Genomic DNA, 114469 nt, shown 5'->3' with positions numbered 1-114469 from the left:
TCACGCTTGACGGCGAAACCGGGGAGCCTGCGGGCGCGAACTTCGCGGCCCCGGCGGCGAAGAAGGCGACCACGGCAGAGAAAGCCCAGACGAACCTTGACGCGGCCATTGTGAAGATGCTGCCCGGAGCGCTCAAGTCCAGCGCTGAATTTGTCACCAGACTTGAGAACGAGATACGGGCCGCGCGAAGCTATGAAGAACTTGAGGAAGCGCTGGGCGTCCTGCTGACGCCCACCATGGCCCCGGATGCCCTGGAGAGCTTTCTGGCCCGCGCCATGACGGCGGCGGCTGGCCTGGGCATGACGGCGGTTCGGGCGGAGGAAGAAGAGGATGGCTAAGAAGAAGCCGGACTTTGACCTGCCCAAGCCGGAAATCCTGGCTGAGCCTGTGCACCCAGACGCGGCCATAGAGTTCTGGAAATGGCGGGCAAAGCTGACGGATGAGGAAGCCAAGGCCCTGGGGGAAGAAGCCAAGCACCGGGCGTTTTATGTGACGGGACTGGCCAAGCACGACCTGGTGCAGCTGGTGAGCGACGGGCTGGAAGAAGCCCTGAAAAACGGGGAGACGCTGCCGGAGTTCAAGCAGCGGATCATGGAGGCCATACAGACGCAGGGCTGGCACGACCACCGGGTGGAAAACATCTTTCGTACCAACCTGCAAACGGCCTACGCCGCCGGGCGCTACAAGAAAATGCAGGCGGTGAAGGCTTCGCGTCCTTACTGGCAATACCTGGCGGTCATGGACAAGCGGGTGCGGCCTTCGCACGCCATCTTGCACGAAAAGGTCTATCCGGCGGACCATGAGTTCTGGGCCTCCAACTATCCGCCCAACGGCTTCCGCTGCCGCTGCTGCGTGCGCACGCTTTCCGCGCGCCAGGTGGAAAAAGAGGGCCTTACCGTGGAAAAGGAGATGCCGCAGGCCGGAGTATGGACGGACCCGAAAACCAACATGGAGTATTTCGTCCATTTCCCCGGAGCGGACAAGGGCTTTCGCAACAATCCGGGCAAGGACTGGGTGGAATCCGGGCTGGACATGAAGAAGTGCCCGGAGGTGAGCAAGGAAAGCTATGAAGAACTGCGCGGCCCGGCATCCAAACGACCGGAACCGGTCAAAACGTATGCGGAGCTGGAAGCTGCCATTAAGTCAAGGCTGGGAGACTTTGCCACGAACAACGGCATCACTTCCGTGACCATCACACGCGGATCCTATTTTATGGCGACGTATTGTGATGGACGGTTCATGTTGAGCGAGAGAGACTTCCCTCTTGGCAACGGAAGGACGTTCAATCCGGCAAAGTGTTTGAAATCAGCATGGAACAAACTTGCGGAAGGGAAGCCGCTGACCTGGGAAGAAGAATATTCCTGTGAAAGCCTGTGGCATGAAATTACGCATAACAAGGAAAAGTACACCAGACTGGGGGATGTCGGACGGCGGTATATGGAAACCGTTACACAATGGACAGCCCGCCGCACATACCACCAGATGCTGGAGTCCCTTGGCGGCAAGGCTGAACACCAGACGGACATCAAAAAAAATGGCTTGGGATACGGACGCTGGATAAGGAACTTTGACCGCCTGCTGGAGGTCCTGAAGGTTGACGAAAATGTCCTTCTCCCGTTCATGCAGGACATGATAGCAAGTCGGAGATGGAATGAATATGACAAGGCTCTTGTGGACTTTTTGTCCAAAGAATCCGGCATGAAAAAAAGAGCCGTCAGGACGGCTCTTTCTCGAACAGATGAATGGGACTTTGAGGAAGTATTACGCAGGGCGACACTCATAGAGTAACATGGACGTTTCCAGTCGCCTTTCAAGGTTTTGGATGCTATTCAAATACCGTTGCGCGAGCGTTTCATCCCCTCGAAAGTAATAGAGGACGGCCAGCTTCGCGAAGTTACCGTCGGCATCCCGCTCACAAACGAGACGGTCTTCCGCAAGTTCCTCGGAATCCGGCAGATAGCCGAAATGAGCTTCAATTTCGGCAGGCGTAGCAACGTCGAAGAAGTTTTCCATGTTTTTCAGATAGCCCGCAGCCTGGCCCCTGTCAACAGCCCGCCGTCATTCTCCGTTATCGTGCGGAAAAGAGCCCCCGAAAACTCACCCTAAAATTGTTCGCATAGTTCGCGCCCTTTCCGGGCAAGGCCCCTGCTTTCCTGTCATAGTGACGGAAACAGGGGCTTTTTTCGTAAGGAGGCTTGGATGCGAAGGAATACCGAAAGCAAAAAAGGAACCAGACGGAATATCCGGGAAGGCATTCCCCCGGAGCTGCCGGACATTCTGGAAGAAACGGCGCGGGTGCTGAAAGACAACGGATGCAGCCAGACCCTAGTTCGCGCCGCCCTGCTTTCTCTTTGTGGGATTGAGATTCAGCAGCTGAACATGTCGGCTCTGTCTATCTGGTGAGGCCCATGGCTGGAAAATGGATCGAGATAGCGCGCACGGGCACGTTCACGGACAGCGCCGGGCGTCCCCAGACGTTTACGGAACGGGACCTTGCCGCCATCGCCAGCGCCTACGACCCGGCCCGGCGGGACGCGCCGCTGACGTTCGGGCATCCGGCAAGCGACAGCGCCCCGGCGTTCGGCTGGGCGGAGCAACTGAAAAGCGAAGGAGGCAAACTGTTTGCCCGGTTCCGGGACGTGCCGGAGAAGGTGCGGGAGCTGGTGGCGGGCGGACATTATCGCCACGTTTCCATGTCGCTCATGCCGGACCGGGTGAGCCTGCGGCATGTGGCGCTTCTGGGGGCGGCGCAGCCCGCCATCGACGGCCTCAAGGCGGTGGAGTTCAAGGACGGCGGCGACGCCATAACGGTGGATTTTGCCGCTGCGAGCGGCGAAGGAGACAGCATGAATATTGAAGAATTGCAGCGGCAGGTGGGCCAGCTCACGGCGCAGATCGAGACGCTGCGCGCGGAAAACGCGGAGCTGAAGAAGAAGGCGGAAAGCCACAAACAGGACAAGGAAAAAGCCGAAGCCGCCCGTGAGGACGCGGAAAAGAAGGCGGGCCAGGCCCATGCGGACTTTGCCGCCTACCGTGAAAAGGTGGAAGGCGAACGCAGGGAAGCGCGCGTGTCCGCGCTGGTGAAGGCCGGGAAGGTAAAGCCTGCCGAAAAGGCGGGCATCCTGGACTTTGCGGCCCGCTTGGCGGCGCAGGACGATACGGTGGACTTTGCCGCGCCCGACGGCACGACGGAAAAGGTCAGCCTGGAAGAACGCTATCTGCGCGAGCTTGAAGCCCGGCCCGTGGACGAACGGGGGACGAACTTTACCGCGCCTCCGGCCCATGCGGGTGGGGACGATCCGGCTTTTGACTACGACAAGATGGCGTCCAAACTTTAACCGCAGGAGCAGCCAGCATGAATGAAGGGCACCTGGGAAAATACAGTTTTGGTGGCGAGCGCGCCGCCACGGATAATCATCCCGCCGTTATCCATTACCTGCCGCTTGCCGAGGGCGTGGCGGCTCCCCTTGCCGTGGGCACACTGCTGAAAGCCGTGGACGTGTATGGCGCTACGGCCACGACCGGGGAAGAAAACACTGGCGTGACCGCCGCCAGCGTGGAACCTGCGACGTTCGCGGCCAAAGCCCGGAAGAAGGTGGGCGTGTATGCGTTCGCCTATGATTCGGCCTGGAAGCTGGACGGTCAGGAGGCCACACTTTTGGACTACGGCATTTCCCTGACGGGAGAGGCCGCAAGCGGCGATACCGTGACCGTGACGCTGACCGTGGAGGACGTGACGTATGAGCCGGCCCTTTCCACGGACGCGGAGGCGTGCGCCGTGGTGGATCTGCCCTGCGACCCCACGGGGGATAAGGCGGAAACGAGCGCGGCAGCCGTGGTGCACGGCACGGTCAAGACCCGCGTTCTCAAGACCGGTGACGGCCAGACCCCCACGGGCGGGCAGCTGGCCATGCTGGCACGGCACGGCGTGTTCGCCGTGTAGTCTAAAAAACGTCTAACACGAAGGAATCTCTATGCTTGCGCAATTGAAAGGACTGTTCACGCCGGAGGCCATCGCCGCTTCGCTGGAGTCGCTGCCGCCGCTGGAAACAACGGTCATGGACAATCTGTTCAAGGACCGTCCCACGCATCCCCTGCCGCTGATCGGCATTTCTGACCTGAAGGCCGCCGTGCAATCGGTGCCGGTGGTGCGTCGTGACGGCACGCCCATTTCCCTGCGCGGGGAAGGGGTGGATATGGAATTTGTGGCCCCGCTGCCCATCAAGGTGCAGATTCCGGTGACGGCCAGCGAGCTGAACGATTTGCGGGTGATCTTCGGCAACAAGGCGGCGCTGACGGCCTGGCGCACGCGCAAGGTGGACCAGATCCGCCAGACCGTGCGTAACACAGTGGAAGGGATGTGCTCCGTGGTGGCGTCCACGGGCAGGTTGGCCTGGCCTGTGGAGCTGGAGGGCGGCCGCCGCCATGTGTATGAGATCGACTACGGCCCTCTGCTGTCCTTTGAGCCTGAAGCCAAGTTGACGACGGCTTCCAGGCTGCCTGACGTGTACCGGCTTTTGCGTGGCATGGAGCTGGAAGTCAGGAAGGCGGGGCTCGGCGGCAGCGTGGAGTTCTGGGCCGGGCCGGACGTGGCTGCCGTGCTGCTGGGCATCGTTGAGCAGTATTCGTCCACTGCGGAGAACAGGCCGTACCACCTTTCCCTGGAAGAAGGGCGCGTGGCGGTGGGCGGCTACACCATCCGTTTCATGGACGAAACGTATCCGAACCCGGAAGACGACGGGGAATGGCTGCCCAAGCTGGACGCCAAGACGCTGCTTGCGGTGGCAAAGACTCAGCCCGGCAAGGTGTGGTACTGCGCCATTGACTCCATTTCGGCCAACAATGCGGCCACGCCGCTGCACATCGTGCCGGTGCCCCGTCAGGACGACAGCGGCATCATGCTGATCGGCCAGGCCAAACCGCTTCCGGCGCGTCCTTCGCGCGCCTCCTGCAAATCCGTGGTGGTCGATTAGAAGGCATAGCAAGCTCGCTTTGCGGGCAACGGCTGCCGCAACGCCCTGAGCGCCCCGTGGAGGCGTTTTTGCCTCCACGACGGGCGTGGGGAAAGGGAAACTTTTTAGACTATTCTAAAACTAGTCTAAAACGCGAGGAAAAGGCATGTCCATGATTCTGTGCGGGCGCAAGGCAGTGCTGGACCTGATGCACCCGGATTATGTGACGGCGTGTGAGGAGCAAAATCCCGGCCTGGTGGACCGGACCATCGAGGCTGTGTCTGGGGAGATTGCGGACGCGCTTTCGTACCGGTATCCGCAGCCGTGGCCGCAGGTGCCGGAGCTGGTGCGCTACATCGCCACGGCCATCAGCGCCTACCGCGTGGTGGGGGCTATCACATCCCTGATGGATACGGAAGCCAGCAGTGATAACGAATGGATCCCCCTGCAAAAGCAATGGAAATACTGCACGGACCTGCTGGAGGACATCGTGTCCGGCAAACAAAAGTTGCCGCTGACCGAAGTCAACGCGGATAGGGAAGACCCGACGTTTGCCGTGGTGAGCCGCCCGCCGTTCTTTGACCTGCGGGGGCTGTAGGATGGGCAAAAGCGGTGTTTCCCTGCACTGGGGCGGTCTGGACAAGGCACTCGGCAGGGCGACCGGGAAGCTGGGCAACACGCAGGCGCTCATGGAGTCCGTGGGCGATGCACTGGTATCCGGCACCATGAAACGCTTTGACGAGAAAAAGGACCCGAAGGGCAAGCCCTGGAAGCCTTCCCGGCGCGCATTGGAAGACGGCGGCGAGACGCTGACGGATTCGGGGCGCTTGCGCCGATCCATCGACTACGCGGCCACGTCCAACAAGGTCATGGTGGGCAGCAATCTGGCCTATGCCCGGATTCATCAGAAAGGCGGCGAGATCAAGCCCAAGAAAGCCAAAAAGCTGGTGTTCAAGGACAGCGACGGCAAGACCGTGGCCGTGGACGCAGTGACCATCCCAGCCCGCCCGTACCTGGGCGTTTCCAAGGAAGATATGGAGGAAGTCAAGTCGACCATGGCCGACTTTCTGGCCGGGGCGTTCAAGGCCTAGGGGAGAGCCATGCAGGCATTCGCAACCGAGGTCATCACGCGGGCGGCGCTGGCCGCCGGTCTGCCGGAAGGCCGCGTGATCGACATGGTGAAAAAGGACAATCTGACCATCAAGCGCCCGCGCATCGAATTGCAGTTCATGCCGGAAACGCTGACCCGCACGGGCCGCACGCTGAACGTATGCCGCCAGAGTACGGACCAGATCCGCAAGCGGGAACTGTACGAGGTGGAGCTGACGGTCAACGCCAACATTCTGGCGGATGACCGGGCCTGGCTGGAGCGATTTTCGTATGACTTTGTGGCCGCGCTTTCCTCCGGGGGCAACGACAGCCGGGGCAACTGGATACGGGTACGGGCCAGCCAGGCCACCTTTGGACGCGCTCCGGACAAGCGCGTGGGCGAAAAAGTCATTGCCGTGTTCACCAGGGTGAACCGGCTGTACGTTGTGACATTTACCGGGCGCATCACGAGGGAGGAAGCGGAAGAGCTGATTCCCTCTCACACCATCAACGAACCCACATTCTATTAGGAGGCCGGTATGGCTACGAAAAAGAAAACAGCGGAGCAGGCTCCCGATTCCCAGACCGTCACGGCGGCCCCGGAACAGGCTGTTACGGAAGCGGAACCCAGGGAAGAAGAAGGAGGCGCGCATGTCGAGGAGACGACGTCGGAAGTACGGGAAACGTCCGTTGATCCGCAAGAAGATGTGGCGGCTGTCGTGCGTGCGGAAGCCGGGCCGCAACTGGAAAGCCTTTCTGTGCTGGCGGACCGTCACCGTGTGCCGACCTGGATGGATGCCGCCCTGCGCCGCATGATGGGCTGGGAAGCGGGCAAGATGGTGACGGATGCCGCGTACCGGGAAGCCCTGAACGGCATCAGGACCCGCCGGATGGGCGGCGGTCGTGTGAGGTAGCAATATGGGCGATGTAATCCAATACCTGATAGACGGCACGTCGGGCATCGTGACCGGCGGCGTGGACGGCAAGGCCCTGGTGGCAGGCGTCTGCTCCAAGGGTATTGTGGGCAAGGCGTACCTGATCGGCAAGCGCACGAACCTGGAAGAGCTGCTGGGCACGGGGCCGCTGGTGGACCGTATCCGCGACATGCTGGTAACGGGCGGACAGGAACCGTATGTGGTGGCTGTGCCTGTCCAGGGGCAGCCTGGCGGTTACATTTCCGCCCTGACGGTGACGGAAGGAAAGACCGGGGCCACGGTATCGGGCTATCCGGCGCTGAATGCGGATGTGGTCGTCCGTGTGGCCACGCCCGGAGCCGTGGGCACGGCCACGCTGGAGATCAGCACGGACGGCGGCAAGACCTTTGCCGAGGCCGCGCCGTCCGCTGTTCAGAATCCCGTGAGCTCCGGGGAGGATCCCACGGGGGCCACGCTGGTGTTTGCTGAGGGCGCGACGCTGGAGGCAGGAGCAACGTATTCCTTTGCGGTGCGCTGTCCGGTGGGGCCGGTGTACCGTGTCGGGGATGCGGAAAGTCCCCTGGTGGAAGTGGAAGAACTGGCTTCCGGCGTGCTGGATGGCGCGGAACTGGTGATCCAGATTGTGAAGGGCGGCGACAGGAACGAAGGGACATTCCAGCTTTCCGTGGACGGAGGGGATTCGTTTACGACCATCCGCACCATCCCCGTGGACGGCCTCCACGAGCTGGCCGATTACGGTGTCAAACTGAGCTTCCCGTCCGGGGACTATGTGGCGGGCACCACCTATACCTGCCGCCTGCTGCCGCCCGCGCCGTCCATCGTGGATGTGTTGGAGGCCCTGGAGGAACCGCTGTCCGTGTATGACGTGGAGTTCGTGTATATCGTCGGTCCGTCGGATTCCGTGGACTGGACGGCGGCCCAGGCCAAGGCGGACGACCTCTGGAACAGGCAGAAACCCACCTACTTCAAAATGGAGGCGCGTCTGCCCCAGGACGGGGAGGACCTCTCCGCCTATACCGCCGCTCTGCTGGCGGAAAGGCAGAACGTGGCCTGTCGTTTTGTGACGGTATGCTGCCAGTACGGGGAGATCACGGACACGACAGGTGCGGCCAGGCTGCGCAACGCGGCGGGCTTGCAGGCCGGGCGCGTGATGTCCATCCCGGTGCAGCGTGCCACGGGCCGCTACAAGGACGGCCCCGTGTCGCAGCTCCAGCTCCCGGCAGGCTGGGAAGCTGTGCGCCCGACGCTGGAGGAAGCCGGGTTCCTGACGGCGAAAAAATACACGGGATCGTCCGGAGCCTATTGGGGGGATTCGCGTACGCTGTCGGAGAACACGTCGGATTTCCGCTTTGAAGAGGTGCTGCGGACCACGTTCAAGGCCGTGCGCCTGACCAGGGACGCGGCGCGCAAGAGCCTGTACGACGAAGCGGGCGACCCGCTGCGCCGGGGTAACGACGGCGGGCTGGCCTATCTGAAGGCCTCTCTGGAAAACGCGCTGGACGCCATGGTCGCCGCCGGGGAACTGGCAGGTTATGTGGTGGACATTCCGTCCGGGCAAAATGTGGCGCGGGACGGCGTATCGGTGGAAATCACACTTATCGGCATCCCGATCATCCGGGAGATCCGGCTGTATAACCGCTACACCTACGCGGGTTCGACGTTTGACCCGCGCATCGAGGACTACGCGCTGGCAGGGTAAGGAGGCAGCATGTCCGCCAACGGCAATAAATACGACTGGGAAAGCATCACCGTGAACCTGACGAATGGCGAAGTCGTGGGCATCACGGAGATCAAGTACGAGGACGGGCAGGAGATCACGGCCCGTTACGGCAGGGGCAGCATCCCGCGCGGCTACGGACGCGGCAACTACGAGGCCAGCGGCAGCATGGTGCTGGACCGTGAGGAATGGGAGAAGCTCAAGAACGAGCTGACCGCCACGGGTGGTGGCATTTACGACCATGCGCCGTTCACCATCGTGGTGTCGTATGCGAACAACGACATGCCCACGGTGACGGATACCCTGAAAGACTGCAAGATCACCAAATTCAGTGGTGCTGGCGGCAGCCAGGGGGACGACAACGTGAGCCCCATGACCTGCGAGTTCACGATCCTGAAACCCATCCTCTGGAATGGGGTCCCGGCCAAAAAAGACCGGTCGGTCACCGGCCTGTAGCCGGGACTGAAAAACCTCGCATGGAGCGCGTCCTTTCCGGGCGCGCTCTTCTTTTTCATGGCATGTTTTCATAAGCGCCGGACAATAGTGTCCGCCTCAAACAAGGAGTGATTCTTATGCCTGAGACCAAAGAGACCAACCGCAAGTATGTTCTGTTCTCGCACACCTTTGCCGACATGTGGGCCGGAAACAGCGCGGATGACGCGCCGGAAGTGACGCTTTCGTACCGCTTTGCCAAACCGACCAAGACGCAGATCCAGCGCCTGCAGGACAAGGCTGCCAGAAATGCCGGGCAGGCTTCGCGTAATCTTGTCCTGGACTGCGTACACCCGGATGACAAGCAGGCGCTCACCGAAGCTATGGAAGAGTATCCCGGTCTGTCGTCCACCTTTGCCACGGCCATTTTGAAAGGTGTAGGCATTTCCGCCGACCTGGGAAACTAGCGGAGCCGGACGGCTACGGCCAGGGCGATGCCCTGATCCTGCACTGGCTCCACCTTCAGCCGTCGGAAGACCTGGAGGAATGGGCACGGCAGGTTGGCCTGGCAGTCTGGATGGAACGACGCTTTTTTGAAGCCCTGTCCCGCAATTTTTGGGGTACTCGCAAGGTTTGACCATGGAAGTCTTTTCTGTATTTGCCACGCTGTCTTTGGTGGACCTGCTTTCCAGCCCTCTGGACCGTATCAAGCGGGCCATGAAGGGCGTGGATCTGACGACTGCGGGACTGGGGGAACGCATGGGCAATCTGGCCCTGGCCATGGGTCCGGCGGCACTGGCCGCCGGGCTTCTGGTCGGGGCTTTGGGCATGGCAGCCGGCAAGGCCATGCAGTTTGAAAGTGCCATGGCCGACGTGGCCAAGGTCGTGAACTTCGAGACCGCCGCCGAGTTGCGGGAGATGAACACAACGGTCATGGACATGGCCGGGCGCATCCCGATGGCGGCGGACGGCATTGCGGCCATCATTGCCGCTGCCGGACAATCCGGAGTGGCCAAGGAAGATCTGGCGGAGTTCGCGGAACAGGCTGCAACAATGGGCGTGGCCTTCGACCTGACCGGAGACCAGGCGGGCAAGATGATGTCCGACTGGCGGGCCGGTATGGCGCTGTCGTTGCCGCAAGTTTACTCCTTGGCCGACGCTGTAAATCATTTGAGCAACAATATGAACGCCACGGCTCCGGCGCTGGGTGAGGTCATCCAGCGCGTGGGCGCGGTGGCTATGGTCTGCGGCCTGTCGGAAACGAAGGTGGCGGCCCTCGGCGCGGCCTTTCTTTCCGCCGGGGCCAGCCCGGAAGTGGCGGCGACAGCGCTCAAGAGCTTCACCACCACGCTGGTCAAGGGCACGGCCATGAGCAAGGATCAGGCCAAAGCCTTTGCATCTGTCGGTCTGTCCGCCACGCAACTGGCAAAAGATATGCAGACCGATGCCCAAGGAACGATTTTCAAAGTCCTTGAGGCAATAGCGAAAAAGCCCAAGGAACTGCAAATGTCCCTCCTGACCGAGATGTTCGGTCAGGAATCCCTGGGGGCCATAGCTCCGTTGTTGAAAAACATGAGCAATCTTTCGCAGGCGTTCGAGCTGGTGGCGGACAAAAGCAAGTACGCAGGTTCCATGCAGGCGGAGTTCGACACGCGCAGCAAGACAACGCAAAACGCCCTGCAACTGTTGTCCAACAAGCTGACCAACCTGGCTATTGCCGTCGGCAACGTCTTTTTGCCGGTCGTCACCGCCGGAGCCAACGCGCTTGGCGCGGTGGCGGACGCCCTGCGCTGGGTGGCGGAAACGCGCTTCGGGCAATGGCTGATAGCAGCCGCCGGAGGTCTGGCCGCCGCCGTACTGGCCGTGACGGCGTTTTCCGCCGGGCTATGGGCGGTGTCCAAGGCCGTGCCATTTGTGGCCAAGACACTGCTTGCCATCAAAACTGCCCTGTTGGGGCTGGGCTGGCCGGTGTGGGCGCTGATCGCCGCCGTGGGTCTTTTGTATGCGGCCTGGAAAAAGGACTTCGGAGGCATCGCCACCACGCTTACCCGTTGGGGACGGAACATTTCGCTGGTGATCCAGGGCGTGACGGCGGTGTTCGGTTCGCTCAAGAACGGCGTGGGTGAAATCCGTGGCGAGCTGGCGGAAGACATCAAGGCGGAAGGCCTGGTGGGCATTGTGACCACGGTGTCCCGCGTGGCCTACCGCATCAAGGAATTTTTCACGGGCATCCGGGAGGGGGTGAACTTTGACGGTGCGGTGGTGGCGCTGATTCCGGCCATCCTCAAGGTCCGTGACCTGTTCGACTCTCTGGGCGAATTGATAGGCTGGGTATTCGGGACCGAGGTCAAAAGTGCATCGTCCGAGGCGCGGGGCCTGGGTGAGATCCTGGGCGGCGTGCTGAGCATAGGGCTGGAGCTGGTGGCAACGGTGATCGCCAACGTGGTGCGCGGCATCGATTCCCTGGTATCCCTGGTGCGCCTGGTGTGCGCCCTCTTTACCGGAGACTGGGTCACGGCCACGGCCATGGCCGAGAATATCTGGATCAACTTCTGCGATTCGCTCATGGCCTTTGCGGACTATTTCCGTATCGGAGACTGGATACGAGACGCCTGGGCGCAGGCCACGGAATGGCTTTCGGGCCTGGACCTTTTCGAGTCCGGAGCGCGGCTTTTGGATACCTTCAAGGAAGGCATCTTGTCCAAGGTGGAAAGTCTCAAGCAAACGTTTTCCGACGCGCTGGGGAGGTTGCGCGACCTCTTGCCGTTCAGCGACGCGAAGGAAGGCCCGCTGTCCACGCTGACGCTGTCCGGGGCGCGTCTCATGTCCACGCTGGGCGAAGGCATGAACGCTGGCTTTCCCGGCCTGTACGCGACGCTTTCCAACAAGCTGAGCAGTCTGAAAGAAAGCATCGGCACCTGGTGGGACGGGCTGTGGGGCAACGGCATTCCCGCCCCCGCCACGGGCGAGGCGCCCATGGTGCCCGACGCTCCGGGGATGTCCGCCGACGTGGCCGAAGCGCGGAGCCGGCAGGGACTTGCCGCTGGGGACCAGGCCGCAGTGTCGCAATCCTGGACGCTGCATATCGCCAACATCACGCTGCCCAACGTCAAGAACGGGCAGAGCTTTTACGAGGACTTGCAGGCAGCGGCCACGGAAATGGGAGGAAGCCTGGCATGAGTGTGAAACTTCTGAGCTTTGAAGATGGCATTGTGAGGATAGGCGGCGAAGAGCTGCCCGGCCTTCTGTCAGATTTGCGGGTCAGCGGGAAGGTGCGCTTTGACGAACAGAGCGTGGACAAGGCCAGCGGCAAGAAAAAGACGCCGCAGGGCTGGGAAGACGCGGACATCAGTCTGACGCTGACCCTGCTCACGGATGAGAGCGGTACCTGCTATGACAAACTGGCGGTGCTGGAGGGCTTTTTCAAGAAAACGGACGGCAAGGCCAACCCGTCCATCTTTACCGTGGCGAACAGCCATTTGCTGGCGCGCGGCGTGCGGCGGGTGGTGTTTTCGCGCCTGGATTCCTCGGAATCGTGCCGGACGGATGAAATCCGGGCCTCGCTGGCCTTTGTGGAGCATAACCCGCCCATCATCAGGCAGGAACGGGCGCAGGCCAAGACGCCTACCCCGGCGGAACTGGCGAAGAAGGCGAAGGAAAAGGCCGAGAAAGCCGCCGAACAGCCGGAAACGGTCATCGGGGTGGACGTGCAATGATCGAGGGGCTGAACATACGCTGCAACGTGGGACCGGTGGAGATTCTGCGCAGCCCGTTTCTGGAGCTGGTGTTCCGTCGCTGCGCGGTGTTGAGCCGGGCGACGGTGCATGTTCCGGACCCGGAGGGCGAAGTGCGGTCACGGCTTGCCGTGGGGCAGGCGGTGGCCGTGCGCTGGGGCTACCGTGGCGAAGCCGGGATGTGGCAGGAATGGGAAGGCACGGTGGAAGGCATCGACCAGCCGCGCCGGGATGCGGACGGCGCGGACGCGGTGGTTGTGCGGGCCGTAGGCCTGGAAAAAGCGCTGACGACCACCACGGTGACGGAGAGCTTTTATCGGGAACCGGCGGATGTGGTGGCCCGGCGTCTGCTGGCCCGAACCGGGCTTGCCGTGGGCGCTGTGGAGGTTCCGGGGGAAGTGCTCCCCTGGCAGGTGTTTTCCGGCGTGTCCGTGGCGCGAGCCGTCAAGCAGCTTTCCCATAGCCTGGAGCGATCTTTCGGGCACGACATGAGCCGCCACGCGCTGTGGCTGGGTGCGTCCGGCCTGACCTGGAGCGCCGGGGACGAACCGGGCGACGTGTACAGCGTGGCCACGGCGGAAAACCTGATCGCACACACGCCTCCACAAACGCCGGACGGCGTGGGCGTGGTGGTGTCCGTGCCGTTGCCGGGGCTGACGCACAGCCGTCTGGTGCATATCCGGGATACCCGGCGCGGCGTTGACGAAACGGTGCGGGCGCTGACGGTGGCGCATACCTTTCAGGGCAGCGGCAATTCCACGGTCATCAGCTACGGCAAGGACACGGGGTGGTTGTAGTATGGACGACAGTCAGGGCAAACGGGACCTTGTGGGCCTGATCCGCAAGCTCGTTGAGCTGGCCATGCCTGACTTGCGGCATTATTACCGCCTGCCACGGAAGGCCAGGGTGGTGGCCGTGTACGCAAGCGATGGGGAATATTTTTGCGACGTGCAGCCGCTCCGGAACGATGAAAGCCCGGACCCAAAGGAGCCGGTCGTGCCGCGCGTGGCTCTGCCCGTGCTGTGGGGCGGCCCAGATCGGGGCGTTGTCTGCCCGCCCGTTTCCGGGGTGCTGTGCGACCTGGCCTATTATGACGGCGATCCGAACTACCCGTATATCTCCAACATCCGTTGGGGCGGCGGCATGAATGCGCCCAAGGCGGCGCTGAATGAGTTTGTCATCCAGCTTGAGAACGGCGTGGAACTGCGCATCGACAAGGACAAGCGGGTGGTGACGCTGACGCCGCAGGATGTGCGGACGGAAGCGGGGAAAAGCTGGACGGTCAAGGCCGGGGACAATGCGACCATCCAGACGGGGAAGGACGCCACCTTGCAGGCCGGGAACGTGGCCAACATCGTTGCGCCGCTCATCAACCTGCAGGGCCGTGTGGTCTGCAAGTCCCTTGACGGCACGGGCAAGGGCAAGGCGGAATTTGAGGGCGACGTGATCATCCGGGGCAACCAGGAAGTCACGGGCGACACCACGACCGGCGGCAGCTCCCGCGTCAACGGGGATTCCTATGCCGGTAGCCGCAGCGGGGGCAGCTGCCCGCACTAGTGTCGTTCTTATTTATCGTGCGGAAATGAGTATGAAAACCGGCCAAAACTTCTTTGCATGGAGCGCGTCCTTTCCGGGCGCGCTTCTTTTTTTTGTGCCAGAGTTGTTCCCATGAGCGACACGACGACAGACCTCTGGGGGCAAGACATTGCCCTGGACGACAGTGGGCAGGCCCGCGTGGCGGCCAACGGTGAACTTTTGCTGACGGACGGAGTGGCCACTGGCGTCCAGGACATCCGCCTGCGCATGTTTACCCGCCTTGGCAATCTGTTCTACGACCGGGAGTTCGGCAGCCTTATCCACGACTGGATCCTGGAGGATTCCACAGCGGGGAATCGGGCGGCGTTTGAATCGGAAATCGTCATGCGTGTGGAGGAAGACCCGCGTGTCGTCGTCGGTTCGGTGCGCTGTACGGTGACGGCGTGGGATGAAACATCCATCACGGCGCTGGCAACCTGGCGTTTTCTGGATACTGACACTCCGCTGAGCCTGGTTTTGCAGGTGAACAAGCTGACCATGGAACTGGTGATTGAAGATGCCGACCCGCGAACAGACAGTTTTACCCCGTGTTTCCCGGACGATTGAGGACGTCCGGGCCTCCGTATTCGGTTATGTGGAGACGGCACAGGACAGCCTCGCCACCTACGGTTATCTGCCCGTGCGCCTGAACCTGAACAAGGGCGTGGTTCGCGGCCTGCTGGAAATTTTTTGCTGGGGCTACTGGCAGATCTACAGCCTGTTGCAACGTCTGCTGCAGCAGGTCAGCCCGGACGGGGCAACGGGGGAATGGCTGGACATGCACGCCGCCGGGGTGGACGTGACCCGCCGTCCGGCGACCAAGGCGCGGGGGAAAGTGCGCTTTGCCCGCGCCGTGGAGACCGGTCAGGACACAAACATCACCATCCCTGCCGGGCGCATCGTGCGCACCCTGCCGGACGGCACGGGCCGTATTTTTCGATACAGCACGGTCGCAACCGCTGTCCTGCCTGCCGGGGCGGACCATGTGGATGTGGAAGTCGAGGCGGAGGACTACGGCGCAGCGGCCAATGCATCCGTCGGACAGATATGCGAGCTGGTGACCCCCGTAACGGGCGTTGCCGGGGTGAGCAACCCGGCGGACTGGCTGGTCAGCGAGGGGGCCGACGAAGAAACGGACGCCAGCCTGCAACGGCGCTATGCCTTGCAATGGCAAGCAAACAACGGCTGCACCAAGTTCGCCTACATGGCCTGGGCACTGTCCGTGCCGGGTGTGACCTCGGTGTCGATCCTGGACCGGCATCCGCGCGGCCAGGGCACCGTGGACATTGTCGTGCGCGGTGCGGACGTGCTGCCCACCGAAGCGTTGTTGCAGAAAGTCCGGGAGGCCGTGGCCCCCAACGTGCCCATAAACGACGACTGGCTGGTCAAGGGACCTGTGCCCGTGGCCGCCACCATAGACGGCGTGCTGGAATACACCGACGGCGATCCAGACGCCATAACGACCCAGGCGGAGAACCGTCTGCGTGCCCTGTTCGCGGAGACCAGCCCCCTGGCTGACGTGACGGCCCTGCAGATCGGGCAGGACCTGACGCTCGACCTGCTGACGCATACGGTCATGGCGGTCGCAGGCGTCAAGCGTGTGACCTGGACCAGCCCGACACAGGACGTGCTGGTCGTGCCCGCCGATGGCGTGGCCCGCCTTGAAAGCCTTGCCCTGCGCGCCGTCAGGGCCGAGGAAGCGTAACCGTGTCCGAGTTCTGGAAATATTTTCATGCCATCCTGGCATGGCCTTTGATCCATGCCCCCGGTCCCCTGCAGGGTCTCGTCCGGGGCATGGCCCATGCGCTGGACGAGACGCGGGATGATGTCGTGTATTTCCGGCGGCAGTGGTTCCCGGCTCTCTGCGAGCCGGGGCTTGTGTCCGCCTTCGGGGCAAGCCGGGGCCTGGTGCGCAGCCCCGTGGAAAGCGACGCGCAGTTCCGCACCCGTGTCGTCAATGCCTGGCGCTGGCACATGCTGGGGGGCAAGCAGCAGGGCCTGCCGGAGATTCTGGCAGCCTACGGTTACCACGTCGAAGCCATCGAGAATATGCGCCAGTTTGCGCCCACGCGCTGGGCGGAGTTCATGGTGCGGCTGGAAACGCCGCCTCATTACGGGGATCAGCAAGCCCAGCTCGACAGCCTTGCGCACCTCGTTTGGCTGATCCAGGAATACAAACCGGCACGCAGTTTCTTTTTCCGTATCTACAACGACACCAACGACCGGCGGCCCATCATCCCCGGTATAGGCCCCAAGCTGGGCAGCGGCATCCTGTCGTTCTGGAGCGGGACCACGGACCCCGGCGTCGGAGACGGCGACGTGGTCATCGCCTTTGGCGTCAAGATCAGCCTGTTCGGCCCGCCTCTGCTGGATGGTTCTCCGCTCTGGGGCCTGACGGAGCTGCTGACCCTGTATGGGCCGCGCCGCGTCAACAATTTTGTGCTGAGCGTGTCCCGGCTCTCTGACACGTTCATCCGCCGCAATCCCTTTGTCATGTCCGAGGTGGTCAGCATTGGCAGCGGCGAGGACGTGTACTTTTCCGCCTCCTGGAATGACGGGAGCTGGGACGACCGCCCCTGGGAACGCTGGGAGGGCTTTACCCGCTACATCCCGCCGTTTGAACTCGGCATCCGCCATACGGCACGCAGCCAGCTGGAAACGGGCCTGTCCCGCCTGTCCGGTATCAATGAACGGCTGGGGGGCGTGCGTCGTATCGTGCTGGCGCGCGGCGTCAACAGGCTGGGGGACCTGCGTCTTGGCAATCATGGTCCCGTGCGCACGCCCGTGTGTTTGTGGGCCTATGAGGCGGAACGCCGGAGCATGGGGGAACTGGCCTTCCCCAGAGCCGTGCCCGGTCAGTGCTGGGGATCGGAGACAATGGTCCAGGTCGGGCACTCTCCCTGGCTTAATGCCGGGACATGGGAAGAGGAAGGCGGCTGGAATGATGCCGCCTGGGACACCATCCATGCCTGCATGGGAATATCCATCACGGAGGAATAAATGCAATCTACCGTTACCGAACAGGGGCGTATCGCGATGGCTGTCGCCATTGCCGCACGCCCGCTGCATATCGCGTGGGGTCTGGGCGACGAGGCCTGGGACAGTATGGACCCTCTGGAATGGCCGTCACTGGTCAAGGCCACTGCCCTGGTCAACGAGGTGGGTCGCCGCAAGCCCTCTGTGGTGGGATTTGTGACGCCCGACGATAACGGCTCCATCGTGGTCCCTGTCGAGAAGCGCGTTACCGAGGAGGGGACCGTTGAGGTGGTCACCAAACGCTACGCCTACAGTGCCGAGCCGACGGCCTACTTGTACCTGCGCGCGGACTTTGACTACAGCGACGCCCCCACCGCCACGTTGCGCGAGGTCGGTGTTTTCATGGATACGGAGGTCTCCCCGGACTGTCCCGCCGGCCAGCTCTATTTCCGTCCTGAAGAAATCGTGAACGCGGGACGCCTGTTTGCCGCGCAGATCCTCGACGAACCCATCACCCGCAGCCCCAACCGCAAGATCGGCATCGAGCTGGTCCAGGCCATCTAAGGAGCATCACATGGGCAAGAAAATCATGGGCGGCCTGTTTGAGCTGCCTTCCACCCCGGACAACTACTACAACCTGCACGACCCGGAAAAAAACTTTGAAAGCATCCTCTTCCGCGACGGATATGTGCTCCAGGGCCGTGAACTCAACGACCTGCAGGAACTTTTTTTTGAACATGCCAGGGGCCTTGGCGACGCCCTGTTTGCCGACGGCGACATTATTCGCGACGCGCAGATTTCCGTGGACGCCTCCACCGGGCAGGTCACTGCGCAGGCCGGGGCCATCTATCTGGCAGGCAAGGTGCGCGGGGTTCCTCCGGCCAGTTTCGTGATACCCACGTCCGGCACGGTGACGGTGGGCATCCGTCTGGTGCTTACCGTCATCAGCGAGAATGAAGATCCCGCGCTGCGCAACCCGGCGCAGGGCTGTGACGGCGAAGGCGAAGCGGGCGCATGGCGGCTCAAGGTCGAGGCGCTGTGGGGCTTTGATACGGATGGCGGGTCCGGGCGCTTTGTGCCCGTGCATACCGTGGACAACGGCGTCGTGCGGGCCAAGGAACAGCCGCCGAACCAGGACAGTTTTACCCAGGGCATCGCCCGCTATGACCGCGACAGTACAGGCGGCAGCGGCTATGTGGCTGAGGGGATGCTGCTGCGCTTTGCCGAGCAGACCGACGACGCTCAGATATACAACCTGTCTGAAGGCCGGTGCCGTGTGTACGGTTACGGGGTGGAGGTGCCCACATCCCGCCGCCTGTCCTACCCGGCGCGTCCGGACCTGCGCACCATCGACACGGAAGTCCATGTGGGCGACGGCACGGAAAGCCAGCGCATCACTGTGGCTCATCCGCCCATCCATGCCGTGAAAAAGGTCAACGTCATCGTCGAGAAAAGCGTGGAGCTGACGCACGGCAGCTACGCGGGCTGCGAGGACGCTCTGCCTGATACGTCGGTAGTGGCCCTGCTGGAGGTCAAGCAGGGGGACACCGTCTATGTGTCCGGAGACGACTACACCAAGAACGGGGACAGGATCGACTGGTCCCCGGCGGGCGACGAACCCGCCACGGGGTCGTCCTACCAGGTCAAATATACGGTCATGACACAGCAGGTGCCGGATGACGTGGACGCCGACGGTTTCAGCGTCAAAAACGCCGTGCGCGACAGCAACGTCCTTGTGACCTACGAGCAGGCCCTGCCGCGTATCGACCGCCTGTGTGTTACCCAGGACGGTGCGTTCGAGTGGGTACAGGGCGTCGGCAACGAGCTGGCCCCCAAGTCCCCGGCTGTCCCGGCCACCATGCTGGCGCTGGCCAGCGTCACCCAGGCATGGCGCGGCGCTCCTGCTGTCGTCAATGACGGGGTGCGTGTGGTGCCGTTTGCCGACATTCAGGCCATCAATGCCCGCCTGGATTACGTCATGGCCGAAGTGGCCAGGCAGCGCCTTGAAGCCGATGCCACCACGCGGGAAGACGGCGCGCGTGTCGGCATGTTTGTCGACCCGCTGCTGGATGACAGCATGCGTGACCAGGGCGTCAGCCAGACGGCCGCCATTGTTGGCGGGGAGCTGTGTCTGCCCATTGCCGCGTCGGCCTACATGCTGTCCAGGGACATCAGCGTACCGAAATCCCGCTCGTATGTGCCCGTGGTGGCTCTTGCCCAGACCCTGCGGACCAATTCCATGCGCGTGAATCCCTATTCCGCCTTTGACCCCATGCCCGCGCGCGTCACCCTGACGCCCAGCATCGACCGCTGGACGGAATACGACACCACATGGGCCAGCCCCGTGACAGAAAAATTCGATGTCAGCCGGGACGGCTACTACCACGTCGTTGTGGGGACGGAGACCAAGACCAGCACCGAGACCTTGTCCAGCCAGTCCAGCGCACTGGAGTTCCTGCGCGAGATCGACGTGAGATTTGAAGCGCGGGACCTGGAGCCGGGGGAAACTGTCCATGAGGTGACCTTTGACGGCATGGTCGTTGAATGCCGCACCTCCGGGGGCGAACCGGGTACGATCACGGCGGACGAAAACGGTGTGGCACGCGGCGTGTTCACCATCCCGCCCAATGTGCCCGCCGGGGCAAAAACAGTCGTCGTGTCCGCGCACAGCCGACAGGGACAGGCCGTGTTCGTGGGACAAGGTACGCTGACCGTGCAGACCCTGCGGCAGGTCAAACAGGTGACGACCGTATGGGTCGACCCTCTGGCGCAGACATTTGTTGCCGAAGAGGCCATGCAGCTTGCCGGTGTGGACCTCTATTTCACGGCGGCGGGCGGTGATGCCCAGGTCCAGATCCGCGAGGTGGTAAACGGCGTTCCCACGCGCGTGGTGTTCGCGGAAGCACACATCGCCAGGGCCGACATGGTGGTCACCGGCGGGGGGCATACGCGCGTGCTGTTCGATGCGCCGGTGGCCCTGTCGGCCAATGTGGAATATGCGCTCGTCGTGCTGTGCGACGACGCCGAGACCTCCCTGGCCATTGCCGTGCTGGGAGAATACGACGAACTGCGCAAGAGCTATGTCACCAGCCAGCCCTATACCATCGGCGTCATGCTCTCGTCGTCCAATGCCAGTACCTGGACAGCCCACCAGGACAAGGACATGGCCTTCCGCCTGCTGAAAGCTGATTTCACCAGCGCCCAGGCGCAGGAGATTGACCTGGGCAGTGTGGATACGGAAGAGGAGGCCACGGACATGCTCCTGTTCGGCCTGTCCGACCTGCCTACGGCCAAGACCTCTGTCCAGTATGCCGTGGACTTGCCGGATGGTACGACCGCCAGCATGGCTGAAGGTCAGGCCGTGAACTTTGCCAAGGGCCAGACCGGGCGCTTCAGTGTGAAGGCTTCCCTCTCCGGAGACGCCACCGCATCCCCCGTGCTGTATCCCGGCACCATGCTGGTGTGCGGCAAGGTAGGGGCGACCGCCGATTACTGCACCCGCAGCATCACGTCTTCCGGTGCGGCCAAGGGCGTTCTGATCTTTGACGCCATCATTCCCGCCGGGGCCGCCGTGACGCCCAAAATGCGCGAGGATGAGGGGGAATGGCAGGAGATGACCAAAGCCGGGACCGTGAACCAAGGCGACGGGCTGGTGGAGTTCCGCTACGAGCTGGCCCTTTCCGGCGGCGATATGGTCAAGGCCAAGATCGAGCTGTCGGGCACGGCCACGGCCCGTCCCCGTGTCCGCAATATCCGCATGCTGGCCGTGAAGTAGAGAGGACCGTATGGCTTACGACGAAAAGACTCCCCATCTGTCCCTGCCCCTGCCGCACCCGCGCAATACGCTGCGTGAGGACTGCCCGCGTATTCGGGAAAGCCTGCAGGCCCTGGACCGGTTCGCGGAAAAATCGGACGCTGCCGTTGCGGCACTGGCCGAGGCCGACACGACATTGGCAAACGCCATGCAATTCCAGGGCAAGAACCTGGCGGAAGCCATCTCCCAGGAGGAACAAGCCCGTTCCCAGGCGGATTCCGGTCATGACAACGCCATCGCCGCCCTGAAGAAGCAAATCGAGGCTCTGCAGGAAACGGTAGCCAAGATCAACCCGTGGGACATTTTCCCCATGCGCGTCCCCATTGCTGTTGACGGCGTAAAGTTTGGCGGTTCCGACGGCCGCCGCGCCATTATGCCCGGAGAGACGGAACCGCGTGAAAACTGGGTACTCTGTGACGGCGGGGAAGATGGCCACGGCGGTACCGTGCCCGACATGAGAGGGCGTGTCGTTTTGGGCGCATCCGAAGCCCATCCGGCTGGCTCTGCTGGCGGGTCCGAGACCCACGAACACGGTCTTGCTGGCACTGTCGGGGAGACCACCCTGTCCACAGAGCAGATGCCAAGCCATACGCATGCCTCTTACGGCTCGCGATACGGGCAAAATGCCTCCAGTCCCGGTAACCAATTCGCCAGTGATTCAGGGGATCGCTCCAATGGAGGGACTCAGTACACCCAAAGCGCCGGTGGCTCTCAGCCCCACGCCCATCCGTTTGAGGGGGCTACAGATCAAGCCGACAACTTGTCGCCATTTTTCTCCTTTCACATGATCATGCGCACCGCATGACCACGGGGAAACTATGAAAAGGTGGCAGATTTTCAGTAGCCCCTACGCTTCCGGTCAACGGGTGGGTATGGGCCTGCCCCCCGCCAGCATTACCGGTGTTTGCGGTGGTGGTATTTTGCCAGAACATGGGTGAACCGCTTGCATATCCACAGTCGCGGCTTGCGCTACGGAAAGTATAGTTATGTCCATGCACTGGCATCTGCTCTGTGGACAAGGTCGTTTCCCCGACAGTGCCAGCAAGACCGACATTTTTCCTAAAAAACAAATAACAGAAGGCGATTATGTATGATGTGGTTTGAACACACCCCGCATGGTCTGCGGGAAATCACAGAAGAAGAAATTCTGGCCAGAGCGGAACAGATCAAGGCCCGGCGTGATGAGGTGAACGGACCTGTCCTGTGCCCTTGGCAGATGCCCAGAACGAGTCATGCTATCCCCTCAATCCATAACAATTTCGGAGGTTGTCCCCATGCACACTGTTACGGTTGTCCCCGCCGATAAGCTCATTATTTGCGACGGTGTAGCCCTGTTTTTTGATTTCCAGGCCCCTGATGGATTGCACGCCCTGCAATGGCGCGATGACGCGGGCCATACGGAGTGGACGGGCGGTCCCAACCGGCCCCTGACCGTTGAGGACTACGACGAACAGGTCGCACCGTATGTGGTGCTCTGGCAGGCGGAAAAAGACCGCCGGGAAAAGAAAGCTGCCGAGGAGGCCGCCGCTCGTGCTTTGCCCGATGCCAAGTCCGCCAAGCGCACCGAGATCCAGAACGGCTACGACGCCGCCCTGGCCGCCTCCCTGACCATGCCTGCCGCAGCACCCACCACACAGGACGTGGCCGTGGGTGCGGCCCTCTTTGCCGTGGAGGATGCGGAGGGCCTGACCTATGTGCAGTCCCGGCACGCCGCCCGGCGAGACGAGCTGCTGGCCGCTGTGGACGCGGCGGACAGTGTGGAGGCCGTGCGGGCCATTGAGGTCAGTTATGCTGTCTAGCTTGCTGGGGCAGACGTGTCCTATCTGTGGCCATGCGTTGCGCCTGGTGCTTACGTCCGACGGCCTGCACTGGGTCTGCACCTTATGCGGCGAGGTCAAGACATGCGGCTGAGCGGGCAGCATATCACCATTCCGGACATGGGCGGGCACGGCTTGGGAATCAGCGACGGGCAGTCCTGGCTGGTGGAGGACAGCATCATCGATCTGTCCGCCTGCCCATTGGAGCGGCTGGACGAGGCGGTAGGCATCACCTGGGGCAGCCGCGCCATCTTCCGGCGATGCGTCATCCGGGGGGCGGCCAAGCTCATCCTCTGCGGTTCAGGAGATGCGGACAAGCTGGCGGTGGAACGCGGCAAGATAGTCATTTTTGAGGACTGCCTTTTTGAGAACTTCGGAAGGCGCGGCCCGGAAGTACAATCCTGTATGTGGATCATCCTGCGGCGCTGCCTGATCCGCAACTGGGGGGAGCCGAGGCGGTGCGACGTGCGGGCTTTTGCCGGCTGGGCACATCATGGCGGTCGCATCGAGGCCGAGAGCTGCGTGTTCGATCAGCCCCGTTTCTGGCGCGGTTGGCGGGTCATGGTGGGGGACTGGTTGGCCCATCTGGGCCAGGCCTGGAATGACGAAGGCTTGCGCGGCGTTCTGCGCCCGGCCGCCTGGCTGCCCGGCGTCTGCCGGGGCCTGGTCGCCACGGCGGGCGGACACGTCCGGGCCAAGGATTGCCGCGCTACCCGCTGGTGGATACGCCTTGAGGAACGACACGGCGATATGTCCCAAGAGGACGCGGCCGAGATGGTACGGCGCTTGGAAGCCATGCGGCAGGACATGGAAAGGCGGCTGTAGTTTTTGACAGAAGGATGTGCAGGGTAAAAAGTCGTGCGGACCATATAACAGGAGGTTCGCATGGCAAAAGGAATCACCGTCAGGGAGCTGGCGGATGCCTATTTCACAGTGCATTGTACCCACCCCGTGACACAAAAAAGCGGGCGCTACCACATCCGGCCGGTACTGCGTCTGGTCGGAGGGTGGCAGGCCCGGAGGCTCAAGCCCCAGCACATCAGCGAGTTTATGGAGGGACAGCGGCAGCTGGGGGTATCCCTGGCAACGGCCGTTCTCCGGGCGAAGCTGCTGCTCACGATACTGCGCTGGGGGGTCGGTACAGGCAGACTGGCCAGCAATCCGCTGGAAGGGGTACGCTTTCCCCGGCCCAGGGCACGGCGGGTCATGCCACCCACATTGGCCGAGGCCAGGCGCATGCGCGACGTGGCTGCGTATCATGTGGCGCGCGTCATCACGCTGGGCATGATGGCCGGGCCGCGCATCGGCCCCTCGGAGCTGTTCAAATTGCGCTGGGAAGACGTCGATCTGGACGCGGGGATCATCCGCATGCCTAACGCCCGGAAAGGCGCACGCGCGGAATCCCGCCTGATTCCTGTACGGGATGACGTTTTACCGGAACTGCGTAGGTGGTGGGAAGAGGACGCAAAAATAGACTGCCCGTGGGTTATCCATTGGCAGGGGAAAAAGGTCATGTGTATCGGCCATGCGTGGCACGCGGCACGGAAGGCAGCGGGAATTTCCCGTGTCATAACGCCCTACAGCTTGCGACACGCCTTCCCGACAAGCGCCCTGGAATATGACGCCGACATCAAAGCTGTTGCCGAGATAATGGGGCACTCCGATCCGTCTATGTTACTGAAAACATACCAACATATCAAGTGGAAACAGCTCAAGAAAGCCATTTCGGCGGGACCGGGGCTGGGAAAATAATGTGCATGGAACGCGCTGTTTCCGGGCAGGGAGCGGCGCGTTCCCGTATAGTTGAGGCCTGACAGGTGGCGGGGGCGAGGGACGCCCCCACCGGCGCGACGGCCTAACGTCGCACCACGGCCCCACAAGCGGAAGGCAGCCGCTTGCAGAGTATCCGCCTGTCGTGTCTGTCCGCTAGGGACAAGGCATGGTCTAGCATGGCGGACCTCATGGGGCAACTGCTGGAAACGCTGAAAATGAAGGACAAGAAGGAAATCCGCTGTGGTCATTGCAACAAGCTGCTGGGCAAAGGAACAGCCCACGACCTAGAAATCAAGTGCCCCCGTTGCGGCACGCTGAATCATCTGAGGGATAGGATCCCCGGCTCCGAGCCGTCCGACGGCCAAGACGGAGCATTTTATGCTGGTTCCGAAGAAAAAATCAGCCACTGAGACCATCATCACGGTAGGCCCCTACCGCATCCCGGTGAAGCTCGACAAGTTCAAGGCATGGGAAGCCGCGTTGATGCGCGACGCGGGCTTCACCGACAGGGAAATCAAGGCGGAAATCCTGCGGAGGCTCGGTTATGCCCAGAATTGAGCTTGTGTCCGTTTCCGCCCTGCGGCCCGCTCTGTACAATCCCCGCGAGGCCGACGCGGAGCGTCTGGACCTGGTGAAGCTGTCCCTGCGCAAGCTGGGCTTTTTGCTGCCGCTGGTGGCCTCTCCGGACGGAGAAATCCTGTCCGGCCATCAGCGGCACACCGTAGCCGTGGACATGGGCGTTTCTCGTGTGCCAGTGCTGCGCGTGGAGGTGCCGGAAGCCCGAAGGCGCGGTCTCAACATCCTGTTCAACCGGGCCACCAACGACATCCCCTTGCAGGATACCGAGCAGGACATGGAGACGGCCCTGCGCGGTGCTGACGTGCGAACCCTGGCGGACACGTTACCGGACGTCGCCCCGGACAGTCCGGCCTTCTTCCCCTGTATGGCCGCTGAAATGCGGGAAGTCCTCCCCCTGGCCCGCCAGAACGTGTCGCACTTCGTGCGCCATGCCGCCAACGTGGGGCGGATGCTGGCCAGGCTCGGTGTCCATTTGCCCATTGTCGTCACGCCGGACGGCTCCGTCATCAACGGCGTGGGCAGGCTGGAAGCCGCCGCTCGCAAGGGCCGGAAAGAGATCTCCGTGGTCACGCTGGACACTGGCCGGGCGGAGCTTGCCCGCGCCATGCTGAACCTATTGTCTATGGACTTCAGGTTCTCCGGCGACAGCGCGGACTTTTTGCGCTACGGCGCGTTCCGGCGGGACTGGCTGCGGCGCACCTTTCTGGGGCGGGCGTTTGTGCTGCCGGTGTACCGGCACAAGCGTCTGTCGGATGTACGCTTGGATGAGAAGTTCATGGCAAAATGGAAGGCCGCTTGTGGGGACACGGTGCTGGATTTCGGATCTGGACAGGGAGATGAGGCTCGTATGCTCCGGGACGTGGGTATCCGCGTGACTGAGTTCGAGCCGTATCCCGCCTGCAACAACGTGGTCAACCGGGAACAGGGACGGGCTTCGGCCATGGGCTTTTTGTCCGCCGTGCGGGCTGGTACACCATTCAGCGCTATCTTTGTTTCCAGCGTGCTGAACAGCGTCCCCTTCCCGGAGGACAGGGAACATATCCTGCGCATCGTGGCGGCCTTGTGCGGCCCGGAAACGCTGGTATGCGCGGCGGCACGCGGCACCAAAAGCAGCGCATGGGGCTGGGTCCAGGAAGGTGAATCCCTGAGCCAGCGTGCCTCCCGGTCCTGCACCTTCCCGCTGCGTATGGAAAAGGGGGTGGTGCTGGGGGATGTTGCCACGGCTCCCAAGGCCCAAAAGTTCTTTGAGGAAGCGGAATGGCTGGAGCTGTGGAGCCGGTATTTCGGCTCCGTGGAAGCGGGTCTGTCCGACGGAATGGTGACGGTTCGTTGCCGTAAGCCACTGGCCTGGCATCCGCGAGACCTGGCCAAAAGCCTGCGCTTTGAGTTTGATCTGCCGTACCCGGACGGGCAGCGTATGGGGCTTGTACGCCTAGCCCTGCAAGCCTTTTCCATGCGCCTGGGGCTGGATCTGGAGGGCGTATGAGTCAGGGCCAAGACTGGACTTTCCACGGTTTCGCCGGAGAGTTTGACGGGCATGTCCGGGAGCAACTGCCCTGGTATGAGCTGGCCAGCGCTGCGATGGGGCTGATTGCCCGCCAGTACATTCCCAAAAATGGCAAGGTCTATGATCTGGGGGCATCTACGGGCAATGTGGGGCGCGTGCTGGCGCACACGCTTGAGGCGCGCGGTGCGCGGCTGACTGCCCTGGATGAATGCCCGGACATGGTGGAGGCCTACAACGCGCCAGGGCGGGCGCTGCGGGCTGATATAACCCGCTTCGACTACAAGCCTTTCGACGTGGCCGTGGCCTTCCTGGTATTCATGTTCCTGGCTGTGCCCGCCCGCAGAAAGCTTCTGGCCCGTCTGCGGCAGCAGCTACGCCCCGGCGGGGCCATCATTGTCTTTGACAAGCTGGTGCCGCCGGGCGGCTATCCTGCCACGGTTCTGGCAAGGCTGACCTGGGCTTCCAAACTGGATCAGGGGGTGGAGCCCGGAGCCGTGGTCAGGAAGGAACTCTCCCTGTCAGGGATTCAGCGCCCGCTTTACCCTGGGGAACTGGGAGAGGACGCCGTGGAGGTTTTCAGGTTTGGGGACTTCGTGGGCTGGATCATAGAAGGCTAAAAAAAGCGGGGGTATTTTTGTGTCTGTTTTGACACATAGAATGCCCTGCAAAAATCGCCATGAAAAAAACGTGCCAAAGCATAAAAAGTGCTCTGGCACGTTCTCATTTATCGTGCGGGAGATTCTCATTTATCTTGCGCCCTCACACCGAGCGCTGTTCTCAAGTTTCGTAACAGCTCACAACCGTAAACTTATTCGCAGCAGCGCGCAGGATGGTCGCAAAATGGTCGCAAAGCCAAAAAAAATGGGACACCGTTTTTACCGGTATCCCATTGATTTTATTGTGGTGCGCCCGGCAGGAATCGAACCTGCGGCCTACTGCTTAGGAGGCAATCGCTCTATCCGACTGAGCTACGAGCGCGCTTCGTATCTTGTAAAGCAGTCTGACGCGCGCTGTCAAGTTGAAGCTGGCGGGCGGAAGGTCCTGTATTTCCGGGGCTGAAGGCAGGCCGTTTTGTGCCGCAACGCAGGAAAATCCTCTACAGCGATCCCGCCAGCATGACGCGCTCAGCTCAGGAACGCTTGTGCGGCAGGTGCAGCATGGGACCAAGCGCGATGCCCATGGCCCCCAGCACGACGACGACAGCTCCCAACAGGCTAAGCAGGCCCAGGTGCTCCAGAGGAAAGACCTGGGGCAGGGCCAGCGCCCCCAGGGCTTCCAGGCCAAGTGTGAACAGCGGGGTGGTGGTGACCACAGCGCTGACCTTGGCGGCATGCCAGTTCTTCATGGCCGTGGAAAAAGCACCGTAGGCGACGATGGTATTGATGCAGGCAAAGATCAGGCAGCCCGTCTGCAACGAGTCCAGCTCAAGGAAGGCCGAAGGAGTGGAGAGCGGCGTTAGGGCTAGGGCACCGGCAAGATAGATGAAACGCATGATGCGCCCGGGCGAGATCGTGCGCAGCAGGACTTTCTGGGCGATGCCGTAGCTGGCCCAGACGACGGCGGCCATGATCCCCAGCGCCATGCCGATGAGCATGTCACCGTTGGCCAGCTCCAGCAGCCGGGTATTGAAAAACAGCAGAAGGCCCCCAAGCAGGACGATGACGCTCCCCCCCTGGATGGGGAGGAAGGGCTCGCGCAGGACGAACACACTGCCCAGCAGCAGGAGGACGGGGCCCGCCTGTGCCAGGATCTGGCAGGCGGAGGCGCTGAGATAGGCCACCGACGAGTTGAAGAACACGAAGTTGCAGCTCAGGCCCGCAGCGGCCAGGACCAGCAGAATCTTTTCCTGGCGGCCCAGCGGCGTGCTGTTGCCGGGATGTCGGCAGGAAAGGCCCCATGTCCAGGCGGCAGCTACCCAGAAGCGCAGGCAGACGATGGAAAGCGCGTCCACCGTGGAAAGCAGGTGTTTGAGGGCCAGCGGCAGGGCCCCCCAGAATAAGGCCGTGAGCAGGGCCAGCATCAACCCGGTAGCGTTGGAACCCGGCATGTTCATCCTCCGTTGAGCGTTACGGGGGGCACCCTACAGCTTTGTCATGGGCTTGTCATGCGGAAATGAAGGCAGGGGGCGGGCCGAGCCATGAGCGGACGGGGCAGGGCTCCGGCATGGTAGACGCTGCAGCAGCCGTTACATCGGGAACAGGGCGGAAGCTTGTAGCAGATCCCTGAAAAGGCGCATGGCGGGCGTGCTTTCTCTGTTCTTGTGCCAGACGCAGATGGCCTGGACGATGCATCCAGACATGCGTACCGGCAGCTCTATCAGACTCCCGGTAGCCAGTTCCTGCTCTACGGCAAACGTCGGCAGGAAGGAGACCCCCAGGTTGGCAGCCACGGTCTTTTTGATGGATTCGATGCTCCAAAGCTCTATGGTGTTGCGGAACAGGATGTCCCTGGCGCGAAGGTGGGCTTCCATTCGTTCCCGGTAGATGCTGCGGGGCTCATTGATGATGAAGCTGGTCTCCTTCCTCTGGTGGGGCGTATCGAAGTTCCGGAGCCCGGGAGCGAGCAGGGGCGAGGCGACGATGATCCCCTTTGCCTGGCCAAGCGGCAGCACCTCCAGCGTGTGCGGATGACCGCCCACATCATAATAAACCCCCAGATCATACTGGCCGGAGAGGATGCCTTCCCTGATGTCGTGACAATTGAGGCTGTGCAGCTGGAGCTTCACAGCCGGAGCCCGCTCCACGAAATCGCCGAGCAGGGCATGGAGCTTGTAGGAGAGCAGGGATTCCGCCACAGCCACACGCAGCTCCCCGTGCAGGGACGCAGGGTCGTTGTATGCCGTGATGGCCTGCATGGAATGCAGGATAGCTTCCATATGAGGCAGGATGCTCTTGCCGGCAGGGGTGAAGACCATGCGCCTCCCAAGACGCTCGAAAAGGCGTACAGAAAGCTCGTTCTCGAGCTGGCGCACCTGAAAGGTCACAGTGGACTGAGAGCAGTTGAGGCGCTGCGCGGCCTTCTGGAAACTGCCTTCTTCCAGGATGGTCTTGATGACGACGATGCTGCGCGTATCCACAGGCCCCTCCAGAATATATCGATATTATAGAATCATGGCTGCGAATATATTTGCTTTTTCGCATAAAGTCATCAGCGTACCCTGCAGAGATGTCGCTTGGCCCGGTACGGGATCGGGTCACAGATACGACAGTCGTCCCAAAACGCTACGGAGGGGCACATGCCTGCATCGGTACTTTCGGCTTTTTTCGTATTCACCTTCATCACGGCCATCACGCCCGGCCCCAACAACATCCTGGCTCTTACGACGGGCGGCCGGGCAGGATTCAGGGGCAGTATCCCTGTTCTTGCCGGGATCTGCGGCGGTTTTTTCTGTGTCATGGCCATTTGCGGTGTACTTTCTTTCTCGTTTTCCGTGCTGTCCGCCTCCTTCCTGCAGATCATGCGCTATGTCGGGAGCGCCTATCTGCTCTGGCTGGCATGGAAGACCGCCATGCCGAAGGCAGGGGGCAACAGTGACGGGCGTGCCGATGCGGGCTTCATGACCGGATTCGTGCTCCAGTTCGTCAACGTCAAGATCATGGTCTACGGCATGACGGCCTATTCCGCCTTCATCCTGCCGCACCATGATTCTGTTGCGGCACTTCTTGCCGGGATGTGCTTCCTGACCATGATGGGCAGTCTGGGCACCATCGTGTGGGCCGTGGCGGGAGCCAGTCTGCAGAGCGTGTTCCAGCGGCATGTCCGCGTGACGAATGGATTGCTGGGGGCTCTGCTGGTCGGCTGTGCCTGGTCACTGCTGGATCAGTGATGCCGATGGGCCGCAAACGCCGGGAAAGGGCCCGTAGCCTACAGTCTTTATCATGCTTAAAACGCATGGATAGCTATTTGATATAGGTATTTTACCTGATAACTGCCTTTCTGCTATCTCCTCAGGGAACGCAGGCGGTCGCCATCAGGCCTTGTGGCAGCGGTCAGCCTGATCTTCATCATGAAGGAGAATAAGCCATGATGTCTCTGGACACATTGCTGGAACACCTGGATGCGGGACAGCCGCTGGTCACGGGCACGGAAGCCTTTGACTGCATGCACGGCTATTCGTACGAGGCCATGCGCCTGACCGCGGAGCTGAACAATGCCTTCCATACGCCTGAAGAGATCCGGGAGATCATGGGGCGGATCACGGGACGCCCGATAGATGAGACGTTCCGTCTGTTCCCGCCGTTCTATACCGACTTCGGCAAAAATATCCGCATCGGGCGCCGTGTTTTCATCAATGCCTGCTGCTGTTTCCAGGATCAGGGCGGGATCAGCATCGGTGACGGGACGCTCATCGGGCACCGGGTGACCCTGGCCACCATCAACCACGGCTTGCCGCCGGACCGGCGTCATGTCCACAACATCGCGCCCATCGTCATCGGCAAGGATGTCTGGATCGGTTCCGGTGCCATCCTCCTGCCGGGGGTGCATGTGGGCGATGGCGCCGTGGTGGCGGCAGGATCTGTGGTCCGTGAGGACGTCCCGCCACGTACCATCGTGGCTGGTGTCCCGGCCAGGATCATCAAAACTGTGGAGCAGGGCGCCTAGGCCTGCCGTACCGTTGCGCGCAGGACGCCGCCCTGCGGGTCGTCCCGCCGGATCATGAACCGGCTCAACGCCGGACAGGGGAAAAGAATATGCAGTACGCGACGCATTACGAAGAAGGGAAAAAAGTTTCGTTCAAAAAGTTCGATCTCAATTTGGCGGGCCTGCTGTTCCTGCCCGATGGTTTTGATGCGGACGCCAAATATCCGGCGGTGGTGGTCACCCATCCCGGCGGCGGCGTGAAGGAACAGTGTTCCTCGCTTTACGCCTGGCATCTGGCCCGGGCCGGCTATGTGGCCCTGGCATTCGATGCCTCCCATCAGGGCGAGAGCGAAGGTCTGCCCCGGTGTCTGGAAGATCCTTTCTCGCGCGTGGAGGACATCCGCTCGGCTGTGGATTACCTCGTCACCCTGCCGTACGTCGATGCAGAGCGCATCGGGGCCATGGGCGTCTGCGCGGGGGGCGGCTATACCATGAGCGCCATCCAGACCGATGTGCGCATCAAGGCTGCGGCCGGGATCAGCACCTGGGACGTGGGCGACAGTGCCAGAAACGGCTTTCCCGGTGTCGAGATCGAGAACTTCATGCAGAAGCTGCTGCAGGAAGTGGCCCGCGCCAGAACGGCGGCAGCCCGGGGAGAGGAAGCTCCCTGCTGGAAGTATGTCCCGGACGGCCCGGACGAGATCGACGAGCATACGTCCGTGATCCAGCGGGAAGCCTACGAATACTACAGGACGCCGCGCTGCAGTTATCCGACGTCCGTCAACCGTTACCTTGTTTCCAGCAATGACAAGCTGGCGGCCTTCGATGCCTTTGCCTATCTGGATACGGTGTCGCCCCGTCCTCTGCTGTTCATCGTGGGCAGCCGGGCGGATACGCTCTATTTCACGGAAGATGCCTACCGGCGGGCCAGGGAGCCCAAGAAGATCCATGTGGTGGAAGGAGCCAGCCACGTGGACCTGTACGACAAGCCGGAATACGTCACCCAGGTGGTGGAAGCCCTGAAAGAGTTCTTCGGTAAGGCGCTGTAGGCATAGCCCTTTCTCGTGTTGTCGGAGGGCTGCTCTTGCGGGGCTGTCTCCTCCGGCAGCAAGGGGCAGGCGGAGGACTGACCGTGTCCTGCCTTCCTGTGTGCTGTCTGCGGGATGGCCTGAGTTCAGGGCAGCGGAGAGGACGCACCCAGGTTTCTGCGCTGCGAGGGAAAGCCTGCAGAGAGAAAAAAGAAGATCAGCCCGGCCTCTTTACACGAGGGGCCGGGCTTTTCGTCATACGGGAGAGCCGGTAAGCGGCTTTTATCGGAAATCGTCTAGGTAGTGCAGACAGGCGGCAGTCTGCCGGCGAGACAGGGGCTTTGCCGGCGGAAAAGCGTTTGACAGGCCCGGGCGGGCGTGGAATGGAATCATGTCCATGAACGCCGTCGTCATATCGCTGTTTCTTGGTGGGCTGGCCCTGTGCATCGTCACGGGCGCATCCTTGCTGTGGGCTCTGGCCTTCGGCCTGCTGTGTTTTACCGGGTACGCTTTCCGTCTGGGCTTTCGGCCCCGCGAGATCGTGGGCCTGTGCGGCAGGGGCGTGCGGACCATCGGCAACATCCTGAAGATCTTCGTCCTCATCGGCATGCTGACAGCGGTCTGGCGTTCGGCCGGGACCATCCCCTACATCATCCACCACTGCCTGCCGTGGGTGGATCCTGCCCATTTTCATCTATGGGTCTTCCTGCTGTGCAGCCTGCTGAGTCTGCTGCTTGGGACCTCGTTCGGCACGGCCAGTACATTGGGCGTCGTTTTCATGCTGCTGGCGCGCACGGCCGGGCCCGATCCGCTCCTGACGGCCGGGGCGGTCATGAGCGGCATTTATGTGGGGGACCGAAGTTCGCCCATGTCGTCCAGCGCGGCGCTGGTCTGCGCCCTGACAGGGACGTCCATCTATGACAACGTACGGCTCATGTGGCGTACGTCCCTGCTGCCCTTCTTTCTGGTCTGCCTGGCCTACGTCCTGCTGCCGTCGGCACGGGCCGAGAGCCTGCCGCATGTGGACGGTCTGTTTGCCGACGGGCTGGTGCTGGATGCCCGGGTCCTGCTGCCGGCCGTCTTCATGCTGGTCCCCCTACTGTTGCGCTGGGATGTCAAAAAGATCATGGCATGCAGCATCCTTGCCGGATGCGTGGTCTCTCTGGCTGTCCAGCAGATGTCACCGGCTGCCTTGCTGCGCTGTCTGGTGTTCGGCTATGAGCCTCCGGCGGGCATGGAGATGCTGGCGGGGGGCGGCCTGCTCTCCATGGCACAGGTGGCGGGCATCGTCCTGTTGACTTCGGCCTATGCGGGCCTTCTGGAGGCGACCGGTCTGCTGGATGGCCTTTCTTCGCTTTGCAAGCGGCTGTCCTTACGGCTGGGGGCCTTTCGGACCACGGTGCTGGCAGGCCTGCCCGTGGCTGCCGTGAGCTGCAACCAGACGCTCGGCATCATGCTGACGAAGCAGCTGTGCGCCCCTCTCTGGCAGAACGGGAAGGAGATGGTCCTGCCGCTGGAAAACGGCATCGTTCTGCTGGCGGCCATCATCCCCTGGAGCATCGCCGGGAGCGTTCCTTGCGCCATCATGGGCGTGGGACCGGAGTGCCTGCCTTATGCTTTTTATCTGTATATGGTGCCGTTGACGGACATGCTGCTGCGGCGCCGCTAAGACGGTATCCCGGCGACTGTCGGGCAGGGAAGAGCAGGAGGCCGCGTCCTTTTCCACGTGTTTTTTCTGCCCTGTCGTATGCAGTCCCGGCATCTGGTGGAGAATTTTTCCCGGCAGTGTCCTGTATGTAAAAAGCCCCGGCCTTCCTTCATCTGCGGAAGCGTCGGGGCTTTTTCGTTACCATTTTGGGGGGAACTGAACAGGGGCGCTCACTGGCGTCAGGCCATATTTCCCGGCAGTGTGTCCTTTGCCGGGGCACTGGAGAAAATGCTCTGCCGGGAAGCTGTTTTTTTGCCGGCCGGCGGGCAAAAGCGGTTTCCAGGCAGTTCGGCAGGCCGTGGCTTGGGGCGGTCGCAGAGAAGATCTGGCGTTTTGCCGCCCATATCCGGGATGCGGCTAGACCAGATACAGTTCCGTCCCGGCTTCCTGGAGCATGTGCTGCCAGTGCTCCTCGAGCGGGGCATTGGAGAACACGGCTTCGATATCGCAGACATTGGCCACCCGGACCATGGCGGAACGGCCGAATTTGGAATTGTCCGTGGCTAGGAAGACCCGGCGCGAGCATTCGATGATGGTCCGGGCCACCGAGACCTCCCTGTAATCGAAGTCCAGCATGTTGCCTTCCTGGTCGATGCCGGAGATGCCGATGATGCCGTAATCCACCCGGAATTCCCGGATGAAATTCTCCGCGCTGGGGCCGATGATGCCGTGGTCGTGATGCCGCACCGTGCCGCCGGCCACCACCACGTCGAAGTTGGGATTGCGGGCCATGATGGCGGCCACGTTGAGGTTGTTGGTCAGCACCCTCAGGTTGTTGTGCCCCAGCAGGGCATAGGCGACCTCCTCGGTGGTCGTGCCCAGGTTGATGCAGATGGAGGCCCCGTCGGGGATATGTTTGGCCAGCATCTGGGCGATGGCCTTTTTTTCAGGCAGGAAGAGCTTTTTGCGCTGCTCGTAAAGGATGTTCTCCGTGCTCAGCGGCATGCCGACACCGCCGTGGAACCGCTGCACCTTGCCCTGTCCGGCCAGGGTATTGATATCCTTGCGGATGGTCTGCGGGGTCACGGAAAAACATTTGGTGAGCTCGTCGATGGTCGCATAGCCGCGCGCGTTGAGCATGTGCAGCAGGGCCTGATGGCGTTCCGTTGTCTTGGTCATGGGGTGTCCTGATGGGGGTGAGGATGCCGCAATATACTGGAATGACAGGGGCCGCGCAAGCCGCTCCCGGATATCGGATGAAAAGGTTTCGTTTTCGAACTTCTATTATCAAAAAACGAAAATTGATTGACGCGGAGCCTGTCTAAGGCTTATGACAAAAACAAGTATATACGCCTGTTTTCCCGGCATCCTGTCGGGATCGGTCCCCGGATAGGGCATCCGGCCCGGCCGGATGGTTTGCTTTGTGAAACAGGTGGCCTGACGGGCAAAAGGCCGTCAGGGTGCGGAAAAGGTGCTCCTTATCTCAATCCCAAATCAGCAGAGGTGGATGATGAAACGTATCGTTGCACTGCTTTTGGCCTGCGCCTTTGTCATGGGTGCGCTGGCTGCGCCTGCCATGGCTGCCAAGACCGTCGTCATCAAGATCGCCGGTATGAAGCCCGAAGGCGAACCTGAAACCATCGGCATGCACAAGTTCGGCCAGTATCTGAAGGAACTGTCTGGCGGCAAATACGAGGTGCAGGTCTTCCCCAACAGTACCCTGGGCAAGGAAGATGCCTACATCGCCAGCACCCGTAAGGGCATCATCCAGATGTGTGCCACGGGTACCCAGACTTCGGCCCTGCATCCTGCCATGGCCATGCTGGAAACCCCCATGCTGTACGACAGCTATGACCACGCCCGCCGCGCCATGGAAGGCGAGACCTTCAAGCTGATCAATGAAGGCTTCACCGAAAAGTCCGGTCTGCGTACCCTGAACGCCTTCCCTCTGGGCTTCCGTCACTTCTACACCAAGAAGCCCCTGAACAGCGTCAATGACGTGAAGGGCCTGCGCATGCGCGTGCCCAACATCCCTCTGTACACCAACTTTGCCAAGGAATGCGGCATCAGCGGCCAGCCCATGCCCTTCGCCGAAGTGCCCAGCGCTCTTGACCAGGGCGTCATCGACGGCGGCGACAGCCCCCTGTCCGATATCGTGGCTCTGAAGATGTACGAGATCACCCCCCAGATCACCCTGACCGGTCACATCCTGGTGATCCACTCCCTGTACATCAACGAAAAGTTCTACCAGAGCCTGCCGGAACAGGACAAGGCCTGGTTCAACGAAGCCGCCAAGCGTGCTGCTGACGACATCTGGCAGATGGTGGAAGAAGGCGACGCCAAGGCCATCGAGACCATCAAGGCCGCCAAGGGTTCTGTGAACACGCCTTCCAAGGAATTCCACGACTACATGGTGGAAGCGGGCAAGCGCAGCTGGAAGCTGTTCTATGACACCGTTCCCAATGCCAAGGAAATTCTGGAAAGCGCCGCCAGCTACCGCGACGCGAAGTAACATCTGAACACCGGGGGATGCCGCATGGGGCGGCGTCCCCCTTTTTCGACCCTGAACCACGCATGCAGACACCGCAACAGCGGTTTTTCTTCCGATACGCAGGGGGATACGATGAGCAGCGAAACCAAAACGACGCCCGCGACGGCTCCCGGGCAGCCGGCTGCCGAAAACAGGCACGGTTTGTCTGGCGAACTGCTTTTTGAAATTTTCTGTGCGGTCATCTTTCTGGGGATGATCGGTCTGGTCTTCTATAATGCCTTTTTGCGCTATGTATTTGGCGGAAGTTATCCCCCCAGCGAGGAATGGGCGCGCTTTCTTTTCATCTACATCACCTTTTTCGGTGCCATTGAGGCGTTCTACTGGAAAAAGCATATCGCGGTGGACATGTTTGTGGACATGTTCTCGGGCATGTCCCGCAAATGCATAGAGATCCTGGCCATTCTGCTGACCATGGGCGCCCTGGGGCTGCTGCTTGACGGCGGCATCACCTATGTGCTGCAGACCATCGACACCAACTCGGTCGCCACCAATGTCAACATGGCCTTCATCAACAGCACGCTGCCCATCATGGCCTTCACGGCCATCCTTATCTGCCTGCGGGATCTGATCGCCCTCGTGCGCCGTCCCGCCAGCAGCTTCGTCAAGGCGACGGAAGAGGAAAAGATCGAGCAGGAAATCAGCAAGGAGTTGTAGGGTATGGAGCTTTTTCTTTTCCTTGGCAGCCTCTTTGCGTTCCTGTTCGTAGGCATCCCCATCTCCATGGTGCTGGTGCTGTGCTCCATCGTGCTCATGTGGCATTCCGGCATGTGGGACAGCATGATCATTCCCTCCACCATGCTGGACGGGGCCAACAACTATCCCCTCATGGCCATCCCCTTCTTCGTCTTTGCCGGCGAGATCATGGCCGAGGGCGGTCTGTCCAAACGAGTGGTGCAGCTGGCCCAGCTCATGATCGGTCGCGTGCGCGGCGGTCTTGGTTATGCCGCCATCATCTCCAGCGTGATCTTTGCCGGTCTGATGGGCAGCTCCGTGGGTGAAGCCGCGGCCCTGGGCGGCCTGTTGCTGCCCATGATGGCCGAAGTGGGCTACAAGCCCGGCCGTGCGGGCGGCGTCATCGCCTCGGGCGCCATCCTTGGCCCCATCATCCCGCCCAGCACCAACTTCATCCTGCTGGGTGCGACCATCAGCGGCCTGTCCATCACCAAGCTGTTCATGATCGGCCTGTTCCCGGGCATCTTCATCGGCCTGGCCCTGATGGTGGTCTGGTTCTTCATCGTGCGCATCGATGGTTACAACGAGACCATCACCTTCACGCGTGAAGAAAAGTGGAAGATCATCCGCGACGCCACCCCGGCCTTCATGATGCCCGTGCTGCTGCTGGGCGGCATCCGCTTTGGCGTGTTCACGCCCACGGAAGGCGGCGCCTTTGCGGCCATCTACGCCATCATCGTCTGTATGGGGTACTACCGGGAACTGAGCTTCCGCGGTCTGCTGCGCGTCAGCGCCCGTGCGGCACGGACCACCGCTGTGGTCATGCTCATCGTGGCCACGGCCACGGCCGTGGGCTGGTTCATCACCATCGCCCAGATCCCCAACCAGGTGACCGATCTGTTCCGGCCGCTCATCGACAGCCCCGTGCTCCTGCTGCTGGCCATCAACATCTTCCTGTTCCTGGTGGGCATGGTCATGGACCTGACCCCCAACATCCTGATCTTTGCCCCGGTGTTCTATCCCCTGATCACCCAGGCCGGTATCGACCCGTACTTCTTCGGCCTGCTGTTCATCCTGAACCTGGGCATCGGCGTCATCACCCCGCCCGTGGGTACGGTGCTTTACGTGGTCTGCGGTGTGGGCAACATCAAGATCACCAAGCTGGTGCAGGGCATGCTGCCGTTCCTGGTGACGGAGATCATCATGCTCTTCCTGCTCCTCTTCTTCCCCTCGCTCTCCCTTACGCCGCTCAACTGGCTTATGGGCGGCTAGGTTCGATCCGCATCTTTGTCATGCAGGGCCCCTTCGGGGGCCCTTTTTTTATGCCCCGTGATCAGAAATGGGCGGCTGCGGCCATGCCGGAGGTGGGGAATCTGTATCCGGGATAGACCCGCTGGGGACTTCCTGCTGGGAGGGACGAGCCCCGGGCAGAGGAAGGGCAGGCGCAGGCATAGCGGCGTCGCGCCTTCGTCGCCGGTCAGGCGCTGCCCGCGGTCTTTCAGGCATGATGGAGCTGGAAGAGGGGACGCTGCCTCTTGCTGATCTGCCGTCAGGGGGCCTTCCCTCAGTATCCTGTTGCGGATGGTGGTGGCAAAGATGAGCGTACACCATAAAAAAAGCATCCCCACAGGAGATGCTTTTGTGTTTTCAGGTTCGTTGTCAGAGGATGATTCAGGCAGAGCGCGATGTCCCCAGCCTGTTCCCCAGCAGGAAAGCCAGCAGGGCCGCGAGAGTAGAGGGCACGATGGCATGGATGCCGTACATGGAGGGCTTGAGGACGCTCAGAGCAAAAAAGCAGGCCACCCCCACCAGAATGGAGCTCAGGGCGCCGGCCGCATTGGCCTTGCGCCAGTACAGGCCCAGCAGCAGGGGCCAGAGGAAGGTGGCTTCCAGACCACCAAAGGCAAACAGGTTGATCCAGACCAGCAGGTCCGGCGGCTCCAGGGCTGCCATAAAGACAACGGCGCCGATGGCGGCCGTACAGCCCAGGCTGAAGCGCTTGATGCGCTGCAACGGCATGCGGCTGCTGTCGCCCTTCAGGACGTACTGTACATACAGATCCTTGATGATGGCCGCTGAGGCCAGGAGCAGCATGGAGTCCACCGTGGACATGATGGCCGCCAGAGGCCCGGCGATGAAGACCCCGGCCCAGAACGGCGGCAGCAGCTCCAGTATCAGGCTGGGCATGGCCATGTCGCCTACGGCAAGGCCGGGGATGACGGCCCGGCCCAGTGCCCCGGCCAGATGGACGCTCAACAGGAGGAAGCCGATGATGACCGTGCCCATGATCATGGCGCTGTGCATGGCCCGTGAGTCCTTGTAGCCCATGCAGCGCTGGCTCGTCTGGGGCAGTCCCAGTACGCCCAGGCCCACCAGTACCCAGAAAGAGAGGATCATGGGCTGGGGCACGGCATCCTTGGGCCCTGTGGGCGTGATGAGGCCGGGATCGATGGCCTTGAGGCGCAGCATACAGGCCTCCATGCCGCCGCCGGCCTGGACCACCGCCAGCAGTACCACGACGGAAGCCACAGTCATGACGATGCCCTGCATGGCATCGGTAAGGACAACGGCACGGAACCCGCCCAGCGCGGTATAGGCGATGACCGTGATGCCGAAGAGCGCCAGCCCGACTTCATAAGGGTAGCCGGTGATGGCCTGGAACAGGCGGGCACCGCCGATGAACTGGGCCGTCATGGCAGCCACGAAAAAGACCAGCAGGGCCAGAGAGCAAAGGATGGCCACGGCGTCACTGCCATAGCGGACGCGCAGGTAGTCGGTGATGGTCACGGCATTCATGGCCCGGGCTTCCATGGCGAAGCGTTTGCCCAGGACCCCGATGGTCAGGAAGACGGTGGGCATCTGGATCATGGCCAGCAGGACCCAGCTCAGACCCACGGTATAGGCCACCCCAGGCCCGCCGATGAAACTGCTGGCACTGGTGTAGCTGGCCACCACGGTCATGGCCAGCACAAAGCCGCCCATGGAACGGCTGCCCAGAAAGTATTCCTCAAGGAAGCCCGACGCGTTCTCATGTTTGCGGGAAAGTTTTCCGGCCCACAGGGCCACCACAAAGGAAAGCGCCAGATAAAGGACGATGGGGAGCAGCGTGGAGGAAGCAGCCGTCATGGACGTTCCTCCCGGCCGGGATGGTTTTCGGAGGAGGGCGCTCCCGATGCCTGTGACGCATCGTCATCGTCAAGGGGCATGTCCTTGAAGAAAAAGCGCACCAGTCCCCAGACGAGCAGACAGGCTACAGGGTAACCCAGCACACAGCTGTAGAAGAACCAGTCCGGCATGCCCAGCGTATAGCTGTAGTTGTCCGGGGAATCGCTCCCCAGTCCGTAGGCTGTCAGATACCACCAGAGGAAATACAGGGCGTAGGCGGCCAGGGCGAACAGGGCTTCCCGGTTCGCCTGAAGGAAACGCGAGTCGTTTTTGCGGGCCATGGATACTCCGGGGCTGAAAGGGACGGGACGGCCACTGCTCCCGCCAGTATGACAGAGTGTGCGTCCGTAGTCGAGCAGGCAGCCATGAAGGAAAAGTATCCCGCCGGGATAGAGGAAGAGACAAACAGCATTTGCTGTGCCGTCCTGGGACAATACAGGGCCAGCTCCTGCCGTCCGTGTCTGCCCTTTTGACCTGCAGGGCCGTCCTGCGTAGGCTGGCGGGAACACGTCGTACGGAGAAAAAGACCATGCACATGCTTGCCGCCATCGATCTGGGAGGGACCCACTGCCGTTTTGCCCGTTTTGCCGCCACGCCCCGGGGGCTGGATCTGGAGGCTGTGGAAACGTGTCCGACAGCTGGCCTGCAGGACAGTGATGCGGTCCTGCAGCAGTGGGAAAGCGGTCTGCACACCCCGCTGTCACGGGTGGCAGCGCTGGTCATGGGCGTTGCCGGGCCTGTGCAGGATGGCCTGCGCGCCCGCCTGAGCAATGCTCCCTTGCGGATAGATCTGAACGCCGTCATGCCGCAGTTCGGTCTGCGCCGGGCCCGTGTGGTCAATGATTTCGTCTGTGAGGCCTGCGCCTGCCTGACCCGGGTGGGGGAGCGGTCCCTGCATCTGCTGGGACCGGCTGACATCCCTTGTCCGTCGCATCGTTCTCCCGGGGAGGCGCCTGCGCCTGTGGCCGTTCTGGGGGCCGGTACGGGACTGGGGGCCAGCTGGCTGGTCCCGCAGGCGGACGGCGGGCGGCTGCGCTGGTCGCCCCTGCCGTCAGAGTCCGGGCATCAGGCCTTTGCCTTTCTGGGGCGGGAAGAAGAGGACTTCGCGGTCTTTGCCCGTGAACGGCTGGGACGGTCATTGCTGCGCCCTGATGACATGGTCACGGGGCGCGGTCTGGCCGTGCTGCACCACTTTCTGACGGGGCGGGATCTGACGCCTGCCGCTGCGGCGGCCGAGGGTCTGGTGGGGGATCAGCCGACCCTGCGCTGGTATGCCCGTTTCCTGGGGCGGACATGTGCGCACTGGGGGCTGGCCACGCTGTGTTACAGCGGCCTTTTCCTCACCGGGGGCATGGTGTTGCGCAATCCTGCGGTCACAGAGCATCCGGCTTTTGCGGAAGGTTTTTCTCTGGCTCCGGAGCTGGGTGTGCTGGAGCGTATCCCTGTCCGCCGTTACACGGATGCGTACAGTGGACTGTGGGGCGCGGCCTGGCTGGGGGCGAATCTGGCCGGGGTGTCGGCAGGAAGATAGCCAGTTCTGCAACAACAGAGGCTCCGGTGTCTCCCGCTGGGGAAAGCCGGAGAAAAAAGATGACGCAGGTCCTAGGACCTGCGTTTTTCATGTCAGGCGGGGCCGTCAGGAAAGGAATCCCGTAGACAAGAGAATCCGGCAGGCGTGCCTGCCGGATAGAGGAGGGATTAGGAGGTTGCGGGGAGGCCTCCGGCCTGGTGCAGAACGGAAGGGGGGAGAGGAGCCTTTCCTGCCATCTCACCAGATGAGTATTTTTTATTTAACGATTGTTCGAATGTCAATAGATATGGGAAGTCCGGTTTATGGGCAGTATTCCCTGGATAACTTTGCCGTATCGGAGAAAAAAGACAAAGGCTCCCCTTCTTTTTTAATTGATTGATTGACTAAAATTATAGGGAGCGTTACGGTCCAGGGCAGGAGGAAGAGCATGGACGATATGCTGGAGGATAAAAGACGCAGCAAGGGAGAGGCTACCCGGATGGCCTTGCTGGAAGCGGCCCTGGTCCTGTTTGGGGAACGCGGCTTCGAGGGGACGAGCACCCGCGATATCGCCGGGCTGGCCGGTTGCAATCAGGGGCTCATCTCTTTCCATTTCGGCGGCAAGGAGGGCCTGTACGATGCGGCCCGTACCGTCATTTTCGAGAATCTGGGCAGCATCGTGCGCCCCATGACACGCCGTCTGGAGGAGGCCCTGGCTGAGGAGACGGATGCCGCAGCCCTGTGCGGCATGTTGCAGACGGAGATCACGGCGATCCTGACCACGTTCATACGCAAGCAGCACCACCAGTCCTGGTTCCTGCTGCTGCGGCGTTCGCTGCATGTGGGCGACGAAAAAACACGCGAGCTGCATTCGGCCCTGTTCCTGCCCCTGCTGGACGTCATCGGCCGCATCCTGGCAAAGGCCGGTCCTGCAGGAGAAGACAGCGCCCTGAAAGCCTTCCTGCTGGTGGATATGGCGTTCAGCATCCTGCGTGATTATCCCATGTTCTCTGCTATCTCTCCTGCGCGTGATGCGGAGGCGGATGCCCGGGAACTGGCCGGGATGCTCTTCCGGGGGATCCTGGCCCGCTGAAGGAGGAAAAGATGATGCGTCGTTTCTTGTTGCCGGCAGTACTGGGGCTGGTGGCTGCGGGGATCGCGGTCATGGCTTTGTCCGGCCTGCTGGATGTCGACCGGGAAAACACCTTCATCCAGGGAGAGATGGATGGGACGCGGATAGATGTCGCGGCCAAATTCTCGGCCCGGGTGGCCGCGACACCGGGGCGGGACGGGGCGCCCGTGCGGCAGGGCGATCTGCTGTTGCGCCTGGACGGGACGGAGATGGAGGCCCGTGTGCTGCAGACCCGTCAGGAGCTGGAACGGGCGCGGGCCCAGTTGGAAAAAGCGCTCAACGGGACGCGCGAAGAAGAGATACGTCGTCTGCACCAGCAGCATCAGGAAGCTATGGCGGCGCTGGCCCTGGCGGAAAAGACCCACGCCCGCTGCCGTGTCCTGCATGCGCAGCAGGCCGTCTCCACCCAGCGGTATGATGAAGCGGTCAATGCCCTGACCCAGGCCCGGGCCCGTGAGCGCGCCATGAAGGCCGCGCTGGAAGAAGCCGTCACCGGTTCGCGGCAGGAGGACATTGCGGCGGCCAGGGCTGCCACCCAGGCGCTGGAAGCGCGCCTGCAGGAAGTGGAGAGCATGGCGCGGGATGTGGAGCTGCGCTCGCCCGTGGATGGGGAGATCAGCAAGGTCCTTGTGGACGTGGGGGAACTGGTGGCGCCGGGCTATCCTTTGGTGACGCTCATCGAACTGGATGATCTGTGGATGGTGATCCAGGTCCGCGAGGACCAGCTGCAGGATGTCCGCATGGGCAGGCTGCTGGTGGGGCAGATCCCCGCGCTGTCCGGCAAAAAGGTGGTCTTTCGGGTCGATTACATGGCGCCGCTGGGCAATTACGCCACCTGGCGCGCCACCAACAATTCGGATTCTTTCGACCTGAAGACCTTTGAAGTCCGGGGCCGCCCCGTGAAGCCCGTCCCCGGTCTGCGGCCGGGCATGAGCGTCATTTTTGCCTGGCCTTTCGATCCCGTCATGGAGGATGGACACTGATGGGCTCATTCTGGGCCGCCGCCCTGGCGCAAGTCCGCTCCTGGCCACGGGACAGGCTCTTCATCTGGCTGCTGCTCATAGCGCCCCTGTCCGGCATGGTCATCCTTGACGGGCTGTTTGCGGATGGCCTGCTCCGCCGCTTGCCCGTAGCCGTCTGCGATCTTGATGGCAGCAGTACGTCCCGCGAGCTGATTCGCCGGGTGGATGCCCTGCCCAGTGCGCGTGTTGCGGCGCTGCTCGCCTCACCGGACGAGGGCAGGGACGCCATCCGCCGTGGCGAGGTCTTTGCCGTGCTGGTGATACCGCGCCATTTTGAGCGGGATCTGCTCCGCCGGCGTCCGGTGCAGGCCATCGCCTATATCGACGGGCAGCATATGCCGGTGGGCAGCGTCCTGCGCCGGGATCTGGTGGACCTTGGCACTGCCGGCTGGAAGCTGGCCTTTACCGATACGCTGCGCCGATCCGGGGTCCCTCCGGTACAGGCGGACTGGCAGACAGCGGGGATAGGGCTGGATCTGCGTTCACTGGGCAATCCCGCGGCCAATTACAAGATCTTCCTCGTCCATTCCTTCCTGCCCATCCTGCTGCAACTGACCTCTCTGCTGTACAGCGTCTGCGTCCTGCACCGTCTGCGTCCGGAACGGCCTTCCATGGCGCGGGTCTGGGGCAGTGTCTGTCCGGCGGCCCTGCTTGTGGGGATGCTGGGCTGCCTCCAGACAGGCCTGCTGGCTGCGCGCGGCTACTTCCCCGTGCAGGCTCCCATCCTGACGGTCTGCGCGATCTATCTGCTGTTCTCGCTGGCCTGCGCGGCTCTGGCGGTCTTTATCGCGGGCCTGTGCGACGAGATTCTTCTGGCCCTGATGATGGTCTCGGGACTGGCATCCCCGGCCTTTGCCTTTGCCGGGATCACCTTCCCGCAGCTGGCCATGCCGCCTTTTGCCCGTTTCTGGTCGGGGCTGCTGCCGTCCACCCAGCTGCTGCGGCTGGAAGGCAGCGTGATCCAGATGGGCGATGCCCTGGGCCAGCACTGGCCCATCCTGGGGGCCCTATGCCTGCTGGCCTGCGTGTACGGCGGACTGGGGAGCCTGTTCCATGGCCTGCGTTCGCGCCGTCAGGAAGAGGAGATCGCCCGATGAAGAAAGTACTGGAGAGCTTTTGTGCGGAATGCGCCGTATTGGCGGCCTCCCGTGGTGCCCGTTCCATCTTCATCGTGGGCATCCTGTTCTATTCGCTGCTGTATCCCAGCCCGTATTTTTATGAGGTCCCGCAGGATCTGCCGTTTTTTGCCGTGGATCAGGATGGCAGCACCAGCAGCCGCCAGCTGTTGCGCAGTCTGGATGCCACGGAAGGGATACGCCTGCATCGCTATGCCGATCTGGGGCAGGCCTTTGCCGATCTGCGGTCGGGTGACATGGTGGGGGGCATCGTGGTACCGCGGGATTTTGAGCGGGGACTGTTGCGCGGGCAGGAGACCGTGGTGCCGTTCTACAGTGAGGCGGCTCATCTGCTGTCCTACGGCATGCTGGTACAGGGAGGGCGGCTGGCCACGGAAAACCTGGGAGCAGGGGCCCGCGTGGAGCGCCTGCGCAAACAGGGCGTACCGGAAAGCGCGGCGCTGGCCCTGCAGGTGCGGGGACGCATCGATGCCCGGCTGCTGTACAATCCCGCGGGCAATTATGCCAGCAATACGGTCCCGCCCGTGTTCGTGCTGATCTTGCAGCAGATCATGATCATCGGCTGCGCCATGCTGGCCGTGACCCGGAAGGAGCGCTTTCCCCAGGCCCCCGACGGCATGGCCGCTGCAGCGGGCAGAGTGCTGCTGGCCCTGTGCCTTGGCCTGATCTTTGCGTTCTATTACCTGTTTGTGCTGCAGCAGGTGGACGACCTGCTGCCTGTCCGGGATTTTGCCGTGCTGCTGTTCTTCCTGCTGCCCTTTTTCAGCGTATGCCATTTCCTGGGCAGCATGCTGGGGAAATATTTCAGCAAGGAGCATACGGTCCTGCTGCTCATGCTCCCTACGTCCATCCCCTTCCTCTTCCTGAGCGGCACCATCTGGCCGTTGCAGGCCATGCCCCTGCCTTTTGCCTGTCTGGCCCAGTTCGTGCCTGCCACCCCCGCCATTTCCGGCTATATGCTGATGGCCTTCCGCGGGGCGACGCTGGTCGATGTCCTGCCATTCTGGGGCCAGCTGATCCTGCTCAATGCCGTGGTCCTGGCGGCCTGGAAGGCACAGCGTCTGTTCAGGGCTGGAGTTCCCGGCGGATCTGGGCGCATATCCGTTCCGCGATGACGGCGGCCGTCAGGGGATGGCCGGCATAATGCCGGAGGCTGTGCGATACCCGGCTGAGCTGCAGGTAGCCGATGAGGGAACTTTCGATGGATTCCATGATCCGTTCCGTATCCCGGATCCCGTACTGGGCAAGTATCTTGATGAAGTTCTCGTGGAGGGTGGCAAAAACGCTGTCAGCAAGGAAGTGGAGACGCTCTTCCAGCCCTTCGTTGAGCTCGCGGAGCAGAAGGCGGGTGAAGATGGGATTGCCGCAGCAGTAGGTGACGACGTTCCTGATGAGGCATTCCATTTTTTCGATGCCGGTGGTCCCCTGCGGGGCCTTGAACGCGCTTTGCACGCCGGTGAACACCATGACCAGGGTCTGCCGGTACAGGGTCTCCTTGTCAGGAAAGTAGTAATAGAGCGAAGCCGGCGTCAGTTCCATCTCGGCTGCGATGTCGCGTACCGAGACGGCGTTGTAGCCTTTGGCCGCAAAGAGCCTGGCAGCGGCCTGCATGATGGCGATTTTTCTGGAAGGGCGGGGCATGGCTATCCTTGGGTCTGGGCGGGGAAAAGGCGACCGTTGCCGTAACGCGGCAAAGGGTGCGGGCTCCGGCAGGACGAGAAGGCAGGCCGCCGGAGCGGCCTGCCCGGCACAACGGATGAAAAGACCGGGAAAGATCAGCCGAGCCGTATCAGCATGGCCCCGCCCATGACGATGAGGATGGCCATGATGCGCGAGCGGGAAAGCCGTTCATGCAGGAAGATGACGGCCAGCAGCATGCCGAAGATCACGGAGGTCTCGCGCAGGGCCGCCACCAGGGCGATGGGGGCCAGGGTCATGGCCCAGAGGGCGATGCCGTAGGAGCCCAGACCGCACAGGCCGCCGAACAGGCCCGTGGCCGCGCGCTTCCGCAGATAGCTGATGTAGGTGCCGCCGTGCCGCCAGAGCACATAGGCATGGATGGGGAAGATATTGAGGAAGAAGATCCAGCAGGTGTAGCTGACGCCGTTGCCGCTGGCACGGGCGCCGTAGCCGTCGGCCAGCGTATAGCCCGCGATGACCAGGGAGGTGCGCAGACAGATGAGGATGTCCGCGGCGCGGGCGCCCTTGTGGACGTGCTCCAGGGTCAGGGTCAGGATGCCGAGGCAGAGCAGGAGGACGCCGCCCCAGCCGGTGAGGCTGATGTGATTGCCGAGCAGCAGCAGAGCCAGGGCCGTGATCATGGGGGCACAGCCGCGCATGATGGTATAGCCCATGGAGAGGTCCACCTTGTCATAGGCCTGCGAGATGCAGATGTAGTATGTCAGGTGGAAACAACAGGAAAGAGCCAGCAGACCCCAGGATTCCGGCGCCGGTGCGGGCAGGAAGGGCAGGATGAGCAGGGCCCCCAGCCCGCCGCCCAGGGCGTTCATGGAAGATTCGAAGAGTTTGTTGGAGCCGCCTTTGACGATGCTGTTCCAGGTGGCATGCAGCAGGGCTGCGGCCAGCACAAGAAGCAGGACATGTCCGTCCATTGTTACGACCTCGCGTCAATGATGTGACGAGTAGGTTACACGAAGTCGCACAGAAGGCAAGCAGGGAAAAGCATTGGATTTTTGGCCGCACGAAAGGCAAATTGTGTTTCGTGCGGCCAAAAGATGCGGCTGTTTACCAGCCCCGGCAGCGTTCAAGGCGGCCGCTGATCCGTCCTTCACGCAGGACGGTATAACTGTCGAAGCAGGCGGCGGTGGCGCAGGCGTGGATGGGCAGGATGCGCAGCCGGCTGCCCGCAGGCAGGGCAGGGCAGGAAGGCCCGCTGACGATGCCGTGCTCCTGATTGGTCTCCGTGACACGCAGGCCGGGGATCAGGTTCCCGGCTTCGTCGCAGACGAGCCCGTAGCCGAACTCTTCCCGCTTCCAGGGCAGGCCCGTATCACGGGAAAGGGCCATCCAGCCCGCGTCGATGATCAGGGCGCTGCCGTCGCTCTGGCGGCCGATGACCGTGGTCAGCACGGAAAGGGCCAGGTCTTCGGGGCGGCAGACGCCCAGACCGGCCATGACAAGATCCTGGAAGACATAGACACCGGCCCGGACTTCCGTGATGCCGGAAAAATCCTCACCGAAAAAGGCCGTGGGCGTGGAACCGACGCTGACCACAGGGCAGGGGAAGCCGGCTTCCCGCAGCAGCCGGGCCGCCGTATTGGCCGCGGCGCATTCCTGCACGGCCAGAGCGGCGATGGCTTCCGTGGTGGGCAGGTCGTAGGCAGAGCCCGCATGGGTCAGGACGCCGCGGACCTCCTGGCCGCCGTCCCGCAGCAGGGCGGCGATGGCCGTCAGGCGGGGATCGTCGGGGCGCAGTCCGGCCCGGTGTCCGTCGCAGTCTATCTCCAGCAGCACGGCCAGACGGCAGTCCCGCTGCCGGGCAAAGTCCACCAGCAGCCGGGCGCTTTCCTCATTGTCCAGCACCACGCTCAGGTCGATGCCGCGCCGGCGCAGTTCGGCCACGCGCTCCAGCTTGTTGGGCGCGATGCCGACGGCGTAACAGATGTCATGCACACCGCCTGCGGCGAAATATTCGGCTTCCGCCAGTGTGGAGACCGTGGCCGGGCCGGAGGGGCTTTCCATGCAGCGGCGGGCGATCTCGATATTCTTGCAGGTCTTGAGGTGGGGCCGCAGGGAGACGCCGCGCTCATGCAGGCGGCGGGCCAGCCGGTCCATATTGGCCTGGAGCTTTTCATCTTCCAGCAGCAGACAGGGCGTGGTCAGCGCAGCAAGTGTGGTCATCTGTTCCTCCTTGTCGGGAACCGTTACAGAGGTGTGGTGGCGGTGAACGTTTCCGGCGGCAGGTCCTGTTCCCATTGATGGAGCAGGCGGGCGGCCAGGGCCGGATCGTCGGTGGTACAGGTCAGCTCCTTGATGACGGGGGCCTGGCGGTTTTCTATCTGATGCGCATAACAGCGGTCATAATAATGGAGCACCGCGCGGGCGGCATCGGCATAATTCCCTTCATCTATCCACAGCCTGCAGCGCTGGGTCAGCTCACTGCCCAGACGGCGCTGCAGACGCTCCAGGGCTGCCAGCAGGCCTTCCCGCATGTCCTGGCCGCCGTAATCGCGGACAAGATGGGCGACGCGTTCCTCATCCGGCAGGAAAACGCGGACCAGCGGACTGCGGCCCAGCTGGGCAAAAAATTCCTCACACATGGTCACATGGCCGATGTGGCGGCTTTCGTCCTCGAGCCAGACAGGCCGGGCAGGATCGCAGCGCCGCCATGCTTCATAGAGCTGGTTCTCGAACCATTCGTTGCCGGGCTGGTCTTCGGCCTGGCCCAGAGCGCCGAAGGCAGAGCCCTTGTGATGGGCCAGGCCTTCCAGATCGATGACCTGCGAACCGAGGCGCTGCAGTTCCAGCAAAATGTCCGTCTTGCCGCAGCCCGTGTAGCCGCCCAGCACGAGGATGGGCCGGGGGCGCGCCAGCTCGCTGCGCACGAAGGTCCGGTAGCTTTTGTAGCCGCCTTCCAGTCTGTGCACGGTGAAGCCGCCCGTTTCCAGCAGCCAGCGCATGCTGTCGCTGCGCATGCCGCCCCGCCAGCAGTGGAGCAGGACCTCGCGCTTGCTGCCGCACAGATGGCGGGCGCGGGCCAGCAGGGCGGCCAGATGACCGCCCACCAGCTCCAGGGCCAGATGGACGGCGCCTTCGCGCCCGCTGCGGGCGTGGGCCGTCCCGACCTTGGCGCGTTCTTCGTCGGTGAACAGGGGCAGGTTGAGGGCACCGGGGATATGGGCAAAGGCGAACTCGCCGGGAGAGCGGACATCCAGCAGCGGGAGGCCCTGGTCCCGCATGGCCAGAAATGCGGCAACGTCCTGAACTGGGGGCATGACGATCCTCATAAAAAAGTAAAAAAAGTCTGTTATGGGTACGCCAAAGCCGGGACGCTGTAAACCGTGTCCCTTCCCGCAGATATCGCACGAGACCTTGACAGCGTACAGGGCGCAGCATAGCGTGGATTGCCCCGAACTTTTTTCATTTACAGCAAGGAGTTGGATATGGCAGTCCATGTAGTGGATCATCCCCTGGTGCGTCACAAGCTCGGCATCCTGCGCAAGGACAGTACGTCCACCAGTGAATTCCGCAGTGTTTCCAATGAGATTGCCCGTTTGCTCATCTACGAGGCCACCAAGGGCTTCGCTACCGAGAAGCATACGGTGCAAGGCTGGGCAGGGCCCGTGGAAGTGGAGGCCATTTCCGGCAAGATGGTGACCATCGTCCCCATCCTGCGTGCCGGTCTGGGCCTCATGGACGGTGTGCTGGACATGATCCCCGGCGCCAAGATCAGCGTGGTGGGCCTGTACCGCAATGAGGAGACGCTGGAGCCCGTGGAATATTATGCCAAGCTGGCCCGCAATATCGAAAGCCGCCTGGCCATCATCCTGGACCCCATGCTGGCCACGGGCGGTTCGCTCATCGCCACCATCGACATCCTCAAGAAACGCGGCTGCAAGCATATCTGCAGCCTCAACCTGGTCTGCGCGCCCGAAGGCATCGCCAAAGTCCAGGAAAAGCATCCTGATGTGGAGATCTACACCGCTTCGGTGGACTCGCACCTGAACGAGAACGGCTATATCATCCCCGGCCTGGGCGATGCCGGTGACCGCATCTTCGGCACCAAGTAGGAGACCGCATGGCGGAACAGCTCAACACCGGAGGCGGGGAGTTCGATCCCTGCCGTTACAGGCTGCGTCTGCGTGACTGCCTGCTGGGCGCGCAGATGCTTTTCGTGGCTTTCGGCGCGCTGGTGCTTGTCCCCTTGCTGACAGGACTCAACAGCAATGTTGCCCTGTTCACCGCCGGTGTGGGCACGCTGCTGTTCCAGCTCATCACGCGGGGCAAGGTGCCCATCTTCCTCGCATCTTCCTTTGCCTTCATCGCGCCCATCATCTATGGCGTGGAGACCTGGGGCATGCCCCGCACCATGGGGGCCCTGGTCTTTTCCGGCCTGCTCTATGTGCTCATCAGCCTGGTCATCCGCTGGCGCGGCATGGGGCTCATCCTGCGTCTGCTGCCGCCCATCGTGACCGGCCCGGTGATCATGGTCATCGGTCTCGTACTGGCGCCTACGGCCGTCAAGATGGCCCTGGGACAGAGCGGCCCGGCCATGCCCCAGACAACGGCCATGAGCATCTCCATGGTCTCGCTGGCCGTTACCGTGGCCGTCTCCCTGCTGGGGCGCGGCATGCTGCGTCTGGTGCCCATCCTCTGCGGCATCGCCGCTGGTCTGGTGATGGCGGAGATCATGGGCGTGACCAGCTGGGAGGCCGTGAGCAAAAGCCCCTGGCTGGCCCTGCCGGCGTTCAGCCTGCCGGAATTCGCATGGGAGCCGCTGCTCTTCATCATCCCCGTGACCCTGGCCCCTGCCATCGAGCACTTTGGCGACATCATCGCCATCAGTTCCGTCACGGGCAAGGATTATCTGCGTGATCCCGGTGTGAAGAACACCATGCTGGGGGACGGGGTGGCCACCATGGCCGCCTGTCTGCTGGGCGGGCCGCCCAACACCACCTATTCCGAGGTGACCGGCGCCGTGACCCTGACCCGGGCCTTCAATCCCGCGGTCATGACCTGGGCCGCCCTGTGCGCCATCCTGCTCTCCATGGTCGCCAAGGTGGGGGCGTTCCTCAGCTGCATCCCCGCGCCCGTCATGGGCGGGATCATGATCCTGCTGTTCGGGGCCATCATGGTGGTGGGCCTGAACACGCTGGTGCGTGCCGGGCAGGATCTGCTGCGGCCCCGCAACATGGTCATCGTGGCCCTGATCATCATTTTTGGCGTGGGCGGGATGCAGGTCAGCATCGGCGGTTTCAAGCTGGCCGGTATCGGTCTGGCGGCTATCACCGGTGTGGTCCTCAACCTGCTTTTGCCGCAGGATGATCCGCAGGGATAAAAAAGCCCTGAAAGAGAAAAACGATGCGCAGGATGGCGTGATGCCATCCTGCGCATTTTTTGTGCGGTTTCTCCGGTCGATGCTCAAAGGGGCAGGCAGAAAACCCTCTGCCATGGGAGTGTTGGGGTGGGCATCTTCGCTGCCGTTGGCGAGCCTCGTTCCATCATGGCCGATGGAGCCCCTTTGCTCTTCCGGGGCAGACTTTTGGAGCAGGGACGCCGACCGCCACGGATAGGACCGCTAGGACGCCGACCGCTACGTATCCTTTTGAGGCGGTCCCGGGCTGTCAGTTTGTGGCATCCTGTGGGCCGTTACCGCCGTTTTGTGCAGCAGGCCACTGACCGCCTAGGAGGCGGCCCGGCTCTTGTCCATGTTCAGCCAGAAGACGGCGGCCAGCACCAGGGCGCTCCCGGCCCAGCCCAGCGGACTGAAAAACTCATCCCAGAACAGCCAGACCCAGATGGTGCTGAGGATGGGCTCCAGGTAGCAGAGCACGGCCGTACGGACCAGCCCCAGGCGCTTGAGGGCCTGGGCGTAGCAAAAGAAGGCGAAATAGCCGGTGAAGCCGCCCAGGATCAGCAGCCAGCCCCAGGTGGAGAGGCTGTGGTCGAGGCTGACAGGCGTGAGGCAGAAGATGACCGCCGCGCCGCCCAGCTGCATGAAGGCATAGAGGGTGGCCGGGGTATAGCGGTCCTGCCACCAGCGGCAGAAGGGGTAGTGGGAGGCGTAGCACACGCTGATGAGCAGGCCGCAGGCGATGCCTGTCCACGATGTCTGCCCCGGCAGGCTGCCGCCGGAGAAGCAGACCATGCCCGTACCGGCCAGGGCCAGAGCGATGATGCCGCACTGGCGGGTGGTGATGGGTTCATGGAACAGAAAGCGGGAGAACATGGCGACCCAGACCGGTGCCGTATAGAGCAGCACCACGGCCATGGCCGCGCCGCTGAGCTTGATGGCGTACAACGTGGCCGCGTAGAAGACGCCCACGGCCCAGAAGCCGAAAACGGTGAACAGGGCCGCGTGGCGTAGCGGGATGCGGATCTGCCTGCTCAGTGTCGCGTGGGTGATGAAACAGGCGGCGCCGATGGCGGCACGCCAGAAGGCCGTTTCGAGCGGGCTGACACCGGCGGCCAGACAGTTTTTGGAGATCAGGCCGATGACCGACCAGGCAAAGACGGTCAGCAGGATCAGGATCAGGCCGTGGCGGCGGGCGGAAGGGGAGACGGGAGAAGGCAGGGACGCGGCCATGAGTGTCATTCCTCGGTCAGATGGAGCCATGAAAAAAACGCTGTGTCGGTCCACAGCGTCTGGAAAAACGGGACAGGCCCGGAGCCTGTCCCGTTCGGTTCGCGTTTTACCAGTCGCCCTGGCCTGCCGGGCGGGCAGGGAAGGTGCCCGCAGGCAGTTCTGCCAGCTGGCTGGCGGTGCAGCCCTGGACCGGGAAGGTCTCCCGAAGCCAGGACAGGAAGGCGTGGATGCGTTCCAGAACGGCGTCCGCGGCCTTCTGGTCAGGCACATGCGGGGAACCGCCGGGCAGCATCTCGGAAGAGTGCCAGAACAGGCTCAGCACCTGTCCGCCCCGTCGGCGGTGCAACCGTGCGGCCCAGCGCATGATCCGGGGCGCATGCCAGAACGGATTGGGGCTGAGGACGCCCCAGAAATGGAACTTGTCCCGTGAGGCGGCAGGGCAGGCCCGGTACCAGAGCTGGGCAAGCGCGGGATGCAGGGGGATCTGCGTGATGGGTGCCTCCAGCAGGGGAGCTCCCTGCCAGCCTTCCACCCAGTAGGGATCCGCCGGGGCAAGAAAGTGGTCCGGCCCGCCCGGGAAATGGCGCAGGGGGCAGACGGAGCTGTCCACCTTGATGCCTGCCTCGGAAAGCAGGGGACGCACGCAGTCCTTGAGGTCCCAGCGGCCCATGCGGAAGCTGGTCAGGGGAGCGCCCTGGAATTCCCGCCCGGCATCCAGCAGCGTGGCCAGACGCTGGCGCAGCAGGTCGCGCGGCAGTTTGTCCGTGCGTGTGGGCTGGCCTTCGTGGGGGGGATCCAGCGGAGAGGCCGGCGGCGTGCTCCAGTGGTGGAGATGGGCCCCAATCTCCGCGCCGTAATGATCGCGCATCTGCTCCAGCACACGGCAGGCCCCGGCATCGGCAAAGACCGTATGGGCACAGAACAGCGTCAGCGGAAAGCCCAGATCCCTGCTCAGCGGCGCGAGCCTGGGCAGGAGGGAAACATTGGAAACGCCACAACCGCTGGTGGCATAATGGCCGGAAAACAGGCCTTCTTCTTCGACATCGAGACTGACGACCACCCGCAGGGGGCTGTCGGATGTATGGGGATGGGGGGTACTCATAAAAAGACGATACGCCCAAGGCGCGCGCAAGGCAATGCGGCTACGGACTTGCAAATTTGCCCGGAATACATGAGGATGCACCCATGTCTGATAAAATACATGTGCTCTTCGTCATGGAAGATCTCTGTTTTGGCGGTACCCAGCGCCAGATGGTCGAGCTGGCCTGCCGTCTGGACAGGACGCGCTTCCATGTCTCCATGCTGGTCCTTACGGGCAGGACCGACCTTGATGCACAGGTCGAACAGGCCGGTATCCGCGTGGAATATCTGGGGCGCAGCCGCAAGGTGAATCCCTTCTTCTTTGCGCTCATGCCGGCGGCCCTCAAACGCCTGGCACCTGATGTCCTCGTCCCCTGCACGGCTCTGCCCAACATCTGGGGCCGTCTCTGGGGGCGGCTGCTGGGTATCCCCATCGTGGGCACGGTGCGTGGCGGTGGAGCGCCGCGCAGGCAGCATGAGCGTTTTCTCTGGCGTCTGACGGACCACATGGTCTGCAATTCCGAGGCGCTCGCTGATGTCCTTTCCGGCCTGGGCGTCCCGGCCGCGCGGCTGACCTATGTGCCCAACGGGGTGGACACGGAGCGTTTCGCGCCTGCGCAGCCCGCGCCTTCGGAGCGTCCGCCGCTCATCCTCTGTGTGGCGCGTCTGGCCGAAGACAAAGATCATCTGACCCTGCTGAAAGGCTTCGCTCTGCTGCGTGAACGGCATCCCGGCGTCCGCCTGCGTCTTGTGGGCGACGGCCCGCGGGAAAAGGAGCTCAAGGCCTGGGTCGCGGAGCATCTGCCGGACGGGGGCGTGGAATTCTGCCCCGGCTCCCCGGATGTGCGCGCCCATTACGCGGCCGCCCGCATCTTTGCGCTGACTTCCGTGCGCGAGGGCCAGCCCAATGTGATCCTGGAAGCCATGGCAGCCGGTCTGCCCGTATGCGCCACGGAGACCGGCGGCATCCCCCGGCTCGTGACCCGGGGGGAGAGCGGTCTGCTCTCGCCGGTGGGGGACAGTGCCGCCTTTGCCGACAACTGTGCCGCGCTGCTGGCGGATCCCGCGCAGGGCGACAGGTTCGGCAGGGCCGGACGGCAGCGAGTGGAACGGAGTTTTTCGTTTGACGCCATGGTGGCGGCGCATGAAGGCATCTTTATGCGTCTGGCGGCACGGGAGCGGGCATGAAGCGTCTTTGGGCCTGTCTTTGCCTGTGCTGCTGCCTGTGCGCAGCCCCGCTCTGGAGCTTTGCCGCCGCACCTGCGGGAAATACCGGGACCTATGAAGTGACGGAACTCTGGACAGGCGATGTCCTGACAGCCAGTTTCCGTATGGGCATGTGTTTTGCCGCCGACGGCAAATTACGCGGTGTCGTCCTGCTCCGTTCCTCCAACGGCCAGGTCGATGTCTATCATGTTTATGGTTCCGTGCAGAACAACACGTTTTCTGCCACCCATGGTTCAGGGCACAAGATCACCGGGCGCTTCCTGCCCGGCGATGATGTCGAGGTCAAGATCCGTCTGGGGAACGGCATGCGCTTCACGACAGTGGCCAGGCGTTTCCGGGATGTCCCGCTGACGGACGACTGTGCGCCCCTGCCTGAAACATCAACGCATCAACAGGATTGAGGTCGTTATGGGGACTACCTTCTTTGTTCTGGCGCTGTTGCAGTGTGCCCTGCTTTTTTTCCTGTCCCGGGTGGGCAGCAGGCTTGACCGCGAAGAACGCAAGCCCGCTCCCCAGCGGACGCACTGGCCCCGTACCGGTCTGATCGTGCCTGCCGGGGGGAACCACCCGCGTATGCGGGAGGCCCTGGAGAGCCTGCTCAAGCAGGATTACCCCGCCCTGTACCCCGTGATCGTCACGGCCACCGCTGACGAACCGGCAGCCGGTATCGCGCGAGAGCTGCAGGCCCGCTATCCGCAGCTGCGGCATGTGGTGGCCGGTTTCGCCAAGGGCTGTGGCCAGAAGAACCATAACAGCCTCAAGGGCGTGGAAGCCGTGGAGGACGAGGTCGAACTGCTGGCCTTTTGCGACAGCACGCACATCGCTCCCCGTGATTTCATCCGCCGTCTGGTGGCCCCTGTGGTGGACGGCGAGGATTTCAGCACCGGCTATCACAAGGTCGTGGCGCGGGATACGGGCATCGTCACCATGGCCTATGCCCTGTGTGTCCAGCTGATGCGCTATCTGCAGGGCATCTCGAGCTTCACCCAGCTGTGGGGCGGCGCCATGTGCTTCCGTTTGTCGGCGTTCCGCCGTTATGGCGTGCGCGAGTTCTGGATGTCCAATGTGGTGGACGACTGTTCCCTGGCTGACCGGCTCATCCATCTGGGGGCCCGCATCCGTCTGAGCGGTGACGCCGTTTTGATGACCGAGGCCCGGGAGCATGACTTGGGGGTCTGGCATCATTGGATGGACCGTCAGATCCTGTTCCTCAAGTTCTGTATTCCCTACCAGTGGGTCCTGCTGGGCGTGCTGGCCTGCCTTATGCTGCTGCCCGTGCTTTGGGCCGTGTTGGCCGTGCTGGGCGTGCTGCTGGGCAAGCTTTCCTTCGGCTGGCTTGTGGGCGTGCTGGTCTATGCCGCGGCCCTGGCGCTGGTGCTGCGCAGCTGGGCCCATTTTCAGGAAGCCGTTTTTCCTGTCTGGCGCTGGATGGTCGCTTTTTGCGCCAGCGCCTGCATGTTCGTCTGGGTTTATCTGGGTACCATCCTCGCGGAAGGCGTCCTGTGGCAGGGCATCTGGTATGAGGTCGGCCGTCAGGGCCGCGTCATCAGGATGCGCCGCCAGAAGTAGGGCATTTCTGCCGCCGGTACCTCTTAGCTATCTACAATCAGGATGCAAGTCCTTATGGTGACAGCATGATTGCAATGTCGGACCTTTTTCGCGTGAGCTTGCGACAGGTCGTCCGCCAGCGTGGTTTTGGCGTGATACTGTCCATCGCTCTGGGCATCATGGCCTTTATCGCCCTGTCCGTACTGGGACAGGAGATCCGCTACAAAGTGGGTCAGGACATGGTGCTCATGGGCGGGGTGAACATCATCCGTGTCTACATGGATGATGCGCAATACCCCGGCCAGCCACGACGCGATTTCTCTCCCCGCACGGTGGAAGCGCTGCGCAAGATCCCCGGTGTGGGCATGATCAGTGAAAATGTGCGTCAGGGGATAACGTTCAGTTTGCGTGCCAGCGGGGAACGGACGCTGGGGGTCCATTTCATCGGTGTGGACCAGTATTTTGCCACGACCTATTCCCTGGAGCTCGTGGCCGGCCGGATGATGTCCGAGGAAGACGTGCGCGGCCATCGGCGCATCTGTATGCTGGGCCGTGAGGCCGCCACGAATCTGTACGGAGACCCCGCCCAGGCTGTGGGCAAGCTGCTTTTCCTGGGCAAGGACGTCGTCGAGGTCGTGGGCGTGGTGACCGGCGTCATGCTGGGTGAGTGGAACCAGGGCGGCTTTTTGCCGACCACGGTCATGGAGGACAGAAACTGGGGCTCCGGCAAGATCACCCGCCTGTTCGTCCGTGCCATCGGCTGGGAAGACGTGGCTCCGGTGGTGCGCCAGATCCCCTCTGTGGTCCGGGCCAACCAGGACGCGCCGTATCTGGTCATCGCCACGCAGGATGACCAGCTCGACCGCATCAAGACGACCTTCATGTGGGTCGAGGCCCTGCTCTGGCTGGGTATCGTGGCCTCCCTTATGCTGGGCGGCTTCGGCATCTGGTACGGGACCTTTGCGGCTGTGCGTGCCCGCACGCGCGAAGTGGGCCTGAAAAAGGCCATGGGCGGTTCGGACAAGGATATCCTGGCCCAGTTCCTGGCCGAGGCCCTGTGCAAGTCCGTAGCCGGTGGCCTGCTGGGCATCCTGGTGGGTACCCTCAGTGTCGAGATAGGGGCCTGGTCTCTGGGCACCTCCATCTCGTATCCGCTGCTCGCGGCCAGCAGTGCCGGCAGTATTCTTTTCTCCGCCATCATTGGGGTGGCCGGCGGCCTGTATCCTGCCATTCAGGCCAGTCGCATGGATGTCGTTTCCGCCTTGCGTTTCGAGTAGGTGAACTATGGCGCCGGTTATCATTGCCAAAGATCTGTACAAGTGCTACGCGGGCTTTTCGCCTGTTTTGCGTGGCGTCAACATCGAGGTGGAAGCGGGGGAACTCGTGGCCATCATGGGCCCGTCCGGGTGCGGCAAGTCGACCATGCTGCACGTGCTGGGCATGCTGCATGCGCCCGATTCCGGCACGCTGGAGATCCTGGGGACCAATGTCCTGGAATTCAACCGGGAGCAGACCGCTGCTTTCCGGCGGGGCAACATGGGCTTCGTCATGCAGTCGAGCAATATGTTCGACCACTCCACCGTGTTCGAGAATGTGGAATTCCCCCTCATCTATGAAAACGTGCCCCCCGCGGAACGCTGGGAGCGTGTCATCCGGGCCCTGGAGCTGGTGCGGCTCTCCGCCCGCGTCCATTACCGCAGCAACCGCCTTTCCGGTGGTGAGCAGCAGCGTGTGGCCATTGCCCGCGCCATGGTGAACAATCCCCGCATCCTGCTGGCGGACGAACCCACCGGGGCCCTTGATGCCCGTACCAGCCGTGTGGTCATGGACAACTTCCGCACCCTTTGCCACAAGGGCGGGGTCGCCATGATCATGGTGACCCACGACCCCAAGATGGCCGAGTTCTGCGACAGCGTCTACACGCTGGAAGACGGCATCCTGGTCTGCAAAAAGCACGAGCCCGTGCCTGTCAGCCCGGATCAGCAGCAGAACCTGCTGGCGGCCCCCACGCCCATCCTTCGTGGGGCCCTGGTGGCGGAAAAATTCCCTGAAGCCTCGGGCCGCTGCCTGATGGAAGAGGCCCACCGCATGCATGCGGCCGGTCTGCTTTCCCGCATCTACGCCATCGAGGGGGCCAGCTTCCTCAACAGCGATTCGCAGGGCTATGCCCTGCCGCTGCCGGTGCGGCACATCAGCTCGTGGCGCTTCTTCTCCGTCATGCGCATGCTGTTCTCGCACTTGCGCGGCACCTCCGCCACTGCCTGGGAACTGTGGAAGTCCATCCCCTCCGGGAAGGGGAGCTTTTTCCACAATCTCTGGCTCATGGGGTGCGGGGCGCTGCTGGCCCGCTGGTGCTTGGAAGAAAAGATCGAGTTCGTGTACGCCTCGGGCGCCCATGCTCCGGCCTCCGCGGCCTGGGTGGCGGCCCGCATGCTGCAGATCCCCTTTGCCTTTGCCGTGCGTACGGCTGACCTTGCCTCACCGGCCAAGGACTGGCTGGTGAAGGCCGAACAGGCTGCCTTCGTGCGCTGCGATACGGAGGCCACGCGCAAGGCTGTCTGCGAGCTGCTGCCCTCCGTGGATCCGCGGCGCATCGTGCTCCTGCGTGATGCCCTGACCCTGACCCCGCCGGACGAAGACGTCTCCATGCCGCCGTCCAATGTGCCGGAGCCGTTGCAGCTGCTGGCCGTGGGGACCATGACCAGCCGCAAGGGCTACGATACCCTGCTGCAGGCCTGCCTGGCCCTGCAGAAGGCCGGAGTCGACTTCCGGCTGACTTTGGTGGGCACGGGCCCCTGGCGTCTGCGTTTGCGGTTGCTTGCCTGGCGTCTTGGCCTGCGCAAGCTCGTCTCCTTCCCCGGTCAGCTGCCGCACGAGGCCATGACCGATCTGTACCGCCGTGCGGACATCTTCATCGCTCCCGGTCATATGACCCGGGGCGGCGATATGGACGGGTTGCCGTCGGCCCTGACCGAAGCCATGGCCTTTGGTGTGGCCGTGGTGGTGAGCGATCTTCCCGGCCAGCTGGAGGTTGTCCAGAACGGCCGCAACGGTATCGTCGTACCGCAGAATGACGTCACGGCCCTGTCCCAGACCTTGCTGGATCTGTCCGCCAGTGCGGAAAAGCGCCGCCATCTGGGGGCGGAAGCCTGGAAGCGCATCCGGGAAGTGCTGGACGAAGAGGCCACGGAAGCACGGCTGACCTCGCTGTTCAAGGCGGCCTGCCACCGCTGAGAGCGTGCTTTTTCCTTTTGACATGGAAACGGCCGGTCCTGTTACGGATCGGCCGTTTTGCCATATCCTGCTGCCAGGACGACAGGGCGGCAGCATTGCTCCGGGAGCCCAAGGCCGGCCTTGCCCGGAGCCGCAGAGAACGGCATGGAACTGGAATATATCACGGAAGAAGAGTCTCCCTGGCGGCCCGAGCTGTGCCGCATCTGGGAGCAGAGCGTCGATCTGGCCGCACAGCCGGATCCTTTTTGTTGTGCTCCTGTCTGGCAGTTGTCCGCGCACAGGGCTTTCGCGCCGGGGCGTCGTGTCCTGGCACAGCACACGGAGGACAGTGTCCTTGTTTTGGCGGAAGCCTTCCTGTCTTCAGGGCAGCCGCTCCTGACATCGCTGGAGGCCCACTGGCTCTTCGGCTGTCCCCTGCTGGGGCCGGATGCGATCGGGTTGCTGGCTGAGGCGCTGGCCGTCATGTCACATGGTTACGGGCATCTTCCGGCGCTGCTTCTGGGAGGGATAGTGCCGGGGAGCAGGAGGGCCCGGGAGCTGTATGCCTGCTGTGAGTCCCTGTTCACCATTTATCTGGCCGGGGAGTGCATCCAGGCCGGGGCCTCGCTGGAAGGCGGGCTGGACGGCTTTTTGAGCCGCCGTTCCGCCAATCTGCGCAGCAAGTGGCGCAAATCTTTTCGCAGGGCCGCCGACAGGGGCGTCACGTTCGAACGCTCCTGTCCCACCGATACGGCCGGGGCCGATGCCGTCTATGCCCGGATGCTGGCCGTGGAGCAGCGCAGCTGGAAGGGCGTGGGGCACTGCGGCATGACGGAATCCCCGGCCCGGGAATTCTATGCCGACATGATCCGCCGCCTTGCCGCGCAGGGCACGGCGCGCGTCATGTTCGCCCGGCATGAAGGCCAGGACATCGGTTTCATATTCGGCGGGATGCTGGGGCCATGTTACCGCGGGCAGCAATTCAGCTATGATGCCGCCTGGAAGGATCTTTCCATCGGCAACCTTTTGCAGGTGGAGCAGATACGCTGGCTGTGCGAGGAAGGGGCTGTCCGCTATGATATGGGCACGGCCTCCGGGGAGCCCATGGCCTACAAGTTGCACTGGACGGAAGCGCATCCGACTTCGCAGACGTGGTTTTTGCAGCCGCGTTAGGAGGATGCGGCCGCGGGCGTGGATATTTCACAGGGAAAATACCGATGGTGTTTTCCTGCCCGCAAGAAGAGGAAAGGGGGATGCCGCAAGCGGCATCCCCCTTTTTGTCATGGTTGGGCCATGGAGTCCTAGCCCCACAAAACGAGGCGCGTCTCCAGAGGCGAGGACAGGCCTTCGGTGCAGGGCATGACGCGCACGCCGTACACATGGATCCCGCTGCGGGAAGGCGTGTAGGTGCAGACAAAGGTCATGGTCCCGTCCACCCCTTCGTTCTCCGGCTGCATCTCCACCACATCGGGCGTTTCCGTGAAAGTGGAGCCGTCGCCGGGACCGGCCACCAGCTGGACCAGCAGCTCGTCGAGCTTCATGCTGCCGGGATGCACGGTCACGGCCACATGCAGGGACTGGCCGTCCAGCAGGCTGTCTTCCTTGATGCCTTCGATGCGGATGGTATCCATCTGCACGGAGCCGAAGCGCACGTTGACGTCCTGCTTCCATTGGCTCAGATGGCGGGCCAGGGCGTAGTGGTTGCTGCGAATCTCCTGATGGCTGGTGGCCGCCGGGATGTAGTAGTCGCTAAGGTAATCGCGCAGCATGCGGTGCGAGCTGTACTGGGCGATGAGCGTCTGCATGGCCTTGCGGACGCGCAGCAGCCAGTTGTGGGGCCGGTTGTCCGCATCGCGCTCGAAGTACAGCGGGATCACCTTGTCTTCCAGCAGGGAATACAGGGAGGCCGCATCGTCATAGTCGCTCTGTTCGGGGCCCAGGCTGCCTTTGGCCACCAGGGGGCCGATGGTCCAGCCGTTGGTACCGTTGTAGCCTTCGCACCACCAGCCGTCGGCCACGCTGAGATTGAGGCCGCCGTTGACCGCCACTTTCTGGCCGCTGGTGCCGCAGGCCTCGTAGGGGCGGCGGGGATTGTTGAGCCAGACATCGCAGCCCTGCACCATCAGGCGGGAGACCGCCAGGCTGTAATCCTCGATGAAAAAGATCTTGCCGAAGAAACGGGGCGACAGCATGTGCTGGAAGAGTTCCCGGATCAGGCCGATGCCCTGGCCATCGGCAGGATGGGCCTTGCCGGCAAAGACGAATATGACGGGCTGGCCGCTCTTTTCCAGGATACGGGCCAGACGGTCCACATCGGCAAAGAGCAGGGTCGCACGTTTGTACGGCGCAAAGCGGCGGGCAAAGCCGATCACCAGGGTCTCGGGGGTCAGCCGGGACGTCATCTCCTGCTGCTTTTCGTAGGGGATGGCGAATTTTTTGAAGAACTCCGGCAGGCTGGAGCGGATGGCTTCCAGCAGGTGCTTTTTCTGGGTCTGGCGGGCCGTCCAGAGGTCGGCATCGGGGATGTCCGCGATGCGGGTCCATTTCTGGTCGTCGGGCGTCAGTTCCTGCCAGCCTTCGCCCAGGTGCTTTTGCAGCAGGGGACGCATGGCCGGACCGGCGTAGGAGGGCACATGGATGCCGTTGGTCACGGAGAAAATGGGAATCTCCGCCACCGGGACTCCCTGCCAGCCTTCCTGCCACATATGGCGGGAGACCACACCGTGCAGGGCGCTGACGCCGTTGGCCTTCATGGAATACTTGAGGGCCAGGACGGTCATCTCGAAGACGTTGCGCTCGCTGCCTTCGAAACGGCCCATATTGACCAGGGTCTGCCAGCTGATGCCCACGGTCTGGATGTAGGGCTTGAAATAGGCCTCCATGCTTTCCAGCGAGAAGCGCTCATTGCCGGCATCCACGGGCGTATGGGTCGTGAACAGGGTGCTGCCGCGCACCACTTCGCCCGCCTCTTCGAAGGACAGGCCATTCTCCTGCATGAGCAGGCGGATGCGTTCGAAGATGAGGAAGGCCGAATGACCTTCGTTCATGTGATAGGCGGCGGGGCGGATGTCCAGGGCGCGCAGCATGCTCACGCCGCCCCGGCCCAGCAGGATCTCCTGCCGCAGGCGGATGTCGCGGTCGGCTTCATACAGGCGGGCCGTGATCTTGCGGTCCTCCGCCGTATTGGAGGGCAGGTTGGTGTCCAGCAGGTAGAGGTTGATCCGTCCCACGCGCACCAGCCAGATCTGGACGTGCAGGCGGCGGCCCGGCATCTGGAGGTAGATCTCGCGAGGTTTGCCGTCCTGATCCTTGACCTGCTCTATGGGCAGGGTGGCGAAATCATTTTCGGGATAGACTGGGGTCTGGTCGCCGTTCTTGTCGATGATCTGGCGGAAGTAGCCGTTCTTGTACAGCAGGCCCACGGCCACCAGCGGGATGTTCAGGTCACTGGCGGATTTCAGGTGGTCGCCGGAAAGGACGCCCAGACCGCCGGAGTAGATGGGCAGGCATTCGCTCAGGCCGTATTCTGTGGAGAAATAGGCCAGAGGCTGCTGCGGGGTCAGGGGGCCGAAGCTTTGCGGCGCCTCGGCCATGTAGGCATCGAAGGCCGCCATGGTCTGGTTGTACAGCCGCAGGTAGCTCTGCTCGTGGGCCACGATGATCAGCCGTGCCCGGGTGGCTTTTTCCAGCGTGGCGATGGGATTGTGGTTGCTGCGTTCCCATTCTTCTTCGTTGAGGGCCGAGAACAGATAGTGGCATTCGGGGTGCCAGCTCCACCAGAGGTTGTGGGCCAGCTCACGCAGACGGCCGATGGCCGGGGGCAGTGAGGTCAGGGCCGTGAAGCTGTGCAGGTTGGGCGTGGTGGACATGGTGGCCGCCAGCACACGGGTCAGGGTCGTGCTGCCGCCGGCGGGCTGCGAGCTGCGCTGGCGTGCCTTGTCCAGGGCCAGACCGTAGGCCTGCACATAGTAGGGGAAGAACTGCTCCCAGGAGCAGCCTTCGGCCACATGGCGCACCATGTGCCGGTGTTCCTGCATCTGCTCTTCGGGCAGGGAGGCATACTGCAGGAGCACGTCGCGCAGGCTGGCCGCGGTCTCGTCATACGAGGTCTGGCGGCGGCAGATGATGGTCACGCCGTTCTTATCGCGCTGGCTGGAGCGCACCCACATGCCGAAGCCGGAGAGGTCGGTGGTGACCGTGGGCACGGCATGGGCGGCGCTTTCCTGCGGGGTATAGCCCCAGGGCTCGTACCAGGAGGGGAACACGCCCAGATCGCAGGCGGCCAGCACCTCTTCATAGCGCATGTTCAGGAAGCCGTCCTTGCCGTCGAGCAGGGCAGGGTCGAAGATGACCTGCACATGGTTCTCCGGCCTGTTGTCCAGGCCCAGGCGCTGGCAGGCATTGAGGATGGGATCGTTGGGCTGGTTGTAGACGTGATGGCTGCTGATCCAGAAGCCGCCCTGGCCGGGGAGTTTGGCCGGGTCGCCGCTGACTGCGTCGGCATTGACCCCGCTGTGTCCGCCCATGACCGCGCACAGGGCCAGCACATTGGACTGGGACTGGCTGAGGGCCGTATTGACCATGCCGAGGGCGTCAAGGAACACGTCGATGCCCTTGTTGTGATACTCATAACGGCCGGACACGAGGAAGACGCGGGTATCCTCGGGCAGGCGGCGGCGCAACAGACGGCCGGCGGCCTCCAGCAACCGCTGCCGGGAAGCCGCGGCCAGGCTCCTGTCCCGGCTGTAGTCGGGGATGACGCGCAAGTCCAGACCGTTGAGGGTCAGCACATCGGGGGTACGCCCCAGAAAGACGCCCGCCTCGTCGGCCGTGATGCGGCTGACGGTGGTGAAGCAGTCGGCTTCGCGTGCCGAGGCCGTCTCCATGGAGCATTTGGCCGTGATATTGTAGGCCCCGGCCTCATGCTTGGGGTTGATCTGGTGCATCTGCTTGTAGATGTCGAAGCCGGAACCGGCCATGGAGCGCCCCAGCATGGTGGCGTGCGTGGTGAAGACCGTGCCCACATAGGGGGCGTTGGTCTTGAGATAGAGCAGGCCGCCGCCGCACATCCATTCGTGGAAGTGGGCCAGGGCCGGGCCGTCGGCAGGGATGTGCAGCGCCTTGCAGGCGGCTTCGATCACTTCGCCGCAGGCCGTGCTGAACATGACCGGTTCCACATAGTCCCAGCCGCCGGAGATGGAGTCCACGCCGTAGCGGTTCCAGAGCGAGAACAGCAGCTGGCTCTGGTCGTAACGGTCACGGTACCCGACCAGGATGACTTTGGGGCGGCCGGGGATGTTCCAGCGGCCGAAGCGGCAGCTCAGGTTGCGCCGGTCGGTCTCCTGGCGCAGCTCCTGCCAGCAGGGCTCGTCGGTCTCTTCAAAGTCGGGGTTGTTGCCCAGGTCGGGCCCCAGGAGAAAATAATTTTCTCCAAAGGCAGCCAGGGCTTCCAGGATCTTGCTGCTGACGACGGCATAGATGCCGCCGACCTTGTTGCAGACCTCCCAGCTGACTTCGAAGAGGGTCGCGTTTGACAGATCTTGTGACATTGAGACGGATCTCCTTGCATTCATGAAAGCCCCCGGAGAGGTCTGTCCGGGCCATGCCTTCGCGCAGGGCATGATCCGTCAGGCAGGCCGTGCCGGGAGTGCGCTAACTGCGGGACGCTCCGGCAGCGGGCAGGGGGGCATCCAGGGTCAGGCCGAAGTCGGCCAGTACGTTCATGTAGTTGATGTAGGCATCATAGGGGGTGCCGTACGGATTGAAATAGCTGTGCACGTCGCCGTCGGCGAACCACTTGGTGCACATATAGTAAAAATGGTCGGATGTCTGCAGGCGTCGCCAGGTGCGCAGCAGATCTTCGTTGCCGCTGGCCTTCACCTTTTCTTCCAGACGGTAGACAGCCGTGATGGCATCCTGCTGCATGTCATTGCCCAGCCAGGCGGTCAGGTCGCGTTCGGCGTCGGCCCAGGACATGAAATTGTGCACGTCGAGACTGGCCACGGGCTGGAACATGGCCGCCGCTTCGGTGGGCGTCACGAAACTAAAGCCCGGCAGGGAAAGCAGGACGTCCGGCAGGGCCTCCATGAACTGGAAGATGCCCGTGGATTCCCACTGGTGCTCGCCAAAGGTCTCGTAGTCCATGAACAGGTTGATGATGTCCCCTGCGGCCCCTGATGCCTGGGCCCAGCTGGCGAATTTTTCCGCCGTCAGCGGGAATTCCGGCCATTCGTGGTTGGAGAAGCGGAAGGCGATGTCGTCGGAAAGGCGGTAGTTCTTGAGCAGCAGGCGCAGGGAGTCGCACCCCGAAGGCCTGTAGACGAAGTTGGGGCTGCGCCAGCCCAGCACATGGTCGGCGCCTTCCGCCAGGATGGCCTTGTAGCCCATTTCCTCCACGGTACGGGCCAGGGCGTTGTTGTAGATGAGCTCGGTATTGCGGAACGAGGTGGGCCGCACACCGAACAGCTCTTCGATGCGGTCATCGTGCAGGCGGACCTGCTCCCGGAACTCGTCAGGCGAGTAGAGGAAGGCCAGCGAGTGGTTGTAGGTCTCGGAAAGCAGCTCCACGCAGCCGGTGGCCACCAGCTCCCGGTAGCTCTGGATGACTTCCGGGGCGTAGGTCTCGAACTGGTCCAGGGCCGTGCCGGAGATGGAGAAACTCACCTTGAACTGCCCCTCATGGCGCCGGATGAGCTTGAGCAGCAGGGCGTTCATGGGCAGATAGCATTTGCGCGCCACCTTGAGGAGGATGCCGCAGTTGGCGTTCTCGTCCTCGTACCAGGAATTGGCGCCGATATCGAAAAAGGTGTAGTGGCGCAGACGGTACGGCTGGTGTACCTGAAAATAGAAACAGATGGCGGACATGCTATCTCCTCCCCGCAACAAGCTGGTCGTAGATGGCGCGCAGCTTGGTGGCGGCATTCTCCCAGCGGATGTTCTTCAGTTCTTCACGGCAATTGCGGACTTCCTCGGCGGCCAGCAGGGGATAGGCCAGCAGGGCGCAGATCTTGTTGGCCATTTCCCGCACATCCCAGAAGTCGACCTTGATGGCGTTGCGTACCACTTCCGCCACGCCGGACTGGCGCGAGATGAGGACGGGGACGTCGTAGGCCATGGCTTCCAGCGGCGCGATGCCGAAGGGCTCGGAAACGCTGGGCATGACGTAAAGGTCGCTCATGGCGTACATGCGGTCCACTTCGCCGTTGCGCAAAAAGCCCGTGAAATGGAATCTGTCCCCGATGCGCAGGTGGGCCACACGGCGCACCATGTTGGGCAGCATGTCGCCGCTGCCGGCCATGATGAAACGCGTGTGGGGCAGGCGATCCAGTACCAGCTTGGCGGCTTCGACAAAATAGTCGGGGCCTTTCTGGTAGGTGACGCGGCCCATGAACAGGACCCGCTTCTCATGACGGCAGTGTTCGGGGATGACCACGCTCTTGTGGATGTCATTGCGGGAGACGGCGTTGTGGACCACGGAGATCTTGTCCTCGGGGATGCCGTACTGCGCCATGACTTCCTGCTTGGTGTAGTGGCTCACGGCCACGACGCGGTCGGCGGCCTCCATGCCTGCCTTTTCGATGTCGGCCACGGTCTGGTTGAGGTTGTCGCCGCTGCGGTCATGCTCCAGGGCATGGATATGGGCCACCAGCGGTTTGCCCGTCAGCTGCTTGACCAGCATCCCCGCCGGATAGGTCATCCAGTCATGGACATGGATGACGTCGAATTCCAGGCGTCCGGCGATGACGGCCGCTGCGCAGGCATAACGGTAGACCTCGCTCATGAGGTCTTCGCCGTAACCGCCGTGCAGCGTCAGGGTCTCGCACTGTTCCCGGGTCTCTGCGATCTCGCGCAGAAGGTGCTCCCGCTCCGGGCCTTCATGCTGCAAGACGGTCCGCAGGGTCGGGTCGGCCAGACGTTTTTCGGAAAGCAGACGCTGGAGCTCCCGGTGCTCTTTCAGATAGCTGCCGCTGTTCAGATAGGGGCGCAGCGGCGAGTCGATATATTCCAGATGCAGCTTTTCGCGCCAGATCTCTTCGATCTCGTCCCGGAAGCCGGGGACGAGCTCCGTGTACTGGCGGTCACGCCATATCTCGCGCACGTCTTCTTCGCGTCGGAGACGGGCGCTGCGGGTGCAGACCCGGGTGCCCGAGGCGGAAAACATGGTCAGGCCGTCCTGCAGATGGACGGGGCGGTCACTTTCGGCACGGGGCAGGACAAAGAAGATCTCCGTGCCTTTCTTGGCCAGTGCCGTGGCCATGCCCTGGCAGGCCGTGCCCAGCCCGCCGCTCTTGAAGGGGGGAAATTCCCAGCCGAACATGAGGACGCGCATTACCTGTCTCCTTGCAGCAGGGCGTTTTCCCACTGCGCATAGGCCTGGGGAGCCACCTTTTCCAGCCTGTTCAGCAGACGCAGGCATTCGGCCACGCTCCAGGCCTGGGCGATGCAGCCGTTGGGCAGATGCGGCGGGTCTCCGTCGAATATCTCGGAGATGCTCCCGATACCGGCGCCGCCCAGATGGCTGCCGAAGAGGGGCGTCAGGGTATGCAGCAGGTCGCGCGCCGCGCCTTCCTCATCCCAGGCCGCCCGCAGCAGGGCATCGCCGTAAGCGCCCAGAAGCCAGGGCCAGACCGTGCCCTGATGGTAGGCTTTGTCACGCTCTCCGGGCCCGCCTTCATAAAGGGAGCAGTACTCGTTGGCGCTGGGGGCCAGCGTGCGCAGCCCGCAGGGGGTCAGCAGGCACTGGCGCACGCGCGAGACCACGGAGGCGTAATTGTCTTCTTCGAGGATGGGGAAGGGCAGGGAAACGGCGAACAGCTGGTTGGGCCGCACACGGAAATCCCGCTCGCCATCCCGCCAGACGTCGGCCAGATAGTCGCCCCGGTAATCTTTGATCCAGTGCCGGTGGACGAAAACGGCGCGCATGCGGTCCCGCTGGTCGACGGAATCCTGCCAGTGAGGTTCGTCGAAGCGCCGGGCCAGATGGTCGGCAAAGGCCAGGGCATTGTACCACAGGGCGCTGATCTCCACCGGCTGGCCGTGCCGCGGCGTGACGGGCCTGCCGTCGACCACGGCGTCCATCCAGGTGAGCTGGGTCTGTTCGTCGCCTACGTCAAGGAAGCCTTCCTCGTCGGCACGGACGAACGGGACCTGCCCCCCGGCATAGACCCGGAGGATCTCCTTGATGGCGGGCCAGCAGAGCTCTTTCACAAAGTCCATGCGCTGCGGATCGACCTGGAGCAGCATCTGCACGGCCCAGACATACCAGAGGGAAGCGTCCACGGAGTTGTAGGCATGACGGCCGTCGGCGGAAAAAACGTTGGGGATGAGGCCGTCACGCACGGCGGCGCCCATGTTGGCAAGGATCTGTTCGCCCAGAGCCTGGCGACCGGCAAAAAACGTCAGGCCGGGCAGGGCGATCATGGTGTCGCGTCCCCAGGAGCCGAACCAGTGGTACCCGGCCACGATGCTGTCGATCCGGCCGGTCGTGCTGCCGGGCGTGGTGATGAGGAAACGTTCCCCTTCCCGGGCCAGATGCTTTTGCAGGCTGTCCGTCTCGGCTTCTTCGTCGCTCCGGCGCTGGCTCTCTTCCTGCCACAGCCGTTCGAAGTCATGCCGGCTGTGTTCCTTTTGCAGGCTCTCCGTGGAGACGGTGAGATAGACGGCATGGCCGGGAACAAGATCCACTTCGAAAATCCCGGGCATGAACAGGTCTTCCTGGAAGGGGAAGCCCCGCTCCTGTTCCACGAGATACTCGATGTTGTAGTACCAGTCCTGGGCCGTCTGCCAGGAGGAAGGGCCGTCCATCTGCAAAAAAAGTTCGGGCAGCTGGGAATCCGGGCGCACGGATGCCCCGTACAGGGTCGGGGAGACGCTGCTGTCGATGGCTTTGTCGGCGCGGATGACCGTATGCATGTTGCGGCAGGCCAGCAGGGGCTTGATGCGCAGGCGCAGGGGCGGGGTCTCGGGACTGGCGATACTGGCCTTGTAGCGTATGAGGAGGACATGCCGTCCCGGCAGCAGCATGAGCTCGCGGGTCAGCGTCACGTCGCCGAAACGGTAGCGGAAAGAGGGCCAGAGCCCGGCAGAGGCGGCCTGCATGTATTCATGCCCGCGCGGGAAGTACACGCCCGGATGCTTGCGGCAGGAGAAGAAGAACTCTTTGCCTGCCATGAGCAGGGATTCCTCAAGCGTGGAGAGCAGCACATGGCGGCCTGCGGGCCGGGCCAGCTCGGTGACGAACAGGCCGTGGTATTTGCGCGTATTGCAGCATACCAGCGAGCTGGAGGCATAGTCGCCAAGACCGTTGGTCTCCAGCCACTCCTTGCGGAGGGCCTTGCGCAGGTTCTGGCAGGCGGGACGGTCAAACTGGAATTTCATGTATCCTCCTCAACCGGAAAGGATGGACATATCCGCGGAGACCGTGGAGAGGGGCGGGCCGCTGCATCCGCGAAAGTGCAGGGCAGGGGAGGCAAAGCGTCGTCTTTCCGGAGCTGACGGCCGCTTCATGTTTGGTTTCAGTATACGTCAGCTCTTGCGGGGATGTCAAAACAGCTTTCCGGGAAAAAGGATACGCACGCTTCCGGCAGAGAGTATGACAAGGGGACGGCGTTTTCACGTCGTCCCCTTGGGTGATCTTCAGTCTAGGCCCGGGAAGGGCTGTCCTCCCCGGCCAGGGCGGAGCGCAGGTCCTCCGCGGGTATCTCCCGCAATGCCAGCACGATGGCGGGATCGAAGGCGGGGCTGGCCGACAGGATGTCCAGGGCCTGGCCGATGGGCATCCCCTGCCTGTAGGCCCGGTCGCTGACCATGGAGCAAAAGGCGTTGACCACGGCCAGCAGGCGGGCATGGGGATTGATCTGATCGCCCTTCAGGGCCCGCGGACCGCTGCCGTCGAATTTTTCGTTCATGTCGTGCAGGGCTTCGGGAACAGGCAGCCCGAAGTTGATCCCGTACAGGACGCGGAAGGCATACTCCGAAGACTGCAGTACGGCCTGCTGCTCCTCGGGCGTGAGCTTGCCGCTTTTGCGCAGCAGATGGTGCGGTACGAAGATCTTGCCGATCTGCGAAAGCTGGGAAGCCATGCGCAGGGTCAGGACAGCCGTATTGTCCAGCTCCATATGCCTGGCCAGCAGCTCCGCCACATGCCGCATCTTCCGGGTATGGCCCACCAGGTTGGGGTCCACATATTCCACGGCGCGCACCAGGGCTTCCATAAGATGGTGCTGGCGTTCCTGGGCTTTCTGGGCCTGCCGGCGGAAACGGGTGATATCCTTGAAGATGGCCACGACGCTTCCGGGAAGGGGAGCTTCCTTGGCGGCGTCCTGCTCCTGCCTGTCCAGAAAAACATAGAGGGAGACCCTGTAAAGATGTTCCTTGCCGTCAGTACCGGGCAAGGCCAGCTCCACGCCGTCGAAGGACGGTTCCTTGATCTTGCGTTCGATGCCTGCCTGCAATTTGTCGGCGGCCTCCTGGGGAAAAAGATCCCTGGGGGACTTGCCGGCCAGCTCCTCCTGCGGGATGCCGCCGCAGATCTTGGCAAATTCGGGGTTGAAGATGCGGACGCCATCCGTGGCACTGAACAGGACCAGCCCCAGGCGCATGGAATCGTTGACGCTGTCCAGCACCTGCTTCTGGTCGCGGATGACCGTGTACAGGGCCTTGAAGTAGGCGGCCGAAGCCCGGTGGGCCCGCCCCACCAGGCAGGAGACCCCGAAGGCCAGCAGCAGGCCGATCCCCAGGCTGGTCAGCAGGCCGACGGCATAGATCTGCATGGATTTGTGGAGGATCTCCTGGTCGATGTCCGCAGCGGGCAGGGAGGCCACCAGCATCAGCGTATTGGGCAGCGAGGAGATGAAGGCCAGGGAATAGACGTCATCCCCTCCGGCCATGGCAGGACGCTTTTTGAAGTCCAGCGAATGGGCGCCGGCCACGCCTGCACGGAGGGGGAGCTGTTGCAGGGCGTCCTCCCGCAGCAGGAAGACGCTGCTCCTGTCCGGGAAAAGATCCACCAGCCTGAGCTGGCTTTCCTTGTCCTGGAGGATGTTCGTCAGGGCCGCGTCCATGGGGAAGCACAGGAGCAGGCAGCCGACGACACGGGGCCTGTCCTTGCCGCTGATCTCGAACAGGGGGGCACCGGCCTGCAGGGCGAAACGGTCCCCATGCTTGTGGATGGCACCAAAGGAAAGCGTCCTCGATGTGACGGCCTGCCGGACGAGAAGATCGTCGTCGTGATTGTCGGCAGCGTCAGAGGCGCTGTCCACGATCTTGCGGCCATCGGGCAGGAACATGCGGATGCGGTCAAGATCGTTCTGGTAGGCGATGTCCGCCAGCAGCTGCTGCATGTATTCGCGCTGGTCCAGCAAGGAAAGCTGGTCGCTGTCGGATCCGGGAGCGGCGGTGCGGGAGCTCTTGTCCAGCAGATCGGAGGGCAGGGCGGCCATGTCCGAGGCGAACAGACGGACGCTCTCCGAAAGGGCCAGCGTATTGGTCTGTTCCAGCATGGTCCGCCGCCAGTCTTGCAGGCGGATCTGCATGGTATCGATCTTGGACAGGAGGAAGCGGTTTTTGTCCGCCAGGATGGCCTGGGTGCTCCGGTCGACCTGCAGGGAACACAGGGCATAGGAGAGCAGCAGGACCAGCACGAAAAGCACGAGGCTGATGCTGATGCCCAGCCGTTTGCTCATGAAATGATGCGGCTTGGCAGGGAGGTCGGGGTCGGGAGTGTACATGGGCTACTCGTTTGTTTTTTTGCCTCGCATGTGGGCCCAGCGTGACTTCTCGTTGAACGAGAACTGCGGGACATAATGTCGCAGGCGCCCCTGGGGCAGGATGGCATTGCTGATGTTGTCCAGGATGACGATGTCATTGTCCATGTAGACGGCCAGAACGGCATGGGACAGGCGGCGCAGGGTATCGCGCAGGACGACGATACGCAGTTTGTCCGTATCCATGCCCAGCTCTTTGAGCGTGAAATATTTGACGATGGCGTAATCTTCGCAGTCGCCAGATTTTTTGAGGAACAGGTTGGGCCAGACCCAGTAGTCGGCCTTGCCCCAGTTGGTGATATCCTCACGGTAAGGAAAGCGGTTACAGAACGTATTGACATAGCGCAGCAGTTCCATGCCGCTTTTGCCCTGCGCCCCCTGTTTGAAGGAATCCCAGGTGGCGGTCCGGGTGAAGACCTTGCCGCTGACGAAGATGGGCTCCAGCTCGTTCATGCGGCGGACCTCAGCCCAGGCGGGCAGGCTGTCGAGAGGGCGCCGGAACTCCACGGTCCCGAACAGGGGGATGGAGGCGGCCTGCGCCGGGAACCAAGGCCCCTGCCTCCCAATTTTTCCGAAATGTACGAACTGTGGAAGACAGGAAAAACCTCCGCTGTCAAAGCCGCGAAACAGTGCGGCATGGCACGGTCAACATTCCGTTACCGTGCAGAATCCATAAAAAAGTCTGAAGATTGAACATGGCAAAAAGGTGTACTTTTTCGCCATGCGGCATGTACTGTTGTGTGGAATGTACTTGCTATTCACATGTGGCTATTTCTATAGTAATATTTTTGGAATCATATGACTGCCAAAAAAGTACGCTTTTTCGTCACTGCCAACGCCAGCGCGGGATGTCCGGCCTGGCAGCAAAATGTAGGAGGAGCATGTGAAACTGTCGCGCAATGCCTTGCGGAACCTGGCTAGAAGTCATTTCATAATTCCTTGATGACTCTTCTGAGTAAAATCATGGAAAATGCCAAATGAACAAAGGCGGTAAAGTGTTGGTGGAACCTGTCCCAGCGTGCCATTGTCCGCTTGAACGTATTGAGCCAAGCAAAAAGTCGTTCGATTTTCCAACGGCGACGATAACGCCGCAAGGGGCGACCATCCTGCGTTGCTTTACGCTTTCGATTGCGCCGATGTGGTGCGATCATCTCAATCCCTTGGGCAGCAAGGGCGTTATCGAGCGGATCACTGTCATAGGCACGATCCCCAATAATTCTTCTGGGCTGTCCCACTGTGACAATTTTATCGAGGGTAGCTTGGACAAGGGTGACTTCATGAGGACCAGCAGAATCCGTGTGCAGGGCGAGTGGAAGACCAGAAGCGTCTGCAATAACCATGAGCTTCGTACCTTTCCCCCGCTTGGTCTTTCCCACTTTTGCGCCCCTTTTTTTGCCACCACGAACGTGCCGTCAATGAAGCATTCCGAGAGGTTTATGGCCCCACGCTCTTCAAAGTCACGGGCGAGAGCCTCAAGGATTTTTCGGAATACGCCCGTTTTGACCCACTTGCTGAATTGGCGATAGCAGGTTGATGAAGACGGGAATCTCTCCGGCAAGTCAGCCCAGGCGGCACCAGTGCGCAATACCCATAAGATGCCGTTTAGTACAGAGCGGTCATCATGGACAGGAGGCCCTCCCCGCACGGAAGAAGCCTCATTTGCAAGGAGAGGTTCCAAAATTGCCCATTGGTCATCTGTTAATCTTTGGTATTTGCTCATGAAATTCGATTACACGATTTTTATGACTTTTTCTGGAATTATGAAATGACTTCTAAATATAGCATTCCTGCATAATGGGAGTGCCGCTCAAAAAACTGTGAGGAGGATAAAAAATTATGACAACTCGCAAAACGTGGGGAGCGATAATCGTCGCTGCATGCTGTCTGCTGGCCGGGGGGACAGGTACGGCATGGACCCGGGATACCCCGGCACAGGGGAACGGCGCGACGCATATCTCAGTGAACGATACCGTGTACGGTGTGCTGCACAACCATCGCAGCCTGATGAGCATCAAGGAGAACCGTGCGCTCCTGGAGCATGAGCTCAACAAGGCCCGTGCCGGCTTCGGCCCGCGTGTGGACGTCACGGGGGAGATCGGCGTGGGTGTCCTGAGCGACACCACGTCCCGCGGTCTGAACCTCGATGACCAGTGGTTGAGCGTGGGCAGTGTCTCCGCCAAGCTGGTGCAGCCCATCTGGGACGGCTTTGCCACGCGCAGCCGCGTGCGTGCCGCCCAGGCCACCCTGGATTCCGTCAAGGCCAGGATCTTCGACACGGCCACGTCCCTTTCCCTGGATGGCATCATCGCCCACATCGACCTGCTGCGCCGTATCAAGCTGGTGGAGCTGGCCCGCAACAACGTGGCCCGGCATGGGTCCATCCTGGCCCAGGCCCGTGACCGCGCCCGCATGGGGGCGGATACCCAGGCCGATGTGACGCAGGCGGAATCGCGCCTGCAGCGTGCCCATTCCGCCCTGGCCGAGGCGGAAGACGCCCTGCGCGTGGCCTATGCCACCTATTCCCGCCTGACCGGCATCTATACGGTCGGCAAGCTGGATGCGGTGCCCATGCCGGCCGAGATGCCCGATACCGCGGCGGCCTTCATCCAGATGGCGGAAAAGCATAATCCCAAGCTGGCCGCCTACTTGCAGGACATCCGTGCTGCCAAGGGCGAGAAGGAACTGGCCCAGTCAGCCATGTATCCGACCTTCCAGCTGGAGGCCGGGCCGGAGTACAGTGACCGCGGCGGCGACCGTGACCGCTGGGTCTACAGCTTCGATGTCCTGGCCACGGTGCGCTGGAACGTGTTCAACAGCGGCGCCGACGTGGAAGGCATCCGCGCGGCCTCGGCGCGGGAACGCGAGGCCCGGCAGAACCTGTACGATTACATGGACACCCTGCGCCTGGACATGGAATCCACCTGGAGCAACTATCTGGCGGCCAAGGAACAATACAAGTTCTACACCAAGGCCGTGGAAAACAATACCTACACCCGGCAGGCCTACCATGACCAGTTCCTGCTGGGTACGCGCAGCCTGCTGGACGTGCTGGATTCGGAGAACGAACTCTACAATTCCGCCAGCCAGGCCGAGACCGCCCGCGGCAATATCCTTGTAGGCGCCTACCGTATGTGCGCTCTGGCCGGTGACCTGCTGCCCCGTATGGGGGTCCCGGCGGAAGAGATCAAGTCGGGGCCCAAGGAAGCCCAGCCCGTCAAGGGCGAAGATTTTGAAATGGGCTGGTTCAAGTAACCGGGGAGCCCCTGCTTCCCGGGTAGCCCATGACAACTCCGGCAGCTTGGTCTGCCGGGAGGGTTTCGATGCGACAACAGGCAGAGCTCCTCTGCCTGTTGTTTTGCGACAGGACGTCCACAGGATGGACGTCAAAGGATTGTTCATATGTCGGAAAACGGATCCGGGGAAACACGCGGCCCGGAAATGGCAGCCGGAGGCCTGCGGCCTTCCGATGTCGATTTCATGCCGCCTTTGCTGCGCAGTCTTTCCTCCTTGTGCCGCCTCCGGGGCAAGGCCTTGTCTCCCCAGTTCCTGCTGGCCGGGCTTTCGGGCAGTACCGTCTCGGCCCAGGCGTGCCTGCGGGTCGCCCGCAAGGCGGGCCTGACGGGCAGCGTGCTGTATCGTCCCCGGCTGGCTGACCTCTCCAACCTGACGTTGCCCTGCATCCTGCTGCTGTCCGGCAACCGCAGCTGTGTCCTGACCCGGCTGGTACCGGGAGCTCCGGCGGGGGCAGAGGCGGGCGAGACCGGAGCCGAGACGGCTCAGGCCGAAGTCATCTTCCCGGAGACGGAAAGCGCCAGCCAGCTGGTGCCCCTGGACGCGCTGCAGGAGGAATATACCGGCTATGCCCTGTATGTGGCTGTCCCCGGCCGTCCGCAGGAGCATGTGGAAAAGCTGCGTCTGGCCAAGGGAAAACGCTGGTTCTGGGACGTGCTGCGCTATTATGCGCCCATCTACCGGCATGTGGCGCTGGCCAGCGTCATCATCAACCTCATCGCGCTGGCCAGTCCCCTGTTCGCCATGAACGTCTACGACCGGGTCGTGCCCAACAATGCCATAGAGACGTTGTGGGTCCTGGCTTCCGGTGTGATCATCATTTATCTGTTCGACTTTTTGCTGCGGGCCCTGCGCACGCACTTCGTGGACGTGGCCGGGCGCAATGCGGACATCGTGCTCTCCAGCAATCTGGTGGACAAGGTCCTTACCATGCGGCTGGAAAGCAAGCCGGAATCCACGGGCTCGCTGGTCAACAATTTGCGTGAATTCGAGCAGTTGCGCGAATTCTTCAGTTCGTCCTCGCTGCTGGCCTGCATCGACGTCCCCTTCCTGGTCATCTTCCTGCTGCTGATCGCCTTCATCGCCGGGCCCATGGTCTTCCTGCCGCTGGCGGCCATGCCCATCCTCATCGGGCTGGGGCTCTTCCTCCAGACCGCGGCACGCCGCTGCGCCGAGCAGAGCTACAAGCAGAACATGCAGAAGAACGCCCTGCTCGTGGAGATGGTCAACGGCCTGGAGACCATCAAGGCCTGCCAGGCCGAGAGCCGGATGCAGCGCCTGTGGGAGGCTGTGGTGGGGCTTTCCGCCAAATCGACGGCGGAGTCGCGCCGGTACAGCAGTCTGGCCGTGACGGCCTCCACCCTGGTGACCCATATGGTCACGGTGAGCATGATCATCTGGGGCGTCTACCGGATCTCGGAAGGCCTGATGACCATGGGGGCCCTCATCGGCTGCAACATCCTTGTGGGCCGGGCCATGGCGCCGCTGATGCAGCTGGCCTCCCTGTTGACCCGCCTGCAGAATTCCCGTGTTGCCCTGCAGGCCCTCGACCTGCTCATGGAGCTGCCTTCCGAGAACCAGTCGGAAAGCTCCTGCATGGATTTTGGCGAGTTGCAGCCCTCCTTTACCGTGGAGAACGTTTCGTTCGCCTATCCCAATTCCATGCGTCTGGCCCTTGAGGACGTGAGCCTGCGCATCAATCCCGGCGACCGGATCGGCATCATCGGGGCCATGGGCTCGGGCAAAAGCACCCTGGCCAAGCTGCTGACAGGTTTTTACCAGCCGCAGAAGGGCAGTATCAAATTCGGGGACGTGGACCTGCGCCAGCTGCCGACCACGGAGCTGCGCGGGCGCATCGGCGTGTTGCCGCAGGACGTGGTCCTGTTTTATGGCAGCATCCGTGAGAACATCGTCCTGGGGGACCCCACCATCAATGACCATCTGGTGTTCCGGGCCGCGGCCCTTGCCGGGGTGACGGATTTTGTCCGCAACAATCCCGCCGGTTTCGCGGCCCAGGTCGGTGAGCAGGGCAAGGCCCTGTCCGGTGGGCAGCGGCAGGCGGTGGCTCTTGCCCGTGCGCTGGTCCGCGATCCTGAGGTGCTGATTTTGGACGAGCCCACCAGCAATATGGACACGGATTCCGAGCAGCGCCTGCAGCAGCGGCTGGCAGCCGTCTCGCAGGGGCGGACCCTGATCCTTGTGACCCATCGCCTGAGCATGCTGCGCATGGTGAACAAGCTGGCTGTCATGGAGAACGGCAGGCTGCGGATGTTCGGGCCGCGTGACGCCATCCTGAAGCGCTTGCGCGACAACGCCGCTGCAGCCAGAAAGCCTGCCCCGGAAAAAGGGCAGGAGGCCCCCGGGGGAGCCGCTGCCGTGAAGGAGGGGAAGGATGGACGCCCGTAAGCCGGATCCCGCGACGCAGAGCGGTGACCGTATTGAAACCAGGCCGCCGGAAGATATCTTTTCGTCTTTGCCTCCCGAGGCTCCCGTACCTGACGGGCAGCCCCGGAAGCGTTCGTTGTTCGCCCGCATCCGGCAGGTGTTCCGCCTGATCTTCGTGGGGGATGCCGAGCGGGAGCAGCGTCCCGCCACCGGCATGGCGGCGCGCCTGCGCGAAAATTTCAGCCAGGCATCGTCCGCCGGAGACAAGCCCATGACGCGAAAGGAGCTGTTCGCGGCTCTGGACGCTCCCCTGCATGGTCTGATGCCGGATGACATCAATTATGCCAGCGAGGTGGATGCGGCCCTGTCCCGCAGGCCCGCGTTCACGGCCCGTGCCCTGTCCGTGGCGGTGGCCTTGCTCGTCGTGGCGCTGCTCGTCTGGGCCGCCTGGGCCCCCATCGACGAAGTGACCCATGCAGAAGGTTCCGTGGTGGGATCCCGGCGTACGCAGTCGGTCTCCAACCTGGAAGGCGGTATCCTCCAGGCCGTGCTCGTCCGGGAGGGCGAGGTCGTGGAAAAAGGGCAGGTCGTGGCCCAGCTGGAAAACGTCATGGCCGAGAGCTCGTACCGGGATGCCCTGTACAAGCTGGTGGAACACCGTCTGGCCATCATGCGGCTGGAGGCCATGCTGCGTGACGAGGAGCCTGTCTTCCCCAGTGACCTGCCCGTCTTCCTCAAGGAGATACTGGGAGAAGAGCCGGACGGCGTCCTTGTGGAGCGCGCCCGTCAGATCGTCGATGACCAGCGGAACACCTGGAAGGCGCAAAGTTCCAAACTGCGGGCCGAGCTTTCCATGCTGGAGGCCCAGTATGCCCAGCGGCAAAGCGAGGTGGCGGAGCAGCTGGCACGCAAGAAACAGCTGGACGGCAGCCTGGTGCTGGAGACGGAGCAGCGGGATACGGCCAAGCGCCTGCTGCAGCGCAACAACTATTCCCGCATGGATTATCTGGGGCTGGAGCAGAAGATCATCCAGACCCAGGGCGAGATCGATATGCTGGCCGCGGCCATCCCCAAGACGCAGGCCATGATGGATGAGGCCCGGCAGCGCATCGGCAGCCGGGTGGCGGAAGAGCAGCTGGCCATCAGCCAGGAGATCAACAAGCGGCGCACGGAGCTGGGCTCGGTGCGGGAATCCCTGACCGCCGGGGGCGACCGCGTGACGCGCACCGAAGTACGCAGTCCCGTGCGGGGCAGCGTCAAGCAGATACTGGTCAATACGGTGGGCGGGGTCGTCAAGCCGGGCGAGGCCATCATGGACATCGTGCCCATGGACGAGAGCCTTCTGGTGGAGGTGCGCGTCCGTCCGCAGGATGTGGCCTTTTTGCGGCCCGGACAGGACGTGATGATCAAGGTCTCGGCCTATGATTTCTCCATCTACGGCGGTCTGCCCGGCAAGCTGGAATCCATCAGCGCGGACACCATTGAAGACAAAAAGGGCGATTTCTATTACCTTGTCAAAGTCCGTACCGGAGAGACGGCCATCCGGCGTAACGACGAGATCCTGCCCATCATCCCGGGCATGATCGTGGTGGCCGACATCATCATCGGCAAGAAGACGGTGCTCGATTATATCCTCAAACCTGTGATGAAAGCCAGGCAGAACGCGCTTACCGAGCGCTGATCCCTGCTGTGCGGAGCTTCTATGCGCAATCCTGAACGTGTGTCACTGCGGCCCCTGCTGGGAGGGCTGATACTGCTGCTCGCCCTGACGGTCATCGGGGCCACCCGCTTCAACAGTGCGGAACAGCGCGAGATCCTCGACAGGACGGGCAGCCAGCTTTCCGCCTATACGTCCACGGCAGCGGCCATGGTGACGGTATGGACCGGTGTCCAGCGCGATGCTGTGGCGGAGATGGCCCGCTACGACATGCTGCGTCTGCTGGCGGCGGAGATAGCGGAGACGGACCTGCCCGTGGCCTTGCTGCGCGAGCTGGGGGAGACCCCCTGGACGGAACAGGAGCATGGGCGGCACAGCGGCCTTGATGCGCGGGACCGTCAGGCCCTGCGCGACATATCGCCTCATGCCACGCTCATCTATCGCAAATTTGTCGAGTTCATCTCCCGGCATGATTTTGCCGGTGCGGCCCTGCTGGACAGGACCCTGGAACCGGTCATGCTGGTGGGGCAGGGCTGGCAGGCGGATACCAGGACGCTGCTGAAGCAGCGCCGGAGCAAGGGAGCCTTGTCCGGGGCGGGCATGCTGCCCGTCCGGCTCCAGGGGGAGCGTCTGCTGGTGGATTTTTACTGTCCGGTGACGGCGCCGGGCTATGTTTCGGCGGACGACTCGCCCCAGGGGATCCTGCTGGTCACCTGTGATATCGGCAAGCTCCTGGGAGGGGTCGGCCAGTCCTCCGAGCTGGGCTATATGAGCCTGCTGCTGGAGACCGGCGGCGACCTTGTCCAGGCCATCGGCATGGGCGAACGTCCAAGCCTCAACCTGGTGACCCTGCCTGCGGGCTTCGGTCAGGACATGACGCCCCGGGACATGGTCTTGCCCGCCATTTCCGGGACCATGGACTGCCTTGTGGTCGGCCAGCCCGTGCCGGGGACGTCCTGGTATGCGGCCGTGGCCTGCCGGGCGGACAGCGTCCGGCAGGAACAGGACGACATGGCCTGGCGCGTCTGGACCATGGCCGGCCTGCTGTTCCTTTGCCTGGCGGGGATCCTGGTCTGGTTCTACTGGTGGCTCGGCATCCGCCGGGAGCGGGGCGAGGTGCGGGAGCTGAAAGACCTCTACGCGACCATGTCCCGGCAGCGTTGCCTGCTGGATACGGTCCTGCGGGCCATGCATTCGGCGCTGGCCCTGGTGGATGGTGAAGGCCGCATCGTCTATGCCAATACGGAATTCGCCCGTCTGGCCCGCTGCCAGGGAGAGGTGCTCCACCTTATGCAGGTACGGCATCTTCCGGATTATCTGGCCCGGAGCCTGGAACGCCACGTGGAATTCGTCTGGCGGACAGGAACGGAATTTTCCGATCAGGAAGACATGCTGGTCGAGGGCAAGCTGGTGCACCTCAATGTGCAGTGCCTGCCCTTTGCCGCGGAAGACGGCGCATCAGGGACCGTCGTGGTGGTCTATCGGGACATCACGGCCCACGTGGAGGCGGAACAGCGCCTTGCCACCATGCTGCGCCAGACCGTCGAGGCCTTTACCCACGCGGTGGAAGCGGTGGACCCTTATTTGAAGGGGCAGTCCGGGCTCACCGGCGAGCTCGCCTACCATCTGGCGGCCTGGCTGGGCAAGGACGATCCGGCGCTGGAGTCCACGCTGCGCACGGCGGCCAGCCTGTCTCAGGTGGGCATGATCCGTCTGCCGCACGAGCTGTTGACCAAGGCCGGTCCCCTGACGCCCGAGGAACGCCTGCTGATGGAAAAGCATGTGGATTATGCCGTGGAGGCCCTGCGGGGCATAGATTTCGGCTTGCCTGTCCTGCAGACCATCGAGCAGATGCACGAGCGTATGGACGGTTCCGGCTATCCCCGGAAGCTGCAGGGCGAGGCCATCTGCCTGCAGGCCCGCATCCTGGCCGTGGCCAACACCTTCTGCGCCCTGATGCGTCCGCGTTCCTACCGGCGCCGTCATGACGAACCGGCGGCTCTGGCTATCCTGCGCGAACGTCCTTTCAAGTATGACCAGCAGGTGGTGGATGCCCTGGCGGCGTTCCTGCAAAGTGCGCAGGGCAAGGAATTCGTCCGGATATTGCAACAATAGCAGCATAAAAAGGGCGGTATCTGTTCCGGATGGGGAAGGGTACCGCCCTTTTTCATACGTTATGCCTGGGGCTGCCGAACCTCAGGGCATCCAGAGGTTCACGCCGTCCAGGGGATGCGCGGCACGCCAGCGGCGCAGCTCGTCCAGCGTTCGCACACCGCCTTCCAGAACAGCCTGATAGTATTCCACCCCGTGGATGCCCTCGTTTTCCGGCGTCTCGTATTTGAGGCGCAGGATGGTATCCCGCGTCGCATCGTCCAGGCGCCGGCAAAGACGGTCGGCAAAGCGTTCGAAATAGCCGTCGAACGTCGAGCCGCTCTCGATATGGATGATGTCGATTTGCCAGGGGGCGCCGCCGGGGCGTTGCCAGATGCCATGCCATTCCAGACAGCGTTCTTCTGTTGCGCTGCCGTCCACGAAGTGCAGGCTGTTCAGATAGGGGGAACTGGCCAGGGCCGCCATGACACGGAAGCTGAGGTCGCGGTCCAGAGTCGGCGTGTAGACATGGAAGTCTATGTCCCTGTGCCGGACCAGCAGGCCCGTCCTGAACGAGCCCACGGCATGGACCACGGCGCCTGCCCGGCGCCAGTGTCCTTCTATGTCCAGTTCCGCCACGATATCCCGGGCTTCTGCCTGCGTGGCGCGGGCCATCGCTTGCCAGGGGGATGCGTTGTCCATGCGGGTCTCCTTGTGTGGTGCCGGTCTGTCTTCAAGAAAAGAAAGCCTTTCTCTTTGACATGTTGGGCACCTTTTTTTATGGAAAAAAACGACAAAATTTTCCACTCCAAAGCTGGAAAAAAGGCTCATGCCGGAGTGTGGCGGACAAAGGCGTGCCGTCCCGGCCCGGACATGATGTGATATCGCGGAGAGACTTATGGATATTCGTCACACGGCGACAACCTGCCCGTATTGCGGCTGCGGTTGCGGCCTGACCCTGGAAACTGCGGAAGGCCGCATTCAGCGTTCCGTGCCCACGCCCGACAGCCCGGTCAACCGGGGCAAGCTGTGCGTCAAGGGCTGGAACGTGCATGAATTCATACAGCACCCTGACCGTCTGAAAACGCCCCTGCTGCGGACGGAGCAGGGCTGGCAGTCCCTGGACTGGGAAAGCGCCCTCGATCATGCCGCCGGGGAGCTGGCCCGCATCCGTGACCAGTACGGCCCTGACAGCATCGGCGTGCTGACCTCCGCCCGCTGCACCAACGAAGAGAACTATCTGCTGCAAAAGCTCACCCGTTGCGCGCTGGGGACCAATAATATCGATCACTGCGCCCGTCTCTGACACGGCCCCACTGTGGCAGGTCTTGCCACTTCGTTCGGCAGCGGCGCCATGACCAACTCTTTCGACGAGCTGGAGCAGGCGAGCTGTCTGTTTGTGATCGGTTCCAATACCACGGTCGCCCATCCCATGGTGGGCATGCGGCTCATGCATTGCCATCGTGAGGGCGGCAAACTCATCGTGGCCGACCCCCGCCGGACGGACCTTGCCCGCCTGGCGGACGTGCACCTGCGCCTGCGTCCGGGAACGGACGTGCCGCTGGTCAACGGCCTGATGCACATCATTTATGAAAATGGCTGGCACGATGCGGCCTTCATCGCGGAACGCACGGAGAACTTCGACGAGCTGCGCGAAAGCCTGCGTGAATGGACGCCCGAGCGGACCGAGGAGGTCACCGGCGTGCCGCGTGAGCTCCTGTTCCGTGCGGCGGAACTCTATGCCCGTTCGGAGACCAGTGCCATCGTCTATTGCCTGGGCATCACCCAGCACCGCTGCGGCGTGAACAATGTCCGTTCCCTGGCCAACCTGTCCATGCTCTGCGGTCAGATCGGTCGTCCCTGTACCGGCGTGAACCCGCTGCGCGGCCAGAACAACGTGCAGGGCGCCTGCGATATGGGCGGATTGCCCAACTATTATCCCGGCTACCAGTTCGTGGATGACGAGAAGGTCCGCCTGAAGTTCGAGGCGGCCTGGGGACGCTCCCTGTCGCCTTTCCGCGGCCTGACGGCCATGGAGATGATGCACGGCCTGCAGGAGGGCAAGCTCAAGGCCATGATCATCATGGGCGAGAATCCCGTAGTCAGCGACCCGGATTCCGGCCATGTGGTGAAGGCCCTGTCGTCGGCGGAGTTCCTGCTCTGCCTCGACATCTTCCCCACGCCGACCACGGAACTGGCGCACATGGTCCTGCCCGGTGCGTCGTTCGCGGAGACCGACGGTACTTTCACCAACTCCGAGCGCCGCGTGCAGCGCGTGCGCCAGGCCATCCCGCCCATGGCGGGGCGGACCAACGGCCAGATCATCCAGGCTTTGTCCCGGCGGCTGGGCTATGACATGCATTACGCCTCGGCGTCGGAGGTCTTTGACGAGATCTGCTCCCTGGCCCCCAACATGGGCGGCATGAGCTATGCCCGTCTGGAAGGGAAGGGCTTGTGCTGGCCTTGTCCCACGCCTGACCATCCCGGCACGCCCATCCTGCATCAGGGGCGCTTCACCCGCGGCAAGGGGCTTTTTGCCGCCATCCCGCATGTGCCTCCGGCGGAACTGCCGGACGAGGAGTATCCCTTCCTGCTCAGCACCGGCATGCGCCATGCCCATTATCTGACCGGGACCATGACGCGCCGTTGTGCCATGCTGGAGCGTGAGCTGCCCGAGCTGGTGACGGACATCAATCCCGCTGACGCCAAAAAGCTGGAGATCCGCGAAGGCGCCCGCCTGCGCATGGTCAGCCGTCGTGGAGCTGTGGTCTCGCGCATGCACATCACGGATGATGTGCCCGAGGGCGTGGTCTTCGCTCCCCTGCATTTTGCCGAAGCCATGGTCAACCTGCTGACCTGCACCGCTCTGGACCCGGTCAGCAAAACCCCTGAATACAAAATCAGCGCCGTCAGGCTGGAGAGGGTCTAAGCCATGTCCGCATACTATACCATGAATCCGGCGGACCTGCCCGCCCTGCTGACCGCCTGGCAGTCAGGCTCCCGTGTGCTGTGCCCCTGCAAGGAGCAGGACGGGACCACGCGCCTGGAGAGCTTTGTTCCGGCAAAGGGCCTGTGCCTCGACTATACCAACCTTGCCATGCCGCCGGTGGACGTTCTGAACGGCTATCAGGATGTGCTGTTCCGCTGGGAAGGCAACGAACGTACGTATGTGGCCGAGCCCGGTGCGGAAGCCATGGCCTCGACGGTCATCTTCGGCATGCGCCCCTGCGATGTGTCCGCTCTGGAATATCTGGATGATTTCTACCTGGGCGAATACCGGGACATCAATTATTCCATGCGGCGCGAGGCCGTCACCATCGTGGGCATGAACTGCCGTACGCCCGGGAAAAGCTGTTTTTGCGCGGCCACGGGCACAGGCCCCTTTGCCCGCAGCGGCTTTGACCTGATGCTGACGCTGGACGGCGATCTGTGCTGGGTGGAATGCGCCACGGACAAGGGCGAGAGCCTTGTGGGGCAGGCCATGGTCTTTTTCCGTCCCGTGACCGAAGCCGCTCTGCGTGCCCGGCTGGGCGAGCTGGAAAAGGATTGCCGGGACTCTTTCCAGAAGCTGCCCGATCTTTCCCAGATCCGTACGGCCCTGCTGCAGGGCTTCGACCATCCGGTGTGGGAAGAGATCACGCCCACCTGCATCCGCTGCACGGGCTGCACGGCCGTTTGCCCGACCTGCACCTGTTTCCAGTTCAACGAGGAACGTCTGGATGCCCAGTCCGGCCGCCGCGTCCGCGTCAAGGACTCCTGCCAGACGGCTGGCTTTACGCGTAATGCCGGCTGGCACAATCCGCGCAGCAAGGCTGCCGCCGTGCGCCACCGCATCATGGACAAACTGGTCTACATCCAGGACCGCTTCGGCAAAAAAGGCTGCGTGGGCTGCGGGCGCTGCATCGACGTCTGCCCCGCAGGCATCGACATCCGCAAGATAGCCGATACCGTGGTGAAGGACTGCCCGCCCGAGGGGCAGCGTAAGCCCATGCCGGTCTCCATCCCGGAACGGGCGTCCACCCGTATCGACCCCCAGCTGTTCACGCCCTATCCCGCGCGCATCGTGGCCATCCATGACGAGACCCCGGACATCCGTCGCTATGTGGTCCGCTACATGGATGAACGCCTTGCCGAGACCTTCCGCCTGACGGGCCAGTTCTTCATGGTCACGGTCTTCGGCGTGGGGGAAGTGGCCCTGTCCATCCCCTTCGGCGATCAGCACGACGGCCAGTTCGAGTTCTGCGTCAAGAAAGTGGGCAAGGTGACGTCGGCCCTGGCCAAGCTTGGCGTGGGGGATGTCATCGGCCTGCGCGGACCTTACGGCAAGGGCTTCCCCTACCGTTCCTTTGCCGGACGGGACGTGCTGGTGGTGGGGTCCGGCGTGGGCCTTGCCCCTGTGCGGACCATCATCGTGCGCCTGCTCCAGGAGCGGGAACGCTACGGCCGCATCGCCATCATCGCCAGCGCCACGCGCTATGAGGGCCTGGTCTACAAGCAGGATCTGAAGGACTGGAGCAAGATCCCCGGTGTGACCGTGCAGTATGCCCTGGCCAAGCCGACGGATGCCGTCCAGGCCCATGTGGGCTATATCAACGACCTGCTGCCGGAACTGGATTTCGACTGGGCCAATGCCCGGGCCATCCTGTGTGCCTCGCCGCGCCGCATCAAGCTGGTGGCCCGCGACCTGCTGGGCCTCGGCATGAACGGCAAGGACATCTTCACCTCGCTGGAGACCCACATGCGCTGCGGTGTGGGCAAGTGTGGCCACTGCAAGGTGGGTGCGCACTATATGTGCCTGGACGGGCCCGTGTTCACCTATGAGGAAATGCTGCAGTTGCCGGAAGAGTTCTAGGATCTGCCAATACGTATGAAAAGGGCGGGGACGCGATGTGTCCCCGCCTTTTTTTGTGGGCGTTAGCCTGCTGGTACGCAGATGTTCCCCCCGTTATGCCGGGGCTTGATCGGAGAGTCGGTAGAGGAAGAAGGCAGTGCCCTCTGGCAAAGGACGGCCGTAGAGAGGGCACGTCCGGGAAAAGACGAGGCCTTATGAGCCATCAGGCGAGGAAGGGATGCCGGTGCGGGAAGTACGTTGTCCTGTCGATGGCCGAAAAGGCTGCTTCCCCGTATGGGCGGCGTTGCGTTATTGCTTTTTGATGGTCAGCGTGGAGCCGATGGACGCACTGATGATGGCCGAGAGGGCTGCCCACTGGGCAAGGCTCAGCTGTTCGCCCAGAAAGAGGAATCCGGAAAGGGCGGCAAGCGCAGGCTCCAGGCTCATGAGGATGCTGAACGTGCGCGAAGGCAGGTTTTTCAGTGCGATGATTTCGACACCGTAGGGCAGGGCAGAGGAAAAAATCCCCAGTATCAGGGCCAGGGGCAGGATCTCGGGCCTGAACAGATCCATGCCGGAGGAGGCCAGGCCTACAGGGAAAATGGCACAGCTGCCCACGAGCATGGCCAGGGCCACGCAGGACTTGTCCAGACTGCTGCCTGCCTTTTTGCCGAAGATGATGTAGAGCGCCCAGCAGACGCCGGAACAGAGAGCAAGCACCGCGCCCAGCGGATCGATGCTGTCCGCGCTCTGGCGCAGGGGCAGCAGGATGGCGAGGCCGGCTGCGGCCAGGATGACCCAGATGAAGTCCACCAGGCGGCGGGAAGAGAGCATGGCTACCGTCAGGGGGCCGGTGAATTCCAGACCGACGGCGACCCCCAGCGGGATACGGCTCAGGGCTTCGTAAAAGCAGAGGTTCATGCTTGCCGTGGCCAGTCCGAAAACGGCGATGACCTTCCATGCACTGCGGGGGATGGCTTTTTTCCAGGGGCGCATCACCACAAGCAGGATGGCGGAGGCCACCAGCAGGCGCAAGGCTGTGGTGCCGGCCGGGCCCACCAGGGGAAAGATGGTTTTGGCAAGCGAGGCGCTGGCCTGGATGGAAGACATGGAGACCAGCAGGAGCAGGACAGAAACGAGAGGTGACGTGGCTGAGATGTTCATGAAAGCTGTCCGGCCGCCCTGTGGCAGGTGAGGGGAAAGGGATGAGGAGCGCATCCCACCGCAAGGGGAGTCTCTGTCAGTCCTCCCCTTGCAGGCGTCAGCTCCGTGCGGTGCTAGCTTTGCTGTCCCTTGTCAGCATCGGGAAGCAGGGCAGCTTCCCACATTTCCTGATAATACATGCAGGTACCGGGATTCCAGGCCGTAGCCGTGGCATGGTCGTAGCTTTCCGTAATGGGCCAGTCGGTATGGGGACGCAGGGCTTCCTCAAAGGAAGAGGCTTCCACGATGCCGTCATACTCCAGGTTCAGGGTATAGTTGGGGCCCTTAAGGTAACGCAGATGATAACGCGGCATGATACTTGTCCTTTGTACGCAAGAGCCGGGAAGGGCGCAGGCCCTTCCCGGCATCCTTATTACGTGTTTAGCAGCCCGAGGTCTAGTGGGTGGTCATCACGAACTTGCTGATGAGGAACAGCACCACCAGCAGACCCACGCCCAGGCCCCAGCTCCAGTGGATGAGCTTCATTTCAGTCTCATCCAGGGGCTCGTATTCCATCTTCTGGACTTCTTCGTGGAATTTGACTTCTTTGTCTTCCATCATTGTTCTCCTTTAAACTAGGCGCCAACCACCGGCGGGGTCATGCCATGGAAGAAGGCGTAGGAAATGAACAGACCGACCCAGATGATGAAGCCGAACAGGCAGACGATGTACACGATGGCCAGGCGGCCGATGCCTTCTTCCATCAGCTTGCGGAAGTTGGAAACCATACCGATGCTGAAGAAGGTCATCAGGAAGAAGATGACGCGGAAGCCGTTCATGGCGCCGGACATGGCCTTGCCGACCTTGTGCAGTTCAGGCGTGCTCAGGCAGACGATGAGCAGGACCAGGAAGGTACCCAGGTAACCCAGCACGAAGCGGGGGAAGCGGTCCATGACGTCGCCCCAGGTCATGGTGCGGTCGCCACGGGTCTTGTCGAACTTGGCCGTCCAGATGTAGGCCAGGACCAGAGCCCAGATACCGATGAACATGTCGATGAAGATCTTGACGGTGGTGGTCACCATCACGATCCAGCCGGGTTCCCATTCAGTGCCCAGACCGGCCATCTTGGCCAGGATCAGGGATTCGGTGATGGCACCGGAAGCGATAGCACCACCGTCGGACTTCACGGCCAGGCCCATCCAGCCGCCGGCCACCATGGGCTCGGTGTACAGGAAGGTCTGAGCGATGAAGGGCAGGATCAGCATTTCAATGCAGGTGAACACAACGACCAGGGAAGAAACCATGATCGGGACCACCGGCCGGGCGCGGATGGCGCCACCAGTGGCGATAGCGGCGGACACACCGCAGATGGAGATACCGGAAGCCAGAGGAGCGGCCCATTCCTTGTTGAACTTGAAGTACTTACGGGCAACGTAGTAAACCACGGCCCAGTACAGCAGGTAAGCTTCAACAATGGCGCACAGGCCTCGGAAGATGATGTGGCCAGCAAAACCGGCGGCATCAGCGGCCTTCACACCCAGTTCGGCACCCAGAACCACGATGGCGATCTTAACGAACAGCTCGGGGCGGCAGGCATCGCGCAGAGAGTCAGCAACGCTGGGGGCAAAGTTACTGATCAGGATGCCCATGACCAGAGCGGCGATCAGGCCGGCTTCGGTGCTCAGGCCCAGAGCCCACGGAATACCCTGCTTAGCCAGCTGAGTGGGGTTAGCAGCGATGTAGGCGTTGGCGCCGGCGGTGTAGCAGGCGATGGCGATGAAGAAGATCACGGTGAAGGAGCCCACGAAGCGGCCCACGTTACCCTTCATCAGTTTGACGCCGATAGCCAGCAGACCGGTCACAAACACATAGGTAGCCAGCAGGGACTGCCAGCCGGCCATCATGCCCTTGGTAGCGGGCTTCCAGGCATCGACGGGGCTATCGACCCACATGCCGATTTTTACCACCCAGCCAAGGAGATCCAGTCCAGCGAACTTGCCAAGGCCCAAGATGAAGATAATGCAGCCAAGCAGCAGGGCTACTTTGTCTTCATTAAAGGCTGATTTGGTTGTCATATCCAACCTCCTGATTACAGGTTTCTCAACCTGGTGAAAAAATCCCTTCCGTGTGACATACTATGAAATAATATGTGACACAAGTAGGGGAAACCGGAAAATCCAGCCGGCATCCTGACCCCCCAGGCTGCGCGGCCATCTGTCTTCTACACAGGAAATTTTTTTTGTCAATGCAGGTGAATGCTTGGTTTTTATGAAAAATATTCTGGCAAAAGAAGAAAAAAACAAGCTCAGTGGAGTTCCATCAGGCAAAAAGGCATTTGAAAGTTAATGGAAATCAATAAGTTGGCAATGTGTCCGGATGTTCATACGGGCTGAGAAATGCTTCACAATGTAACGAAAACGGCAGAAATTGCCCTAAAATTTCACAAAAGCAAAAAATTTTTTTCTCAAAAGAATTTTATGTTGACAAAGAGGCTGGTCGAGCGTACTTCTTTTTTTCGCGTCGGGATGTAGCGCAGTCTGGGAGCGCACTTGAATGGGGTTCAAGGGGTCGAAGGTTCAAATCCTTTCATCCCGACCAGAAAGCAGAAACCCCAAGGGATCTACGGAAACGTAGGTCCCTTTTCTGTTTTTGGGCGCCTGAGGATTCGGCCCTGTTTTCGCCCTGAGGGCAGGCAGGTGGTAAAAGCCTGTCCTGGAGGATACGGCAGGGCATATGAGCTTCGCCTTGCACTCCGGGCCTTTTCTTCCGGAAGTGGCGTGCGGCTGTGCCTTTCTTTATCGCTTGTGCGACATGAGGGATGCGGACAGCAGGCTCACGCTGCATGCGGACCTCTATCATATGAAGAGGCGGGATTAGCTCCTGCCGGCAAGGTCAGTACGGGGCGTGCCCCTGCAGGGTGGAGGAATGGAGACCTCCGGTCGACAGCCTTGCCATTTTTTGCACAGAAGGGCGGAGATAGCTATTTTGAAAAAATGTGATGTTTTTATTGACAAGCCTGCTATCTTCGTCTATCTACATCTTCGCGTCGGGATGTAGCGCAGTCTGGGAGCGCACTTGAATGGGGTTCAAGGGGTCGAAGGTTCAAATCCTTTCATCCCGACCAGAAAGCAGAAACCCCAAGGGATCTACGGAAACGTAGATCCCTTTTCTGTTTTCAGGGGGTAAGATCTGCTGTTGCAGGCTCTCTGCCCGGATCCGAACCTCTGCGCGACAGGGCTTTTGCTCCGTCGTGGATGCGGTTAACATGCTTGCGGCGGACGTATGGCTCCGGTCTGCCAAGCGCTCTGGAGGAACCATGAAAATCCTGCTGATAGTTGTTGCCATCATTGCTGTGGCTGTTTTTGTTTTCTTTATGGGGGGGCAACCTCCTTTGCGGGGAGCGGGCCAGCTGGCCGCGTCAGACCAGACGGTCATCGTTTCCCGTGCCCGTCCCCCGCTGACCTTTGCTCCTGCTGCGGACATGCGGCTGCAAGGCCTGGGGAACCGGACCCTGCGTCCCAAAACCCGGCACTCTGTAGATGGCGATGCCCGTATCTGGTTCGCTGTCTACGGTAACGGTACCGGCACTCTGGTGACGGCCGTGGCGGACACGGAAGGGACTTGGGAGTGGGAGGCCGCGCATCATCCGGCGTTCCCGGCCATCCGGGCGCAGCAGTATGCCTATAAGGGGGAGACCCTTTACGAAAGCCTTATGCAGCTGGACGGCGACAGCGATCCGTTTTGTACGGATCATGCCGCCTGTCTTGCGTACAGGGCAAAGCTGCTGCTGAACTTCCGCAAGACCCAGGTCATCATGGAATATCATGAACCTGTCCCGGAAGACCAGGTAAGGGACATCGCCTTTGACGGTGCCGCCCTCAATGCCTTTCAGCAGCGGGCCCGCAAGGCCTGCGAGATCCTGATGACGGACAAGGCCTGGCTGGAGGCCAACATCAAGGGATTCAAAAAGCTGGATGGAGCCGAAGACCGCTATTCCCGCACGCGCCTTTCCCGCTGGGTAGGCGAAGTGGAACGCGAGGGCCGTCCCTAGAAGTTTTTGTTCCTGTAGACAGAGGGGACAGCGGAGTTGCCGAAAGCATGGCGCCTGTTTGCCGGTCCCGGATTTTTTGCACATACGAAAAACGCCACGGAGGATACCTTCGTGGCGTTTTTGTTTGTGGACGATGGATTTGTCTGCTGTCTGCCAGGTCGGCCAGGGCCGATACCATCCCCATGATCCGGGGAACGGCGGGGAAAGTTTGTCCCGTATGGTCCGGCTTCGCGGAATGACCGGCAAGCCGGAATACCGGAAAGAGGGAAAGGGCAGATTCCCAAAACAGAAAAGGGATCCACGTTTCCGTAGATCCCTTGGGGTTTCTGCTTTCTGGTCGGGATGAAAGGATTTGAACCTTCGACCCCTTGAACCCCATTCAAGTGCGCTCCCAGACTGCGCTACATCCCGACACAAGAAAAGTCTTCTACGCGCCTTCCCTGATGATGTCAACAAAAAACATCAGCTGCCCCCAAAAAAATATGCCGGAGCTCCCGAATCTGCTTTGTCGGCAGCAGGGCGATCAGGCCGGGCTCGTTCCTCTTTCCTAAAACTGGGCATGTCCGCTGTTTCAGGGAAGTCATAGGGAAAAGCGGAAACAGGGGAAGGCAGGCCTTCCCCCGCGTATCCTCTGTAACCGTTTAGGCGTGGGTCCGCCACTGTTTGCCGGAGAGCTCGGCAAGCACCTGCAGCAGGACCTGCGTCCCGTCCTTGCCGTGGCCCTTGGCCTGGGCCATGCGGTAGATTTGTTCGGACAGCGCAAGACCGGGCAGTACCAGGCCCATGCGCTTGCATTCTTCCAGGCAGAGACCCAGGTCCTTGACGAAATGGTCCACGAAGAAACCGGGGGCGTAGTCACATCCCAGCAGGCGGCGGCCCAGGGTCCCCATGGCCACACTGCCCGCACCGCCGGGAACCACCAGCTCCAGCCACTGCTTCACGTCCAGACCGGCTTCCTGCGCAAAGAGCATGGATTCGCAAACACTGAACATGACCCCGGCGATGGCTACCTGATTGGCCAGCTTGGCCTTTTGGCCGCTGCCGGAATCACCGCAGTGCAGGATGGTCTTGCCCATGACTTCGAAGCAGGGACGCACGCGCTCGAAGGCTTCCTTGTCGCCGCCCACAAAGATGGACAGGCGTGCTTCACGCGCACCGATGTCACCGCCCGTGACAGGCGCATCCAGACTGATGCAGCCCTTGGCGGCAGCGGCTTCGGCGATGCGCCGGGCCAGTTCGGGGCTGGAGGTGGTCATATCGCAGAGGATGCCGCCTTCGGCCAGGCCGGACAGCGCGCCCTGCTCGCCCAGCATCACTTCTTCCACGTCACGCGGATAGCCCACGATGGAGAAGACGACATCGGAATTCCGGGCCACTACCTGGGGCGTGTCGGCCCAGCGGGCACCGCAGGCCAGCAGCCCTTCAGCGCGGGCTTTGGTGCGGTTGTAAACAGTCAGCGGATAGCCGGAAGCCAGCAGATGCCCGGCCATGGCGTGACCCATGACACCGGTGCCGATCCAGCCGAGGCGCAATTTGTCGTTCATTGGCTCATCTCCTCTGTTGCTTGCCGCGATGGCGGCGTGAATGTGACCAGGCACAGTGCCTGGGCTTATTTGCCGGTGCGTGCCTGCAGGATCTCCTGCAGCATGGCTTTGTCTGCGGGGAGCCTGCCTGCCCGTGCGCTCTGGACATGACGGCGCAGCAGCTCCGCATTGCGGCGCATGTTCTCGTTGAACAGGTCTTCCCCCGCGTAATCCTTGAGCAGGCTGGCAAGCGCCCGCTCGAAATCGTTCTTGTCCAGGCGGGCGGCCTCTTCCACACGGGTCCGGTAGAAGGACAGGGAGCGGTCGATGCCTGTCTGGAACTGCTCCAGCCCCTGTTCGGCCGTTTTCATGATCCGGCGCAGGGCGGCAAGGGGCTCGCCCTTGGCGGTCCGGCTGTCCCGCTTCATGCTGTCGTACTGGCTTTGCAGGGAATTGCGGCGGCTGGCGTAGTTGCGGATGGTCTCCAGCATGTAGACGGCCGTGCGCAGGGTGGACTGCATCTCCAGCTGTTGCTGCTGTTCCTGCAGGATGTTGTTTTCCTTGATGGCCTCGCGCAGGGTCAGCAGGTTTTTGCGGCTGTTGTCGTCAGGTGCGGCGGCAAGGAGCCTGTCCAGTTCTTCCAGGGGATTGCGGCTGGCATCACGGGCCAGGGGATTGCTTTGGCCCGCGGCGTTCCAGGCCTGTTGCAGGGCCGAAGGCCGGTCGCCGCCCGGGGTGTTGATGCCGGAAATGACCGGGCGGAAGCCCAGGTCACGGGCGTGTGCGGGGCCATCCGCCAGGAAGAAGGCGCTTTCCTCACGACGACCGGGCATGATCTCCGCCTCGCCGGAAAGGAAAGAGCCGCCCTTGCGGACAAAACCGCCGGCGGAGCCGTGCAGGCGGCCGCCCACGGAGAAGCGGAACATGTCCAGCGCCATCTCGGCCGCATTGCCCGCCGTATCATACAGACCAAGCGGGTTGGCTTTGCGCGAGCCGATACGGGCGCAGTCTTCGGCGATACGGGCCGCGCCTTCGGGACGGTAGACAGCGTAATCGGCCAGAGGAACGCCCGCAGGCAGGGCAAAGAAATCCTTTTCCATCAGCTGTTCGGGCCCGGCCGTCTGGCCGCCGCGGGCCGCGTATTCCCATTCGGTTTCCGTGGGCAGGCGCACAAAGCCCACGTTACGGCTGTCCCCGGCGTAATGGGGCAGGGCATCGGCGGCATTCTGCAGTAGCCATTCCGTGTAGCGGCGGGTGAACTCCACGGCCTCATACCAGCTGATGTCCGTCACAGGCCGGGCCGCATCCGTCACAGGCTCTCCCGTACCGTTGCCCATGATGCTCTGCCATTGCAGGCGGCTCACTTCATATTTGGCCACCAGATAGAAAAAGTAGTCGCCTGCCGGGGCCTGGGCACGCCACTGGGCGGGCAGGTCGGCCCGGGAGAAGGGCGCGGAGAGGAAGGCCCGGTAGCGGCGGTCGTAAAAGGCACGGTCGCTGTTGGCGGCATCATCGCGGCCGGGCCGGGCGGACATGTCCCAGAGCAGGCCTTTGCTGGGAACGGCCACCAGGCGGAAGGCCATGCTCAGCCCGCCGGGCATGGGCAGGACGATATCGTCCTTGTCCGGGTGCGGGTTGCAGGCATCGGCCGTGGAGACCTCACCGCCCCGTTTGGCCAGGGCGGCGTCGGCGGGCGCTGCCGGCAGGGCCGCCAGCAGCAGGAGGAAGAGGAGCGAAGAGAACAGCCTAGATCTCACGGATGACCTCCGAAGGTTCGGTACGCGCACCGCGCAAGGACGGCAGCAGGGCTGCCAGCAGGGAGAGCAGGCAGACCAGTACCAGGGTCACGACGGCATGTTCCGGCAACAGGCGGCAGACATGCTCCATATCGTCGAGACCGGCAGCAAAGATGCGGTTGACCACGCCCTGGGCAGCCGCGTAGAGCCCCAGCGCCAGTCCCGTGCCCAGCACGGCCGTGAGCAGGGCCTGCAACAGGGGGAACAGCAAAAGCTCCAGCGTGGAAAAACCTCCCAGACGGAGCAGGCCGAGGAGCCGCTGCTTGCGCCGGACGGCGGCCAGGGTGCTGCTGGTCGTGGAGGCCGTGAAGCCCGCGGCAGCGGCGCCGCCGATGAGCAGGAAAATGATGTCCAGGGACGTGGAAAGGCGCCTGACCTGATCGATGGCCTCGGCCTCGGTATGGACGGTGATGCCCTGCTGCTGGAAAAAGTCCCGCAGGGGCGCCACGTCATCCAGACTGCGGGCGTACAGGCGGAAGCCCGCATACAGGCGTTCGGCAGGCGGCTGGTCGCCGTCCGCGGCATGTTCCGGGCCAAACAGGGGCACGGCGCGCCCGTCGCGGTAATCTTCCGCCGCTTCCAGGAAGGGCAGGGGCACATAGGCAACATTTTTTTGCTGGGCGGCCAGGGGCAGCACGCCGATGACCTTGAGCGGCAGGCGCACTGCCTGCACCTTGCCGTTGCGGGTGCGTTCGAGCCTGCCGGTCAACTGGTCGCCCGCCCGCAGGCCCAGTCGTTCGGCCACGGGCGCGGAAAGCACGACACCGCTGGCAGCGGCCCGGGTACGCAGGCGGCCCGGGTGGTCGGGATCGTCCTCGCTGTCCAGCAGCAGGGCCGGTACCGGCAGGGCATGGCGGGCCAGCAGGGGATCCTCATGGCCAGTGGGCTCCATGGAGACGTGCAGAGGCGTGCCCCGCTCCGGCAACAGCTCCACCGTGGCGGCCAGGGTGCGGGTTCGGGGCATGACGAAGGCCACCCGGCCATCGTCGCGCCACCGGTCCATATCGGCGGCGGAAAAGTGTCCGCTGCCCACGGGGGAGATCTCCAGCGTGGCGGGATCGTTGCGCAGGCGTTCGGTCAGGGTCTCCACCACGCCGAATTTGACGCCGAAAAGGATCAGCAGCGGCGCCAGGACGGCCGCCAGCCCCAGGACGGCACAGGCGGAGAGCAGACGCTCGTGCAGGTAATCCCGCAGGGAAAGGTGGCAGATCTGTACAAGGGTATGCATGGCGTTACCGTTGGGGATGGTCGATGACGGAAAGGGGGCCCTCCTCCGTAGTGGAGCAGGCCAGGGGCACCAGCGTGAACCCGGCCTCCCGGGCCATCTGCGGATCGTGGGAGACCATGATCACCGTGGTCCCCTGCTGTCGGGCCAGATCGGCAAAGATGCCCAGGACCTTGCGGGACTGGTCCGGATCCAGCGCGGCCGTGGGTTCGTCCGCCAGCACGATGGCGGGCCCGTGGGCCAGGGCGCGGGCGATGGCCACACGCTGGCGCTCCCCCACGGAAAGGCTGGCGGGCATCTGCAGCAGCAGACGGTCTATGCCCAGGGCCGTGGCCATGTTCCAGACCGCCTCCAGACGGCGTCCCATGCTCCCCAGACAGCGGCAGGGGAGCAGGATGTTGTCGCGGGCCGAAAGGAAGGGCAGCAGGCCGCCTGTCTGGAGCACATAGCCCAGATGTTTGCCGCGCAGACGGGCCAGGGCATCGAGACGGCCCGCCCGCCACAGGGCCAGTATGTCCGTCTCGCCATCGGCGGTGTGCAGCAGGAAGCGGGAGCCGTCGCCGCTGTCGGGCCGCAGGATGCCGGCCAGCACGTCCAGGGCCGTACTTTTGCCGCAGCCGCTGGGGCCCGTCAGGGCCAGCAGCTGCCCCTGACGTACGTCCAGGCTGCGGACATGCAGGCGGAACGCGCCCGCGCCCGGGCGGACGACATGCAGATCGCGCAGGGAGAAGACCGTATTTTCCATGCTTCCCCCGGCTTACGGCAACATGGACAGCGGCACGCGGTAGACCCAGTCCCCGGCGTTGCTCTGTCCGAAACTTTCCCAGTTTTCCCGGTCGCGATCGTATTCTTCGTAGCGGGCCAGCCGGGACTTGAGGCGGTTGATGAAGGCCGTTTGCTCGCCGATGCTCATGCGGTACCAGTCTTCTTCACGCAGCAGCATGATGTCGCTCTTGTAGGGCAGGCCGTCCAGGAATTCGGCCAGCACGCCCAGCTCGGCAAGGCTCTTGCCCTGGGTGGGCATGTTGGGATCGCGGGCCATGCGGGCCGAGGCGGACAGGATGCCCTGGAAGAAGTCGCGCGAATCGGTCTTTTTAGTCCGTTCGGCGTTGTCGATGATGTTCTTCAGCTGGGTGCTGAGGTCGCTGAGCTGGTTCTTGGTCAGCAGCACGGCCACTTCCACGCTGGGTACCTGACGGCCCTGGGCCAGACGCTTGAGGTCCATGTCCGCGATCCAGGAATCCACCACGGACGGGGCACGGTTCTCGTTCTTGCGGCCCAGATAGTCCAGCTGCATGGCGTAGCCCAGCCGTTCCGCCAGCTGGCGGGCCTGGGCTTCCTCGGTGGCGGGCACGGCCTCGTCCTTGGGACGGGTCATGATCTTGCCGCTGGCCGTGTTCTTGACCATGTCCACCATGGAGGTGGTCAGGATCTTCGTCACGATGCCGAACTGGCGGGCGGCCTCCTTGTGGCTGGAGGCGTTGACGGCCTGATAGTTGGCCTGAGCGCCGGAAAGGCGGCTCAGGGCCCGGTAGGCCTGCTCGGCATAGGCGTGGTTCTTGCTGCCGCCGGGCGTCTTGACGTGCATGGTGGTGATCCAGATGCCTTTCTGACGGGCAAGGTCGTTCATCTCCGCAGCGCCGAGACGCTGCGAGGCGTACGGGTCATCGCCGCGCAGGGGCCCGGCATCCGTGACCAGCAGGATCAGGCGGGTGGAATAGGGGCCCCAGTTGAGGGAATCGATGGCCGTATAGATCCCGGCCAGCGAGTCCTCGTTGAAATCATGGCTGGAGACGGTCGCCTGTTCCACTTTGGCCAGGCGGCTTTCCAGAGCCTTGCGGTCCTTGGCCGTGGCAAAATCGCTGATGACCTGCGAGGTGTAGCCCAGCTTGGGGGTCTTTTCCGTACTGCTGCGGAAGGCCACCACGGCAAAGCCCACATTGTCGGTCATCTTGTCCTTTTCCAGACGGTCATAGAGCTGGCGGATGATGTCGCGGCTCTGGTCGATATAGGGCTTCATGGAGATGGACGTGTCCATGACCAGGGCGATGCCGGTCTTGGGCGGCCCGGCCACTGCGCCGGACTGGCTGCTGCCGGGATCGATGGAGGCCACCTGCAGCAGGTTCACGCCTTCAAAGGCCCGGTTCATGCCAAGAATGGGCATAAGGTAGAAGCGCTTCTGGGCCACGGCCCCTTTCTGCTCCGCCGGTTCCGAAGCCAGGATGGGCAGGCCGGCCGTATCCTTGCCGCCGGCTGCGGCCGCCACAAGGCTGTCCAGCTGCTTTTCCATGTCGGCAGCTTCGCACAGGCCTTTCAGATCTTTTTCCGTTTTGAAGAAGAGCACGGGATCACGGCCGGTACGCGGGGTGAACAGCAGGGTCAGGGACTGGTTCCAGTCCGTGGCCTGATCCTTTTTCAGCCAGCCCAGCGGCGCGCGGGTATCAAGGCCCACCTGCAGCCAGTCGCCCTGACGGGCGTAGACATAGAGCACGGTAAAGGGCACCAGGGCCTCACGCGCGGCCGGAGCGCCGTCGCGGGCTTCTTTCAGGGGCATGGCGCCGGGGTGGGAGACCACGCGCTGGTACAGGGTCTTCTTGCCTTCCTGCAACAGGGGGGCCGCCTGCAGGGCAGGCACGGCCACCAGCAGGAGCAGCAGGAGCGCAAAAAAGCGGATGCAGGTTCTGGGCATGATCTTCTCCTTATTTCCACTCGCGCAGCAGGAGCGAGGCCTCGGCGTTGCCCTTGGCGGCCTCGCCTTCCACATGACGGCGCAGGGCCGCCAGCGCCTTGTCCGCTTCCGCATAGCCCTTGCTCTTGGCATTGTCATACCAGTGTTTCGCCTGGCTCATGTCCGCGGGGATGCTGCCGCGCGGCAGCTTCGACTGCGGATCATAGAACTGGCCCACCAAAAACATGGCTTCGGCATTGCCTTTCTGGGCAGCGTCTTCCAGCAGCAGGAAGGCCGCGTCGCTCTCATCGTTGCCGGCCTGGGGCGTACGCAGGGGGCGGGCCAGCTCCAGGCTGGTGGCGGGATCAGCCGTGCCGCGCAGATGTTCGCGGGCCTGCTGCAACGGCGCCACCGCGGCAGGAGCCGCCGGAGCTTTCTCCGTCCCGGCCGGTGCCGTCTGCTGGGGCGCTGCCGCCTCCTGCCGGGTCGCCGGAGTTTGTGGCGCCATGGGCGGAGGCGGCGGGGGCGTGGCCCGCAGGAAGAACCACCAGACCGCGGCAGCGGCCAGGGCCAGCAGGACGAGGCCCAGGGTGATCCAGAGCAGACTGCCGGAGGATTTTTTTTCTTTCGCCGTCTCCGCGGCGGGCTGATCCATTTCCAGCGGCGCTCCGGCGAGCAGCTGCGAAGGCTCCGCTTCCGGTTCGGGATCGGGGGCCGGTGCTGGCATGGGGGCCGGTTCCGGCTCTGGATCGGGGAGCAGCACGGGCTGCGACGCGGGCGCGGCTGCAGGGGAAGCCGCATGTCCCATGCCGTCCCCGCCCTGCATGCGGGAATAGACGAGATCCTGGATCTGGAGGACGCACTTCTGGTCACCGGCCATGAACAGATAGCGTTCCAGCTTGTCCAGATTGTCCACCACGGCGGCACCTACCTGCAGGCGGAGGCAGCCGCTGTCATCATCATGGGCGTCCACGGGCAGGGAGACGCGGCTTTCCTGCCAGCCGGAAGCGGACAGGTATTTGCCGTCGCCCGAATAGATGGCCACATCGGTCGGGCCCGCACCGGGGGCATCGTACACGCAGATGATGGCCACGCCGGGCGTGCGCGCGGCATCGGGGGCAATGATGGCTTTCATCGTTATCCTTTGAATGCCTGCAGGATGTCATACAGGCGTTTGTTCTGTTGGGGGTTGCGGATCTGCTGGCCGTCGAAGTCCACGTTGGCGGTGATGCCGTGCATCAGGGCGCGCAGCCAGTCGGTATACCACTGCCGGTCGTAGGGCGCTTCCACTTCACCGATGAGCGGTTCGCCCACGGGATCGCTGACGGCCGGGAAAAGGACCACGGGCTTGTCCCGGAAGATGATGGTGCGTTCCTGCTCGCTGTGATGGCGCGGGTCGAAGCCCAGCCAGTCCACGAAGGCGTTGATGGCGTCGGCGGCCAGACTGGCCTGTTTCCAGAGCAGGCGCTCCCGTTCGAGGTTGCTGTAGGCGGAGCAGGCACGCAGATCCTCTTCCATCTGCTGGCGCACCCGGCAGCGCTGGGCCGAGAGCAGCAGCTCATGGCAGAACTGGTCCAGCTCGCGCGCGGGCATGGCAAAGAAGGTGCGCGTCTCCGCATCGGCCGCGAACTGGCGGACCTGTTCCACCCAGGCATCGAACACGGCTTCGGCCAGTTCGGCCGCGCTGTCCTTGCCTGTGACGGGTGCTGTGCCGGGCATCTCGGTGGCCACAGGGGCTTCATCACCGAAAAGGTCGTCCAAAATGTCCTGTTGCGAGACGCGTACACCGATGGAGGCAGGCGCGGCCCCGCCGTTTTCCGCTTCAGGCATGGCGGAGGTGACCTGCGCACACAGGGCGTACAGATCGTGATCGCTGACCTGCAGGCGGTGGAGCATCTCGCCAAAAGTCTGGCTTTGGGCCACGCGGGCCAGCAAAACGGCCAGATTGCGGGCCAGGGTCTCTTTCTGGCGGCGCAGTTCCTCGCGGTCGTCGCTCTGGTAGTAGACGCCCAGCGCCGTCAGGACGCGTTCGGCCTGTTCGTCCAGCCCCACACCGATCTGATGCCGCTTGAGCTCGGGATTGCAGAGGGGGTGCAGACGCTGGCGCAGCAGGCTGATACCGCCGTCATTGAGCGTCATGGCCGCCTGCCAGACGGCTTCGGGGTCGTCCACATGGCGACGCACCAGCGGCGAATCCACAAAAGCCCGGCGCACTTCTTCCACATAGGCAATCTGGTCGGGACGGACGCCGCTCTCGTTGCCCTGGGCATCGAAGGTGAAGATGGCCTCGCAACGGAAATTGGGGTTGCGCAGCAGGAAGATGTTGCGGAAGGGATGCGCGCCGTCCCAGTTGGTGGGCCAGTCATGCTGCTTGCCGAAAAAGTCCAGCAGGGAGGACTGAAGGCGCGTGTTCCAGCGCTGTTCCACGGAAGGCGAACCGGCTTTTTTCTCGAACTCCATATCCATCTTGGTGAGCACGAAGAACAGTGAGGGCACCTTGCCGGCACGATGGGCCGGGTTCTCGCCGTGGGTGGAGCAGATCCAGTCGTACACGGCGCGGGGCAGATCCTGCACCTCCTGGTTGCCGGGGCCGATGCAGAGCAGCATGCTGGTCAGTTCGTGCTCTTCGCAATAGCGCTCGAAAAGATAGGCCACCTTGCCGCGCAGGAAAAGGTTCTGCAGCGCGCCTTCGCGTTCCAGCTCCTTGTCCAGGTCCAGGATCTTGAGGCGGGAGCGATAGCCCGGAAAGTCCAGCAGGTCCGTGTAGGAGAAGAAGTCGTCCGGCTGTTCCCGCATGAAGATGGTAATCTCCGCCGTCAGGGCAGTAACCACGGCACGGGGCAGGGCGGCCTTGCGTCCGTCCTTGCCCAGCAGGGTCAGGCGGTCTTCCGCACTGTTGGTCCCCAGCCCGGCCAGCAGGGCCACGTCGATGATGCTGGTCTGGCGCGGCAGCAGGGCCTCCAGCGGGCAGTCGGCCTCGGCCGGGTTGCCCAGGGCCTCCAGCGCCTGGCAGAGCTCGAGGAAGAGCTGCTGGAATTTGGGCTGGTTGTTCCAGATGATGCCGAAAAGTTCCGCCCGGTAGCTCAGGGGCAGCAGGGGGGCCAGGCTGACGGCCTGTGCCCAGTACCCCTGTTGCAGCATCTGGACGCGCGGCTTGGAGAGGAAGTTGCGGTTGAGGTATTCGCGCAGGTCTTCCACGTCATCGGCGGTGACGCTGCTGGCGCCGGGCGAAGACTGGCGGGCCGTCTGGGTCAGGCGCTCGAGGGCGGAGCGCATGGCGTCGGCATCGGGCATCTGCTTGTGTTCGCAGTCGGCATAATAGGTATTGGCCAGCACGCGGACCACGTCCATCTCGGAGAGCAGGCGCAGCCGGATGGGGAAGTCCGGCGTCAGCCCTTGGGGCGGCGTGGTGGTGAAGCGGGTCACCAGCCCGGTGGATTCCTTGCCGCCTTCGGGATTGATCTCGGTGATGAAATCCGACGTCCGGCCGCAGAAGTCCGCCAGCAGATCGCCGCGGCTGTCGCGGGCCAGAGCCGAGATGAGGTAGGATTTGCCGGACTGGCTGGGGCCGAAGACGCCCACACACATCTTGCGGCGGGCGGCCTGTTCGCACTTGCCGAAAAAGCGGGCGGCCCGGCGCATCTCTTTTTGCAGCGTGGTGCATTCGCTGCCCACGGTCTCGCGATTGTCGGCCAGCCAGGTGGCGGCATGGCGCGACTGTTCCGCCAGACGGGCACAGCGCGCTGCCAGCTGAATGTCTTGTTCCTGCATGATGATGCTCCTGTCTGTCCGTCGCTAGTTGGCGGCGTTCACGACGCCGGTATCCAGCCAGTAGCCTTCGTCCGTGGGCAGGGTCTGCAGACGGATCTCCAGATCCCGGGGCGAGACGAAGTTGCCGGCATTGTCCGTGATGGCGGTGATGCTGAATTCCCCTTCGCTGCGTTCTTCCCGCTCGCCGTTGCTGACGGGCATGTCCTCATCGTCCAGCATCTCGGCCACGTTGAGGGTGACGTCCACCTTGTAGGGCAGACGGCCCGAGGCGCGGGCGCGGGCGTCTTCACTGGCGAAGGTCAGCAGGTGGTAGCGGGTGGCGGGCCAGCGTTCGGCCCCCAGCTGGCGGTAGCCGATGCCGAGCTGGCCGTTGAAGGCCACGGTGCGGTTCAGCTCCACACCGCTTTTGGCGTCCACATCCACCTTGAACCAGACCTTGGGGGCGCGCAATTGGGTATTGATGTCCAGCTCGCCGATATAGCGGGCGGTGGAGGTCAGACGCAGCGCGTTGGAATCGAAGGAGAAGCCTTCGATATGCCCTTCGGCCAGGGCGCAGAGGATGGCGCCCACGACCACGGTGGTCTTGGGGTCCTGGATGCGGCCCAGCGTATCGGGGAAAGGATACCAGCTGCCCACATGATAGCGGCGCATGGGGATGATGCGGTCCGGCGGCACGGGCAGCTTGGCCATGACCGTGGAGGCGACCACCTTCCAGGCGCTGGGGCGGCCCGTCAGCAGCAGCATGTCGGTATCGTACAGGTGCACCAGCTCGCAGAGGGCCGAGAGCGTGGGGGCCAGGGTCCGCTGGATGGTGGCCTGGAGTTTTTGCGGGCTGACCGTGATGGGCACATCCATGATGGAAAAGTCATCCAGACCGGGCACCGTGTCGCGCACCAGGGCCGTCACGGCATCCAGGGTGGACTGCTGCGGGCGCAGGGCCAGGATGGCGGGGCGGAACGTGCCGTTCTCCGCCGGGGCCTCTTCTTCCCCGGTCCGGCCGTTTGCCGGGGCGTCGCCCACGGCAGGCTCGAAAAAGTCCCCCAGGGTGCAGGTCTGGTCCAGATGGACGTCGCTGTCCTGCTCGCACACGCGCAGCAAACCCAGGGCCACAGGCAGGGCCACCTGCCGTACCAGGCGGATACGGGTGTTGCGCTGCTCCTGCGACATGCCGATGGTATCGCGGCCGAAAAGCTGGGCCAGCAGCAGGCGCGGCTCCTGGACGCCCCGGGCCTGCAGGGCATCGGAAACGGCCGGGATGACGTGCTGGAGCACCACTTCGCGGGCCACTTCGTCACCGGCGATGTTGAAGCCGTCGCGGAACTCGGTATGCGGCACGATGCGGGCCGTGTCGCCCTCGCCGCTGGCCAGCTCGTAGGTGGTGATGGACAGGTCCGTGGTGCCGCCGCCGATGTCGATGGACGCGATGCGCACGCAGGGATGATCGCTGTAGCGGGCGCGCTTTTTGCCCATCAGGCGGAACAGGTGGTGGGCGTCCCCGTGCTGTTTGACGGTAAGCTCGTTGTAGAGCAGCACCAGCTGGGAGCAGCTGGCCTCGTCCCAGTCACAGCGCACCAGCGGGCTGGTGCGGTAATCCCCGGACCGGATTCTGTTCTGCTGCTGCGGCGGCACATACCACTCCGACCAGCCGAGGCCTTCCCAGATGACCTTGACGGCCCAGAGCACCCACCGCCGGAAGATGCGTTTTTCCGCCACGGGCATGGCCGTGGGTACGGTGAAGATGAGGCGGCGCAGACGCCGGGGCAGGTTGGGCAGCCGTCCCCGGGCACGGGTGGCGGGCGAATTGATGGTGATGAGCGTCTGGGTGAGGATCTCGCCCAGCATGAACATCATCAGCGAGGAGCGCGTGAACAGGGACTCGAACACCGGTTCGGGCTGCTGCTTCTTCAGGGAAGGGCTGCGGCGGAACAGGGGATCGTCAAAGCAGGAGAGCGGCGTGCCCTGCGGATTGAGCTGGCGGGCGAACAAGCCGCGGTTGACCATGGGCTCGGTGTTGCCGCTGGTGTTGTAGCGCCAGGTCTGCTGCCACGGACGCTCGTCCCACAGGTAGCGCTTGGGGCTGGACATGCCGGTGGTGCCTTCCGCGCAGACGGCCTGCGTGGCCAGACGTGCCGCCTCGGGACCGATGCGCACGGCCGAGGGCCAGGCAAAGGCCGGGGTCTGGCGGCCGGAGCGGCGGCTCAGGGTATCGTTGCCGAAGGTGGCGTCCACGAATTCCACCCGGGTCTCGAACGGATCGGCGTATTCCAGATCGGGCTGGCTCAAATCGCGCAGGCGCAGCACGTAGCTCTGGTTGAGGTCGGTGCTGCACTGGGGCGGTGTTTCCACCAGGATGCCCGTGGTGCGGGAATTGCCGATGTCCAGGATCAGGTCCACGTCCACCGGCGTGTCCCGGGCAGGGTTGATGACCTGCACGGCCACGTCCTTGACGGCCAGACGCACGATGTCCAGCCAGGTGAGATAGCTGGCCAGATGCTTGAGCACATAGGGGTCTTCCTCGCCCCAGGCCGCGCCGCGGCGCTTGCCCTGGTTGCGTGCCGTGTATAGTTCCAGCAGCCACTGGTCCACCCAGGCCTCGTTGAGGAACCAGGAATTGTCCCGCACATGGTGGGCCAGCATGAAGTGCCCGTGGGCGCTGACATCCTGGGGAGACAGGGCGTGATAGCGGTCCTCGCCGGCGGGGCGCTCTTCCACGGTGGTGTCGAAGATGATGACCACGCGCAGCATGTTCGGGTCCTTGCTGGAAGGCATGACCCGGGCCCGGGCCCAGTTGGAGGGGCCGCATTCGAAGCATTTGCCGCCGTCGGGCCAGCACTGTTCCAGCGTGCGCAGGAAGGGCACGGGCAGCCACTGGCCGTCCCATGTCTTGAGCTCTTTGGCGGCCTGCATGGAATAGGTGTCCCCCGTGTATTCCTTGCCGGTCAGCTGGTCGGTGAAGACGTTGTCGCGGTTCTCCAGACAGTGGAGGAAATGCGTATAGCGGCCGCCGCTGCCTTCTCCCTTGAGCTCTTCATAGAAATAGCGGACGTGCTTGCCCAGGGCTTCCAGCGGCAGGGCAAAGTCCAGGAACTGGGGACATCCGCCGGGGATGATGCTCACGGGCGAAAGGTAGTGGGGAATGGCATCCATGCTTATTTCCTCTTGAAGTCAGCTTTCCAGCGCAGGTTGCGCTTGCTCTGTTCCACGCCCTGGCAGCGGGTGCTCTTGTCGTTGCCGGTGCACTGTACCTGCTGGGGCACATACTGGTTGCCCTTGGGGCAGGGGGCCGACCCGGCCCGCCAGACAAGGCGGTTGCCCTCGAACTTGGCCGTGGCCGGGCCGCTGCAGACCTGGCCGTTCTCTTCGCGCACGAAGCGCCGTCCCTGGCCTTTCTTGTCGAAGCAGTACTCGGCGATGATGGGCGTATTGGACGGATGCGAGAACAGGCCCGTATCGCTCTGCCAGCAGCCTTCCAGGAAGCTCAGGTCGTTCTTTTTGGCCGCATCGGCGGGGATGTTCAGATCCTCGTTCTTGCGGGGCTTGGGCTTCGGTTCGGGCTTGGGTTCCGGTTTGGGCTCAGGCTTGGGCTTTGGTTCCGGCTTGGGCTCGGGCGCAGGCTCGATAGGTTTGTCAGGCACCAGCTGGGGCGTGACCACTTCAGGATCGGGCTTTGGCGGCTCCGGCTTCGGTTCCGGCTTGGGCTGCGGCGGTTTGCAGAGCAGGGCTTTTTCCCGCAGCTGGCGCAGCAGCTCTTCCAGCTCGTTACGCTGCTTTTCCGCTGCCTGGGTGGCCTGATCGAGACGGGGATCGACTGCCGGTTTGAGGCAGGATGCGGGCAGGGGAGAGGGCAGGATGCCCAGGGCCGCCAGCAGCAGCCAGAGCAGGAGCAGGGCCAGCAGGAGCGGCAGCAGCCAGCCAAGGCAGCCGCTGCCGGCAGCGGCCACAGGCACGGCAGCCGCAGCCACGGGGGCCGCCGCGGCTGCCACGGGGATGGCGCCGCCCATACGGCTGAGATCCTGGGGCATGGCGCCGACGGCTCCCGGAGCAAAGCCCCAGTTCACCAGGACGGGCTGGCCGTCCACGGACCAGAGATCGTCTTCATGGGGGTGTTGCAGGACCAGGGCGAGCATCTGGCCGGCAAGGGCCTCGCGGCTTTGGGCGTCCTTTCCCCATTGTTCCGACAGCTGCAGGATGTCCCGGGCCAGTTCACCGGCGCGGGCCCGCAGGCGCTCCGCCTCTTCGGCAGGGAGCGCGCTCACCGGGGTGGCGGTCCCGTTCACGCCGGCGTACCAGTCGATGCGCTGTTGGCCGGGATCGTGCTGGGGCTCGGCGATGAGGGCCGCATGGGCCGGGCTCAGGTGCTGGGCGATGATGCTGCAGACCTGGGCGTGGCAGTCTGTGGCGAAGATGCCCTGGCTGGCCAGGGCGCGCATGGCGTTGCGCTGGCTGGTAAGCAGGAAAACGCTCATGGTCTCACCCCTTTCTGGCCATCGGCCTTTTCGTCTTGTGCCTGAGCGGCGGCAGGCGTTGCCGTGGCCTGGGAGAATCCGATGCCGATCTCCCGCAAATAGGCGGTGATGCTGCTGCCCACGATGGCGATGCTGGACTGGCGGTAGGAGGCATCATCGAGTTTGATGAAGGTATTGATGCCCACCACCTGGCCCTGTTCATTGACCAGAGGGCCGCCGCTGTTGCCTTGCGAGACCGTGGCCGTATGCACGACCAGCGGGGGGGTGCGTTCCAGGATGACGCTGACCACGCCTTCCGTATACACCACCTCGGGCACGGCGGAATCGTTGCCCTGCAGCAGGGCCATGAATTTGGGATCGTCGTTGGTCACGGCGCCGGGGAAGCCCCAGGCGCTGACACGCTGGGTACGTTCCACACCGGGGGCGAATTCCAGCGGCGTGATGGCCGCATCGGCAGGCAGCTCCAACAGGGCGAAGTCCCGGCCGCCATCCGCGCTGCGATGTCGCACGGTGGCCTGCAGGACACCGCCTGTGGCCTTGTTGATGAGGAAGGCCTGGCCGGCATTGCCCACCACATGGGCATTGCTCAGCACATGGCGGCGGGAGATAAAAAAGCCGGATCCCATGGACAGGCCCTGCGGCTGCCGGGCCAGCACGAGGACAGTGCCCTGTTCCAGCAGCTGGGCCATGCTGCCGGGACGGGCAGGGGCCTTTTGCGGCGTGACCGGCGTGCTTTGGGGCGTCACATCGGACGGGATCTGCAGGGGCTCGCCGGAGCGGCCGCCGGGCACAACGCCGGGGACGGCGTCAGGAGGGGGCGGCAGCTGCGCCAGTTTTTCCTTGATGACGCAGGGCTCTTCCTTGAGCAGGGCCCGCAGCTGGGCCAGATAGGCGTCCATCTCGGCATTTTGGGCCAGCTGGGCGTTCAGGGCGGCTTCCTGGGCCTGTTTTTCCGCTTCGGCGGCCTGCCATTGCTTCCAGAACAGCCAGCCGAGCAGGGCCAGGACCAGCAGGAACAGCACGATGCCCCAGAACAGGGGACGGCGGTACCAGGGAACAGGGACCGGGGCGCCCCGGGGGGCGTCCGGATTGCCGGAGGGATCTCCACCGCCGGCGGTGTGTGCGGTGTCGGCGGTATCGGGACGGGGGACATCAGCGGTGTTTTTGCCGGGATCGTCAGCCATGGGGGTATGCTCCGAAAAAAGGGCGCACTTCTCGTGGGAAAGAAGCGCGCCCTGCTGTTACAGCATCAGATTGTTGACGGTCTGCTCGTACGTGGCCAGACGCATGTCCACGTCCTGGCGGGTACTTTCCAGCTCGCGGCGGGAATTGTTCCAGGCCTTCTTTTCCTTGCGGGGGGCCTGCTGGCGTTGGGAGACCTGCCCCTTGGCCTGAGCCTGGGCCAGGGTCTTCTGGTATTCGGCATCACGCTCGATGACATGGTCGGAGGTGAGCTTCAGGATGCGGGACGTTTCTTCGAGACCGCTGCGGATCTCCATGTAGCGGTCCTGGAAATCCTGCCGGGTGATGGCCCCGGCCTTGTACTGGGCCGCGGCCTTCTTGAACTGTTCGTCATAGCAGCGGGCCGAAAGACGGGCGGCGGCAGTGGCGCGATCCATGCCTGCGCTGTCCTCGCCCAGTTGGGCGGCATAGCTGGCCAGCAGCCTGCGGTCGTTCTCCCGCTGCTGGGACTTGCCGTAGATGTTCCCGCCCACGGCGCCAGCCGCACCACCGGCCACGGCACCAGCCAGGGCGCCTTCCACCTTGCCGGTGGCCAGGCCGCCGATGAGGGCACCCAGCAGGGCGCCGCCCGCGGCGCCTCCCGCCGTGCTGTTGGTGACCCTGTCTTCATCGGCCCGCAGCTGGGCCACGGGGGAGTAGCACTGGGGATAATAGTTGACTTGTGTCGTCTGCGCGCCGTATTTGCTGGCGCAGCCGCCGAGCAGGGCGATGCACGCCACTGTCACGACCAGAAGTCTGAGATGACGCTTGACCATGTGGATCTCCTTGGCTGGATGCATGGTGTCTCGCTCTTTCCATAATATGCCTTTGCCGGGGAGCAAGTCAAATAGCGAGCCCTGACGGAAGGTACGGGGCACGGCTGATTTGCCCTTTTTGCATATTTGGTGTATACTCAATGATGGTAGTGAGAACGCCATTTTAGTGGATGCGTTCTGTAACCTCTTTTCGGGAGAAGCCTTATGAAAAAAGTTCTCAGTCTTGTCCTGGCCGCTGGTCTGCTGCTGGCCGCCTCGCTGGCCAATGCCGACACCAAACGCCTGACCCTGGCCACCGGCGGGACCTCCGGGGTGTACTTCCCCCTGGGCGGTGCCATTGCCCAGGTGATCACCAATAAGAGCGGCGGCGCCATCTCCGTGACGGCCCAGGCTACCGGTGCTTCCGGTGAGAACATGCGTCTGGTCCAGGCTGGTGACGTGGACTTCGCCATGGTGCAGAACGACGTCGCCGACTCCGCCTTCAACGGCCTGGCTCCCTTCCGCAGCAAGCTGGACAACGTGCGCGTCATCGGCCGCCTGTATCCTGAATACCTGCATGTGGTGGCCAGCAAGGACAGCGGCGTGAAGGCTCTCGAAGATTTCAAGGGCAAGAAGGTCTCCGTGGGTGCCCGCGGCAGCGGCAACGAAGTGAACTGCCGTCAGATCTTCGGCTTCTACGGCCTGGATTACAAGAACATCGAGCCCATCTTCCTGCCCTACGGTGAAACTGCCGACCAGTTCAAGGACCGTCAGGTGGACGGCTTCGTGTTCACCATCGGTACGCCCAACCCCGCCATCCAGGACATCACCACCGCTCAGGAAGTGGTCTTCGTGCCCCTGGCCGGCCAGAAGGTCGACGAGATCGTCAAGAAGTTCCCCTACCTGGTGAAGGACTCCATCCCGGCCGGTACCTACCTGGGCCAGAAGGACGCCGTGCCCACCCTGTCCGTGCAGTGCATCCTGGTGGCCAACAAGAACATGCCTGACGACGTGGCCTACACCCTGACCAAGACCCTGTATGACAACCTGCCCGACGTGGCCAAGGCTCATAACAAGGGTGCCGAGATCTCTCTGGAACACGCCGCTGACGGTGTGACCATCCCCTTCCATCCTGGTGCTATCAAGTACTTCAAGGAAAAGGGCCTGGACATCAAGTAGGCTGAGTTCTCAGGCAACAATCAGTTGATTCGGGACTTATGATGATGCGGCGCAATACCATTGCTTTTTTGCTGGTCATGCTGGTCTGTATGACAGGCGTGCTGTGGGTTGCGCCGCATCTTTTTTCCAGTGTGCAGGCGCAGGACGTGCAACGCCTGGTGCTGCGCGACAGCAGCGGCAGGGAACTTTTCAGCCGGCCCGCACCGGACGGCAGCGAGTTTGCCATTCGTTACAGGCATTCCGTCGCTCTGAGTCCGGTGGAGGACTGGTTCAGTGTCAGCGGGGGCTGCATTTATCTGGAAAAAACGGTTTATCAGGATTTCGGGGCCGGACTGCCGCATCAGCCGGGCCCGGGACAGCGGATGTATACGGAAAACGGAAAAGTTGTCATCAGCGGCTATCATATGGCCCTGCCTTCCTTTGATGTGCGCGTGGGACGTGTGGCGAACCACACCCTGCTGCTGCCTGAAGAGGGCGGGGGACAAAAGGAGATCCCGCTGAATTCCCTGCTGGAACCGGGACAAGCCATTACCCTTACAGTCGTTTTACCCTGATAATTTTTGGACATTGACTTGGCGTGAAAGGACACGCCCGCATACTTACACAGGACATGAGAGGATGAGCCACGAAAAAAGAATGCATATGATCGATGAACAAGGGGCAGGGGGATTTGCCCTGGAAGAAGGCCACAAACTGGATTCCAGTGCTGTGGAGAAGATCCAGGAGACCGTGGACGTCTCCGAGATCGTTGCCAAGTACGACAAGGAATCCGTTTACCGCTCCTTCAAGGGGTGGCTCGATATTTTTATCAAGATCCTTTGTATCGCCTTTTCCGCTTTTCATCTGTACACGGCCGCCACGACGCCCTTTGCGCCCCAGATCCAGCGCGCGGTGCATCTGGGCTTTGTGCTGACCCTGATCTATCTGCTGTATCCTGCCCGCGCCACGGGCAACATGAACAAGCTGGCCTGGTATGACGCCATCCTGGCCATCGCCGGGGCCGTGGTCTGCGGCTACATCGTCTGGCAGTATGACATCATTGTGCTGGATGCCGGTCCGGCCACCGAGCTGGACTTCATCATGGGCTGTGCGTCCATCCTGCTGGTGCTGGAGGCGACCCGCCGTATCGTGGGCATCCCCATCACCCTGGTGGCCGTGGTCTTCCTGCTGTACGCCAAGTTCGGCAACCTGATCCCCGGCATGCTGGGGCACCCCGGTTTCTCCGTGCAGCGTATCGTCTCGCACATGTATCTGACCACGGAAGGCCTGTTCGGCATGCCTCTGGGCGTGTCGGCCTCCTTCGTCTTCCTGTTCATCCTGTTCGGTGCCTTCCTGCACAGCACCGGTCTGGGCAAGTTCTTCATCGACCTGGCCCTGGCCGCTGCCGGCCGCTACGTGGGCGGCCCCGCCAAGGTGGCCGTGCTGGCCAGTGGTTTCTTCGGTACCATTTCCGGTTCTTCCGTGGCCAATACGGTGTCCACGGGTACCTTCACCATCCCGCTCATGAAGAGCGTGGGCTATCGCGGTGCCTTTGCCGGCGCCGTGGAAGCCGCCTCGTCCACCGGTGGCCAGATCATGCCGCCCATCATGGGGGCTGCGGCCTTCATCATGGCCCAGTTCCTGGGCGTCGGTTACGTGGAGATCGCCAAGGCGGCCCTGGTGCCCGCCCTGCTGTATTACCTGGCCGTGGGCTTCATGGTGCACATGGAAGCCAAGCGCCTGGGCCTCAAGGGCATCCCCAAGGAACGCCTGCCCCGCACCTGGGTGGTGCTGCGTCAGGGCGGTTACCTGCTGATCCCCATCATCGTGCTGATCTACATGCTGATGCAGGGCTACACGCCGCTCAAGGCCGCCTACTACTGCATCGTGACCACCGTGGTCATCTCCCTGGTGGCGGAAAACTGGAAGACCTGGCATGGTGCCCGTTACAGCAATGAAAATGTGATGAGCGCTCTGGCCCAGACCAACTTCCTGTCCCTCAAGGGCGTCCTGCAGGCCATGGAAAACGGTGGTCGTCTGGCCCTGGGTGTGGCTGCCGCCTGCGCCTGCACCGGCTTCGTCATCGGCGTGGTGACCCTGACCGGTCTTGGCCTGAAGCTGGCCAACGCCATCCTGACCATCTCGGCCGACAGCTTTGCCCTGACCCTGCTGCTGACCATGCTGGCCTCCATCGTTCTGGGCATGGGCCTGCCCACCACGGCCAAGTACATCGTGCTGGCCACCATCGCGGCCCCGGCCATCATGCACTTTGGCGTGCCTGCCATGGCGGCGCACCTCTTCATCCTGTACTTCGGCATCCTGGCCGACCTGACGCCCCCTGTGGCACTGGCCGCCTATGCCGCGGCAGGGATCGCGCGATCAGAGCCGAACGCCACAGGCTTCATGGCGGTCAAGCTGGCTTTGGCCGGCTTCCTGATCCCCTACATCTTCTGTTACAACCCCGGCCTGCTGATGATCGGTGCCTCCGGTTGGGAAGTGCTCTTCTACGCTTCCACCGCGGCGCTGGGCATCGCCAGCCTGTCCTTTGCCAGCGTGGGTTACTGGCTGCGTAACCTCTACTGGTGGGAGCGCCTGATCCTGCTGGCGGGCGCCATCACCCTGATCACTCCTGGTGCCATTACCGACGCCATCGGTTGCGGCCTGCTGGTCGTGATCTACATCAGCCAGAAGATGCTGACCTCGGGCCCTGTGAGCAAGACTGCTGGATAAGGGCTGCGATAAAGCAGACAACAAAAAAGGCCGGTTCATCCGGCCTTTTTTGTTGTCGTCTGCCGATATCGTGTTGAGGTAAGGAAAGGACAGCTACGGCTGCCATGCGCTATGACTCAGACAGCCATGAAGGAAGCACAAGGCCGGTACGGTGCGTCTGGAATGCCGAAGCGACCGAGAGGGAGCTCCTTTTCAATGCCTGTCGTCTTGTCTTTTTTCTTTTGGATCCCGTCCCGGCATCAGGCACCAGACGGCGAGGCCCCC

At 62.8% G+C, this 114469-nt stretch carries 95 protein-coding genes, 4 tRNA genes and 1 pseudogene (2 of these 100 only partly in view); 62 read left to right on the top strand and 38 right to left on the bottom strand.

Annotated features, from left to right (window positions below; translation table 11 throughout):
* Both ACQRAG_RS01810 and ACQRAG_RS01805 read left to right on the top strand, forming a co-directional pair.
* Positions 1–338, top strand: the end of a protein-coding gene (locus tag ACQRAG_RS01810) for a phage portal protein family protein (protein WP_427805273.1). Its footprint begins 1210 nt before the window's first position; only the last 338 of its 1548 coding nucleotides appear in the window; its start codon lies off the left edge, out of view; it ends in the stop codon at positions 336–338.
* The gene (locus ACQRAG_RS01805) at positions 331–1788 is read left to right on the top strand and encodes a phage minor head protein (RefSeq protein ID WP_427805271.1); all 1458 of its coding nucleotides are present in this window, start codon (positions 331–333) and stop codon (positions 1786–1788) included. Before ACQRAG_RS01810 ends, ACQRAG_RS01805 begins: the two co-directional genes overlap by 8 nt.
* On the opposite strand, the gene ACQRAG_RS01800 is transcribed toward ACQRAG_RS01805, so the two are convergent.
* Positions 1762–2013, bottom strand: a complete 252-nt coding sequence (locus ACQRAG_RS01800) for a hypothetical protein (RefSeq protein WP_278337431.1) — start codon at positions 2011–2013, stop codon at positions 1762–1764. The two genes, ACQRAG_RS01805 and ACQRAG_RS01800, sit on opposite strands and share 27 nt — an antisense overlap.
* Positions 2014–2199: 186 nt before the next feature.
* Between ACQRAG_RS01800 and ACQRAG_RS01795 the strand changes: the two genes are divergently transcribed.
* The 28 genes from ACQRAG_RS01795 to ACQRAG_RS01660 all read left to right on the top strand — a co-directional run bounded on the left by ACQRAG_RS01795 (position 2200) and on the right by ACQRAG_RS01660 (position 27517).
* Positions 2200–2403 (top strand): hypothetical protein, encoded by a 204-nt coding sequence (locus ACQRAG_RS01795; RefSeq protein WP_412625904.1) that lies wholly within the window; start codon positions 2200–2202, stop codon positions 2401–2403.
* Positions 2404–2408: 5 nt separating this feature from the next.
* Complete coding sequence (locus ACQRAG_RS01790; protein WP_427805270.1) at positions 2409–3338, top strand: phage protease; 930 nt, start codon at positions 2409–2411, stop codon at positions 3336–3338.
* A 17-nt stretch (positions 3339–3355) separates the two neighbouring features.
* A complete protein-coding gene (locus ACQRAG_RS01785) occupies positions 3356–3943 on the top strand; it encodes a hypothetical protein (RefSeq protein ID WP_427805269.1) in 588 nt (195 codons plus the stop codon).
* Positions 3944–3974: 31 nt separating this feature from the next.
* The gene (locus tag ACQRAG_RS01780; RefSeq protein ID WP_427805268.1) at positions 3975–4973 is read left to right on the top strand and encodes a major capsid protein; all 999 of its coding nucleotides are present in this window, start codon (positions 3975–3977) and stop codon (positions 4971–4973) included.
* A 145-nt stretch (positions 4974–5118) separates the two neighbouring features.
* Positions 5119–5550: a phage protein Gp36 family protein gene (locus ACQRAG_RS01775; RefSeq protein WP_289616177.1), complete on the top strand. Its 432-nt coding sequence runs from the start codon at positions 5119–5121 to the stop codon at positions 5548–5550.
* Between the two features lies 1 nt (position 5551).
* Positions 5552–6043: a phage virion morphogenesis protein gene (locus ACQRAG_RS01770; protein WP_204625966.1), complete on the top strand. Its 492-nt coding sequence runs from the start codon at positions 5552–5554 to the stop codon at positions 6041–6043.
* A gap of 9 nt (positions 6044–6052) precedes the next feature.
* Positions 6053–6571, top strand: coding sequence for a translation initiation factor 2 (locus ACQRAG_RS01765; protein ID WP_204625967.1), 519 nt, complete (start codon positions 6053–6055; stop codon positions 6569–6571).
* 9 nt (positions 6572–6580) lie between these two features.
* Positions 6581–6955: a hypothetical protein gene (locus tag ACQRAG_RS01760; protein ID WP_427805267.1), complete on the top strand. Its 375-nt coding sequence runs from the start codon at positions 6581–6583 to the stop codon at positions 6953–6955.
* A 4-nt stretch (positions 6956–6959) separates the two neighbouring features.
* Positions 6960–8675, top strand: coding sequence for a DUF2586 domain-containing protein (locus tag ACQRAG_RS01755; RefSeq protein ID WP_427805266.1), 1716 nt, complete (start codon positions 6960–6962; stop codon positions 8673–8675).
* Between the two features lie 9 nt (positions 8676–8684).
* On the top strand, positions 8685–9149 hold the full coding sequence (locus ACQRAG_RS01750) for a hypothetical protein (RefSeq protein WP_427805265.1): 465 nt from the start codon (positions 8685–8687) through the stop codon (positions 9147–9149).
* Between the two features lie 116 nt (positions 9150–9265).
* On the top strand, positions 9266–9592 hold the full coding sequence (locus ACQRAG_RS01745; RefSeq protein WP_427805264.1) for a hypothetical protein: 327 nt from the start codon (positions 9266–9268) through the stop codon (positions 9590–9592).
* A gap of 172 nt (positions 9593–9764) precedes the next feature.
* Positions 9765–12305 (top strand): phage tail tape measure protein, encoded by a 2541-nt coding sequence (locus ACQRAG_RS01740; protein ID WP_427805263.1) that lies wholly within the window; start codon positions 9765–9767, stop codon positions 12303–12305.
* Entirely contained in the window at positions 12302–12841 is a 540-nt protein-coding gene (locus ACQRAG_RS01735; protein ID WP_239465045.1) for a hypothetical protein, read from the top strand. The genes ACQRAG_RS01740 and ACQRAG_RS01735 overlap by 4 nt, the downstream gene beginning before the upstream one ends.
* Before the next feature lie 131 nt (positions 12842–12972).
* Positions 12973–13656: a hypothetical protein gene (locus tag ACQRAG_RS01730; RefSeq protein ID WP_289616179.1), complete on the top strand. Its 684-nt coding sequence runs from the start codon at positions 12973–12975 to the stop codon at positions 13654–13656.
* Position 13657: 1 nt separating this feature from the next.
* Complete coding sequence (locus tag ACQRAG_RS01725; protein ID WP_418236562.1) at positions 13658–14416, top strand: baseplate assembly protein; 759 nt, start codon at positions 13658–13660, stop codon at positions 14414–14416.
* A gap of 111 nt (positions 14417–14527) precedes the next feature.
* Positions 14528–15001, top strand: a complete 474-nt coding sequence (locus tag ACQRAG_RS01720; protein ID WP_289616181.1) for a baseplate assembly protein — start codon at positions 14528–14530, stop codon at positions 14999–15001.
* Positions 14952–16139, top strand: a complete 1188-nt coding sequence (locus ACQRAG_RS01715) for a baseplate J/gp47 family protein (RefSeq protein WP_427805262.1) — start codon at positions 14952–14954, stop codon at positions 16137–16139. The genes ACQRAG_RS01720 and ACQRAG_RS01715 overlap by 50 nt, the downstream gene beginning before the upstream one ends.
* A gap of 2 nt (positions 16140–16141) precedes the next feature.
* Entirely contained in the window at positions 16142–17434 is a 1293-nt protein-coding gene (locus ACQRAG_RS01710; protein WP_427805261.1) for a phage tail protein, read from the top strand.
* On the top strand, positions 17435–17974 hold the full coding sequence (locus ACQRAG_RS01705; RefSeq protein WP_072332578.1) for a hypothetical protein: 540 nt from the start codon (positions 17435–17437) through the stop codon (positions 17972–17974).
* Positions 17975–17984: 10 nt separating this feature from the next.
* On the top strand, positions 17985–21185 hold the full coding sequence (locus ACQRAG_RS01700; protein ID WP_427805260.1) for a DUF4815 domain-containing protein: 3201 nt from the start codon (positions 17985–17987) through the stop codon (positions 21183–21185).
* A 10-nt stretch (positions 21186–21195) separates the two neighbouring features.
* Entirely contained in the window at positions 21196–22029 is an 834-nt protein-coding gene (locus ACQRAG_RS01695; protein WP_427805259.1) for a hypothetical protein, read from the top strand.
* Between the two features lie 469 nt (positions 22030–22498).
* Positions 22499–23023 (top strand): phage tail protein, encoded by a 525-nt coding sequence (locus tag ACQRAG_RS01690; RefSeq protein ID WP_427805258.1) that lies wholly within the window; start codon positions 22499–22501, stop codon positions 23021–23023.
* A gap of 102 nt (positions 23024–23125) precedes the next feature.
* Positions 23126–23866, top strand: coding sequence for a hypothetical protein (locus tag ACQRAG_RS01685; protein WP_427805257.1), 741 nt, complete (start codon positions 23126–23128; stop codon positions 23864–23866).
* Between the two features lie 60 nt (positions 23867–23926).
* Positions 23927–24793, top strand: coding sequence for a tyrosine-type recombinase/integrase (locus ACQRAG_RS01680; protein WP_297231472.1), 867 nt, complete (start codon positions 23927–23929; stop codon positions 24791–24793).
* A 209-nt stretch (positions 24794–25002) separates the two neighbouring features.
* Entirely contained in the window at positions 25003–25224 is a 222-nt protein-coding gene (locus tag ACQRAG_RS01675; RefSeq protein ID WP_303867712.1) for a Com family DNA-binding transcriptional regulator, read from the top strand.
* Positions 25193–25372, top strand: a complete 180-nt coding sequence (locus tag ACQRAG_RS01670; RefSeq protein ID WP_204625749.1) for a hypothetical protein — start codon at positions 25193–25195, stop codon at positions 25370–25372. The genes ACQRAG_RS01675 and ACQRAG_RS01670 overlap by 32 nt, the downstream gene beginning before the upstream one ends.
* Positions 25359–26879, top strand: a complete 1521-nt coding sequence (locus ACQRAG_RS01665) for a ParB N-terminal domain-containing protein (RefSeq protein ID WP_427805256.1) — start codon at positions 25359–25361, stop codon at positions 26877–26879. The genes ACQRAG_RS01670 and ACQRAG_RS01665 overlap by 14 nt, the downstream gene beginning before the upstream one ends.
* Entirely contained in the window at positions 26876–27517 is a 642-nt protein-coding gene (locus ACQRAG_RS01660; RefSeq protein ID WP_303867705.1) for a class I SAM-dependent methyltransferase, read from the top strand. The genes ACQRAG_RS01665 and ACQRAG_RS01660 overlap by 4 nt, the downstream gene beginning before the upstream one ends.
* A 284-nt stretch (positions 27518–27801) precedes the next feature.
* On the opposite strand, the gene ACQRAG_RS01655 is transcribed toward ACQRAG_RS01660, so the two are convergent.
* The 3 genes from ACQRAG_RS01655 to ACQRAG_RS01645 form a co-directional block, all read right to left on the bottom strand.
* Positions 27802–27878, bottom strand: a tRNA-Arg gene (locus ACQRAG_RS01655).
* A gap of 151 nt (positions 27879–28029) precedes the next feature.
* Positions 28030–28947 carry a DMT family transporter gene (locus tag ACQRAG_RS01650; protein ID WP_427803768.1) on the bottom strand — a complete coding sequence of 306 codons (918 nt, stop codon included), beginning with the start codon at positions 28945–28947 and terminating at the stop codon, positions 28030–28032.
* Between the two features lie 138 nt (positions 28948–29085).
* Complete coding sequence (locus tag ACQRAG_RS01645; protein ID WP_427803767.1) at positions 29086–29976, bottom strand: LysR family transcriptional regulator; 891 nt, start codon at positions 29974–29976, stop codon at positions 29086–29088.
* Between the two features lie 159 nt (positions 29977–30135).
* On the opposite strand from ACQRAG_RS01645, the gene ACQRAG_RS01640 reads away from it, so the two are divergent.
* From ACQRAG_RS01640 to ACQRAG_RS01625, 4 genes are all read left to right on the top strand, one after another.
* Complete coding sequence (locus tag ACQRAG_RS01640; RefSeq protein WP_427803766.1) at positions 30136–30726, top strand: LysE family transporter; 591 nt, start codon at positions 30136–30138, stop codon at positions 30724–30726.
* 197 nt (positions 30727–30923) lie between these two features.
* Positions 30924–31502 (top strand): DapH/DapD/GlmU-related protein, encoded by a 579-nt coding sequence (locus tag ACQRAG_RS01635; RefSeq protein ID WP_205906034.1) that lies wholly within the window; start codon positions 30924–30926, stop codon positions 31500–31502.
* A gap of 89 nt (positions 31503–31591) precedes the next feature.
* Positions 31592–32530, top strand: coding sequence for an alpha/beta hydrolase (locus ACQRAG_RS01630; protein WP_300646370.1), 939 nt, complete (start codon positions 31592–31594; stop codon positions 32528–32530).
* A gap of 370 nt (positions 32531–32900) precedes the next feature.
* Positions 32901–34178 (top strand): Na+/H+ antiporter NhaC family protein, encoded by a 1278-nt coding sequence (locus ACQRAG_RS01625; protein ID WP_427803765.1) that lies wholly within the window; start codon positions 32901–32903, stop codon positions 34176–34178.
* A 396-nt stretch (positions 34179–34574) separates the two neighbouring features.
* Here ACQRAG_RS01625 and ACQRAG_RS01620 read toward each other — a convergent pair whose 3' ends face one another.
* Positions 34575–35336, bottom strand: a complete 762-nt coding sequence (locus tag ACQRAG_RS01620; RefSeq protein WP_168935288.1) for a DeoR/GlpR family DNA-binding transcription regulator — start codon at positions 35334–35336, stop codon at positions 34575–34577.
* 331 nt (positions 35337–35667) lie between these two features.
* Here ACQRAG_RS01620 and ACQRAG_RS01615 point away from each other — a divergent pair, with 331 nt between their 5' ends.
* From ACQRAG_RS01615 to ACQRAG_RS01605, 3 genes are all read left to right on the top strand, one after another.
* Positions 35668–36669: a TRAP transporter substrate-binding protein gene (locus tag ACQRAG_RS01615; RefSeq protein ID WP_168935287.1), complete on the top strand. Its 1002-nt coding sequence runs from the start codon at positions 35668–35670 to the stop codon at positions 36667–36669.
* 111 nt (positions 36670–36780) lie between these two features.
* Positions 36781–37362, top strand: coding sequence for a TRAP transporter small permease (locus ACQRAG_RS01610; protein WP_168935286.1), 582 nt, complete (start codon positions 36781–36783; stop codon positions 37360–37362).
* A 3-nt stretch (positions 37363–37365) separates the two neighbouring features.
* Positions 37366–38652: a TRAP transporter large permease gene (locus tag ACQRAG_RS01605; RefSeq protein ID WP_303740406.1), complete on the top strand. Its 1287-nt coding sequence runs from the start codon at positions 37366–37368 to the stop codon at positions 38650–38652.
* Positions 38653–39051: 399 nt separating this feature from the next.
* Here the strand turns inward: ACQRAG_RS01605 and panF are convergent, their stop codons facing one another.
* Positions 39052–40506 (bottom strand): sodium/pantothenate symporter, encoded by a 1455-nt coding sequence (panF, locus tag ACQRAG_RS01600; RefSeq protein WP_168935284.1) that lies wholly within the window; start codon positions 40504–40506, stop codon positions 39052–39054.
* On the bottom strand, positions 40503–40826 hold the full coding sequence (locus tag ACQRAG_RS01595; protein ID WP_303740407.1) for a YhdT family protein: 324 nt from the start codon (positions 40824–40826) through the stop codon (positions 40503–40505). The genes panF and ACQRAG_RS01595 overlap by 4 nt, the downstream gene beginning before the upstream one ends.
* A 248-nt stretch (positions 40827–41074) precedes the next feature.
* On the opposite strand from ACQRAG_RS01595, the gene ACQRAG_RS01590 reads away from it, so the two are divergent.
* The 5 genes from ACQRAG_RS01590 to ACQRAG_RS01570 all read left to right on the top strand — a co-directional run bounded on the left by ACQRAG_RS01590 (position 41075) and on the right by ACQRAG_RS01570 (position 46460).
* The gene (locus tag ACQRAG_RS01590) at positions 41075–42076 is read left to right on the top strand and encodes a glucokinase (RefSeq protein ID WP_427803764.1); all 1002 of its coding nucleotides are present in this window, start codon (positions 41075–41077) and stop codon (positions 42074–42076) included.
* 427 nt (positions 42077–42503) lie between these two features.
* A complete protein-coding gene (locus ACQRAG_RS01585) occupies positions 42504–43148 on the top strand; it encodes a TetR family transcriptional regulator (protein ID WP_427803763.1) in 645 nt (214 codons plus the stop codon).
* Between the two features lie 11 nt (positions 43149–43159).
* On the top strand, positions 43160–44170 hold the full coding sequence (locus ACQRAG_RS01580) for an HlyD family secretion protein (RefSeq protein WP_427803762.1): 1011 nt from the start codon (positions 43160–43162) through the stop codon (positions 44168–44170).
* On the top strand, positions 44170–45306 hold the full coding sequence (locus ACQRAG_RS01575) for an ABC transporter permease (protein ID WP_337519616.1): 1137 nt from the start codon (positions 44170–44172) through the stop codon (positions 45304–45306). Before ACQRAG_RS01580 ends, ACQRAG_RS01575 begins: the two co-directional genes overlap by 1 nt.
* Complete coding sequence (locus tag ACQRAG_RS01570; protein WP_427803761.1) at positions 45303–46460, top strand: ABC transporter permease; 1158 nt, start codon at positions 45303–45305, stop codon at positions 46458–46460. The genes ACQRAG_RS01575 and ACQRAG_RS01570 overlap by 4 nt, the downstream gene beginning before the upstream one ends.
* On the opposite strand, the gene ACQRAG_RS01565 is transcribed toward ACQRAG_RS01570, so the two are convergent.
* The 4 genes from ACQRAG_RS01565 to mnmH form a co-directional block, all read right to left on the bottom strand.
* The gene (locus ACQRAG_RS01565) at positions 46411–46986 is read right to left on the bottom strand and encodes a TetR/AcrR family transcriptional regulator (protein ID WP_168935277.1); all 576 of its coding nucleotides are present in this window, start codon (positions 46984–46986) and stop codon (positions 46411–46413) included. The two genes, ACQRAG_RS01570 and ACQRAG_RS01565, sit on opposite strands and share 50 nt — an antisense overlap.
* Positions 46987–47120: 134 nt before the next feature.
* Positions 47121–47957, bottom strand: a complete 837-nt coding sequence (locus tag ACQRAG_RS01560) for a DMT family transporter (protein ID WP_289616112.1) — start codon at positions 47955–47957, stop codon at positions 47121–47123.
* Positions 47958–48090: 133 nt separating this feature from the next.
* Entirely contained in the window at positions 48091–49206 is a 1116-nt protein-coding gene (locus ACQRAG_RS01555; protein WP_168935275.1) for an alanine racemase, read from the bottom strand.
* A 23-nt stretch (positions 49207–49229) separates the two neighbouring features.
* Entirely contained in the window at positions 49230–50300 is a 1071-nt protein-coding gene (gene mnmH / locus ACQRAG_RS01550) for a tRNA 2-selenouridine(34) synthase MnmH (protein ID WP_204674374.1), read from the bottom strand.
* A gap of 168 nt (positions 50301–50468) precedes the next feature.
* Here mnmH and upp point away from each other — a divergent pair, with 168 nt between their 5' ends.
* Positions 50469–51095, top strand: coding sequence for a uracil phosphoribosyltransferase (gene upp / locus ACQRAG_RS01545; protein WP_289616114.1), 627 nt, complete (start codon positions 50469–50471; stop codon positions 51093–51095).
* A gap of 8 nt (positions 51096–51103) precedes the next feature.
* Positions 51104–52363 carry a uracil-xanthine permease family protein gene (locus ACQRAG_RS01540; protein ID WP_204674372.1) on the top strand — a complete coding sequence of 420 codons (1260 nt, stop codon included), beginning with the start codon at positions 51104–51106 and terminating at the stop codon, positions 52361–52363.
* Positions 52364–52708: 345 nt separating this feature from the next.
* On the opposite strand, the gene ACQRAG_RS01535 is transcribed toward ACQRAG_RS01540, so the two are convergent.
* Positions 52709–53611 carry a DMT family transporter gene (locus ACQRAG_RS01535; protein ID WP_239465021.1) on the bottom strand — a complete coding sequence of 301 codons (903 nt, stop codon included), beginning with the start codon at positions 53609–53611 and terminating at the stop codon, positions 52709–52711.
* Positions 53612–53717: 106 nt separating this feature from the next.
* Entirely contained in the window at positions 53718–54713 is a 996-nt protein-coding gene (locus tag ACQRAG_RS01530) for a polysaccharide deacetylase family protein (protein ID WP_304020198.1), read from the bottom strand.
* 83 nt (positions 54714–54796) lie between these two features.
* Between ACQRAG_RS01530 and ACQRAG_RS01525 the strand changes: the two genes are divergently transcribed.
* The 6 genes from ACQRAG_RS01525 (at position 54797) to ACQRAG_RS01500 (ending at position 61852) form a co-directional block, all read left to right on the top strand.
* Positions 54797–55879, top strand: a complete 1083-nt coding sequence (locus tag ACQRAG_RS01525) for a glycosyltransferase family 4 protein (RefSeq protein ID WP_297138970.1) — start codon at positions 54797–54799, stop codon at positions 55877–55879.
* Positions 55876–56319, top strand: coding sequence for a hypothetical protein (locus tag ACQRAG_RS01520; RefSeq protein WP_204674368.1), 444 nt, complete (start codon positions 55876–55878; stop codon positions 56317–56319). The genes ACQRAG_RS01525 and ACQRAG_RS01520 overlap by 4 nt, the downstream gene beginning before the upstream one ends.
* A gap of 7 nt (positions 56320–56326) precedes the next feature.
* Positions 56327–57487 carry a glycosyltransferase family 2 protein gene (locus ACQRAG_RS01515; RefSeq protein ID WP_297138974.1) on the top strand — a complete coding sequence of 387 codons (1161 nt, stop codon included), beginning with the start codon at positions 56327–56329 and terminating at the stop codon, positions 57485–57487.
* Between the two features lie 65 nt (positions 57488–57552).
* Positions 57553–58743, top strand: coding sequence for an ABC transporter permease (locus ACQRAG_RS01510; RefSeq protein ID WP_168935267.1), 1191 nt, complete (start codon positions 57553–57555; stop codon positions 58741–58743).
* 7 nt (positions 58744–58750) lie between these two features.
* Positions 58751–60700: an ATP-binding cassette domain-containing protein gene (locus tag ACQRAG_RS01505; RefSeq protein WP_204625724.1), complete on the top strand. Its 1950-nt coding sequence runs from the start codon at positions 58751–58753 to the stop codon at positions 60698–60700.
* A 144-nt stretch (positions 60701–60844) separates the two neighbouring features.
* The gene (locus ACQRAG_RS01500) at positions 60845–61852 is read left to right on the top strand and encodes a GNAT family N-acetyltransferase (protein ID WP_168935265.1); all 1008 of its coding nucleotides are present in this window, start codon (positions 60845–60847) and stop codon (positions 61850–61852) included.
* A gap of 128 nt (positions 61853–61980) precedes the next feature.
* On the opposite strand, the gene glgP is transcribed toward ACQRAG_RS01500, so the two are convergent.
* The 7 genes and pseudogenes from glgP to ACQRAG_RS01465 all read right to left on the bottom strand — a co-directional run bounded on the left by glgP (position 61981) and on the right by ACQRAG_RS01465 (position 75163).
* On the bottom strand, positions 61981–66228 hold the full coding sequence (glgP, locus tag ACQRAG_RS01495; protein ID WP_427803760.1) for an alpha-glucan family phosphorylase: 4248 nt from the start codon (positions 66226–66228) through the stop codon (positions 61981–61983).
* 103 nt (positions 66229–66331) lie between these two features.
* On the bottom strand, positions 66332–67543 hold the full coding sequence (locus ACQRAG_RS01490; RefSeq protein WP_304048120.1) for a glycoside hydrolase family 57 protein: 1212 nt from the start codon (positions 67541–67543) through the stop codon (positions 66332–66334).
* 1 nt (position 67544) lies between these two features.
* Complete coding sequence (locus ACQRAG_RS01485) at positions 67545–69008, bottom strand: glycosyltransferase (RefSeq protein ID WP_427803759.1); 1464 nt, start codon at positions 69006–69008, stop codon at positions 67545–67547.
* Positions 69008–71056, bottom strand: a complete 2049-nt coding sequence (locus ACQRAG_RS01480; RefSeq protein WP_427803758.1) for an amylo-alpha-1,6-glucosidase — start codon at positions 71054–71056, stop codon at positions 69008–69010. The genes ACQRAG_RS01485 and ACQRAG_RS01480 overlap by 1 nt, the downstream gene beginning before the upstream one ends.
* Before the next feature lie 263 nt (positions 71057–71319).
* Positions 71320–73407: an HD domain-containing phosphohydrolase gene (locus tag ACQRAG_RS01475; RefSeq protein WP_427803757.1), complete on the bottom strand. Its 2088-nt coding sequence runs from the start codon at positions 73405–73407 to the stop codon at positions 71320–71322.
* A gap of 3 nt (positions 73408–73410) precedes the next feature.
* Positions 73411–73896, bottom strand: a complete 486-nt coding sequence (locus tag ACQRAG_RS01470) for a transglutaminase-like cysteine peptidase (protein ID WP_304020209.1) — start codon at positions 73894–73896, stop codon at positions 73411–73413.
* A 476-nt stretch (positions 73897–74372) separates the two neighbouring features.
* Positions 74373–75163: pseudogene (locus tag ACQRAG_RS01465) on the bottom strand (IS5 family transposase).
* 239 nt (positions 75164–75402) lie between these two features.
* On the opposite strand from ACQRAG_RS01465, the gene ACQRAG_RS01460 reads away from it, so the two are divergent.
* The 4 genes from ACQRAG_RS01460 (at position 75403) to ACQRAG_RS01445 (ending at position 82891) form a co-directional block, all read left to right on the top strand.
* Positions 75403–76695 (top strand): TolC family outer membrane protein, encoded by a 1293-nt coding sequence (locus ACQRAG_RS01460; RefSeq protein WP_427803756.1) that lies wholly within the window; start codon positions 75403–75405, stop codon positions 76693–76695.
* Between the two features lie 147 nt (positions 76696–76842).
* On the top strand, positions 76843–79140 hold the full coding sequence (locus ACQRAG_RS01455; protein ID WP_304048132.1) for a type I secretion system permease/ATPase: 2298 nt from the start codon (positions 76843–76845) through the stop codon (positions 79138–79140).
* The gene (locus tag ACQRAG_RS01450; RefSeq protein ID WP_204675062.1) at positions 79127–80800 is read left to right on the top strand and encodes an HlyD family type I secretion periplasmic adaptor subunit; all 1674 of its coding nucleotides are present in this window, start codon (positions 79127–79129) and stop codon (positions 80798–80800) included. Before ACQRAG_RS01455 ends, ACQRAG_RS01450 begins: the two co-directional genes overlap by 14 nt.
* 21 nt (positions 80801–80821) lie before the next feature.
* Positions 80822–82891 carry an HD-GYP domain-containing protein gene (locus ACQRAG_RS01445; RefSeq protein ID WP_303740345.1) on the top strand — a complete coding sequence of 690 codons (2070 nt, stop codon included), beginning with the start codon at positions 80822–80824 and terminating at the stop codon, positions 82889–82891.
* Between the two features lie 81 nt (positions 82892–82972).
* Here ACQRAG_RS01445 and ACQRAG_RS01440 read toward each other — a convergent pair whose 3' ends face one another.
* Positions 82973–83569, bottom strand: a complete 597-nt coding sequence (locus tag ACQRAG_RS01440) for a hypothetical protein (protein ID WP_289616123.1) — start codon at positions 83567–83569, stop codon at positions 82973–82975.
* Between the two features lie 196 nt (positions 83570–83765).
* On the opposite strand from ACQRAG_RS01440, the gene fdhF reads away from it, so the two are divergent.
* Complete coding sequence (gene fdhF, locus ACQRAG_RS01435; protein ID WP_349117637.1) at positions 83766–85796, top strand: formate dehydrogenase subunit alpha; 2031 nt, start codon at positions 83766–83768, stop codon at positions 85794–85796.
* 3 nt (positions 85797–85799) lie between these two features.
* Complete coding sequence (locus ACQRAG_RS01430) at positions 85800–87719, top strand: 4Fe-4S dicluster domain-containing protein (RefSeq protein WP_303877561.1); 1920 nt, start codon at positions 85800–85802, stop codon at positions 87717–87719.
* A gap of 288 nt (positions 87720–88007) precedes the next feature.
* On the opposite strand, the gene ACQRAG_RS01425 is transcribed toward ACQRAG_RS01430, so the two are convergent.
* From ACQRAG_RS01425 to ACQRAG_RS01410, 4 genes are all read right to left on the bottom strand, one after another.
* Positions 88008–88862, bottom strand: coding sequence for an EamA family transporter (locus ACQRAG_RS01425; protein ID WP_297137118.1), 855 nt, complete (start codon positions 88860–88862; stop codon positions 88008–88010).
* A gap of 113 nt (positions 88863–88975) precedes the next feature.
* Positions 88976–89215 carry a hypothetical protein gene (locus ACQRAG_RS01420; RefSeq protein WP_006005256.1) on the bottom strand — a complete coding sequence of 80 codons (240 nt, stop codon included), beginning with the start codon at positions 89213–89215 and terminating at the stop codon, positions 88976–88978.
* 82 nt (positions 89216–89297) lie between these two features.
* A complete protein-coding gene (locus ACQRAG_RS01415; RefSeq protein WP_006005257.1) occupies positions 89298–89462 on the bottom strand; it encodes a hypothetical protein in 165 nt (54 codons plus the stop codon).
* Between the two features lie 14 nt (positions 89463–89476).
* Positions 89477–90916, bottom strand: coding sequence for a putative sulfate exporter family transporter (locus ACQRAG_RS01410; RefSeq protein WP_168935947.1), 1440 nt, complete (start codon positions 90914–90916; stop codon positions 89477–89479).
* Positions 90917–91362: 446 nt separating this feature from the next.
* Between ACQRAG_RS01410 and ACQRAG_RS01405 the strand changes: the two genes are divergently transcribed.
* The 3 genes from ACQRAG_RS01405 (at position 91363) to ACQRAG_RS01395 (ending at position 92892) form a co-directional block, all read left to right on the top strand.
* Positions 91363–91439 (top strand) — tRNA-Pro (locus tag ACQRAG_RS01405).
* A 449-nt stretch (positions 91440–91888) separates the two neighbouring features.
* Positions 91889–91965, top strand: a tRNA-Pro gene (locus ACQRAG_RS01400).
* Between the two features lie 192 nt (positions 91966–92157).
* Positions 92158–92892, top strand: coding sequence for a DUF4851 domain-containing protein (locus tag ACQRAG_RS01395; RefSeq protein ID WP_304037834.1), 735 nt, complete (start codon positions 92158–92160; stop codon positions 92890–92892).
* A 334-nt stretch (positions 92893–93226) separates the two neighbouring features.
* On the opposite strand, the gene ACQRAG_RS01390 is transcribed toward ACQRAG_RS01395, so the two are convergent.
* The 12 genes from ACQRAG_RS01390 to ACQRAG_RS01335 all read right to left on the bottom strand — a co-directional run bounded on the left by ACQRAG_RS01390 (position 93227) and on the right by ACQRAG_RS01335 (position 110362).
* A tRNA-Pro gene (locus tag ACQRAG_RS01390) sits at positions 93227–93303 on the bottom strand.
* Positions 93304–93533: 230 nt separating this feature from the next.
* The gene (locus ACQRAG_RS01385; protein ID WP_427803755.1) at positions 93534–94436 is read right to left on the bottom strand and encodes an NAD(P)-dependent oxidoreductase; all 903 of its coding nucleotides are present in this window, start codon (positions 94434–94436) and stop codon (positions 93534–93536) included.
* A 65-nt stretch (positions 94437–94501) separates the two neighbouring features.
* Positions 94502–96172, bottom strand: coding sequence for a formylglycine-generating enzyme family protein (locus ACQRAG_RS01380; RefSeq protein WP_427803754.1), 1671 nt, complete (start codon positions 96170–96172; stop codon positions 94502–94504).
* On the bottom strand, positions 96162–97439 hold the full coding sequence (locus ACQRAG_RS01375) for an ABC transporter permease (protein ID WP_418503806.1): 1278 nt from the start codon (positions 97437–97439) through the stop codon (positions 96162–96164). The genes ACQRAG_RS01380 and ACQRAG_RS01375 overlap by 11 nt, the downstream gene beginning before the upstream one ends.
* A 4-nt stretch (positions 97440–97443) precedes the next feature.
* Positions 97444–98181, bottom strand: a complete 738-nt coding sequence (locus tag ACQRAG_RS01370; RefSeq protein ID WP_427803753.1) for an ABC transporter ATP-binding protein — start codon at positions 98179–98181, stop codon at positions 97444–97446.
* Positions 98182–98193: 12 nt separating this feature from the next.
* Positions 98194–100125 (bottom strand): vWA domain-containing protein, encoded by a 1932-nt coding sequence (locus ACQRAG_RS01365; RefSeq protein WP_427803752.1) that lies wholly within the window; start codon positions 100123–100125, stop codon positions 98194–98196.
* A 10-nt stretch (positions 100126–100135) separates the two neighbouring features.
* The gene (locus tag ACQRAG_RS01360) at positions 100136–101239 is read right to left on the bottom strand and encodes a sel1 repeat family protein (protein ID WP_427803751.1); all 1104 of its coding nucleotides are present in this window, start codon (positions 101237–101239) and stop codon (positions 100136–100138) included.
* A gap of 2 nt (positions 101240–101241) precedes the next feature.
* Entirely contained in the window at positions 101242–103875 is a 2634-nt protein-coding gene (locus ACQRAG_RS01355; RefSeq protein WP_427803750.1) for a virulence factor SrfC family protein, read from the bottom strand.
* A 24-nt stretch (positions 103876–103899) separates the two neighbouring features.
* Positions 103900–107022: a virulence factor SrfB gene (locus ACQRAG_RS01350; protein ID WP_303877513.1), complete on the bottom strand. Its 3123-nt coding sequence runs from the start codon at positions 107020–107022 to the stop codon at positions 103900–103902.
* 2 nt (positions 107023–107024) lie between these two features.
* On the bottom strand, positions 107025–108341 hold the full coding sequence (locus tag ACQRAG_RS01345) for an SrfA family protein (RefSeq protein ID WP_337382376.1): 1317 nt from the start codon (positions 108339–108341) through the stop codon (positions 107025–107027).
* The gene (locus tag ACQRAG_RS01340) at positions 108338–109525 is read right to left on the bottom strand and encodes a S1 family peptidase (RefSeq protein WP_427803749.1); all 1188 of its coding nucleotides are present in this window, start codon (positions 109523–109525) and stop codon (positions 108338–108340) included. Before ACQRAG_RS01340 ends, ACQRAG_RS01345 begins: the two co-directional genes overlap by 4 nt.
* Positions 109526–109582: 57 nt before the next feature.
* The gene (locus tag ACQRAG_RS01335) at positions 109583–110362 is read right to left on the bottom strand and encodes a glycine zipper domain-containing protein (RefSeq protein WP_204674882.1); all 780 of its coding nucleotides are present in this window, start codon (positions 110360–110362) and stop codon (positions 109583–109585) included.
* Positions 110363–110542: 180 nt separating this feature from the next.
* Here ACQRAG_RS01335 and ACQRAG_RS01330 point away from each other — a divergent pair, with 180 nt between their 5' ends.
* The 3 genes from ACQRAG_RS01330 to ACQRAG_RS01320 all read left to right on the top strand — a co-directional run bounded on the left by ACQRAG_RS01330 (position 110543) and on the right by ACQRAG_RS01320 (position 114205).
* Complete coding sequence (locus ACQRAG_RS01330) at positions 110543–111496, top strand: TAXI family TRAP transporter solute-binding subunit (RefSeq protein ID WP_204674880.1); 954 nt, start codon at positions 110543–110545, stop codon at positions 111494–111496.
* Positions 111497–111537: 41 nt separating this feature from the next.
* Complete coding sequence (locus ACQRAG_RS01325) at positions 111538–112050, top strand: DUF1850 domain-containing protein (protein WP_239463912.1); 513 nt, start codon at positions 111538–111540, stop codon at positions 112048–112050.
* A gap of 88 nt (positions 112051–112138) precedes the next feature.
* Positions 112139–114205: a TRAP transporter permease gene (locus ACQRAG_RS01320; RefSeq protein ID WP_168935932.1), complete on the top strand. Its 2067-nt coding sequence runs from the start codon at positions 112139–112141 to the stop codon at positions 114203–114205.
* 192 nt (positions 114206–114397) lie between these two features.
* Here the strand turns inward: ACQRAG_RS01320 and ACQRAG_RS01315 are convergent, their stop codons facing one another.
* Positions 114398–114469, bottom strand: the 3' end of a protein-coding gene (locus ACQRAG_RS01315; RefSeq protein ID WP_204626058.1) for a hypothetical protein. It continues 198 nt past the right edge of the window; only the last 72 of its 270 coding nucleotides appear in the window; the start codon falls outside the window, past its right edge; the stop codon is at positions 114398–114400.

Origin of the sequence: Desulfovibrio sp. SGI.230, assembly GCF_050313065.1 — a bacterium.
In the GTDB taxonomy this organism is placed as follows: domain Bacteria; phylum Desulfobacterota; class Desulfovibrionia; order Desulfovibrionales; family Desulfovibrionaceae; genus Desulfovibrio.
Note: the sequence above shows the minus strand (reverse complement) of the source record. Positions and strands in the feature narration are given on the sequence as shown.

Bases quoted from the DNA above. Each gene is read 5' to 3' on its own strand.
- ACQRAG_RS01675 (WP_303867712.1), top strand. From the start codon at position 25,003: ATGGGGCAACTGCTGGAAACGCTGAAAATGAAGGACAAGAAGGAAATC.
- ACQRAG_RS01690 (WP_427805258.1), top strand. From the start codon at position 22,499: ATGCACACTGTTACGGTTGTCCCCGCCGATAAGCTCATTATTTGCGAC.
- ACQRAG_RS01350 (WP_303877513.1), bottom strand. From the start codon at position 107,022: ATGGATGCCATTCCCCACTACCTTTCGCCCGTGAGCATCATCCCCGGC.
- ACQRAG_RS01485 (WP_427803759.1), bottom strand. From the start codon at position 69,008: ATGCGCGTCCTCATGTTCGGCTGGGAATTTCCCCCCTTCAAGAGCGGC.
- ACQRAG_RS01555 (WP_168935275.1), bottom strand. From the start codon at position 49,206: ATGACCACACTTGCTGCGCTGACCACGCCCTGTCTGCTGCTGGAAGAT.
- ACQRAG_RS01445 (WP_303740345.1), top strand. From the start codon at position 80,822: ATGCGCAATCCTGAACGTGTGTCACTGCGGCCCCTGCTGGGAGGGCTG.
- ACQRAG_RS01345 (WP_337382376.1), bottom strand. From the start codon at position 108,341: ATGAGCGTTTTCCTGCTTACCAGCCAGCGCAACGCCATGCGCGCCCTG.
- ACQRAG_RS01715 (WP_427805262.1), top strand. From the start codon at position 14,952: ATGCCGACCCGCGAACAGACAGTTTTACCCCGTGTTTCCCGGACGATT.
- ACQRAG_RS01565 (WP_168935277.1), bottom strand. From the start codon at position 46,986: ATGCCCCGCCCTTCCAGAAAAATCGCCATCATGCAGGCCGCTGCCAGG.
- ACQRAG_RS01700 (WP_427805260.1), top strand. From the start codon at position 17,985: ATGGGCAAGAAAATCATGGGCGGCCTGTTTGAGCTGCCTTCCACCCCG.
- ACQRAG_RS01525 (WP_297138970.1), top strand. From the start codon at position 54,797: ATGTCTGATAAAATACATGTGCTCTTCGTCATGGAAGATCTCTGTTTT.
- panF (WP_168935284.1), bottom strand. From the start codon at position 40,506: ATGACGGCTGCTTCCTCCACGCTGCTCCCCATCGTCCTTTATCTGGCG.
- ACQRAG_RS01560 (WP_289616112.1), bottom strand. From the start codon at position 47,957: ATGGACGGACATGTCCTGCTTCTTGTGCTGGCCGCAGCCCTGCTGCAT.
- ACQRAG_RS01440 (WP_289616123.1), bottom strand. From the start codon at position 83,569: ATGGACAACGCATCCCCCTGGCAAGCGATGGCCCGCGCCACGCAGGCA.
- ACQRAG_RS01720 (WP_289616181.1), top strand. From the start codon at position 14,528: ATGAGCGACACGACGACAGACCTCTGGGGGCAAGACATTGCCCTGGAC.
- ACQRAG_RS01665 (WP_427805256.1), top strand. From the start codon at position 25,359: ATGCCCAGAATTGAGCTTGTGTCCGTTTCCGCCCTGCGGCCCGCTCTG.
- ACQRAG_RS01330 (WP_204674880.1), top strand. From the start codon at position 110,543: ATGAAAAAAGTTCTCAGTCTTGTCCTGGCCGCTGGTCTGCTGCTGGCC.
- ACQRAG_RS01340 (WP_427803749.1), bottom strand. From the start codon at position 109,525: ATGGCTGACGATCCCGGCAAAAACACCGCTGATGTCCCCCGTCCCGAT.
- ACQRAG_RS01650 (WP_427803768.1), bottom strand. From the start codon at position 28,947: ATGCCGGGTTCCAACGCTACCGGGTTGATGCTGGCCCTGCTCACGGCC.
- ACQRAG_RS01570 (WP_427803761.1), top strand. From the start codon at position 45,303: ATGAAGAAAGTACTGGAGAGCTTTTGTGCGGAATGCGCCGTATTGGCG.
- ACQRAG_RS01505 (WP_204625724.1), top strand. From the start codon at position 58,751: ATGGCGCCGGTTATCATTGCCAAAGATCTGTACAAGTGCTACGCGGGC.
- ACQRAG_RS01635 (WP_205906034.1), top strand. From the start codon at position 30,924: ATGATGTCTCTGGACACATTGCTGGAACACCTGGATGCGGGACAGCCG.
- ACQRAG_RS01755 (WP_427805266.1), top strand. From the start codon at position 6,960: ATGGGCGATGTAATCCAATACCTGATAGACGGCACGTCGGGCATCGTG.
- ACQRAG_RS01670 (WP_204625749.1), top strand. From the start codon at position 25,193: ATGCTGGTTCCGAAGAAAAAATCAGCCACTGAGACCATCATCACGGTA.
- ACQRAG_RS01630 (WP_300646370.1), top strand. From the start codon at position 31,592: ATGCAGTACGCGACGCATTACGAAGAAGGGAAAAAAGTTTCGTTCAAA.
- ACQRAG_RS01385 (WP_427803755.1), bottom strand. From the start codon at position 94,436: ATGAACGACAAATTGCGCCTCGGCTGGATCGGCACCGGTGTCATGGGT.
- ACQRAG_RS01430 (WP_303877561.1), top strand. From the start codon at position 85,800: ATGTCCGCATACTATACCATGAATCCGGCGGACCTGCCCGCCCTGCTG.
- ACQRAG_RS01695 (WP_427805259.1), top strand. From the start codon at position 21,196: ATGGCTTACGACGAAAAGACTCCCCATCTGTCCCTGCCCCTGCCGCAC.
- ACQRAG_RS01395 (WP_304037834.1), top strand. From the start codon at position 92,158: ATGAAAATCCTGCTGATAGTTGTTGCCATCATTGCTGTGGCTGTTTTT.
- ACQRAG_RS01605 (WP_303740406.1), top strand. From the start codon at position 37,366: ATGGAGCTTTTTCTTTTCCTTGGCAGCCTCTTTGCGTTCCTGTTCGTA.
- ACQRAG_RS01800 (WP_278337431.1), bottom strand. From the start codon at position 2,013: ATGGAAAACTTCTTCGACGTTGCTACGCCTGCCGAAATTGAAGCTCAT.
- ACQRAG_RS01735 (WP_239465045.1), top strand. From the start codon at position 12,302: ATGAGTGTGAAACTTCTGAGCTTTGAAGATGGCATTGTGAGGATAGGC.
- ACQRAG_RS01770 (WP_204625966.1), top strand. From the start codon at position 5,552: ATGGGCAAAAGCGGTGTTTCCCTGCACTGGGGCGGTCTGGACAAGGCA.
- ACQRAG_RS01475 (WP_427803757.1), bottom strand. From the start codon at position 73,407: ATGTACACTCCCGACCCCGACCTCCCTGCCAAGCCGCATCATTTCATG.
- ACQRAG_RS01625 (WP_427803765.1), top strand. From the start codon at position 32,901: ATGTCCATGAACGCCGTCGTCATATCGCTGTTTCTTGGTGGGCTGGCC.
- ACQRAG_RS01530 (WP_304020198.1), bottom strand. From the start codon at position 54,713: ATGAGTACCCCCCATCCCCATACATCCGACAGCCCCCTGCGGGTGGTC.
- ACQRAG_RS01370 (WP_427803753.1), bottom strand. From the start codon at position 98,181: ATGGAAAATACGGTCTTCTCCCTGCGCGATCTGCATGTCGTCCGCCCG.
- ACQRAG_RS01455 (WP_304048132.1), top strand. From the start codon at position 76,843: ATGTCGGAAAACGGATCCGGGGAAACACGCGGCCCGGAAATGGCAGCC.
- ACQRAG_RS01725 (WP_418236562.1), top strand. From the start codon at position 13,658: ATGGACGACAGTCAGGGCAAACGGGACCTTGTGGGCCTGATCCGCAAG.
- ACQRAG_RS01750 (WP_427805265.1), top strand. From the start codon at position 8,685: ATGTCCGCCAACGGCAATAAATACGACTGGGAAAGCATCACCGTGAAC.
- ACQRAG_RS01360 (WP_427803751.1), bottom strand. From the start codon at position 101,239: ATGAAAGCCATCATTGCCCCCGATGCCGCGCGCACGCCCGGCGTGGCC.
- ACQRAG_RS01575 (WP_337519616.1), top strand. From the start codon at position 44,170: ATGGGCTCATTCTGGGCCGCCGCCCTGGCGCAAGTCCGCTCCTGGCCA.
- ACQRAG_RS01490 (WP_304048120.1), bottom strand. From the start codon at position 67,543: ATGTCCGCCATCTGTTTCTATTTTCAGGTACACCAGCCGTACCGTCTG.
- ACQRAG_RS01420 (WP_006005256.1), bottom strand. From the start codon at position 89,215: ATGCCGCGTTATCATCTGCGTTACCTTAAGGGCCCCAACTATACCCTG.
- ACQRAG_RS01680 (WP_297231472.1), top strand. From the start codon at position 23,927: ATGGCAAAAGGAATCACCGTCAGGGAGCTGGCGGATGCCTATTTCACA.
- mnmH (WP_204674374.1), bottom strand. From the start codon at position 50,300: ATGCCCCCAGTTCAGGACGTTGCCGCATTTCTGGCCATGCGGGACCAG.
- ACQRAG_RS01640 (WP_427803766.1), top strand. From the start codon at position 30,136: ATGCCTGCATCGGTACTTTCGGCTTTTTTCGTATTCACCTTCATCACG.
- ACQRAG_RS01615 (WP_168935287.1), top strand. From the start codon at position 35,668: ATGAAACGTATCGTTGCACTGCTTTTGGCCTGCGCCTTTGTCATGGGT.
- ACQRAG_RS01320 (WP_168935932.1), top strand. From the start codon at position 112,139: ATGATCGATGAACAAGGGGCAGGGGGATTTGCCCTGGAAGAAGGCCAC.
- ACQRAG_RS01325 (WP_239463912.1), top strand. From the start codon at position 111,538: ATGATGCGGCGCAATACCATTGCTTTTTTGCTGGTCATGCTGGTCTGT.
- ACQRAG_RS01805 (WP_427805271.1), top strand. From the start codon at position 331: ATGGCTAAGAAGAAGCCGGACTTTGACCTGCCCAAGCCGGAAATCCTG.
- ACQRAG_RS01590 (WP_427803764.1), top strand. From the start codon at position 41,075: ATGCACATGCTTGCCGCCATCGATCTGGGAGGGACCCACTGCCGTTTT.
- ACQRAG_RS01780 (WP_427805268.1), top strand. From the start codon at position 3,975: ATGCTTGCGCAATTGAAAGGACTGTTCACGCCGGAGGCCATCGCCGCT.
- ACQRAG_RS01375 (WP_418503806.1), bottom strand. From the start codon at position 97,439: ATGCATACCCTTGTACAGATCTGCCACCTTTCCCTGCGGGATTACCTG.
- ACQRAG_RS01500 (WP_168935265.1), top strand. From the start codon at position 60,845: ATGGAACTGGAATATATCACGGAAGAAGAGTCTCCCTGGCGGCCCGAG.
- ACQRAG_RS01790 (WP_427805270.1), top strand. From the start codon at position 2,409: ATGGCTGGAAAATGGATCGAGATAGCGCGCACGGGCACGTTCACGGAC.
- ACQRAG_RS01585 (WP_427803763.1), top strand. From the start codon at position 42,504: ATGGACGATATGCTGGAGGATAAAAGACGCAGCAAGGGAGAGGCTACC.
- ACQRAG_RS01620 (WP_168935288.1), bottom strand. From the start codon at position 35,336: ATGACCAAGACAACGGAACGCCATCAGGCCCTGCTGCACATGCTCAAC.
- ACQRAG_RS01685 (WP_427805257.1), top strand. From the start codon at position 23,126: ATGCGGCTGAGCGGGCAGCATATCACCATTCCGGACATGGGCGGGCAC.
- ACQRAG_RS01410 (WP_168935947.1), bottom strand. From the start codon at position 90,916: ATGACAACCAAATCAGCCTTTAATGAAGACAAAGTAGCCCTGCTGCTT.
- ACQRAG_RS01425 (WP_297137118.1), bottom strand. From the start codon at position 88,862: ATGAACATCTCAGCCACGTCACCTCTCGTTTCTGTCCTGCTCCTGCTG.
- ACQRAG_RS01705 (WP_072332578.1), top strand. From the start codon at position 17,435: ATGCAATCTACCGTTACCGAACAGGGGCGTATCGCGATGGCTGTCGCC.
- upp (WP_289616114.1), top strand. From the start codon at position 50,469: ATGGCAGTCCATGTAGTGGATCATCCCCTGGTGCGTCACAAGCTCGGC.
- ACQRAG_RS01745 (WP_427805264.1), top strand. From the start codon at position 9,266: ATGCCTGAGACCAAAGAGACCAACCGCAAGTATGTTCTGTTCTCGCAC.
- ACQRAG_RS01355 (WP_427803750.1), bottom strand. From the start codon at position 103,875: ATGCAGGAACAAGACATTCAGCTGGCAGCGCGCTGTGCCCGTCTGGCG.
- ACQRAG_RS01450 (WP_204675062.1), top strand. From the start codon at position 79,127: ATGGACGCCCGTAAGCCGGATCCCGCGACGCAGAGCGGTGACCGTATT.
- ACQRAG_RS01365 (WP_427803752.1), bottom strand. From the start codon at position 100,125: ATGCCCAGAACCTGCATCCGCTTTTTTGCGCTCCTGCTGCTCCTGCTG.
- ACQRAG_RS01580 (WP_427803762.1), top strand. From the start codon at position 43,160: ATGATGCGTCGTTTCTTGTTGCCGGCAGTACTGGGGCTGGTGGCTGCG.
- ACQRAG_RS01660 (WP_303867705.1), top strand. From the start codon at position 26,876: ATGAGTCAGGGCCAAGACTGGACTTTCCACGGTTTCGCCGGAGAGTTT.
- ACQRAG_RS01515 (WP_297138974.1), top strand. From the start codon at position 56,327: ATGGGGACTACCTTCTTTGTTCTGGCGCTGTTGCAGTGTGCCCTGCTT.
- ACQRAG_RS01540 (WP_204674372.1), top strand. From the start codon at position 51,104: ATGGCGGAACAGCTCAACACCGGAGGCGGGGAGTTCGATCCCTGCCGT.
- ACQRAG_RS01610 (WP_168935286.1), top strand. From the start codon at position 36,781: ATGAGCAGCGAAACCAAAACGACGCCCGCGACGGCTCCCGGGCAGCCG.
- ACQRAG_RS01520 (WP_204674368.1), top strand. From the start codon at position 55,876: ATGAAGCGTCTTTGGGCCTGTCTTTGCCTGTGCTGCTGCCTGTGCGCA.
- ACQRAG_RS01760 (WP_427805267.1), top strand. From the start codon at position 6,581: ATGGCTACGAAAAAGAAAACAGCGGAGCAGGCTCCCGATTCCCAGACC.
- ACQRAG_RS01470 (WP_304020209.1), bottom strand. From the start codon at position 73,896: ATGAACGAGCTGGAGCCCATCTTCGTCAGCGGCAAGGTCTTCACCCGG.
- ACQRAG_RS01510 (WP_168935267.1), top strand. From the start codon at position 57,553: ATGATTGCAATGTCGGACCTTTTTCGCGTGAGCTTGCGACAGGTCGTC.
- ACQRAG_RS01535 (WP_239465021.1), bottom strand. From the start codon at position 53,611: ATGGCCGCGTCCCTGCCTTCTCCCGTCTCCCCTTCCGCCCGCCGCCAC.
- ACQRAG_RS01795 (WP_412625904.1), top strand. From the start codon at position 2,200: ATGCGAAGGAATACCGAAAGCAAAAAAGGAACCAGACGGAATATCCGG.
- ACQRAG_RS01785 (WP_427805269.1), top strand. From the start codon at position 3,356: ATGAATGAAGGGCACCTGGGAAAATACAGTTTTGGTGGCGAGCGCGCC.
- ACQRAG_RS01775 (WP_289616177.1), top strand. From the start codon at position 5,119: ATGTCCATGATTCTGTGCGGGCGCAAGGCAGTGCTGGACCTGATGCAC.
- ACQRAG_RS01595 (WP_303740407.1), bottom strand. From the start codon at position 40,826: ATGGCCCGCAAAAACGACTCGCGTTTCCTTCAGGCGAACCGGGAAGCC.
- ACQRAG_RS01335 (WP_204674882.1), bottom strand. From the start codon at position 110,362: ATGCATCCAGCCAAGGAGATCCACATGGTCAAGCGTCATCTCAGACTT.
- ACQRAG_RS01740 (WP_427805263.1), top strand. From the start codon at position 9,765: ATGGAAGTCTTTTCTGTATTTGCCACGCTGTCTTTGGTGGACCTGCTT.
- ACQRAG_RS01415 (WP_006005257.1), bottom strand. From the start codon at position 89,462: ATGATGGAAGACAAAGAAGTCAAATTCCACGAAGAAGTCCAGAAGATG.
- glgP (WP_427803760.1), bottom strand. From the start codon at position 66,228: ATGTCACAAGATCTGTCAAACGCGACCCTCTTCGAAGTCAGCTGGGAG.
- ACQRAG_RS01765 (WP_204625967.1), top strand. From the start codon at position 6,053: ATGCAGGCATTCGCAACCGAGGTCATCACGCGGGCGGCGCTGGCCGCC.
- ACQRAG_RS01480 (WP_427803758.1), bottom strand. From the start codon at position 71,056: ATGAAATTCCAGTTTGACCGTCCCGCCTGCCAGAACCTGCGCAAGGCC.